General features: G+C 68.5%; 126 protein-coding genes and 2 tRNA genes (2 of these 128 running past the window's edge). 77 read left to right on the top strand and 51 right to left on the bottom strand.

The features are described 5' to 3' along the window. Nucleotides 1–286, top strand: the end of a protein-coding gene (locus J2851_RS02740) for an SDR family oxidoreductase (protein WP_209763336.1). The gene continues 791 nt to the left of window position 1, outside the view; 286 of the gene's 1,077 nt are visible here — the last part of the coding sequence; the start codon falls outside the window, past its left edge; its stop codon occupies nt 284–286. A gap of 145 nt (nt 287–431) precedes the next feature. Here J2851_RS02740 and J2851_RS02735 read toward each other — a convergent pair whose 3' ends face one another. The 5 genes from J2851_RS02735 to paoA all read right to left on the bottom strand — a co-directional run bounded on the left by J2851_RS02735 (nt 432) and on the right by paoA (nt 5,320). Then, on the bottom strand, nt 432–623 hold the full coding sequence (locus tag J2851_RS02735; RefSeq protein ID WP_246500358.1) for a hypothetical protein: 192 nt from the start codon (nt 621–623) through the stop codon (nt 432–434). A gap of 70 nt (nt 624–693) precedes the next feature. Continuing rightward, nucleotides 694–1,389, bottom strand: coding sequence for a helix-turn-helix transcriptional regulator (locus J2851_RS02730; protein WP_209763334.1), 696 nt, complete (start codon nt 1,387–1,389; stop codon nt 694–696). A 134-nt stretch (nt 1,390–1,523) separates the two neighbouring features. Continuing rightward, on the bottom strand, nt 1,524–3,719 hold the full coding sequence (paoC, locus tag J2851_RS02725) for an aldehyde oxidoreductase molybdenum-binding subunit PaoC (RefSeq protein WP_209763332.1): 2,196 nt from the start codon (nt 3,717–3,719) through the stop codon (nt 1,524–1,526). Between the two features lie 3 nt (nt 3,720–3,722). Next, entirely contained in the window at nt 3,723–4,673 is a 951-nt protein-coding gene (locus J2851_RS02720; protein ID WP_209763330.1) for an FAD binding domain-containing protein, read from the bottom strand. Beyond that, nucleotides 4,670–5,320, bottom strand: coding sequence for an aldehyde dehydrogenase iron-sulfur subunit PaoA (gene paoA / locus J2851_RS02715; RefSeq protein WP_209763328.1), 651 nt, complete (start codon nt 5,318–5,320; stop codon nt 4,670–4,672). The genes J2851_RS02720 and paoA overlap by 4 nt, the downstream gene beginning before the upstream one ends. A 298-nt stretch (nt 5,321–5,618) precedes the next feature. On the opposite strand from paoA, the gene J2851_RS02710 reads away from it, so the two are divergent. Beyond that, nucleotides 5,619–6,494, top strand: a complete 876-nt coding sequence (locus J2851_RS02710) for an NAD(P)-dependent oxidoreductase (RefSeq protein WP_209763326.1) — start codon at nt 5,619–5,621, stop codon at nt 6,492–6,494. A 5-nt stretch (nt 6,495–6,499) separates the two neighbouring features. After that, nucleotides 6,500–7,504 (top strand): alpha/beta fold hydrolase, encoded by a 1,005-nt coding sequence (locus tag J2851_RS02705; RefSeq protein ID WP_417281612.1) that lies wholly within the window; start codon nt 6,500–6,502, stop codon nt 7,502–7,504. 18 nt (nt 7,505–7,522) lie between these two features. Here the strand turns inward: J2851_RS02705 and J2851_RS02700 are convergent, their stop codons facing one another. From J2851_RS02700 to erpA, 5 genes are all read right to left on the bottom strand, one after another. Further along, the gene (locus J2851_RS02700; protein WP_209763318.1) at nt 7,523–7,831 is read right to left on the bottom strand and encodes a hypothetical protein; all 309 of its coding nucleotides are present in this window, start codon (nt 7,829–7,831) and stop codon (nt 7,523–7,525) included. A 172-nt stretch (nt 7,832–8,003) separates the two neighbouring features. After that, a tRNA-Ser gene (locus J2851_RS02695) sits at nt 8,004–8,093 on the bottom strand. Between the two features lie 60 nt (nt 8,094–8,153). Then, nucleotides 8,154–8,726: a hypothetical protein gene (locus J2851_RS02690; protein WP_209763316.1), complete on the bottom strand. Its 573-nt coding sequence runs from the start codon at nt 8,724–8,726 to the stop codon at nt 8,154–8,156. Between the two features lie 92 nt (nt 8,727–8,818). After that, nucleotides 8,819–9,592, bottom strand: a complete 774-nt coding sequence (xth, locus tag J2851_RS02685; RefSeq protein WP_209763314.1) for an exodeoxyribonuclease III — start codon at nt 9,590–9,592, stop codon at nt 8,819–8,821. A 21-nt stretch (nt 9,593–9,613) separates the two neighbouring features. Next, nucleotides 9,614–9,979: an iron-sulfur cluster insertion protein ErpA gene (gene erpA / locus J2851_RS02680; protein WP_209763307.1), complete on the bottom strand. Its 366-nt coding sequence runs from the start codon at nt 9,977–9,979 to the stop codon at nt 9,614–9,616. A 227-nt stretch (nt 9,980–10,206) separates the two neighbouring features. Between erpA and J2851_RS02675 the strand changes: the two genes are divergently transcribed. From J2851_RS02675 to tatC, 11 genes are all read left to right on the top strand, one after another. After that, complete coding sequence (locus J2851_RS02675; protein ID WP_209763305.1) at nt 10,207–11,406, top strand: deoxyguanosinetriphosphate triphosphohydrolase; 1,200 nt, start codon at nt 10,207–10,209, stop codon at nt 11,404–11,406. A gap of 17 nt (nt 11,407–11,423) precedes the next feature. Then, nucleotides 11,424–13,184 carry an arginine--tRNA ligase gene (argS, locus tag J2851_RS02670; RefSeq protein WP_209763303.1) on the top strand — a complete coding sequence of 587 codons (1,761 nt, stop codon included), beginning with the start codon at nt 11,424–11,426 and terminating at the stop codon, nt 13,182–13,184. Continuing rightward, a complete protein-coding gene (locus J2851_RS02665; RefSeq protein ID WP_209763301.1) occupies nt 13,181–14,206 on the top strand; it encodes an SPOR domain-containing protein in 1,026 nt (341 codons plus the stop codon). The genes argS and J2851_RS02665 overlap by 4 nt, the downstream gene beginning before the upstream one ends. A gap of 25 nt (nt 14,207–14,231) precedes the next feature. Continuing rightward, entirely contained in the window at nt 14,232–15,296 is a 1,065-nt protein-coding gene (gene nagZ / locus J2851_RS02660; RefSeq protein WP_209763758.1) for a beta-N-acetylhexosaminidase, read from the top strand. Between the two features lie 12 nt (nt 15,297–15,308). Further along, the gene (locus J2851_RS02655) at nt 15,309–15,995 is read left to right on the top strand and encodes a site-2 protease family protein (RefSeq protein ID WP_209763299.1); all 687 of its coding nucleotides are present in this window, start codon (nt 15,309–15,311) and stop codon (nt 15,993–15,995) included. 1 nt (nt 15,996) lies between these two features. Beyond that, entirely contained in the window at nt 15,997–16,788 is a 792-nt protein-coding gene (locus tag J2851_RS02650; RefSeq protein ID WP_209763296.1) for a segregation and condensation protein A, read from the top strand. 14 nt (nt 16,789–16,802) lie between these two features. Then, entirely contained in the window at nt 16,803–17,438 is a 636-nt protein-coding gene (gene scpB, locus J2851_RS02645; protein ID WP_209763294.1) for an SMC-Scp complex subunit ScpB, read from the top strand. Nucleotides 17,439–17,551: 113 nt separating this feature from the next. After that, complete coding sequence (locus J2851_RS02640; RefSeq protein WP_209763273.1) at nt 17,552–18,652, top strand: ABC transporter ATP-binding protein; 1,101 nt, start codon at nt 17,552–17,554, stop codon at nt 18,650–18,652. Nucleotides 18,653–18,802: 150 nt separating this feature from the next. After that, nucleotides 18,803–19,102, top strand: coding sequence for a twin-arginine translocase TatA/TatE family subunit (locus J2851_RS02635; RefSeq protein WP_209763271.1), 300 nt, complete (start codon nt 18,803–18,805; stop codon nt 19,100–19,102). Between the two features lie 49 nt (nt 19,103–19,151). Beyond that, nucleotides 19,152–19,703 (top strand): Sec-independent protein translocase protein TatB, encoded by a 552-nt coding sequence (tatB, locus tag J2851_RS02630; protein WP_209763269.1) that lies wholly within the window; start codon nt 19,152–19,154, stop codon nt 19,701–19,703. Continuing rightward, the gene (tatC, locus tag J2851_RS02625) at nt 19,700–20,527 is read left to right on the top strand and encodes a twin-arginine translocase subunit TatC (protein WP_370881326.1); all 828 of its coding nucleotides are present in this window, start codon (nt 19,700–19,702) and stop codon (nt 20,525–20,527) included. The genes tatB and tatC overlap by 4 nt, the downstream gene beginning before the upstream one ends. Before the next feature lie 25 nt (nt 20,528–20,552). Here tatC and J2851_RS02620 read toward each other — a convergent pair whose 3' ends face one another. Beyond that, nucleotides 20,553–21,716 (bottom strand): GGDEF domain-containing protein, encoded by a 1,164-nt coding sequence (locus J2851_RS02620; protein ID WP_209763267.1) that lies wholly within the window; start codon nt 21,714–21,716, stop codon nt 20,553–20,555. 190 nt (nt 21,717–21,906) lie between these two features. On the opposite strand from J2851_RS02620, the gene serS reads away from it, so the two are divergent. The 4 genes from serS to J2851_RS02600 are packed head-to-tail and all read left to right on the top strand — an operon-like array spanning nt 21,907 to nt 26,001. Then, on the top strand, nt 21,907–23,178 hold the full coding sequence (gene serS / locus J2851_RS02615; protein WP_209763265.1) for a serine--tRNA ligase: 1,272 nt from the start codon (nt 21,907–21,909) through the stop codon (nt 23,176–23,178). Then, complete coding sequence (gene surE, locus J2851_RS02610; RefSeq protein WP_209763263.1) at nt 23,178–23,960, top strand: 5'/3'-nucleotidase SurE; 783 nt, start codon at nt 23,178–23,180, stop codon at nt 23,958–23,960. The genes serS and surE overlap by 1 nt, the downstream gene beginning before the upstream one ends. Nucleotides 23,961–24,004: 44 nt before the next feature. Continuing rightward, a complete protein-coding gene (locus J2851_RS02605) occupies nt 24,005–24,706 on the top strand; it encodes a protein-L-isoaspartate(D-aspartate) O-methyltransferase (protein ID WP_209763261.1) in 702 nt (233 codons plus the stop codon). Then, nucleotides 24,703–26,001: a peptidoglycan DD-metalloendopeptidase family protein gene (locus tag J2851_RS02600; protein WP_209763259.1), complete on the top strand. Its 1,299-nt coding sequence runs from the start codon at nt 24,703–24,705 to the stop codon at nt 25,999–26,001. Before J2851_RS02605 ends, J2851_RS02600 begins: the two co-directional genes overlap by 4 nt. Here J2851_RS02600 and J2851_RS02595 read toward each other — a convergent pair. Further along, nucleotides 25,958–26,830 (bottom strand): ATP-binding protein, encoded by an 873-nt coding sequence (locus J2851_RS02595; RefSeq protein ID WP_246500357.1) that lies wholly within the window; start codon nt 26,828–26,830, stop codon nt 25,958–25,960. The two genes, J2851_RS02600 and J2851_RS02595, sit on opposite strands and share 44 nt — an antisense overlap. Nucleotides 26,831–27,040: 210 nt before the next feature. Here J2851_RS02595 and yajC point away from each other — a divergent pair, with 210 nt between their 5' ends. From yajC to J2851_RS02575, 5 genes are read left to right on the top strand one after another with little or no spacing between them, the layout of a single operon-like run. Further along, a complete protein-coding gene (yajC, locus tag J2851_RS02590) occupies nt 27,041–27,472 on the top strand; it encodes a preprotein translocase subunit YajC (protein ID WP_209763257.1) in 432 nt (143 codons plus the stop codon). Nucleotides 27,473–27,508: 36 nt separating this feature from the next. Next, complete coding sequence (gene secD, locus J2851_RS35525; protein WP_246500356.1) at nt 27,509–29,107, top strand: protein translocase subunit SecD; 1,599 nt, start codon at nt 27,509–27,511, stop codon at nt 29,105–29,107. Between the two features lie 18 nt (nt 29,108–29,125). Then, nucleotides 29,126–30,079, top strand: coding sequence for a protein translocase subunit SecF (gene secF, locus J2851_RS35520; RefSeq protein ID WP_246500355.1), 954 nt, complete (start codon nt 29,126–29,128; stop codon nt 30,077–30,079). Nucleotides 30,080–30,123: 44 nt separating this feature from the next. Next, entirely contained in the window at nt 30,124–30,501 is a 378-nt protein-coding gene (locus J2851_RS02580; protein ID WP_209763255.1) for an Mth938-like domain-containing protein, read from the top strand. A 2-nt stretch (nt 30,502–30,503) separates the two neighbouring features. Continuing rightward, entirely contained in the window at nt 30,504–31,439 is a 936-nt protein-coding gene (locus J2851_RS02575) for a hypothetical protein (RefSeq protein WP_209763788.1), read from the top strand. 68 nt (nt 31,440–31,507) lie between these two features. Here the strand turns inward: J2851_RS02575 and J2851_RS02570 are convergent, their stop codons facing one another. The 4 genes from J2851_RS02570 to hpnC all read right to left on the bottom strand — a co-directional run bounded on the left by J2851_RS02570 (nt 31,508) and on the right by hpnC (nt 35,334). Beyond that, complete coding sequence (locus J2851_RS02570; protein ID WP_209763253.1) at nt 31,508–32,113, bottom strand: superoxide dismutase; 606 nt, start codon at nt 32,111–32,113, stop codon at nt 31,508–31,510. A gap of 71 nt (nt 32,114–32,184) precedes the next feature. Next, nucleotides 32,185–33,504: a hydroxysqualene dehydroxylase HpnE gene (gene hpnE / locus J2851_RS02565; RefSeq protein WP_307420576.1), complete on the bottom strand. Its 1,320-nt coding sequence runs from the start codon at nt 33,502–33,504 to the stop codon at nt 32,185–32,187. Next, nucleotides 33,501–34,421, bottom strand: coding sequence for a presqualene diphosphate synthase HpnD (gene hpnD / locus J2851_RS02560; RefSeq protein ID WP_209763250.1), 921 nt, complete (start codon nt 34,419–34,421; stop codon nt 33,501–33,503). The genes hpnE and hpnD overlap by 4 nt, the downstream gene beginning before the upstream one ends. A 40-nt stretch (nt 34,422–34,461) precedes the next feature. Continuing rightward, nucleotides 34,462–35,334, bottom strand: coding sequence for a squalene synthase HpnC (gene hpnC / locus J2851_RS02555; protein ID WP_209763247.1), 873 nt, complete (start codon nt 35,332–35,334; stop codon nt 34,462–34,464). Between the two features lie 123 nt (nt 35,335–35,457). Here hpnC and J2851_RS02550 point away from each other — a divergent pair, with 123 nt between their 5' ends. Beyond that, nucleotides 35,458–36,312: a phytoene/squalene synthase family protein gene (locus J2851_RS02550; protein WP_209763245.1), complete on the top strand. Its 855-nt coding sequence runs from the start codon at nt 35,458–35,460 to the stop codon at nt 36,310–36,312. Between the two features lie 93 nt (nt 36,313–36,405). Here J2851_RS02550 and trmFO read toward each other — a convergent pair whose 3' ends face one another. The 4 genes from trmFO to uvrA form a co-directional block, all read right to left on the bottom strand. Then, entirely contained in the window at nt 36,406–37,743 is a 1,338-nt protein-coding gene (gene trmFO / locus J2851_RS02545) for a methylenetetrahydrofolate--tRNA-(uracil(54)-C(5))-methyltransferase (FADH(2)-oxidizing) TrmFO (protein WP_209763744.1), read from the bottom strand. A 236-nt stretch (nt 37,744–37,979) separates the two neighbouring features. Continuing rightward, nucleotides 37,980–38,285 (bottom strand): nucleotidyltransferase family protein, encoded by a 306-nt coding sequence (locus J2851_RS02540; protein ID WP_209763243.1) that lies wholly within the window; start codon nt 38,283–38,285, stop codon nt 37,980–37,982. Between the two features lie 110 nt (nt 38,286–38,395). Beyond that, nucleotides 38,396–38,596 (bottom strand): hypothetical protein, encoded by a 201-nt coding sequence (locus J2851_RS02535; RefSeq protein WP_209763241.1) that lies wholly within the window; start codon nt 38,594–38,596, stop codon nt 38,396–38,398. Between the two features lie 119 nt (nt 38,597–38,715). Next, complete coding sequence (gene uvrA / locus J2851_RS02530; protein ID WP_209763239.1) at nt 38,716–41,568, bottom strand: excinuclease ABC subunit UvrA; 2,853 nt, start codon at nt 41,566–41,568, stop codon at nt 38,716–38,718. Nucleotides 41,569–42,017: 449 nt separating this feature from the next. Here uvrA and J2851_RS36225 point away from each other — a divergent pair, with 449 nt between their 5' ends. Continuing rightward, on the top strand, nt 42,018–42,515 hold the full coding sequence (locus J2851_RS36225) for a single-stranded DNA-binding protein (RefSeq protein WP_209763237.1): 498 nt from the start codon (nt 42,018–42,020) through the stop codon (nt 42,513–42,515). 103 nt (nt 42,516–42,618) lie between these two features. Here J2851_RS36225 and J2851_RS02520 read toward each other — a convergent pair whose 3' ends face one another. The 4 genes from J2851_RS02520 to J2851_RS02505 all read right to left on the bottom strand — a co-directional run bounded on the left by J2851_RS02520 (nt 42,619) and on the right by J2851_RS02505 (nt 44,556). Next, the gene (locus tag J2851_RS02520) at nt 42,619–43,092 is read right to left on the bottom strand and encodes a hypothetical protein (protein WP_209763235.1); all 474 of its coding nucleotides are present in this window, start codon (nt 43,090–43,092) and stop codon (nt 42,619–42,621) included. A gap of 119 nt (nt 43,093–43,211) precedes the next feature. Beyond that, nucleotides 43,212–43,838, bottom strand: a complete 627-nt coding sequence (locus J2851_RS36220; protein WP_209763233.1) for a calcium-binding protein — start codon at nt 43,836–43,838, stop codon at nt 43,212–43,214. Between the two features lie 317 nt (nt 43,839–44,155). Next, a complete protein-coding gene (locus tag J2851_RS02510; protein ID WP_246500354.1) occupies nt 44,156–44,356 on the bottom strand; it encodes a hypothetical protein in 201 nt (66 codons plus the stop codon). Nucleotides 44,357–44,403: 47 nt separating this feature from the next. Continuing rightward, nucleotides 44,404–44,556 (bottom strand): entericidin A/B family lipoprotein, encoded by a 153-nt coding sequence (locus tag J2851_RS02505; RefSeq protein WP_209763231.1) that lies wholly within the window; start codon nt 44,554–44,556, stop codon nt 44,404–44,406. Between the two features lie 190 nt (nt 44,557–44,746). On the opposite strand from J2851_RS02505, the gene J2851_RS02500 reads away from it, so the two are divergent. From J2851_RS02500 to J2851_RS02485, 4 genes are all read left to right on the top strand, one after another. Then, complete coding sequence (locus J2851_RS02500) at nt 44,747–46,102, top strand: MATE family efflux transporter (protein WP_209763229.1); 1,356 nt, start codon at nt 44,747–44,749, stop codon at nt 46,100–46,102. Between the two features lie 225 nt (nt 46,103–46,327). Next, the gene (gyrA, locus tag J2851_RS02495; RefSeq protein WP_209763227.1) at nt 46,328–49,159 is read left to right on the top strand and encodes a DNA gyrase subunit A; all 2,832 of its coding nucleotides are present in this window, start codon (nt 46,328–46,330) and stop codon (nt 49,157–49,159) included. Between the two features lie 21 nt (nt 49,160–49,180). Beyond that, entirely contained in the window at nt 49,181–49,729 is a 549-nt protein-coding gene (gene coaD, locus J2851_RS02490) for a pantetheine-phosphate adenylyltransferase (protein WP_209763225.1), read from the top strand. A 164-nt stretch (nt 49,730–49,893) separates the two neighbouring features. After that, nucleotides 49,894–49,969, top strand: a tRNA-Lys gene (locus tag J2851_RS02485). Nucleotides 49,970–50,053: 84 nt separating this feature from the next. Here the strand turns inward: J2851_RS02485 and J2851_RS02480 are convergent. The 6 genes from J2851_RS02480 to J2851_RS02455 all read right to left on the bottom strand — a co-directional run bounded on the left by J2851_RS02480 (nt 50,054) and on the right by J2851_RS02455 (nt 54,956). Then, on the bottom strand, nt 50,054–51,145 hold the full coding sequence (locus J2851_RS02480; RefSeq protein WP_209763223.1) for a tyrosine-type recombinase/integrase: 1,092 nt from the start codon (nt 51,143–51,145) through the stop codon (nt 50,054–50,056). A gap of 2 nt (nt 51,146–51,147) precedes the next feature. Beyond that, the gene (locus J2851_RS02475; RefSeq protein WP_209763221.1) at nt 51,148–51,441 is read right to left on the bottom strand and encodes a hypothetical protein; all 294 of its coding nucleotides are present in this window, start codon (nt 51,439–51,441) and stop codon (nt 51,148–51,150) included. Further along, nucleotides 51,442–52,068 (bottom strand): hypothetical protein, encoded by a 627-nt coding sequence (locus J2851_RS02470; protein WP_209763219.1) that lies wholly within the window; start codon nt 52,066–52,068, stop codon nt 51,442–51,444. A gap of 179 nt (nt 52,069–52,247) precedes the next feature. Further along, nucleotides 52,248–53,051: a Lar family restriction alleviation protein gene (locus J2851_RS02465; RefSeq protein ID WP_209763217.1), complete on the bottom strand. Its 804-nt coding sequence runs from the start codon at nt 53,049–53,051 to the stop codon at nt 52,248–52,250. Nucleotides 53,052–53,067: 16 nt separating this feature from the next. Beyond that, nucleotides 53,068–54,012, bottom strand: coding sequence for an AAA family ATPase (locus J2851_RS02460; protein ID WP_209763215.1), 945 nt, complete (start codon nt 54,010–54,012; stop codon nt 53,068–53,070). Between the two features lie 11 nt (nt 54,013–54,023). Next, complete coding sequence (locus J2851_RS02455; protein WP_209763213.1) at nt 54,024–54,956, bottom strand: PD-(D/E)XK nuclease-like domain-containing protein; 933 nt, start codon at nt 54,954–54,956, stop codon at nt 54,024–54,026. A 122-nt stretch (nt 54,957–55,078) separates the two neighbouring features. Here J2851_RS02455 and J2851_RS02450 point away from each other — a divergent pair, with 122 nt between their 5' ends. After that, entirely contained in the window at nt 55,079–55,402 is a 324-nt protein-coding gene (locus tag J2851_RS02450; RefSeq protein WP_246500353.1) for a hypothetical protein, read from the top strand. Nucleotides 55,403–55,404: 2 nt separating this feature from the next. Here the strand turns inward: J2851_RS02450 and J2851_RS02445 are convergent, their stop codons facing one another. The 5 genes from J2851_RS02445 to J2851_RS02425 form a co-directional block, all read right to left on the bottom strand. Beyond that, nucleotides 55,405–55,695 carry a hypothetical protein gene (locus J2851_RS02445; RefSeq protein ID WP_209763209.1) on the bottom strand — a complete coding sequence of 97 codons (291 nt, stop codon included), beginning with the start codon at nt 55,693–55,695 and terminating at the stop codon, nt 55,405–55,407. A gap of 47 nt (nt 55,696–55,742) precedes the next feature. Next, the gene (locus tag J2851_RS02440; protein WP_209763207.1) at nt 55,743–56,000 is read right to left on the bottom strand and encodes a hypothetical protein; all 258 of its coding nucleotides are present in this window, start codon (nt 55,998–56,000) and stop codon (nt 55,743–55,745) included. Further along, the gene (locus J2851_RS02435; protein ID WP_209763205.1) at nt 56,000–56,590 is read right to left on the bottom strand and encodes a hypothetical protein; all 591 of its coding nucleotides are present in this window, start codon (nt 56,588–56,590) and stop codon (nt 56,000–56,002) included. The genes J2851_RS02440 and J2851_RS02435 overlap by 1 nt, the downstream gene beginning before the upstream one ends. Nucleotides 56,591–56,764: 174 nt before the next feature. Continuing rightward, on the bottom strand, nt 56,765–56,986 hold the full coding sequence (locus J2851_RS02430) for a hypothetical protein (RefSeq protein ID WP_209763203.1): 222 nt from the start codon (nt 56,984–56,986) through the stop codon (nt 56,765–56,767). A 3-nt stretch (nt 56,987–56,989) separates the two neighbouring features. Then, a complete protein-coding gene (locus J2851_RS02425; protein ID WP_209763201.1) occupies nt 56,990–57,370 on the bottom strand; it encodes a hypothetical protein in 381 nt (126 codons plus the stop codon). A gap of 166 nt (nt 57,371–57,536) precedes the next feature. Between J2851_RS02425 and J2851_RS02420 the strand changes: the two genes are divergently transcribed. Then, nucleotides 57,537–57,947 carry a hypothetical protein gene (locus tag J2851_RS02420; protein ID WP_209763199.1) on the top strand — a complete coding sequence of 137 codons (411 nt, stop codon included), beginning with the start codon at nt 57,537–57,539 and terminating at the stop codon, nt 57,945–57,947. Between the two features lie 767 nt (nt 57,948–58,714). Here J2851_RS02420 and J2851_RS02415 read toward each other — a convergent pair. Next, nucleotides 58,715–59,026 carry a helix-turn-helix domain-containing protein gene (locus J2851_RS02415; protein ID WP_209763197.1) on the bottom strand — a complete coding sequence of 104 codons (312 nt, stop codon included), beginning with the start codon at nt 59,024–59,026 and terminating at the stop codon, nt 58,715–58,717. Between the two features lie 58 nt (nt 59,027–59,084). On the opposite strand from J2851_RS02415, the gene J2851_RS36650 reads away from it, so the two are divergent. Then, complete coding sequence (locus J2851_RS36650; protein WP_370881306.1) at nt 59,085–59,435, top strand: YdaS family helix-turn-helix protein; 351 nt, start codon at nt 59,085–59,087, stop codon at nt 59,433–59,435. Here the strand turns inward: J2851_RS36650 and J2851_RS35495 are convergent. After that, nucleotides 59,393–59,542 carry a hypothetical protein gene (locus J2851_RS35495; RefSeq protein WP_246500352.1) on the bottom strand — a complete coding sequence of 50 codons (150 nt, stop codon included), beginning with the start codon at nt 59,540–59,542 and terminating at the stop codon, nt 59,393–59,395. The two genes, J2851_RS36650 and J2851_RS35495, sit on opposite strands and share 43 nt — an antisense overlap. A 12-nt stretch (nt 59,543–59,554) precedes the next feature. Between J2851_RS35495 and J2851_RS35490 the strand changes: the two genes are divergently transcribed. The 11 genes from J2851_RS35490 (at nt 59,555) to J2851_RS02355 (ending at nt 65,426) form a co-directional block, all read left to right on the top strand. Next, complete coding sequence (locus J2851_RS35490) at nt 59,555–59,800, top strand: hypothetical protein (protein ID WP_246500351.1); 246 nt, start codon at nt 59,555–59,557, stop codon at nt 59,798–59,800. 136 nt (nt 59,801–59,936) lie between these two features. Continuing rightward, nucleotides 59,937–60,281 (top strand): hypothetical protein, encoded by a 345-nt coding sequence (locus J2851_RS02400; RefSeq protein WP_246500350.1) that lies wholly within the window; start codon nt 59,937–59,939, stop codon nt 60,279–60,281. Beyond that, complete coding sequence (locus J2851_RS02395) at nt 60,278–60,586, top strand: hypothetical protein (protein WP_209763191.1); 309 nt, start codon at nt 60,278–60,280, stop codon at nt 60,584–60,586. The genes J2851_RS02400 and J2851_RS02395 overlap by 4 nt, the downstream gene beginning before the upstream one ends. Nucleotides 60,587–60,594: 8 nt before the next feature. After that, complete coding sequence (locus J2851_RS02390) at nt 60,595–60,810, top strand: hypothetical protein (protein WP_209763189.1); 216 nt, start codon at nt 60,595–60,597, stop codon at nt 60,808–60,810. A 25-nt stretch (nt 60,811–60,835) separates the two neighbouring features. Next, nucleotides 60,836–61,948: a hypothetical protein gene (locus tag J2851_RS02385; protein ID WP_209763187.1), complete on the top strand. Its 1,113-nt coding sequence runs from the start codon at nt 60,836–60,838 to the stop codon at nt 61,946–61,948. 2 nt (nt 61,949–61,950) lie between these two features. Continuing rightward, a complete protein-coding gene (locus J2851_RS02380) occupies nt 61,951–62,505 on the top strand; it encodes a hypothetical protein (RefSeq protein ID WP_209763185.1) in 555 nt (184 codons plus the stop codon). Continuing rightward, nucleotides 62,502–62,813, top strand: coding sequence for a hypothetical protein (locus tag J2851_RS02375; protein WP_209763183.1), 312 nt, complete (start codon nt 62,502–62,504; stop codon nt 62,811–62,813). Before J2851_RS02380 ends, J2851_RS02375 begins: the two co-directional genes overlap by 4 nt. Beyond that, the gene (locus J2851_RS02370) at nt 62,810–63,010 is read left to right on the top strand and encodes a hypothetical protein (RefSeq protein WP_209763181.1); all 201 of its coding nucleotides are present in this window, start codon (nt 62,810–62,812) and stop codon (nt 63,008–63,010) included. Before J2851_RS02375 ends, J2851_RS02370 begins: the two co-directional genes overlap by 4 nt. After that, nucleotides 63,007–63,198: a hypothetical protein gene (locus J2851_RS02365; RefSeq protein WP_209763179.1), complete on the top strand. Its 192-nt coding sequence runs from the start codon at nt 63,007–63,009 to the stop codon at nt 63,196–63,198. The genes J2851_RS02370 and J2851_RS02365 overlap by 4 nt, the downstream gene beginning before the upstream one ends. Beyond that, nucleotides 63,195–64,064 (top strand): hypothetical protein, encoded by an 870-nt coding sequence (locus J2851_RS02360; RefSeq protein WP_209763177.1) that lies wholly within the window; start codon nt 63,195–63,197, stop codon nt 64,062–64,064. Before J2851_RS02365 ends, J2851_RS02360 begins: the two co-directional genes overlap by 4 nt. A 3-nt stretch (nt 64,065–64,067) precedes the next feature. Then, entirely contained in the window at nt 64,068–65,426 is a 1,359-nt protein-coding gene (locus J2851_RS02355) for a DnaB-like helicase N-terminal domain-containing protein (RefSeq protein ID WP_209763175.1), read from the top strand. A 54-nt stretch (nt 65,427–65,480) separates the two neighbouring features. Here the strand turns inward: J2851_RS02355 and J2851_RS02350 are convergent, their stop codons facing one another. The 7 genes from J2851_RS02350 to J2851_RS02325 form a co-directional block, all read right to left on the bottom strand. Continuing rightward, nucleotides 65,481–65,756 (bottom strand): DUF6525 family protein, encoded by a 276-nt coding sequence (locus tag J2851_RS02350; RefSeq protein WP_209763173.1) that lies wholly within the window; start codon nt 65,754–65,756, stop codon nt 65,481–65,483. Nucleotides 65,757–65,806: 50 nt separating this feature from the next. Then, nucleotides 65,807–66,085, bottom strand: coding sequence for a hypothetical protein (locus tag J2851_RS02345; protein WP_209763171.1), 279 nt, complete (start codon nt 66,083–66,085; stop codon nt 65,807–65,809). A gap of 51 nt (nt 66,086–66,136) precedes the next feature. Next, nucleotides 66,137–66,262 carry a hypothetical protein gene (locus tag J2851_RS36215; protein ID WP_281415957.1) on the bottom strand — a complete coding sequence of 42 codons (126 nt, stop codon included), beginning with the start codon at nt 66,260–66,262 and terminating at the stop codon, nt 66,137–66,139. Nucleotides 66,263–66,393: 131 nt separating this feature from the next. Beyond that, nucleotides 66,394–66,933: a hypothetical protein gene (locus J2851_RS02340; protein ID WP_209763170.1), complete on the bottom strand. Its 540-nt coding sequence runs from the start codon at nt 66,931–66,933 to the stop codon at nt 66,394–66,396. A 220-nt stretch (nt 66,934–67,153) separates the two neighbouring features. Then, nucleotides 67,154–67,936, bottom strand: coding sequence for an adenine nucleotide alpha hydrolase family protein (locus tag J2851_RS02335; RefSeq protein WP_209763168.1), 783 nt, complete (start codon nt 67,934–67,936; stop codon nt 67,154–67,156). A 33-nt stretch (nt 67,937–67,969) separates the two neighbouring features. After that, nucleotides 67,970–68,263: a hypothetical protein gene (locus tag J2851_RS02330; protein WP_209763166.1), complete on the bottom strand. Its 294-nt coding sequence runs from the start codon at nt 68,261–68,263 to the stop codon at nt 67,970–67,972. A gap of 56 nt (nt 68,264–68,319) precedes the next feature. Next, nucleotides 68,320–68,736 carry a MazG-like family protein gene (locus J2851_RS02325; protein WP_209763165.1) on the bottom strand — a complete coding sequence of 139 codons (417 nt, stop codon included), beginning with the start codon at nt 68,734–68,736 and terminating at the stop codon, nt 68,320–68,322. Nucleotides 68,737–68,795: 59 nt separating this feature from the next. Between J2851_RS02325 and J2851_RS02320 the strand changes: the two genes are divergently transcribed. After that, the gene (locus tag J2851_RS02320; protein WP_209763163.1) at nt 68,796–69,125 is read left to right on the top strand and encodes a helix-turn-helix domain-containing protein; all 330 of its coding nucleotides are present in this window, start codon (nt 68,796–68,798) and stop codon (nt 69,123–69,125) included. Here J2851_RS02320 and J2851_RS02315 read toward each other — a convergent pair whose 3' ends face one another. Together J2851_RS02315 and J2851_RS02310 are read right to left on the bottom strand one after the other, a co-directional pair. Further along, nucleotides 69,126–69,599 carry a recombinase family protein gene (locus tag J2851_RS02315; RefSeq protein ID WP_209763161.1) on the bottom strand — a complete coding sequence of 158 codons (474 nt, stop codon included), beginning with the start codon at nt 69,597–69,599 and terminating at the stop codon, nt 69,126–69,128. It lies immediately after the preceding gene. Then, complete coding sequence (locus J2851_RS02310; RefSeq protein WP_209763159.1) at nt 69,596–69,820, bottom strand: helix-turn-helix domain-containing protein; 225 nt, start codon at nt 69,818–69,820, stop codon at nt 69,596–69,598. The genes J2851_RS02315 and J2851_RS02310 overlap by 4 nt, the downstream gene beginning before the upstream one ends. A gap of 213 nt (nt 69,821–70,033) precedes the next feature. On the opposite strand from J2851_RS02310, the gene J2851_RS02305 reads away from it, so the two are divergent. The 15 genes from J2851_RS02305 (at nt 70,034) to J2851_RS02235 (ending at nt 84,964) form a co-directional block, all read left to right on the top strand. After that, nucleotides 70,034–70,582: a terminase small subunit-like protein gene (locus J2851_RS02305; protein ID WP_209763157.1), complete on the top strand. Its 549-nt coding sequence runs from the start codon at nt 70,034–70,036 to the stop codon at nt 70,580–70,582. A 322-nt stretch (nt 70,583–70,904) separates the two neighbouring features. After that, nucleotides 70,905–72,458, top strand: a complete 1,554-nt coding sequence (locus tag J2851_RS02300; RefSeq protein WP_209763154.1) for a hypothetical protein — start codon at nt 70,905–70,907, stop codon at nt 72,456–72,458. Continuing rightward, nucleotides 72,452–72,928 carry a hypothetical protein gene (locus J2851_RS02295; protein WP_209763152.1) on the top strand — a complete coding sequence of 159 codons (477 nt, stop codon included), beginning with the start codon at nt 72,452–72,454 and terminating at the stop codon, nt 72,926–72,928. The genes J2851_RS02300 and J2851_RS02295 overlap by 7 nt, the downstream gene beginning before the upstream one ends. Beyond that, nucleotides 72,840–73,202 (top strand): hypothetical protein, encoded by a 363-nt coding sequence (locus J2851_RS02290; RefSeq protein WP_209763151.1) that lies wholly within the window; start codon nt 72,840–72,842, stop codon nt 73,200–73,202. The genes J2851_RS02295 and J2851_RS02290 overlap by 89 nt, the downstream gene beginning before the upstream one ends. Then, nucleotides 73,202–74,713 (top strand): portal protein, encoded by a 1,512-nt coding sequence (locus J2851_RS02285; RefSeq protein WP_209763148.1) that lies wholly within the window; start codon nt 73,202–73,204, stop codon nt 74,711–74,713. The genes J2851_RS02290 and J2851_RS02285 overlap by 1 nt, the downstream gene beginning before the upstream one ends. Further along, nucleotides 74,710–75,036, top strand: coding sequence for a Bbp19 family protein (locus tag J2851_RS02280; protein WP_209763146.1), 327 nt, complete (start codon nt 74,710–74,712; stop codon nt 75,034–75,036). Before J2851_RS02285 ends, J2851_RS02280 begins: the two co-directional genes overlap by 4 nt. Continuing rightward, on the top strand, nt 74,981–75,784 hold the full coding sequence (locus tag J2851_RS02275) for a hypothetical protein (RefSeq protein ID WP_209763144.1): 804 nt from the start codon (nt 74,981–74,983) through the stop codon (nt 75,782–75,784). Before J2851_RS02280 ends, J2851_RS02275 begins: the two co-directional genes overlap by 56 nt. Nucleotides 75,785–75,796: 12 nt before the next feature. Further along, a complete protein-coding gene (locus J2851_RS02270; RefSeq protein ID WP_209763142.1) occupies nt 75,797–76,738 on the top strand; it encodes a major capsid protein in 942 nt (313 codons plus the stop codon). Between the two features lie 11 nt (nt 76,739–76,749). Beyond that, nucleotides 76,750–77,166, top strand: a complete 417-nt coding sequence (locus J2851_RS02265) for a hypothetical protein (RefSeq protein ID WP_209763140.1) — start codon at nt 76,750–76,752, stop codon at nt 77,164–77,166. Nucleotides 77,167–77,176: 10 nt separating this feature from the next. After that, a complete protein-coding gene (locus tag J2851_RS02260) occupies nt 77,177–77,590 on the top strand; it encodes a hypothetical protein (protein ID WP_209763138.1) in 414 nt (137 codons plus the stop codon). Between the two features lie 111 nt (nt 77,591–77,701). After that, nucleotides 77,702–78,286, top strand: coding sequence for a phage connector family protein (locus J2851_RS02255; RefSeq protein WP_209763136.1), 585 nt, complete (start codon nt 77,702–77,704; stop codon nt 78,284–78,286). Then, entirely contained in the window at nt 78,279–80,378 is a 2,100-nt protein-coding gene (locus J2851_RS02250; protein ID WP_209763134.1) for a phage tail protein, read from the top strand. Before J2851_RS02255 ends, J2851_RS02250 begins: the two co-directional genes overlap by 8 nt. After that, nucleotides 80,378–81,445, top strand: coding sequence for a GNAT family N-acetyltransferase (locus tag J2851_RS02245; RefSeq protein WP_209763132.1), 1,068 nt, complete (start codon nt 80,378–80,380; stop codon nt 81,443–81,445). Before J2851_RS02250 ends, J2851_RS02245 begins: the two co-directional genes overlap by 1 nt. A gap of 1 nt (nt 81,446) precedes the next feature. Further along, nucleotides 81,447–82,289, top strand: a complete 843-nt coding sequence (locus J2851_RS02240) for a hypothetical protein (protein WP_209763130.1) — start codon at nt 81,447–81,449, stop codon at nt 82,287–82,289. A gap of 2 nt (nt 82,290–82,291) precedes the next feature. Further along, a complete protein-coding gene (locus J2851_RS02235) occupies nt 82,292–84,964 on the top strand; it encodes a lysozyme family protein (RefSeq protein ID WP_209763128.1) in 2,673 nt (890 codons plus the stop codon). 16 nt (nt 84,965–84,980) lie between these two features. Here J2851_RS02235 and J2851_RS02230 read toward each other — a convergent pair whose 3' ends face one another. Beyond that, a complete protein-coding gene (locus J2851_RS02230) occupies nt 84,981–85,565 on the bottom strand; it encodes a BRO-N domain-containing protein (protein WP_209763126.1) in 585 nt (194 codons plus the stop codon). A gap of 232 nt (nt 85,566–85,797) precedes the next feature. Here J2851_RS02230 and J2851_RS02225 point away from each other — a divergent pair, with 232 nt between their 5' ends. The 10 genes from J2851_RS02225 to J2851_RS36205 all read left to right on the top strand — a co-directional run bounded on the left by J2851_RS02225 (nt 85,798) and on the right by J2851_RS36205 (nt 97,692). Further along, nucleotides 85,798–88,131, top strand: coding sequence for a hypothetical protein (locus J2851_RS02225; RefSeq protein WP_209763123.1), 2,334 nt, complete (start codon nt 85,798–85,800; stop codon nt 88,129–88,131). Beyond that, the gene (locus J2851_RS02220; RefSeq protein WP_209763121.1) at nt 88,128–90,572 is read left to right on the top strand and encodes a hypothetical protein; all 2,445 of its coding nucleotides are present in this window, start codon (nt 88,128–88,130) and stop codon (nt 90,570–90,572) included. Before J2851_RS02225 ends, J2851_RS02220 begins: the two co-directional genes overlap by 4 nt. Next, entirely contained in the window at nt 90,569–90,868 is a 300-nt protein-coding gene (locus tag J2851_RS02215) for a hypothetical protein (protein ID WP_209763119.1), read from the top strand. Before J2851_RS02220 ends, J2851_RS02215 begins: the two co-directional genes overlap by 4 nt. Before the next feature lie 89 nt (nt 90,869–90,957). Next, the gene (locus J2851_RS02210) at nt 90,958–91,527 is read left to right on the top strand and encodes a DUF2829 domain-containing protein (protein WP_209763117.1); all 570 of its coding nucleotides are present in this window, start codon (nt 90,958–90,960) and stop codon (nt 91,525–91,527) included. A 118-nt stretch (nt 91,528–91,645) separates the two neighbouring features. Continuing rightward, nucleotides 91,646–95,644, top strand: a complete 3,999-nt coding sequence (locus tag J2851_RS02205) for a glycosyl hydrolase family 28-related protein (RefSeq protein ID WP_209763115.1) — start codon at nt 91,646–91,648, stop codon at nt 95,642–95,644. 25 nt (nt 95,645–95,669) lie between these two features. Continuing rightward, nucleotides 95,670–95,975 (top strand): hypothetical protein, encoded by a 306-nt coding sequence (locus J2851_RS02200; protein ID WP_209763113.1) that lies wholly within the window; start codon nt 95,670–95,672, stop codon nt 95,973–95,975. Nucleotides 95,976–96,077: 102 nt separating this feature from the next. Continuing rightward, entirely contained in the window at nt 96,078–96,434 is a 357-nt protein-coding gene (locus J2851_RS02195) for a hypothetical protein (protein WP_209763111.1), read from the top strand. Nucleotides 96,435–96,444: 10 nt separating this feature from the next. Next, nucleotides 96,445–96,888, top strand: a complete 444-nt coding sequence (locus J2851_RS02190; protein WP_209763109.1) for a lysozyme — start codon at nt 96,445–96,447, stop codon at nt 96,886–96,888. Nucleotides 96,889–96,909: 21 nt separating this feature from the next. After that, nucleotides 96,910–97,044 carry a hypothetical protein gene (locus tag J2851_RS36210; protein WP_281415954.1) on the top strand — a complete coding sequence of 45 codons (135 nt, stop codon included), beginning with the start codon at nt 96,910–96,912 and terminating at the stop codon, nt 97,042–97,044. A gap of 519 nt (nt 97,045–97,563) precedes the next feature. Next, nucleotides 97,564–97,692: a hypothetical protein gene (locus J2851_RS36205; protein ID WP_281415952.1), complete on the top strand. Its 129-nt coding sequence runs from the start codon at nt 97,564–97,566 to the stop codon at nt 97,690–97,692. 207 nt (nt 97,693–97,899) lie between these two features. Here J2851_RS36205 and J2851_RS02185 read toward each other — a convergent pair whose 3' ends face one another. From J2851_RS02185 to J2851_RS02175, 3 genes are all read right to left on the bottom strand, one after another. Beyond that, entirely contained in the window at nt 97,900–98,100 is a 201-nt protein-coding gene (locus J2851_RS02185) for a hypothetical protein (RefSeq protein WP_209763107.1), read from the bottom strand. 142 nt (nt 98,101–98,242) lie between these two features. After that, complete coding sequence (locus J2851_RS02180; RefSeq protein ID WP_209763105.1) at nt 98,243–98,452, bottom strand: hypothetical protein; 210 nt, start codon at nt 98,450–98,452, stop codon at nt 98,243–98,245. Between the two features lie 84 nt (nt 98,453–98,536). Continuing rightward, entirely contained in the window at nt 98,537–98,836 is a 300-nt protein-coding gene (locus J2851_RS02175) for a cupin domain-containing protein (RefSeq protein ID WP_209763103.1), read from the bottom strand. 220 nt (nt 98,837–99,056) lie between these two features. On the opposite strand from J2851_RS02175, the gene J2851_RS02170 reads away from it, so the two are divergent. The 5 genes from J2851_RS02170 (at nt 99,057) to J2851_RS02150 (ending at nt 103,065) form a co-directional block, all read left to right on the top strand. Next, a complete protein-coding gene (locus J2851_RS02170) occupies nt 99,057–99,419 on the top strand; it encodes a hypothetical protein (protein ID WP_209763101.1) in 363 nt (120 codons plus the stop codon). Between the two features lie 638 nt (nt 99,420–100,057). Beyond that, a complete protein-coding gene (locus J2851_RS02165) occupies nt 100,058–100,885 on the top strand; it encodes a substrate-binding periplasmic protein (protein WP_209763099.1) in 828 nt (275 codons plus the stop codon). Between the two features lie 70 nt (nt 100,886–100,955). Further along, nucleotides 100,956–101,621 carry an amino acid ABC transporter permease gene (locus tag J2851_RS02160; RefSeq protein WP_209763097.1) on the top strand — a complete coding sequence of 222 codons (666 nt, stop codon included), beginning with the start codon at nt 100,956–100,958 and terminating at the stop codon, nt 101,619–101,621. Further along, complete coding sequence (locus J2851_RS02155; RefSeq protein ID WP_209763095.1) at nt 101,618–102,277, top strand: amino acid ABC transporter permease; 660 nt, start codon at nt 101,618–101,620, stop codon at nt 102,275–102,277. The genes J2851_RS02160 and J2851_RS02155 overlap by 4 nt, the downstream gene beginning before the upstream one ends. A gap of 11 nt (nt 102,278–102,288) precedes the next feature. Then, nucleotides 102,289–103,065 (top strand): amino acid ABC transporter ATP-binding protein, encoded by a 777-nt coding sequence (locus J2851_RS02150; protein ID WP_209763093.1) that lies wholly within the window; start codon nt 102,289–102,291, stop codon nt 103,063–103,065. A 93-nt stretch (nt 103,066–103,158) separates the two neighbouring features. On the opposite strand, the gene J2851_RS02145 is transcribed toward J2851_RS02150, so the two are convergent. Then, a complete protein-coding gene (locus tag J2851_RS02145) occupies nt 103,159–103,908 on the bottom strand; it encodes a GntR family transcriptional regulator (RefSeq protein WP_209763092.1) in 750 nt (249 codons plus the stop codon). A 399-nt stretch (nt 103,909–104,307) separates the two neighbouring features. Between J2851_RS02145 and J2851_RS02140 the strand changes: the two genes are divergently transcribed. The 3 genes from J2851_RS02140 to J2851_RS02130 all read left to right on the top strand — a co-directional run. Next, nucleotides 104,308–105,672, top strand: coding sequence for an MFS transporter (locus J2851_RS02140; RefSeq protein WP_246500349.1), 1,365 nt, complete (start codon nt 104,308–104,310; stop codon nt 105,670–105,672). A 111-nt stretch (nt 105,673–105,783) separates the two neighbouring features. Next, the gene (gene manD / locus J2851_RS02135; protein ID WP_209763090.1) at nt 105,784–106,989 is read left to right on the top strand and encodes a D-mannonate dehydratase ManD; all 1,206 of its coding nucleotides are present in this window, start codon (nt 105,784–105,786) and stop codon (nt 106,987–106,989) included. Nucleotides 106,990–107,273: 284 nt separating this feature from the next. Then, nucleotides 107,274–107,535 carry the beginning of a mannitol dehydrogenase family protein gene (locus J2851_RS02130; RefSeq protein ID WP_209763087.1) on the top strand. The gene runs 1,244 nt beyond the window's last position, so the window shows 262 of its 1,506 coding nt (coding positions 1–262); the start codon lies at nt 107,274–107,276; its stop codon lies beyond the right edge, outside the window.

Here is a 107,535-nt window from a genome sequence, read left to right as displayed (position 1 = left end):
CAACATGTTCGAGAACCGCCCGGCCCGCGACACCACCGGCGCGGTGCTGAACCCCATGCCGGAATACCACGAGGCCAGCGGCGGCTGGATGGAGCGGACGGGGTCGGGGCGGCAGGCTGCTTGGTCGCGGCGCGCCGGCGGGACGGCGGGCGAACGGCGGTTCTGCTGGACGAACCTGGCGCTGTTCCTGCTGCCGATCGGGCTGATGAGCCAGCTTCCGATGGATGTGTGGGAGAAGGTCCGGCACACGCGCGGTCAGCATGCGCGCAGTCAGCACGCGCATTGAAGCTGTGTCGCACTTGCCCCCACCCTAACCCTCCCCCGCTGCGCAGGGGAGGGAACTCCGCCGGCTTCGCAAGCAGGCCCTCCCCTGCGCAGCGGGGGAGGGAGGGACCCGCGAAGCGGGAGGGTGGGGGCAAGCGTTTTGGACCTCACGCCCCGCCAATGCCCTCCGTAAAGGTCTCGCCGGTCTTCGGGTCGATGTCCTCGCCGGTGCCCGGGGTGCCGGGGGCGGCTTCGTCGCGCTTGCCGATCGGCTTGTCGCGCTCGGGGTCGTAGCTGCGCGGCGGGTGGGTGCCGCCGTCGGCCGGTTTCGGCGTGCCGTCCTGCATCTTGTCGCTCATGCGCAACCTCCGCGGTGAAACTGTGCCGTGTGAAGGGGCAACAGGCGGGGCGCGGCAAGCTCTCGCGGTGCTAAATTCTTTGCGGGCGGATTCCTTCCGCCTCGCGCCAGTCCTTCAGCAACGCCTGACGGCGGCGCGGGTAGCGGTCCTCCGTCGGGGTGAGGGCCAGGATGCGGTCGGTGCGGAAATGGCGGATGGCCTGGCGCAGCTCGCACCAGGCGACGACCACGCGGGCCTTGTCGAAGAAGCCGAGCGCGAAGGGCCAGATGGTTCGCCGGCTTTCCGACGCGGCCCCGTCGCGGTAGGCGATGGCGAGCTTGCGCTCCGTCCGGATCGCCTGCCGGATGGTGGCGAGGTCGGCATCCCCGGCCGCGATGGGCTCCCCCGGCCCGACCAGCAGGGTGGAGCCGTCCAGGTCGTCACGCAAATCGGCGGGCAGCACCGCGGCGATCTTGGCGAGCGCGTTGCGCGCGGCCGAGCCCAGCCGGTGGTCGCCGCGCTCCGCCACCCAGCGGGAGCCCAGGACCAGCGCCTCGATCTCCTCCTCCGAGAACATCAGCGGGGGCAGCAGGAAGCCGGGGCGCAGGACGTAGCCGACCCCCGGCTCCCCGTCGATGCGGGCGCCCTGCCCCTGGAGGGTCGCGATGTCGCGGTAGAGGGTGCGGAGGCTGATCCCCAGCTCCTCCGCGAGCGAACGGCCGCTCACCGGCCGGCGGTGGCGGCGCAGGATCTGGATCAGGTCGAGGAGGCGTTCGGCGCGCGACACAGGGGGCAGTGGGCTTCGATCCGGCGGGGAGCGGCCCCAATCTACCGCGGTGGCCCGTTTGGCGGAAGCGCGCTCCCGCGATGGAGGCCGAGGGGACCCCTCGGCCTCCATCGCGTTCCCAACGGTGCTTGCCCTCACGCCACTTCGGGCAGCCGGTCGAGCAGCTTGTCGAGCGTGATCGGGTAGTCGCGCACGCGCACGCCGGTGGCGTTGTAGATGGCGTTGGCGACGGCGGCCCCGACGCCGCAGAGGCCGAGTTCGCCCACGCCCTTGGCCTTCATCGGGGAGGAGATCGGGTCGGTCTCGTCCAGGAAGACCACCTCCTGGTGCGGGATGTCGGCGTGGACCGGCACCTCGTAGGACGCGAGGTCGTGGTTGACGAAGAAGCCGTTGCGCTTGTCGAGCGCCAACTCCTCCATCAACGCCGCCCCCACGCCCATGGTCATGGCGCCGATCACCTGGCTGCGCGCCGACTTGGGATTGAGGATGCGGCCCGCCGCGCAGACCGCCAGCATGCGGCGCACCCGCGTCTCGCCGGTCGCGGCATCGACGGCGACCTCCACGTAATGGGCGCCGAAGGTGGATTGCTGGTACTTCTTGGACAGGTCGCCGTACTCGATGCCATCCTCGGCGACGAGGCCGCTGTCGCCGGCCGCCTGGGCGAGCGGCAGGCTGCGGTTGCCGAGGCGCACCTGCCCGTCGGCGAACACCGCGTCGGCGGAGTTGAAGCCGAGCTTGCGCGCCACCTCCTCCCGCAGCTTGACGCAGGCGGCGTAGACGCCGGCGGTGGAATTGTTGGCGCCCCACTGGCCGCCGGAGCCGGCCGACACCGGGAAAGAGGAGTCGCCCAGCCGCACCACGACCTTGTCGAGCCCGACGCCCATCATCTCCGCCGCGGTCTGGGCGATGATGGTGTAGCTGCCGGTGCCGATGTCCGTCATGTCGGTCTCGACCGTCACGACGCCGCGCTTGTCCAGCCGTACCCGCGCCGCCGACTTGTTCAGCAGGTTGTTGCGGAAGGCGGCGGCCATGCCCAGCCCGACCAGCCAGCGCCCGTCGCGCACCGACGCCGGCTTCGGGTTGCGCTTATCCCAGCCGAAACGCTCCGCCCCCATGCGCAGGCACTGGACGAGCTGGCGCTGCGAGAAGGGGCGGTCGGGCTTGGCCGGATCGACCTGCGTGTCGTTGCGGACGCGGAACTCCACAGGGTCGATGCCCAGCTTCTCCGCCATCTCGTCCATGGCGATCTCCAGCGCCATCAGGCCCGGCGCCTCGCCCGGCGCGCGCATGGCGTTGCCCTCCGGCAGGTCGAGATGGGCCAGACGGAGCGCGGTCAGGCGGTTGGCGCCAGCGTAGAGCAGCTTGGTCTGGTCGACCGCCGTCTCCGGATTGCCGCCGGGCAGGTTGCCCGACCAGCTCTCATGCGCGATGGCGGTGATGATGCCCTCAGGCGTGGCGCCGATGCGGACGCGCTGGATGGTGGCCGGCCGATGGGTGGTGTTGTTCGCCATCAGCGGGCGTTGCAGCGCCACCTTGACCGGGCGCTTGGCCTCCCGCGCGCCCAGCACGGCCAGCAGCGTGTCGGTCCGCAGGAACAGCTTGCCCCCGAACCCGCCGCCGACGAAGGGGGAGATCAGGCGGACCTTCTCCTTCGGCATGTTGAGCGTCTGGGCCAGGTCGCTGGCGGTCCAGTCGATCATCTGGTTGGAGGTCCAGACGGTGACCTTGTCCCCGTTCCAGACGGCGATGGAGGCGTGCGGCTCCATCATCGCGTGGGTCTGGTCGGGGGTGGTGTAGGTGGCGTCGAGCTTCACGGGGGCCGAGGCGAAGGCGCCGTCGAAGTCGCCGACCCTCAGGTCGGGGTCGTCGTCGCTCGGCTTCGCCCCGTCCTTGGCGACGGCGAGGTCGAAGGCGCCGTCCTCGCGGGCGTAGTCGACGCGGACGAGCTTTGCCGCGGCGCGGGCCTGCTCGAAGGTTTCCGCCACGACCAGCGCGACGGCCTGGTGGTAGTGCTCGATCTTCGGTCCGCCGAGCAGGGTCGCGGTGTTGCGCTTGCCCTTGCCGAGCTTGCCGGCGTTCTCGGCCGTCACGATGGCGATCACGCCGGGCGCGCCCCTTGCGGCGGCCACGTCCATGGCGGTGATGCGCCCCTTGGCGATGGCCGAGCCCACGACGTAGCCGTAGGCCGCGTTGGGCACGGGATCGTGGTGCTCGTAGGCGTAGGGGGCGGTGCCGGTGGTCTTCAGCGGGCCGTCGATGCGGTCGGTCGCCTTGCCGATCACCTTCAGCTGGTCGATCGGGTTGGTGGTCGCGGGTGTGTCGAACTTCATGTCTCAGCCCTTCGCTTCGGTCAGCACCGAGGCCAGCGTGCGCTCGACCAGGGGCAGCTTGAACGCGTTGTCGTGCGTCGGCTTGGCGCCGGCGAGCAGCTGCGCCGTCACCGCCTTGGCGCCTTGGGGCATCGCCGCCTCCGCGGCCTCGACGCGCCACGGCTTGTGGGCCACGCCGCCCAGCGCCACCCGGCCGCTGCCGTCGCGCTGCACGACGGCGGCGACGGACACCAGCGCGAAGGCGTAGGAGGCGCGGTCGCGCACCTTGCGGTAGACCTGCGTGCCGCCGGCCGGCTTGGGCAGGGTCACCGCGGTGATCAGCTCGCCGGGCACCAGCGCTGTCTCGATGTGCGGCGTGTCGCCGGGCAGGCGGTGGAAGTCGGCGATGGGGATGGACCGCGTGGCGCCGTCCGGCCGCACCGTCTCCACCGTGGCGTCCAGCACGCGCATGGCCACGGCCATGTCGCTGGGGTGGGTGGCGATGCAGGCCTCGCTGCCGCCGATGACCGCCAGCTGGCGGCTGAACCCGCCGATGGCCGCGCAGCCGCTTCCGGGCTGGCGTTTGTTGCAGGGCTGGGCGGTGTCGTAGAAATAGGGGCAGCGCGTGCGCTGGAGCAGGTTGCCCGCGGTCGTCGCCTTGTTGCGCAGCTGGCCGGACGCGCCGGCGAGAAGCGCGCGGGACAGCACGCCATAGTCGCGCCGCACGCGCGGATCGGCGGCGAGGTCGGTGTTGCGCACCAGCGCGCCGATGCGCAGCCCGCCGTCCGGGGTCGGATCGACGCCGTCGAGGTCCAGCCCGTTGACGTCGATCAGGTGCGCCGGGGTCTCGATCTCCAGCTTCATCAGGTCGAGCAGGTTGGTGCCGCCCGCGATGAACTTGGCGCCGGGCATGCGCTCCGCGGCCGCTGCGGCCTCCGCCGGGGAGTTGGCGCGCTCGTAGGTGAAGGTCCTCATGCCTCCCTCCGCGCGACTTCGGTGATCGCGTCGACGATGTTGGAATAGGCGCCGCAGCGGCAGATGTTGCCGCTCATGCGCTCGCGCAGCTCGATGGGGGTGAGCTGCGGTGCGGCGTTCAGGTCGGCGGTGACGTGGCTGGGGACGCCGGCCTTGATCTCGTCGAGCACCGCGACGGCCGAACAGATCTGGCCGGGCGTGCAGTAGCCGCACTGGTAGCCGTCGTGCTTCACGAAGGCCGCCTGCATGGGGTGCATGCCACTGGGGGCACCCAGCCCTTCGATGGTGGTGATGCTGTCGCCCTCGTGCATCACGGCGAGCGACAGGCAGGAGTTGATGCGCCGCCCGTCGACGATCACCGTGCAGGCGCCGCACTGGCCGTGGTCGCAGCCCTTCTTGGTGCCGGTGAGGTGCAGGTGTTCGCGCAGCGCGTCGAGCAGGGTCGTGCGCGTATCGAGATCAAGTTTTTGTGATCGGCCGTTCACGGTGAAGGTCACGGTCGACAGGTTGGGCTTTTCGGGAGCGACACTGGCGGGTGGGGCCGCCTGCGCCGAAGCCGTGAGGGGTACCGTGGACAGCGCCACGGTGGCGGCGGATCCAAGCAAAAGACCGCGCCGCGTCATGTCGAGGTCGCCGGAATCATTCATGTCGTGCTTCCATTCTCTGCGCCGCCTGCGGGGACAGTCTTGACGTATGCCGGTGTCAACGGCGCGAACGGCGAATGATCACAGGCCGATCCGCCTCGCGGTCCGCAGGCCGTGCGCCGGGCATGCTGCCCCGGCAAAGCTGGTGCGCCCCTCCGAGCCCGATTACCCGCTGGAACGCGATAGGGCCTATGAGCCAGGTTCATGAAACGAAGTCCGGGGGGCGGCGGTTGAAGGTCACTGGCCTTCCGACCGGCCGCCCGCAAAGGACAAGCGCTGACCAGCGAGGAGAGAAGGGACCATGGACATCGGCTTCGTCGGATTGGGCGGCATGGGCCGCGGGATGGCAGCCAACCTCGTCAAGGCCGGGCACCGGGTGCGCGTCTGGAACCGCTCGCCCGGACCGGCCGAGGCGTTGCGGGCGGAGGGGGCGGAGCCGGTCTCCCGCCCCGAGGACGCCATGCAGGGCGAGGCCGTGCTGTCCATCCTCGCCGACGATACCGCGACGCGGGCGGTGTTCCTGGACGGCGGGGCGCTCGACCGGGCGGCCAAGGGCTTGGTCCACGTCAGCATGGGCACGCTGTCCACCGCCTTTGTCCAGGAGTTCGCGGCCCTGCACCGGGACCGCGGCCTGGGCTATGTCGCGGCCCCGGTGTTCGGCCGCACAGACGTGGCCGCCGCAGGCAAGCTGAACATCCTGGCGGCGGGCGACCCGGCGGCGATCGACCGCGTGCAGCCGCTGCTCGACGCCATGGGGCAGAAGACCTGGCGCCTGGGCGACGATCCGGTGCGCGCCAACGTGGTCAAGATCGCCGGCAACTTCATGATCGCCGCCGCGATCGAGGCGATGGGCGAGGCGGTGGCGCTGGGGCGCGGCCACGGCATCCCGGCCGGCGACCTGCTGGAGGTGATGACCAACACGCTGTTCGCCGCCCCCGTCTACAAGGGCTATGGCGGCATCATCGTGGAGGAGCGCTACGACCCGGCGGCCTTCAAGCTGACGCTGGGGCTGAAGGACGTCCGGCTGGCGCTGGCCGCGGGGGAGGCGGCGCATGTGCCCCTGCCGCTGGCGAGCCTGCTGCGCGACGGCTTCCTGGAGGCCATCGCCCACGGCGACGCCGACCGCGACTGGGCGGCGCTGGCCAAGGTCGCCGCGCGCCGCGCCGGGCTGGAGTGATGGTCGTGCCCGCCCGGATCGCGGCGGTTCTGCTTGCGCTGGCCGTCCTGGTGGCCGGCGCGGCGCAGGCGGCGTCCACGCCCGAATACGGGGAACGGCTGGAGGGCTTCGACTATGCCTTCCCGGTGCGCGTCCACGCGTTCGAATCCCAGCAGCAACCGCTGGAGATGGCCTATCTCGACGTACCGGCGAGCGGTCCGGCAAACGGCCGCACGGTGGTGTTGCTGCACGGCAAGAATTTCTGCGCAGGCACCTGGGAGCAGACGATCCGGGTGCTCAGCGCCGCGGGGTACCGGGTGGTGGCGCCGGACCAGATCGGCTTCTGCAAATCGACCAAGCCGGACCACTACCAGTACAGCTTCCAGCAGCTGGCCGCGAACACCCACGCGCTTCTGGAGCGCATCGGGGTCGGCCGGGCCACGATCCTGGGGCACTCGACGGGCGGGATGCTCGCCACCCGCTATGCCCTGATGTATCCCGACGCGACCGAGCGCCTGGTGCTGGTCAACCCCATCGGGCTCGAGGACTGGACCGCGCTCGGCGTGCCGTACCGGACGGTCGACGCGTGGTTCGAGCGCGAGCTGAAGACCAGCGCCGAGGGCATCCGCGACTATGAGCGGAAGACCTACTACGCGGGCGGCTGGGTGCCGGCCTACGACCGCTGGGTCGACATGCTGGCCGGCCTGAACGCCGGGCCGGGCAAGCGGCGGGTCGCCTGGAACTCGGCGTTGCTGTACGACATGATCCTCACCCAGCCCGTCCTCTACGACTTCGGCCGGCTGCGCGTGCCGACCCTGCTGATGATCGGGCTGAAGGACAACACCGCGATCGCCAAGGACGCGGCGCCGCCGGACCTTCAGGCCAAGCTCGGCAATTACGCCGAACTGGGCAAGCGCACCGCCCAGGCGATCCCGCGGGCCACCTTGGTGGAGTTCGCCGACCTCGGCCACGCCCCGCAGATTCAGGACCCGGACCGCTTCCACGCGGCGCTTCTGCACGGGCTGGAGTAACCGGCCGTCAACCAGCCGTCACCAGCGCGATGTCGCAGGCTCGTGCAGCAGCGGAACGCCCAATTCCCGGAAGTGGAACAAGTGCAGCGCGTGTTGGCCGTTGTAGTCCAGAACGCGCAGGTCGTCCGACTCCTTCAAATCCCGGCAGACATGGTCGAAATGCCCGCCATAGCGTTCCTTCGCCAAGGAAAGCGGCACCGAAAAGGCGATGAACTTGTCGATCCCCTTGGCGGCAAGCTTGCGCAGCAGAACCGGATCCTCAATCGACGGATAGGACGTCAGGATGACCAGCGGACCGCTGCCCGTAAACAAGAAAAACGGATGCATGCCATCCTCCCCGACTGGGATGCCGCCAGCAGACCCGGCAAAAGGCTGCAATGCCGATCCTCGGGGAAGGCCGCTGGCTTCTCCTTAACATGGATCAAGGTCGGGGATGGTCTGTGGCGTGAGCCCGTTCTGAGCGTGCAGAGGGGGAAGCGAGACGCCCTGACGAGACCAGTGGCGGATGGGGTGGGATTCGAACCCACGGTGGGGTTGCCCCCACGCCAGTTTTCAAGACTGGAGCCTTAAACCGCTCGGCCACCCATCCGGTTCGGTGTCGCGGATATAGGAATGCGGAGCGCCGGTCAACAGGCAAGCGCGATCCAGATCAGGTTCGGATCGGGCGGCCCAGGTTGGACAGGCGCTTGGTGGGTTTCGGCAGGCTTGGGGCATCGGAGAAGTCGGGCAGGCTGGGGGCTCGGCTGATCACCTTGCGAATCATGCTGGCGGTCGCCTCCAGGTCCTCGACCACCGTCGTCGAGACCTTGCCGGCGTACTGCGGGCGCTCCAGCTTCGCGCGCATCTCCTCGACAATCTTCAGTTCGGGCTCGAACAGTTCGCGGGCACCCATAGGCAAGGCCTGGTCGTCGCGCAGGTTGGCGAAGTAGTTGCGGGTGGAGCGTGCGAGGAGGCCGGTCAACAGCAGGTCGATGCGCTCGAACTCCACCTGCAGGTCGGTGAGTTTGGCGCCCCCATTGCCCATCAGCCGCTCCTCGGTCAGGGCGGCGAGGGCGCGGACTTCTTCGACCTTCTTGCGGAAGGTCAGGAAGGAAGAAAAGCGGTCTTCGGAGATGTCGCGCTGGGCACGCTCGCCGAAGGCCACCGCGTCGGTGGCTTGGCGTTCGATCGCGGACAGAAGCTCCTCGACCTCCTTGCGGCTGTAGTCGCGCCTCCACACCATCCCGATGCCGCTCCCGTTCCGCGTGGGCCATGCCCGGCCGCGGTCCCCCGTGTCGTTTTGGGGAATGGTAGAGACAAAGGGTTAAAAAGCCCTCACGCGTCGCGCAGGTCGAGGATCACCGGCGTGTGGTCCGACGCCTTCTCCGCCCCGCGCGGGCGGCGGTCGATGGTGCAGCCCTCCAGCCGGTCGGCGGCTTGCGGGGACAGCAGGAAATGGTCGATGCGCAGGCCGAGGTCGCGCGGCCAGCTGCCGGCCTGGTAGTCCCAGAAGGTGTAGGCGTGGTCGTCGTCGTGCAGCGCCCGGTAGGCCTCGGTCAGGCCGAGGTTCAGCAGGGAGCGGAACTTCGCCCGCGATTCCGGCTGGAACAGGGCGTCGCCGGCGAAGGCGCGCGGGTCGAAGACGTCGCGCGCCTCCGGGATGATGTTGTAGTCGCCGCCCAGCACGAAGGGGATTTCCTGCGCCAGCAGGTCGCGGGCGTGCGCGATCAGCCGGTCCATCCAGCGCAGCTTGTAGGCAAACTTCTCCGTGCCGATCGGGTTGCCGTTGGGCAGGTAGAGCGAGGCGATCCGCACGCCGTCCACCGTAGCCTCGACGAAGCGCGCCTGCTCGTCCTCCGGCTCACCGGGCAGGCGGGTCAGGGCGACCTCGTGCGGGGCCTTGGACAGGAAGGCCACGCCGTTGTAGGCCTTCTGCCCCACCGGTGTGACGTGGTAGCCGAGTTCCTCGAACGCGTCGCGCGGGAAGGCCGCCGTCTCGCACTTGATTTCCTGCAGCAACGCGACGTCCGGGGACGCCGCGCGCAGCCAGTCGGTGATCAGCGGAAGGCGGGCCTTCGCCGAGTTGACGTTCCAGGTCGCGATTTTCACGGTGAAGCCGGTTCTTTTTTATTAGGCCGCGAAGGAGTTGCCGCAGCCGCAGGACGCGGTGGCGTTCGGGTTCTTGATCTGGAAGGCGGCGCCCATCAGGTCTTCGACATAGTCGAGCGTCGCGCCGGCCAGCAGGTCGAGCGAACAGTCGTCGGTCACGACTTTCACGCCGCCGTTCTCGAACACGTGGTCGTCCTCGTTCACCGTGTCGTCGAAGCCGAAGCCGTACTGGAAGCCGGAGCAGCCGCCGCCCGACACGGTCAGGCGCAGCATCAGGGCCGGGTTGCCTTCATGTTCGATCAGGAAGGCGACGCGCTTGGCGGCGCTGTCCGAGACGTGCAGCACGCGCGTGCCCTCTTGGGCGACGGGAAGGGCGGTGTCGGGCATGGGACGGGTCCTTCGCAAAAATACGCTGACGTGACGACACGTCATGGAATGTAAGGCCATGCCGGCGGTTCGTCAAAGGCCGGTCGGATTGGGGCCGGTCGGATCGGGACATGGCTGACCCGCCGAAGGCGGCGGACCGGACGATGACGTAAGCCCGGAGGATGACTTAAGCAATGTCTCCGCCTTCGCCGTTGCGCGGAGCGGCCCCCGCCGGTAGTGTCCGCGCCATGACGGCGGACAGCTTCCAGGATCGGCCGGCGCCCTACGGCTGCAACCCCGCGGAGACGCGCGGGCGGCTGGTGCGGGAACCGGAAAGCCCGACGCGCTCGTGCTTCCAGCGCGACCGCGACCGCATCGTCCATTCCGGCGCCTTCCGCAAGCTGAAGTACAAGACGCAGGTCTTCGTCTATCACGAGGGCGACTATTTCCGCACGCGCCTGACCCACAGCCTGGAGGTCGCGCAGATCGCGCGCTCCATCAGCCGCGCGCTTGGGCTGAACGAGGATCTGGCGGAGGCGGTGGCGCTGGCCCACGACCTGGGGCACACGCCCTTCGGCCACGCCGGCGAGGACGCGCTGAACGCCTGCATGGCCCCCCATGGCGGCTTCGCCCACAACGACCAGACTCTGCGCATCCTGACGATGCTGGAGCGGCGCTACGCCGAGTTCGACGGGCTGAACCTGACCTGGGAGACTCTGGAGGGTGTCGTCAAGCACAACGGCCCGCTGCTGCCCCTGAAGGAGGGGGAGCAGCTGCCGACCACGCTGCGCGCCTTCCAGGAGGTCTGGGACCTGGAACTGCACACCAACCCGGGTGCCGAGGCGCAGGTCGCCGCGCTGGCCGACGACATCGCCTACAACAACCACGACATCGACGACGGCCTGCGCGCCGGGCTGTTCACCGTGGACGAGGTGGCGGAGCTGCCGCTGGTCGGGCCGGTGGTGCGGCAGGTCTGCGACAAATACCCGAAGCTGGAGCGCTCGCGCCTGATCCACGAGACGATCCGGCGCATGATCAACAACATGGTCGTCGACCTGCTGGCGGAGACCAAGCGGCGCCTCGCCGAGGCCAAGCCGGGCAGTGCCGCGGAACTGCGGGCCTTGCCGCAGCCGGTGGTCAGCTTTTCCGACGCGATGTTCGAGGCGCAGCGGCCCTTGCGCGCCTTCCTGAAACAGCGCATGTACCGCCATTACCGGGTCAACCGGGAAATGAGCAAGTGCAAGCGGGTGGTCACCGCCCTGTTCGATCTGTTTATGGCCGAGCCGAACACCCTGCCGACCCAATGGCAGGCGGAGGTTGCGGCTCTGGGCGGGGACACGGACAAGACGGTGCTCGCCCGGCTGGTCGCCGACTACATCGCCGGGATGACCGACCGCTTTGCGCTGGCCGAGTACGCCCGCCTGTTCGACATGGACGCCAAGACCTAACGTCAAGAATTGAAAAAATGAACATCTTCAAGGCCTTCGAAAACGACATTCGCAAGCTGCTGGAGGACCTCGCCGCCGAGGGCCGGATCCCGGCGGGGCTCGACACCAGCCGCCTGACGGTGGAACCGCCGCGCGAGGCGGCGCATGGCGACCTGTCGACCAACGCGGCGATGATCCTCGCCAAGCCGGCGGGCAAGCCGCCGCGCGCGCTGGCGGAGATGCTGGTCGAGAAGCTGAAGGCACGGCCCGACGTGGCGAGCGTGGAGATCGCCGGCCCCGGCTTCGTGAACCTGCGCCTGTCCGCCGATGTCTGGCGCGACCGCATCCGCGACGTGCTGACCGCCGGCACGGCCTACGGCGACAGCACGCTGGGCGCCAAGGAGCCGGTGAACGTCGAGTATGTGTCGGCCAACCCGACCGGCCCGCTGCACGCGGCGCATGGCCGCGGCGCCGTGTTCGGCGACGCGCTGGCGGCGCTGCTGGAGAAGGCGGGCTACGCGGTCACGCGCGAATACTACATCAACGACGCCGGCGCCCAGGTGGACGTGCTGGCGCGCTCCACCTTCCTGCGCTACCGCGAGGCGCTGGGCGAGGACATCGGCGAGATTCCGGCCGGCCTCTATCCCGGCGAATACCTGAAGGAGGTCGGGCAGGCGCTCGCCCAGAAGGATGGGAACAAGTGGGTCGGCACGGACGAGGCCGAATGGCTGCCGGCCTGCCGCGACTTCGCCATCGCGACGATCATGGAGTGGATCAAGGAGGACCTGGGTGTGCTGGGCGTCCGCATGGACGTTTACAGCTCCGAACGCGCGCTGGTGAAGGCCGGCGCCGTGGACACGGCGCTGACGGCGCTGGAGGACCGCGGTCTGATCTACGTCGGCGTGCTGGAGCCGCCGAAGGGCAAGAAGCCCGACGATTGGGAGCCGCGTCCGCAGACGCTGTTCAAGTCCACCGACTTCGGCGACGACGTGGATCGCCCGCTGAAGAAGTCGGACGGGTCCTTCACCTATTTCTCCAACGACATCGCCTATCACTTCGACAAGCACCGCCGCGGCTTCAACACGCTGATCGACGTGTGGGGCGCCGACCACGGTGGCTACGTCAAGCGCATGCAGGCGGCGACCACGGCCATCACCGAGGGCAAGGCGGCGCTGGACGTGAAGCTGTGCCAGCTCGTCCACCTGATGAAGAACGGCGAGCCGGTGAAGATGTCCAAGCGCGCGGGCACCTTCGTGACCCTGCGCGACGTGATCGAGGAGGTGGGCAAGGACGTCGTCCGCTTCATCATGCTGACCCGCCGCAACGACCAGACGCTGGAGTTCGACTTCGCCAAGGTCGTGGAGCAGTCGAAGGACAACCCGGTCTTCTACGTGCAGTACGCGCACGCGCGCTGCCGCTCCGTCCTGCGCCACGCGGCCACGGCGATGCCGGGCGCCGACCTGTCGCTGGCGGCGCTGGCCGCGAAGGCAAACCTCGCGCGGCTGGACAGCGAGGAGGAGATGGCGCTCGCCAAGCGCATGGCGACCTGGCCGCGCATGGTCGAATCCGCCGCGGAGGCGCACGAGCCGCACCGCGTGGCCTTCTACCTCTACGACCTCGCCAGCGACTTCCACGCGCTGTGGAACAAGGGCCGCGACGACGCGTCCTTGCGCTTCCTGATCGACGGCGACGAGGAGGTGACGGTGGCCCGGCTGGCGCTGGTCAGCGCCGTCGCCACGGTGATCGCGTCCGGCCTTGCGGTCATGGGCGTGGAGCCGGTGGAGGAAATGCGCTCATGAAGTACGAGGGCGATGTCAACTACGCCAGCAACCCCTACGGCACCGCGCCGAACCGGGGAGGCCGGCGCGGTCTGCTCGGCCTCGGGATGGCCGTGGTGGGCATCGTGGCCTTCGCCGGCGCGATCGTGGTGACCTACGGCAAGGGCGACCGCGCGTCCTCGGACGGCGGGCCGCCGCTGCTGACCGCCGACGGCGCCCCCACCAAGATGCGCCCGGAACAGCCGGGCGGCATGGAGGTGCCGCACCAGGACAAGCTGGTGTACGAACGGCTGAACGAGCACGCCGCCAAGCCCACGGTGGAACGGCTGCTGCCTCCGCCGGAGGAGCCGCTGCCGCGCCCGGTCGTGACCCCGCAGATGCCGCCGCCGCCCGCCATGCCGGAGGTGCCGGCTGTGGCGCAGCTTCCGCCGCCCCCGCCCGGTTCCACGACGACCGTGCCGCGCCTGCCGGACGGCCAGCCGGCCGCGGGGGCGGAGGGGCAGCCCGTCGCGCCGCCGCCGGCCGTCGCGGCCGTGCCGCCGGCGACCGCTCCGGTGGCGAAGGCGGCTCCGGCTGTGAAGCCGGCCCCGTCGACCGCGGCGCAACCGCAACCGAACGCCCAGCAGCCCGGCGCGCCGAAGGCGGCACCCGCCGCCCCGGTGCAGACCGCGGCGCTGCCGAGTCCGCCAAAGCCGGCCCCGGCTCCGGCCGCGCAAACGCCGGCGCCGCAGGCCGCGAAGCCCGCTCCCACACCGGCGGCCGCACCACCCGCTCCGGCCAAGGCGGCCGGCGGTGGCGGCGGCTGGCGCATCCAGCTCGCCTCCCTGCGCAGCGAGGCGGAAGCCACGGCGGAGTGGAAGCGCCTGTCCGGGCGCCATCCGGACGCGCTGGGCGGCCTGTCCATGCAGGTCGTCAAGGCCGACCTGGGGGAGAAGGGCGTTTACTACCGCGTGCAGGGCGTCGGACTGAACGAGGATCGGGCCAAGGCGGCCTGCGCCCAGCTGAAGGCGCAAAGTGTGGGGTGCGTGGTTGTCCGTCCATAAGCCGTCCAAGGCTGCCGCAACGCCCGTGTCGAAAGCGGCGGTATCGAAAACGGCGGCTCCGAAGGCCCACCGCCCCCGCGCGGTCGTCTTCGGTGCCGCCGGCACCGTATTGAGCGACGAGGAGCGCGCGTTCTTCCGCGAATCCGACCCGCTGGGCTTCATCCTGTTCCGTCGCAACTGCGAGACGCCCGAACAGGTGCGCGCGCTGGTGGACGCCATGCGCGAGTCCGTCGGCCGGCCCGACGCGCCGGTGCTGATCGACCAGGAGGGCGGGCGCGTCGCGCGCATGCGGCCGCCGCACTGGCCGGCCTTCCCGCCGATGCGCGTCTTCGGCGACCTTGCCGACCGCGACCCCGCCGCCGGGCGGGAGGCCGCCTGGATCAACGCCCGGCTGCTCGCCCACGCGCTGATCGACGTCGGCGTGACGGTGGACTGCGCGCCGGTCTGCGACGTGCCGGTGGAAGGCGCCCACGACATCATCGGCGACCGCGCCTTCTCCCGCGACCCCGCGCGGGTGGCCGAGTTGGCGCGCGCGACCTGCGAGGGGCTGATCGCCGGCGGAGTGCTGCCGGTGGTGAAGCACATCCCCGGCCACGGCCGCGCCTTCGCCGACAGCCACGCCGAGCTTCCGGTGGTGGACGCGCCGCTGGAGGACCTCCAGGCCACCGACTTCGCGCCCTTCCGCGATCTGGCCGACATGCCGCTGGGCATGGTCGCCCACGTCGTGCTGAAGGCGGTCGACCCGGACGCGCCGGCCAGCACGTCGGCCACCGTGGTGCGCGACGTGGTGCGCGGCGCGCCGATCGGGTTCGACGGGCTGCTGTTCAGCGACGACCTGTCCATGGGAGCGCTGGCCGGCGGCATGGGCGACCGGGCGAAGGCCGTGCTGGCGGCGGGCATCGACGTCGTGCTTCACTGCAACGGCGTGATGGAGGAAATGACGGCGGTGGCGGAGGTGGTGCCGCCCATCAGCTACGCCGCCGCCCAGCGCTGGGCGCTCGCCCAGGCGGTGCGCTGCGTGGCGCAGCCGGTGGACGTCGGCGCCCTCGGCGCGCGGCTGGCCGAACTGCTCCGTTCTCCCGGGGCTTGAGGAGGATAGGGAATGGACGGCCTGATCGACCGGATTCCGATGATCGTCGCGGTCGCCATTCCCGCGATCCTGGCCATCACCCTGCACGAGGCGGCGCACGGATTCGTGGCAAAGTGGCGGGGCGACGACACGGCGTGGCAGCTGGGCCGCGTGACGCTGAACCCGCTGCGCCACATCGACCCCTTCGGCACGGTGATCCTGCCGGCGCTGATGTATTTCACCACCGGCTTCGTGTTCGGCTGGGCCAAGCCGGTGCCGGTGAACTTCGCCCGTCTGCACTACCCGCGCCGCGACATGGTGTGGGTGGCTCTGGCCGGTCCGGGGATCAACTTCGTGCTGGCCCTGGTGTCCGCCATGCTCTGGGGGCTGACCGGCGACCAGGCCGAGGGCATCGGCGCGTGGTTCCGCGCGGCGCTGGAAGTGTCGGTGCTGGTCAACGTCGTGCTGATGGTCTTCAACCTGATCCCGATCCCGCCGCTGGACGGCGGCCGGGTGGCGGTGGGCGTCCTTCCGGACGCGCTGGCCTTCCCGCTGGCGCGGCTGGAGCGATTCGGGATGTTCATCCTGCTGGGCGCCTTCTTCCTGCTGCCGATGATCGGGCGGGAGATCGGGGTGAACCTGAACGTGATGAGCTGGGTGCTCGGCCCGCCGGTCGACTGGGTCATCGACGTGATCCGCGTCCTGAGCGGCAATTCCTGACATGGCCCCCAAGGTCCCCAAGGACGGATTCGCGGAGGAGGGCGCCGGTCCGGCGAGCCCGGCGGAGCAGCTCGTCCTCGTGCTGGACGGGTTCGAGGGGCCGCTCGACATGCTGCTGGCGCTGGGGCGCGAGCAGAAGGTGGACCTGACCAGGATCTCCATCCTCCAGCTCGCCGACCAGTACCTCGCCTTCGTCGCGGAGGCGCGCAAGGTCCGGCTGGAGCTGGCCGCCGACTATCTCGTCATGGCGGCGTGGCTGGCCTACCTGAAGTCGCGCCTGCTGATCCCGGACGTCGAGGACGAGGAGCCGTCGGGCGAGGACATGGCGGCGGCCCTGGCCTTCCAGCTGCAACGGCTGGAGGCGATGAAGGAAGCGTCGGCCAAGCTGTTCGGGCGCCCGCGCCTGGGGCTGGACGTCTTCCCGCGCGGCGCGCCGGAGGATGTGGACATTCAGCGCAAGTCGGTCTTCCAGGTCACGCTCTACGACCTGCTGAAGGCCTACGGCGACCACAAGAAGCGCAAGGAGGGCGGTGTCCTGCACATCGAGCCGGTGCGGCTCTATTCGCTGGAGGACGCGGTGCGCCGCCTGTCGGAGCTGCTGGGGCGCATGCCGGACTGGGCGACGCTGTCCAGCTTCCTGCCCGACGGCGTGCGCGGCACGCTGCTGAACCGCTCGGCGCTGGCTGCGCATTTCGCGGCGACGCTGGAGCTGGCCAAGGCCGGGCAGGTGGAGCTGCGGCAGGATGGCGCCTTCGCGCCGATCTACGTCCGCCGTGCGCCGCGCCAGGAGTGAATGGAACTGCATCGATGATCCAGGACATCGCCGACCCCGAGGCCTTGGAGGCGCGTCTTCACAAGCTGCGGCTTCTGGAAGCGTTGCTGTTCGCCTCCGCCGACCCGCTGGACGAGGAGACGCTGGCGGGGCGGCTCGGCCGCGACACGGACGTGGCGGACCTTCTTGAGGAACTGCGGGCACACTACGCGCCGCGCGGCGTGAACCTCGTGCGCACGGGGGCTGGCTGGTCCTTCCGCACCGCCCTGGACCTCGCCCCGCTGCTGCGGCAGGAGGAGGAGGTTTCCAAGAAGCTGTCGCGGGCGGCCATCGAGACCCTGGCGATCATCGCCTACCACCAGCCGGTCACCCGCGCCGAGATCGAGGCGATCCGCGGTGTGGCGACCAGCAAGGGCACGCTGGACATCCTGATGGAGAACGGCTGGATCCGGCCGGGTCGTCGCCGCGAGACTCCGGGCCGCCCGCTGACCTGGGTGACCACCGACCATTTCCTCGACCATTTCGGACTGGAATCGCTGCGCGACCTGCCGGGGGTGGAGGATCTGCGCGCCGCGGGCCTGCTGGATTCGCGTCCGGTGCTGCTGGGCATCGCCGGCGGCGGCGCCGATGAACCGGCCGAAAGCGCGGAGACGGAGGACGCGGACGGCTGAGTCCTCTCCCGCTCGGCGGTGGGCCGAAAATAAGAACCATTTGCATCAGTGGAATGGGCGGTTTACTAGGGAATTCGCCAATTCCTTCCGCCGACCTTGGGGCCGCGACCGTCATGAACCGTTCAATCGCCATCGCCCTTGCCCTGGAAACGACGGACGCGCCGCGGGAGGCCCTGGCGCTTGACCGGGTCACGCACCGCTATGGCCGGACCACGGCGGTGGACGACGTCAGCCTGACCATCGGGGCGGGGGAGATCGTCTGCCTGTGCGGCCCGTCGGGCTGCGGCAAGTCCTCCCTCCTGCGCATCGCCGCGGGGCTGGAGCCGTTGCAGGCCGGGGCGGTGCGCGTCGGCGGCCGGCTGGTCGCGGACGGGCGGGGCGCGGTGCCGCCGGAAAAGCGCGGGGTCGGCCTCGTCTTCCAGGATTACGCCCTGTTCCCGCACCTGTCGGTGCTCGACAACGTCCGTTTCGGACTGTCTGGCCTGTCCGGCGACGCCCAGAAGGGGCGCGCCCTGGAGACGCTGGGGCAGGTCGGCATGGCCGAGCACGCCGGGTCCTTTCCGCACCAGCTTTCGGGAGGGCAGCAGCAGCGTGTGGCGCTCGCCCGCGCGCTGGCGCCGAATCCGGCGGTCCTGCTGCTGGACGAGCCCTTCTCCGGCCTCGACGCCCGGCTGCGGGAGCAGGTTCGGGACGAGACCCTGCATGTGCTGAAGCGCAACGGCGCCGCCACCATGCTGGTCACCCACGACCCGGAGGAGGCGATGTTCCTCGCCGACCGGATCGCGCTGATGCGCGCCGGGCGGATCGTGCAGATCGGAAGCCCCATCGACCTCTACACCCGGCCGGCCGATTCCTACGCCGCCAGCTTCTTCGGGGAGGTGAACCGGTTGCCCGGCGTCGCGCGCGGCGGGGCGGTGGAGACGCCGGTGGGATCCGTGCCGGCCGCGATGGCCGAAGGAACCGCGGTCGAGGTGCTGATTCGGCCGGAGGCGCTGAAGCTGTCCATCGATGCGGCGCCAAGCGGTGCGGTGACGGCGCGCGTGATGGCGGCGCGCCTGCTCGGCCGGTCGAGCCTCGTCCATCTGGACGTGCCGGACGGGCCGGGCGGGGCGGTCCACCTGCACGCGCGCGTGCCGGGACCCTTCCTGCCGCCCGAGGAAAGCCTCGTTTCGGTCAGTTTGGACCGGTCCCAGGTCTTCGTTTTTCCCGCCTGACGCATTACCTGAGTGCTGAGGCGGTTCCGCGAGGCCGGATGCCGGGACCAAGGCCCCCATATCGGATACCGGGGCCGGCGTTGCGGCGGCGGAACCTTTCTGCCATAGTGCCGCCCCGCCGTTGGGGCGACCGTTCAGGAAAAAAGTGTCATGGGATTCTCCAGCATCTGGCATTGGGTCATCGTTCTTCTGATCGTCCTGCTCCTGTTCGGCGCCGGAAAGCTGCCGAAGGTCATGGGCGACCTTGCCAAGGGCATCAAGAACTTCAAGGCCGGCCTGAAGGACGAGGATGAGGACGCCGCCGTGGTGGCGAAGCCGCAGGTGGTGTCGAGCCAGCCGGTTCCGCCGGCCGCCGGTCCCACGGCTTCCGGTCCCGCTGCCGCCGGCCCGACGGTCGTGACCCCCGCCCCGGACCATGGCGTCAAGAAGGACGAGACGGCCCGCACCTGAGCGGCCGGCGCCGCTGGCCCACGCGCCGTCTCGATAAGGCTGAGGAGCCATGTTCGACATCGCTTGGTCGGAACTGATGGTCATCGCGGTCGTGGCCCTTGTGGTCATCGGCCCGAAGGACCTGCCCAAGGCCATCTTCACCCTGGGAAAATGGGTGCGGAAGGCGCGCGTCGTCGCGCGTGACTTCCAGGGCCACATCGACGACATGATGCGCGAGGCGGAGTTGGACGAACTCCGCCAGCAGGCGCTGAAGGTCCGCGACACCAACCTGAAGAGCATGGTCGAGAACACGGTCGACCCGAAGGGCGAGTTGAAGAACGCCTTCGATGTCTCCATGGCGAGCGGCACGTCCGGCCACCCCGGCAGCACGCCGGAGGAGGACGGGGCCGCTCCGGCCAATGCCCCGGTCGGCTCTCCGCAGGTCGCCGCGGCGCAGCCGCTGCCGGCGACCGAACCCCCGGTCACGGCGCCGCTTCCCGAGGCACCGCCGGTGGAGTTCACCCCCACGCCCGCGGCGGCCCCGGCCGCCGCTCCCGCGCCGGCGGCCCCAGCCTCCGTGGCTGAACCCGTCCCGGCGCCAACGACGAACAAGCAGGCGTGACCCCCGTGTCCGGCGAGACGCAGATGACCGGCGAGACCGAAGACGAGCTTGAAGACAGCAAGATGCCGCTGATCGACCATCTGGTCGAGCTGCGCAACCGGCTGATGTATTCGATGATCGCCATCGTGGTGGCGTTCTTCCTCTGCTACGCCTTCTCCGACCGAATCTACAATTTCCTGGTCCAACCGCTCGCCGACATCCTGGCGGGGCAGGGGCGCCGGATGATCTACACCGGCCTGACCGAGGCGTTCTTCACCTATGTGAAGGTCGCCTTCTGGGCCGGCTGCTTCCTGTCCTTCCCCATCGTCGCCAGCCAGATCTGGATGTTCGTGGCGCCGGGGCTGTACAAGCACGAGCGCAAGGCCTTCCTGCCTTTCCTGTTCGCCACGCCGGTCCTGTTCTTCCTGGGCGGGGCGATGGTCTATTACTTCATCTTCCCGCTCGCCTGGCGCTTCTTCCTGGGATTCGAGTTCCATCCCGGCGGCGACACGACGGCCCTGCCGATCGAGTTCGAGGCCCGCGTGGGCGAGTATCTCGGGTTGGTGATGCACCTGATCTTCGCGTTCGGGCTTGCCTTCCAGCTTCCGGTTCTGCTGACGCTGCTGGTGCGCGCCGGCCTGCTGACGACGGAGACTCTGGCCGCCAAACGGCGCTACGCCATCGTCTTCGTGTTCGTCGCGGCGGCGGTCCTGACGCCCCCGGACGTGATCAGCCAGTGCGGCCTCGCCATCCCGCTGCTGCTGCTGTACGAGATTTCGATCTGGATCGGTCGCGGCATCGAGAAGAAGCGCGACGCGGCGGAGCGCGCCCAAGAGCAGGCGTGACGGCTGTGAGTACGGCGGGCTGTGATCAGCCCGCCTGCGCCGATACGGCCACCTGGTTCCGGCCGTTCCGCTTCGCCTGGTAGAGTGCCGTGTCAGCGTCGGCGAGCGCGGTGTCCAGGTCCGCGCTGCTGCCGCATTCCGCGATGCCGATGCTGACGCTGGCGATGATGCGTTGGCCGTCGAAATCCACCGCCCGCCGCGCGAAATCGACCCGCAGCCCTTCCGCCAGCGTCCTGGCGCCGGTCCGGTCGGTGTTGGGCAGAAGCAGGCAGAATTCCTCCCCGCCATAGCGGCCGAACAGGTCGGACTTGCGAAGCCGCGCCGTGACGGTTTCGGCGAAGGCCCGCAGAAGCTCGTCGCCGGCCTGGTGGCCGAAGCGGTCGTTGATTCGCTTGAACCGGTCGAGGTCGAGCAGCAGGAGCGCGAGCGGCTCGCCCGTGCGCCGCGCCCGCGCGATCTCGCGCTCCGCGTGGCGGAAGAAGGCGCGGCGGTTGAAGGCGCCGGTCAGCGGGTCGATGGTGGCGAGCTGGTCCAGGTCGGCCTGCAGGCGCTCGCTGGTCATGGCGAGGAAGCCGAGGCTCCAGGCGGTGACGGCCAGGATCGCCTCCAGGAAGGCGATGCCGTTCAGCAGGTTCGGCGCCAGCAGATGCTCCAGCGGCCCGGCCCCCGGCATCATCGCCGCGCGGACGATCACGAAGGCGGCGTGGAGCGCGAAGACCAGCGCCGTCGTACGCTTGGCCCGGCGGGGCGCGCCCGGCGGTCCCATGCGCCACAATTCCAGCGCGGCCAGCAGGGAGAGCGCGGCGATGCCCGCCGACCCGATCAGGATGCGCGCGATGATGTCGTCGTCCACCACCACGAAATACGCGTTGCCGGCTGTCAGGAGCACGAAGGCCGCGAACCCGGTCCGCCAGGGAATCGGCCGCCCGCCGAAGCTGCGCACCCCGAACCAGTTCAGGACGTAGGTCGCCGCCACCATGCCGTTGCTGAGCGGGATGACGAAGCCGGCCGGCAGGACGCTGTAGAACATGACGAGCGACATCCCGATCACCCCGATCAGAGCCCCGGCCGCCCAGTAGCCCAGCGCGACGATGTGGCGGTGGGCGCGCCAGGTCAGCATGGCGGCTGTGGTGAGCAGAACGCCCAGGCCGACCAGGACGATGACGAGGGTGCGGGTGTCGAGAGGCATGTCCGAAACGGTAGGGCGGATTGGAATTGCGCTGTATGTGCAACGACAGGGTGCCCCGCGGCTACCGATAATTGGTGGAGGCAGGGTGGTGCCGGCCGCCGCCGCAGCCTTCCACGCGGTTGCGCCACTGGACCTTCCACCGGCGGCACACTATAACCAGCCTCCCACCCATTCCGTTTTGCCGTGAGCCATGCACGACCTTCGCGCCATCCGTGAGAACCCCGACGCCTTCGACCGCGGCCTTGCCCGCCGGGGCCTGGAACCGATGTCGCCCAAGGTGCTGGACCTCGACTCCCGCCGCCGCGCGGCGCAGACTCAGCTCCAGGAGATGCAGGCCCGCCGCAACGAGGCGGCCAAGGAGATCGGCCTCGCCAAGCGCGAGGGCCGCGACGCCCAGCCGCTGATGGACGAGATGGCGCAGTTGAAGGAGCGGCTGCCCCAGGTCGAGGAGGAGGAGAAGGCGCTCGGCGCCGAGCTGGACCGGCTTCTCGCCACCATCCCGAACCTGCCGGCCGACGACGTGCCGGAGGGGCCGGACGAAACCGCCAACGTGGAGATCCGCCGCTGGGGCGAGCCCCGCGACATTCCCAACGCCAAGCAGCATTTCGAGCTGGGCGAGGCGCTGGGCCTGATGGACTTCGAAGCCGCGGCCCGCATGTCCGGCGCCCGCTTCACCGTGCTGAAGGGCCCGCTGGCGCGGCTGGAGCGCGCGCTGGCCGACTTCATGCTGGACGTCCACACGGGCGAGAACGGCTACACGGAGGTCGCGCCGCCCCTAATGGTGCGCGACAACGCCCTGTTCGGCACCGGCCAGCTGCCGAAGTTCGAGGAGGACCTGTTCCGCACCGTCGGCAGCGACCATTACCTGATCCCCACCTCGGAAGTGCCGCTGACCAACCTGGTCAACGATCAGATCGTGGCGGCGGAGGAACTGCCCTACCGCTACACCGCGCTGACCCCTTGCTTCCGCGCGGAGGCCGGTTCGGCGGGGCGCGACACGCGCGGCATGATCCGCCAGCACCAGTTCTGGAAGGTGGAGATGGTCAGCATCACCGCCCCCGACCAGTCGGAGGCGGAGCATGAGCGCATGACCCGGTGCGCGGAAACCATCCTGCAGCGGCTGAATCTTCCCTACCGCGTGGTGACGCTGTGCACCGGCGACATGGGCTTCTCGGCCCGCAAGACCTACGACATCGAGGTCTGGCTGCCGGGGCAGGCCATGTACCGCGAGATCTCCAGCTGCTCCAACTGCGGCGACTTCCAGGCCCGGCGCATGAAGGCGCGCTGCCGGCCCAAGGGCGAGAAGCAGACGCAGTTCGTGCACACCCTCAACGGATCGGGCGTCGCCGTCGGGCGCTGCCTCATCGCGGTGCTGGAAAACTACCAGCAGCCCGACGGCTCGATCCTCATCCCCGAAGCGCTCCGGCCCTACATGCGCGGGCTGGAGAGGATTACCCTCTGATGTTCGAACTTCCTGTCGACCTGTCGAAAGCCCGCATCCTCGTCACCAACGACGACGGCATCCACGCCCAGGGCCTGAAGGTCCTGGAAAAGATCGCGCGGTCGCTGACCGACGACGTCTGGGTGGTGGCGCCGGAGATGGAGCAGTCCGCCGCCAGCCACTCGCTGACCATCAACCGGCCGCTGCGCCTGCGCAAGCTGGACGACCGGCGCTTCACGGTGGACGGCACGCCGACCGACTGCGTGCTGCTGGCCGTCAATCACGTGATGAAGGACGCCCGGCCGACGCTGGTCCTGTCGGGGGTCAACCAGGGATCCAACATCGGCGAGGACGTGACCTATTCGGGCACCATCGCCGCGGCCATGGAGGCCACGCTGCTGGGCGTGCCGGCTATCGCGTTGAGCCAGCATTACGAGAACGGCAGCCCCATCGACTGGTCCGCGGCCGAGGCCTGGGGCGCCGACGTGATCCGCAAGGCGGTCACGGTCGCCTGGCCGAAGAACGTGCTGCTGAACGTGAACTTCCCCGCCTGCAAGGCGGAGAAGGTCACCGGCGTGCAGGTGGTGCGCCACGGCAAGCGCAAGATCGGCGACGAGCTGCTGGAGCGCGTGGACCCGCGCGGCAAGCCCTACATCTGGATCGGCACCCTGCGCGGGGAGGCCGATGTGGATCCCGACACAGACATCCATGTGGTATTCTCCGGTGGCATCTCGGTGACGCCGGTCTTCCTGGACCTGACTCACACACCGACGCTGCAGACGCTGCGGCAGGCATTTGTGTGAAGGGCCATTCGTGTGAAGGGCCATTCGTGTGACGGGGCATTCGTGTGACGGTTGAAGCGCGAAAGATCCGTTTGCTGATGGCGTTGCGCCGCAACGGCGTGACCGACACCAGGGTTTTGGCCGCCATCGAGCGGATCCCGCGCGAGCTTTTCGTTCCCCACGCCTTCCAGGACCAGGCCTGGGAGGACACCGCCCTGCCCATCGACCTCGGCCAGACGATCAGCCAGCCGCTGATCGTCGCGCTGATGACGCAGGCGCTGGAGGTGAACGACCGCCAGAAGGTTCTGGAGGTCGGCACCGGCTCCGGCTACCAGGCGGCGATTTTGTCGCGGCTGTGCCGGCGGCTCTACACGATCGAGCGGCTGAAGCCCCTGCTGGAGGAGGCGGAGAAGCGATTCCAGGCGCTTCGCCTGCACAACATCACGACGCGGCACGGCGACGGGACCCGCGGCTGGCCCAGCCAGGCGCCGTTCGAGCGCATACTGGTCACGGCCGCGGGCGGGCCGGACGCGCCAAAGGACTTGACGGATCAGCTCGCCGTTGGTGGTGTCATGGTCATCCCGCTGGGGGGCGACTACCGCGAACAGCGGGTGGTCCGCTACCGGCGGACCGAAACCGGTCTCACTCGGGAGGACTTGTGGCCCGTCCGCTTCGTACCGTTGCTGTCCGACCCGCCCGCGGAGCCGCCCTCGGATTTATCCGGGGATCCGGAGCCCGGGACGGATCCTCTGGCCCCTTCGGCGTGAATGGACGTCTGATCGCGGCGGCGCTCGTCCTGCTGCCGCTCCTGTCCGCCTGCCAGCAGCGCACCGGCGGGCTGGCGCCGGTCACCACCGTGGGCAACTCGCCGGATTCGGCGGGCGGCGCCGTCATCGTGGGGCGCGGCGACAGCGCCTACACCCTGTCGCGCCGCTACAACGTCCCGCTCCGCGACCTTATCGAAGCCAACCGGCTGTCGCCGCCCTACACGCTGGAGATCGGGCAGCGGCTCGTCCTGCCGACGTCGCGCCAGTACATCGTGCAGAAGGGGGACACGCTCTACGGCATTTCCCGCATGCACAATGTGGATGTCAGCGAGCTGACGCGCATTAACGGACTGTCGGCGCCCTACGCCGTGCAGGCGGGCCAGCCGCTGCGGCTGCCCGGCGGGGGCAGCGGTGGTGGCCCGGCGGGCAACGTCGCGGTGGCCGAGGCGCCGGAGTCCGCCCCATCGTCGGCCGGGCCGGTGGTCGGGACGGCGCCGATGAAGCAAGTGTCGCGCGGCTCCATCCAAGCGGCGGAACTGCCGCCGCCCGGCAGTTCGTCGGGAGGCCCGGCGCCTGCCGTACCGCCGGCACCCGCCCCGACCGGGATCGCCGCGGCGCCGCTCCCCGGCTCCAAGCCGGCCGTCGGCCAGGAGCAGGGCGGTGTGGCCTACCAGCCGGGGCAGGCGCCGACCTCCCTGCGCCTGCCGGGCCAGAAGCCAAGCATCACCGCGGAGGCGATCCCAGCGCCCGCGCCGACCCCGGTCGAGCCGCAGCCCGTTCCCCAGGCCGCCCCGCAGCCCCAGCCCGCACCGTCGCAGGAGGTGGCCGCCGCCCCCCCGCCGAAGGCGGAGCCGGTGCCGCCGAAGTCCTCCGGCCGGTTCCTGTGGCCGGTGAAGGGCAAGCTGATCTCGTCCTACGGGCCGAAGCCCGACGGGCTGCACAACGACGGCCTGAACATCGCGGCGGCCAAGGGCACGCCGGTCATCGCCGCCGACAACGGCGTGGTCGCCTACGCCGGCAACGAGCTGCGCGGCTTTGGCAACCTGCTGCTGGTCAAGCACGCCGACGGCTTCATCACCGCCTACGCCCACCTGGACCGCATCGACGTGGAGCGCGGGGCGACGGTGAAGCGCGGACAGGCCATCGGAACGGTGGGGCAGACCGGATCCGTGACCAGCCCGCAGCTTCATTTCGAACTGCGCAAGGGCAGCCAGGCGGTCGATCCGCGCGACCGCCTGGACGGCGCCCGCGTCAGCGAAGGGGCTTCCCGAGACGGCCAGCCAGGTCCTGGATGAACTGCCAGGCGACGCGGCCGGACCGGCTGCCGCGCGTCATCGACCATTCCACCGCCTCGGCGTGCAGCTGCTCCACCGGCACGTCGAGGCCGAAGCGCCGGGCGTAGCCCTCGATCATCGCGAAGTAGGTCGGCTGGTCGCAGTTGTGGAAGCCCAGCCACAGGCCGAAGCGGTCCGACAGCGACACCTTTTCCTCCACGGCCTCGGCCGGGTTGATGGCGGTGGAACGCTCGTTCTCGATCATGTCGCGCGGCATCAGGTGGCGCCGGTTTGAGGTGGCGTAGAAGACCACATTCTCCGGCCGGCCCTCGATTCCTCCCTCCAGCACGGCCTTCAGCGACTTGTAGTGCGCGTCGTCGTGGTCGAAGGACAGGTCGTCGCAGAACAGGATGAAGCGGCGCGGCTCGTCCTTCAGGCGTGACAGCAGGCGGGGCAGGGTGGGGATGTCCTCCCTGTGGATCTCCACCAGCGCGATGGTGCCGGGGTGCTGCTCCGCGACCGCGGCGTGCACCGACTTCACCAGCGAGCTTTTGCCCATGCCGCGCGAGCCCCAGAGCAGCGCGTTGTTGGCCGGCAGCCCGGCGGCGAAGCGCTGCGTGTTGTCCAGCAGGATGTCGCGCTGCCGCTCCACGCCCTGGAGGAGGCCGATCTCGACCCGGTTCACCGTGGGCACCGGCTCCAGCCGGTCGGGGTCGGCGTGCCAGACGAAGGCGTCGGCGGCGGCGAGGTCGAGCCGGCCGGCCGGCGGCGGGGCCAGACGCTCCAGCGCCTCGGCGATGCGGGAGAGCAGCGGCAGCAGTTGGGAATCGATGGTCATAGGATCCGGCATTGTCATCTTCTGCTGGGCGCAGATTTTCATGGAAACCGGCCGGGTGCACGGCCATTTTTTCGTCGCAAGCGCACGGTATCACACGGGTGGCCCGGCACAAGGCGCCGCCCTTTTTCCGTATCCCGTTGCATCGCGGGCGCGGCCCGTTATAGTCGCGGCGTCCTGGCCCCTTTGGGTAGGGTGCCGGGACCAACCACAAGGAGCCTCCTGATGTTCGTTTCGACGGCTTATGCACAGACCGCCGCGCCCGCCGCCGGTGGGGCCGACATGATCGTGCAGTTCCTGCCGCTGATTCTGATCTTCGTCGTCTTCTACTTCCTGCTGATCCGTCCGCAGCAGAAGAAGATGAAGGAACACAAGGGCATGCTGGAGGCGATCCGCCGCGGCGACCGCGTGGTGACCGGCGGCGGCATCATCGGCACCGTGACCAAGGTCGGCCCCGAGGATGAGTTGCAGGTCGAGATCGCCGAGAACGTGCGCGTGCGCGTCGTCCGCTCGACCGTGAACCTGGTGCTCGCCAAGACCGAGCCGGCCGGCAAATCCGGTACTGGCGGCGGCACGGGCGGCACCCCGGCCCCGGCCCCGGCGACGACCGCCGAGGGCGAGAAGGCCGGCGAGGCCAAGGTTGCGGGCCGCAAGTAAGGCGGCCCTTCGGTAGCGAACGGGACTGGTTGACGTATGCTGTATTTTCCGCGCTGGAAGACGTACCTGATCATCGCTGTCTGCGTGCTCGGGACCATTCTCTCGCTGCCGAACTTCCTCAGCCGCGAGACGCTGGCCGCCCTGCCGGACTGGTACGCGGGCACCCGCGTCAACCTCGGCCTCGACCTGCGCGGCGGATCGCACCTGCTGCTCGAGGTCGACATGAACGCGGTCATCCATGACCGCGTCGAAGGGCTGGTCGATTCGGCGCGGACGCAGCTGCGCACCGCGAACATCGGCTACACGGCGATCAACGCGGGCGACCGCGGCATCACCGTGCAGCTGCGCGACCCGGCCCAGGCCGACGACGCCGTCAAGGCGCTGCGTCCGCTGGCCAACACAATCGGCGGCGGCGCGCTCGGCGGCGGGCAACCGGACCTGGATATCCGGGCCAACGGCGGCACGGTGACCGCGACCCTCAGCGAGGTCGCGATGCGCGACCGCGCGACCCAGGCGATCGAGCAGTCGATCGAGATCGTGCGCCGCCGAATCGACGAGACCGGCGTGAACGAGCCGATCATCGCGCGCCAGGGCAACGACCGCATCCTGGTCCAGCTGCCCGGCGTGGAAGACCCCGACCGCATCAAGCGGCTGCTGGGCACCACCGCGAAGATGACCTTCCGCCTCGTGGACATGAACGCCGACCCGACCACCGGGCGCGCCCCTCCGGGCTCCGAGGTGCTGCCCTCCACCGAGGGCGGGCGCAACCAGCAGTCCTACGTGGTGCGCAAGAAGGTCGAGGTGGACGGCGCCAACCTGAAGAACGCCACCGCGGGCACCAACCCGCAGACCGGCGAGTGGGTCGTCAACTTCGAGTTCGACAGCGTCGGCGCGCGCCGCTTTGCCGACGTGACTCGCGCCAACGTCAGCCGCCCCTTCGCCATCGTGCTGGACAACAAGGTGATCAGCGCGCCGGTGATCCGCGAGCCGATCACCGGCGGCCGCGGCCAGATCAGCGGCAGCTTCACCGCCGCCGGGGCCAACGACCTCGCCGTACTTCTGCGCGCCGGCGCCCTGCCGGCACCGCTGAAGGTGATCGAGGAGCGCACGGTCGGCCCCGACCTGGGCGCCGATTCGATCCGCGCCGGCCTGATGTCGGTCACCGTCGGCTTCGTCCTGGTCTGCGCCTATATGCTCGCCGCCTACGGCCTGTTCGGCGCCTTCGCCTGCTTCGCCCTGCTGATCAACATCGTGCTGACGCTGGCGGCGCTGTCGATGCTGCACGCCACGCTGACCCTGCCGGGCATCGCCGGCATCCTGCTGTCGCTGGGCTTGTCGGTGGACGCCAACATCCTGATCAACGAGCGCATCCGCGAGGAGACGAAGAAGGGCCGCGGCGTGTTCGGCGCGATGGAGGCCGGCTTCAGTCGCGCCTACTCGACCATCGTCGACTCGAACCTGACGACGGTCATCAAGATGGCGCTGCTGTTCATCTTCGGCACCGGCGCCATCAAGGGCTTCGCCGTCACCATCACCTTCGGCATCCTCATCTCGATGTTCACGGCGACCGTGCTCGTGCGCCTCATGATGGTCAGCTGGCTGCGCCAGTCGCGGCCGGCCGCCCTGCCGGTCTGAGTCTGAAAGGTCTTTCCCATGTTCCGGCTCCGCCTGGTTCCCGACAACACGAACATCCAGTTCATGCGCGGCCGCTACGCCGGCCTGATCCTGTCGGCGCTGCTGTCGCTCGCCTCCATCGCCCTGTTCTTCTACCCGGGGCTGAACTACGGCATCGACTTCCGCGGCGGCATCGTCATCGAGGCGCGCACGCCGCAGGCCGCCGACTTCGCGTCGCTGCGCCACACGCTGGGCCAGCTCAACATGGGGCAGGTGGCGCTGCAGGAGTTCGGCTCGCCCCAGGACGTGCTGATCCGGCTGGAGCGCCAGCCCGGCGACGACGCGGCCCAGCAGGTGGCGGCCGACAAGGTACGCGCCACGCTCGCCAAGGAAATTCCCGGCACCACGGTGCGCCGCGTCGAGGCGGTGGGCGCGTCGGTCAGCGGCGAGCTGTTCTACAACGGCATGCTGTCGCTCGGCCTCGCCATGGTGGCGATGCTGGTCTACATCTGGTTCCGCTTCGAATGGCAGTTCGGCTTCGGCGCGGTGGTCACGCTGCTGCTGGACGTGACGAAGATTGTCGGCTTCTACGCGATCACCGGGTTGCAGTTCAACCTGACCGCCATCGCGGCGATCCTGACCATCATGGGCTATTCGATCAACGACAAGGTCGTCGTCTACGACCGCATGCGCGAGAACCTGCGCATCTACAAGAAGATGCCGCTGCGCGAGCTGATCGATCGGTCCATCAACGAGACGCTGAACCGCACGCTCGGCACCTCCATGTGCACGCTGCTGTCAATCATCCCGCTGGCGATCTTCGGCGGCGAGGCGTTGCAGGACTTCGGCATCGTGCTGATCTTCGGCATTTTCCTGGCGACCTCCTCGTCGATCTTCATCGCCGCCCCCATCTTGCTGTTCCTGGGCGAGAACCGGCTGCGCCGCGGCGCGCCGGCGGCCGAGGGCGCGCAGCAGCCGGCCCCCACGCCCTAAGGGCCCACGCCCTGAAAATCAGCAACAAGGATTGCGGGTAAGCGATGGCGGACATCACGCCGATCATTCCGTCGGACCGGCAGGTCATCGACGGGTATGGGGACGGGCAGTTCTGCGTGTCAGGGAAGTGGCGGACCGGTGCGGTCGTGGTGCTGCCCGACCGCACGCAGCCGTGGGAGGCCACGGACTTCTCGGCCCTGACCGTGGACGACTTCGCGATGGTCGTGGGCGCGCAGCCGCGGGTCGAGCTTCTGCTGCTCGGCTCGGGGGCCAAGATGCAGCTCCTGCCGAAGGCCCTGCGCCAGAGCCTGCGCGAAGCCGGGCTGGTGGTCGAGGTCATGGACACCGGTGCCGCCTGCCGGACCTACAACGTCCTGCTCGCCGAGGGGCGCCGTGTGGGCGCGGCCTTGCTGCCGGTCTGAGGTTGAACGAACATCCTCCGGAGTCGACGGCCTCCGACTCGCCCGTCGATCACCAACTGAGCGTTTGGCGGGCGCACCGCCGGCCGCTGGAGGTCGACCAGCGGGTGCGGGACCTGACGGCGCGGCTCATCGCGCCGCGTCTCGGCGACCTGGAACGGCTGATGCTGGACCTGCGCCTCGGCGTGGACGGGGAGGTGGGCGCCGGCACGCTGGCCCTTCCGCGGCGGCGCTATCCGTTTCCCAAGGGATACTGCCGGGAGATCACCGACGCCGTCCTGGGACGGCTTGTCCGCCGCATCGCCGCGCCGGATGGTCCCGTTCTGGCCGCCCTCGCGGCCTTTCGGGCGGAGGGCGGTCCCATTGTCCCCATCTGGGGCGCCCTGAGGGAGCGCTACTTCCAGAACGCCTTGCAGATCGGCGACCTCTACGTTGACGTCGCGAACGACACGGTCGACATCACCAAGCCGAAGGTCGAGATCCTGCCGCTGGACCGGAGCGGCTTGCAGGCCGTTTCCGACGTCGGTCATTTCGCCCGCGTTGCGCGCCTCTATTGGGGTGGCGAGGTCTGGGCGAACACCCTTTTCCCGCGTCTGGCGCCGATCCTGCCCATCATCCATCGTGGACCGGAAGGGCGGGTGTCGCTGCACCCGGACAGCATCGCAGTCTTCGCGGAGAACCTCGCCGGGGGCGGCCGGTCGGCGCTTGCCTTCCTGAACGGCGAGCGGGAGGCTGGGCGGTGCGTGCCGGCGGACGTCGCGGCGTCCCTGGCCGGCTGGCAAAGCCGCGGCCCCTGGTTTGGAGAATTCAGCGCCACCCCGGATTGGGAGCGCCTTTACGCCTGTTTCGCGCTGGTGGGCGATCCGAACGGACCCTACCGGTCGGTTCAAGGCTTCCTGGAGATGATCGAGGCGGTGAAAGCTGCGGGATCGTCGGGCTGATCGATTCCGGCACCACGCAAAAAGGGCCCCTTTCGGGGCCCTTCTCGTTCCGGCGATCCTCGGCGGGATCAGGCCGGAGCCTTGGACAGGCGCTCGGCGACGAACTCCCAGTTCACCAGGCTCTCCAGGAACGCCTTCACGAAATCCGCGCGGCGGTTCTGGTAGTCGACGTAGTAGGCATGCTCCCACACGTCGGCGGTCAGCAGCGGGAAGTGGCCCTGGGCCAGCGGGGTGTCGGCGTTGCCGGTCTTGGTGACCTTCAGCTTGCCGCCCTCGACGTACAGCCACGCCCAGCCCGAGCCGAACTGGGTGATGGCGGCGTTCGAGAACTCTTCCTTGAACTTTTCGACGCTGCCGAAGTCAGCGATCAGGCGCTTCTCGAGCTCACCCGGGATGGCGCCGCCACCGTTCTTCTTCATGCTCTGCCAATAGAAGGTGTGGTTCCACACCTGGCCGGCGTTGTTGAAGAGGCCCTGCTTGGACGCGTCGCCGTAGCTCTGCTTGATGACGTCTTCCAGGCTGGCGTTGGCCAGCGGGCTGTCCTTCGTCAGGTTGTTCAGGTTGGTGACGTAGGTCTGGTGATGCTTGTCGTGGTGCAGGTGGAGAGTCTGCGACGACATGAACGGCTCCAGCGCGTCGTACGCGTAGGGGAGCGGCGGAAGTTCGAACGCCATGGGTTACCCTCTCTTCTTGAATTGTCCACTTCCTCGGGCCGAGCCTATACCGGCGCAGCGCCTCCGTCCGCTCAAATAGGCCCGCGGCGCGGCAAAGTGAAGGCCGGAAAAAGGCCGAGGCGCGAAAAGGTGGTACCTCGGGCGCCCAAGAGGGCCTTGGCCGCCTGTTCACCGGAGCGAATCGCCGCTTCCAGCGTCGCCGGCAGCCCTGTTTCAGTCCAATCCCCGGCCAGAACGAGGTTTTCCAAGCCGATTCGGCTCGCTGGACGCTTCGCCATCTCCGCCGGTGCCTGGTCGGGGGTGGCCCGCTTCTCTTTGACGATTCGAACCGGTGGCACCGGGCCGCCCAGGGCAAGCGCGCGCGCGACGTCGCTCCACAGGCGGGCTGCGACGGCCTCCGCGGGTTGGTCGGCCAGGGAATCCGCGTCGCTGACCGTGACGGACGCGACGTCGCCGCGCAGGAACAGCCATTCCGCCGTGCCGCCAACGAGGCCGAGGAAGGGCAGGCCGCCCGGCAGCAGGGGCGCGTCGTCCAGGCGGAAATGGGCGTTCACGATGGCGTGCCCTGCGGCGGGCGCCGGGAGGCCGGGCAGAAGGCGGCTGGAGATCCAGGCCGGGGCAGCGAGGACGACCGAATCGGCGAGACCGACCGGGACCCGCTCCCCCGACACGGACAGGGCGGTGATGCGGTCCCCGTCGCGCTCCAACCCATCCACCCGGCTGCCGAGCCGCAGCGTGCTTCCGTTGCGCTCCAGCCAGGAAACGGCGGGGTCGACCAGGGCGGCGGACAGGCCGCGCTCCGCGAACAGCGGCCGGCAGGCAGCCTCGCCGCGCAGCAGCGTCTCGCGCAGCACCGCGCCGAACAGGCGCGCCGACGACCGGTCCAGCGCGCCGTTCATCACCGAGACGCCGAGCGGCTGCCACAGCCGGTCGTGCAGCGGGCCACCGGGGGGCAGCGCGTCGGCGATGCTGGCCGAAGGGCCGGCCAGGAGGGTGCGGAGCGCCGACAGATAGTCGGCCGGGCGGCTGCCCGGCACGCGGCGCGCCTTGTCGAACAGCCAGAGGCCGCCGGGCCGCAGCGTCCAGCGCTCGCCGTTGCGCAGGTCGAGGAAGGGGAAGGCGGCGGGCCGCAGCTCCGTCAGGCCGCCGCGGGCGCCAATCGCCTCAAGATAGGCGAGCAGGGCGCGGTTGCCGCTGAGCGCCAGATGGCTGCCGTTGTCGACCGTGCGGCCGAGGGTCGAATCGAAGAAGGACCGGGCGCGCCCGCCGGCCTGCGGCGCGCTTTCGTAAAGGACGGCGCGCCGCCCGGCGGCCGTCAGGCGTACGGCCGCCGACAGGCCGGCAAGGCCAGCCCCGACGATGTGGACGGTCGGTGCGGAATGCGTCTTCACGATGCCGGAGGGTATCCGACCGCGCAGCGGATCGCCACCAGCGCGCATTCGCGCTTGCCCACGCGCACCCGCTGCGCCGGGTCGGCCCAGCCCCGCGCGCGCAGGCGGACGAGCAGCCGGTGGTACAGCACCATCATGGCGACCGCCGCCCACAGGGAGCCGCGCCGCCCGCCCTTCCGGCTCTCCTCCAGCGCCCGCCGCGATTCGGCGAACTTCTCCTCGGCGAGGTGGGCCAGCGCCTCGCAGACTTTCGGCAGGTTGGGGTGGGCGAGCACGGCGGCCGGGTCGGAGGTGCTGATGCCGGCGTCGTCCAGCAGCTCGCGCGGCAGGTAGAGCCGCCCCATCTCCCCGTCCTCGGCCACGTCGCGCAGGATGTTGGTCAGCTGCAACGCCTCGCCCAACGCCAGGGCGAAGGCCTCCGTGGAGGCGTCGGCGCGGTCGAACACGCGAATCGCCAGCATGCCGACGGCCCCCGCGACTCGCCGGCAGTAGAGCCGCAGCGTGGGAAGGGGCGGCGCCAGGAGCCCGGCGCTGCCATTGTCGGCGGGAATGTCCATCGCCATGCCGTCGATCAGCGCCTCCAGTTCCCCGCGGGGCAGGCCGTAGCGGTCGATAGCGCCCTTCAGGGCGGCGCCCAGCGGGCTGGACGGGGCGCCCCCGGCGTAGAGGCCGCGGACCTCGCGCCGCCACTCGTCCAGCGCGGCGCGTTTCTCCACGGGATCGCCGGGTTCGTCGGCGATGTCGTCGATCCGGCGGCAGAAGGCGTAGATGGCGAACATTGCCGCGCGCTTGGAACGCGGCAGAAGCAGCATCGGCCAGTAGAAGGTGCTGCCGGAACTCTGGGTGACGGCGGCCGCGGCGGCCGCCGGGTTCGCGGCGGATTCGTCGCGCGTCGAGTCCAGCGTCGGCTGCGGCATGCTGCGGTCCTGTCCTGTTACTCCGGTCGGTCACCTCATCCTATTTCGTGCCCAGCGCGCGCGCCAGTCCCCGTGCGGCGGCATAAACCTTATGATGGGTGCCCAGCACCACGCGCTTCTTCAGTGGATCGCGCGCTTTCAGCCGCTTGGCCAGCGATTCCGCGAGGCTGAGGATCACCGACGCCTCCAGCCGCAGGCCGCGGTGCTGGATCAGGCTGGGCAGGGGGGCCGCCCGCTCCAGCAGGCGGTCTGTGTGCTCCAGCGTGCGGTCGAAGATGACGCGCAGCTTGGCGTCGCTCTCCGGCTCGACCAGCCGTTCGACGCTGATCCCGCCTTCCTCGAACCAGGCGAGCGGGATGTAGCAGCGGCCGAGCTGCATCCAGTCGTCGCGGCAGTCCTGAAGGTGGTTGAGCACCTGGAGCGCCGAGCAGAGCGCGTCCGACGCCGGGCCGGCGGCCACGCCCTCGCCGTGCAGGTCGAGCAGGAAGCGCCCGACCGGGTTGGCGGAGAAGCGGCAGTAGAGCAGCAGGTCGCTCCAGCTGTGGCAGCGCGCGCCGACCGCGTCGCGCCGGAAGGCGCGCAGCACCTGACGGGCATGGCGGTCGCTGACCCCCGTCGATTGCAGGCTGGCGCGCAGATCCAGCGCCGGCTTCAGGTAGGCGTGCTTGGCCTGGCCGGTGGTGAGGGAGCGCTCCAGCGCCTCCAGGTAGGCCAGCTTGGTCTCCGGCTCCAGGTCCGGATCGTCGGCGATGTCGTCGCCCAGGCGCACGAATCGGTAGAAGGCCATCACGTGCGGCCGCAAATGCTTCGGCAACAGGTGCGATGCTACGGGAAAGTTTTCGGACCCGGCGTCCTTGCGGGCGATCGGGTTGGGTTTCCGGGGCTTCGTGGGGGCGATGTTGAAATCGGCCATGGGTCCGTGCCTGCTGCGCGTCGGGGCTGGCGTGAGGCGCCTGTCTGCCTAATATAAGGCGCAAACCGGCTTTGCCCCGGTCTGCAATCCGTTCCACCCCCATTTTTCCCATACAGGCATCACATGGCGAAGGCTACCCCCGACCTGTCCTATAGCGGACAGGAGGTGCGGAAATATGACAATGACCGTTTTCTGACCTGCCTATTCGCCCCGGCCGAGCGGCGCGAATCGCTGTTCGCGCTCTACGCCTTCAACCTGGAGATCGCCAAGACGCGCGAGGTGGTGACGGAGCCGGTGCTGGGCCAGATGCGCCTGCAGTTCTGGCGCGATGGCATCGAGAAGGTCTATGCGGGCGCCGCGGTGCCCAAGCATGCGGTGATGGAGCCGCTGGCCGCCGCGGTCAAGGAGCAGGGGCTGAGCCGCGCTCTGCTGGACCGGCTTATCGACGCCCGCGAGGCCGACCTGGAGGACGCCCCGCCGGCCAGCCTGGACTGCCTCGTCAACTATGCGGACGTGACCAGCACGCCGCTCCTCCAGTTGGCGCTGGAGTCGTTGGGCGTTCGGGAGGCGCCCGCCCAGCAGGCGGCGCGCCATGTGGGCATTGCCTACGCGCTGACCGGGATCCTGCGCGCGGTACCCTTCCACGCCCGCCAGCACCGCCAGATGCTGCCGGCCGACCGTATGGAGGTGCACGGCGCCAAGCAAGGCGACCTGTTCGAACTGCGCTCCGCGCCCGAACTGCGGCCGGTTGTGGCGGAGGTGGCGGACCGCGCGCGCGATCATCTGGCCCAGGCGCGGGGTCTGCGCCGCGAGGTACCGCGTGCCGCCCTGCCGGCCCTGCTGCCGGCGGTGCTGGCCGACACCTACCTGGACGTCATCGCGCGGGAGGGCAACGACCCCTTCGCCGCGCGCGTGCAGATGGCCAACCCGTTCCGGCAGGCGAAGCTCGCCTGGGCGGCGGTGCGGGGGCGGTATTGAGCGTGTGACGGGGGGTGTTGGGTTGCGCTGCGCTCCACCCAACCTACGATGGATGATTCGTAGGTTGGGTGGAGCGCAGCGCAACCCAACGTCTCACGCGTCCTTCAGCCAGCCTTCCAGATCCTCCAGCGCGCGGCGGGTGTAGGCGAGCTTGCGGTCGCGACCGCGGATTTTATCGTCGACGGGGGGAAACAGGCCGAAGTTCACGTTCATCGGCTGGTAGGTCTCGGCGTTCGCACCGCCGGTGATGTGGCTGAGGATGGCGCCCAGCGCCGTGGTCGGCGGCGGAGCGGCGGTGTCGCGGCCGAGACGCTCCGCGGCGGCGAAGCGGCCGGCCATCAGGCCGACGGCGGCGCTCTCCACATAGCCTTCGCAGCCCGTGACCTGCCCCGCGAAGCGGATGCGCGGCTGCGCCTTCAGCCGCAGGCGGGTGTCGAGCAGGCGCGGGCTGTTCAGGAAGGTGTTGCGGTGCAGGCCGCCGAGCCGCGCGAACTCCGCCTTCTCCAGGCCGGGGATCATCCGGAAGACGCGCGCTTGCTCGGCGTGGCGCAGCTTGGTCTGGAAGCCCACGAGGTTGTAGAGCGTGCCGAGCGCGTTGTCCTGGCGCAGCTGGACCACGGCGTAGGGGCGGCGTTCCGGCTTGTGCGGGTTGGTCAGGCCGACCGGCTTCATCGGGCCGTAGCGCAGCGTGTCCACGCCGCGCTCCGCCATCACCTCGATGGGCAGGCAGCCTTCGAAGTAGGGGGTGGTCTTCTCCCACTCCTTGAAGTCCACCTTTTCGGCGGTCAGCAGGGCGTCGATGAAGGCGCGGTACTCGTCCTTCTCGAAGGCGCAGTTGATGTAGTCCTTGCCGGTGCCGCCGGGGCCGGGCTTGTCGTAGCGCGACTGGAACCACGCCTTGGACAGGTCCACGCTCTCCAGATAGACGATGGGGGCGATGGCGTCGAAGAAGGCCAGCGATTCCTCCCCCGTGAAGGAGCGGATCGCCTCGGCCAGCGGCGGGGAGGTGAGGGGGCCGGTGGCGATGACGACGCTATCCCACTCCTCAGGCGGCAGGCCGGCGACCTCGCCGCGCTCCACGGTGATCAGCGGGTGGCCGGTGATGGCCTCGGTCACGGCGCCCGCGAAGCCGTCGCGGTCCATGGCGAGCGCCCCACCGGCCGGCACCTTGTGCGCGTCGGCGCAGCGCAGGATCAGCGAGCCGCAGCGCCGCATCTCCTCGTGCAACAGGCCGACCGCGTTGTACTCCGCGTCGTCCGACCGGAAGGAGTTGGAGCAGACCAGCTCGGCAAACTGGTCGGTGCTGTGCGCCTCCGTCGCGCGGACGGGCCGCATCTCGTGCAGCACGACGGGCACGCCGCGCGAGGCGAGCTGCCAAGCCGCCTCGGACCCGGCGAGGCCGCCGCCGATGACGTGGACGGGCCCAGACATGTTTGGACGGGGAGTGGTGTCGGTGGTCATGGACAAAGGCTTTCGAGCGGCAAAACGACAGAAGCCGCCGAACGGCGGCGGGGGCTGGGTGCGCCCGAATGAAACATTTGAAACGCTGTGAAACGTCGAACGCTGTGCTGTTTCATTCGGGGGTGGGGCGGCGTTGGTGGAAAAAGGACAATTATCCTATACCAGTTCGGGGTCCACAGCAAGGATCGCGTTGTACGCCAAGCGCCCTACCGGGTCCATTCGATGCCTTCCTGCTTTACCACCTCCCGGAGCCTGGGGCCGACCTTCGACAGATCGATCACGTCGGCAAAATAGGGCACGGTGCTCTCTTCCAGGTCGTCGTCGATGTGGGCGAGCAACCCAGCCGGAAGCGGTTCCAGCGGGTCTATGGCGACATCGATGTTGCTCCAGTGCCCCATGTCGCCGCGCGCGCAGGAGCCGAACAGGTACACGCGCGCGGGGTGGCCGGCAAGCCAGTCGAACAGGATTCGCCTCACGGTGTCGAGGGCGCGGCGGCGGACGTCGTTCATCATGGTGCAGTTTAACATGGGCGCGCCCAGGCGCCAAAGAATCGGCCGGCCCCGCGGTTGGCGGAGGCCGGCCCATGTTCGGTGTGCTGATCTCGGTGTGCCGAAGAAAAAGCTTACTGGGTCTTCGTCGTCGTGGTGCGCTCGGTGGTGGTCGAGCCGGTGGCCGGCGGGGTCGTCAGGGTGGAGCCGTAGTTCGGCGAGGTGGTCGTGGTGGTGGTCGTGGTGCTGCGGGTCGAATCGTCGGAGCCGCAGGCGCTGACCAGCAGGGCCGCGCCGAAGGCCAGCGCGACACCGGACAGAATCGTCTTCTTCATGGTCCCTCTCCCTCCTGTAAGGCGAAGTGTGGAGGAAGAACGCGCGCTGGGCGCGTTTGTTTCCTTTCCCGGCGGGAGCGCTATGATAAGAAAAGGGCCGGGGAGTCCCCGGCCCGTCTTTACGCCCTCTTTCGGGTTTTCGGCTTCGCCTTCAGGTAGGGCGCCAGATACTGGCCGGTGTAACTCCGGGAGACCTTGACCACGTCTTCCGGCGAGCCTTCCGCGACGACCTCGCCGCCGCCGGTGCCGCCCTCGGGGCCGAGGTCGATGATCCAGTCGGCGGTCTTGATGACCTCCAAGTTGTGCTCGATCACCAGCACCGTGTTGCCCTGGTCGACCAGCGCGTGGAGCACCTCCATCAGCTTCTCCACGTCGGCGAAGTGCAAGCCGGTGGTTGGCTCGTCGAGGATGTAGAGGGTGCGGCCGGTGGCGCGGCGGCTCAGTTCCTTCGACAGCTTCACGCGCTGCGCCTCGCCGCCGGACAGCGTCGTGGCGGGCTGGCCGATGTGGATGTAGCCGAGGCCCACCCGTTCCAGCGTCTCCAGCTTGTCGCGGATGCCGGGCACGGCCTTGAAGAACTCCTTGCCCTCCTCGACGGTCATGTCCAGCACGTCCGCGATGGTCTTGTCGCGGTAGGTGACCTCCAAGGTCTCGCGGTTGTAGCGCTTGCCGTGGCAGACGTCGCATGTGACGTAGACGTCCGGCAGGAAGTGCATCTCGATCTTGATGACGCCGTCGCCCTGGCAAGCCTCGCAGCGCCCGCCCTTCACGTTGAAGGAGAAGCGGCCTGGGCCGTAGCCGCGGGCCTTCGCCTCCGGCAGGCCGGCGAACCAGTCGCGGATCGGGGTGAAGGCGCCGGTGTAGGTCGCGGGGTTGGAGCGCGGGGTGCGGCCGATCGGGGACTGGTCGATGTCGATGACCTTGTCCAGATGCTCCAGCCCCGTCAGCTCGTCATGCTCCGCCGGGTGCTCGCGGGCGCCCATCAGCTTGCGCGCCACGGCCTTGTAGAGCGTCTCGATGATCAGGGTGGACTTGCCGCCGCCCGACACGCCGGTGACGCAGGTGAAGGTGCCCAGCGGAACGCGTGCCGACACGTTCTTCAGGTTGTTGGCGCGGGCCCCCTTCACCTCCAGGAACTGGCCCTTGTGGCCGGTCCGGCGCTCGTCGGGCACCGGCACGAACCGGGTGCCGTTCAGGAACTGGGCGGTGACGCTGTTGGGGTTCTTCCGCACCTCCTCCGGCTTGCCCTGGGCGATGACGGTGCCGCCGTGCTGGCCGGCGCCGGGACCCATGTCCACCAGATAGTCGGCGGTGCGGATCGCGTCCTCGTCATGCTCCACCACGATCACGGTGTTGCCGAGGTCGCGCAGGCGCTTCAGCGTCGCCAGCAGCCGGTCGTTGTCGCGCTGGTGCAGGCCGATGGAGGGCTCGTCCAGCACGTAGAGCACGCCGGTCAGGCCGGAGCCGATCTGCGAGGCCAGGCGGATTCGCTGGCTCTCGCCGCCGGACAGGGAGCCGGAGCCGCGGCTGAGCGTCAGGTATTCCAGGCCGACGGCGTTGAGGAAGCCCAGCCGCTCGTTGATTTCCTTCAGGATGCGGTAGGCGATCTCCTTGTCCTTCGGGCGCAGGTGGTCGTTCAGCGTGTTGAACCAGCCGGCCGCGTCGGCGATGGACATTTCGGAAGCCGCGGAGATGTGCAGGCCGTGCACCTTGACGGCCAGCGCCTCCGGCTTCAGGCGGGCGCCCTTGCAGGTCTCGCAGGGCTGGGACGACTGGTACTTCGACAGCTCGTCGCGCATGTAGGCGCTTTCCGTCTCGCGGTAGCGCCGTTCCAGGTTGTTGACGATGCCCTCGAAAGCCTTGTGCGTCTGGTAGCTGCGCAGGCCGTCGTCGTAGGTCATGGTGATCGGCGACCCGTCGGAGCCGAAGAGGATGGTCTGCTTGACCGCCTCCGGCAGATCCTCCCACGGGGTGTCCATGCCGACGCCGAAATGCTTGGCGATGCTCTCCAGCGTCTGCACGTAGTACTGCGAGCTGGAGCCGGCCCAGGGGGCGATGGCGCCCTTCTTCAGCGACAGCCGCTCGTCCGGCACGACCAGCATGGGGTCGAAGTAAATCTTGCTGCCCAGTCCGTCGCAGGCCGGGCAGGCGCCGAACGGGTTGTTGAAGGAGAACAGGCGCGGCTCGATCTCCGGGATCGTGAAGCCGGACACCGGGCAGGCGAACTTCTGCGAGAAGACGGTCTGCTCGTGGTTGTCCGCGTTCTCCACGAAGACGATGCCGTCGGCGAGGCCGAGCGCCGTCTCCAGCGAATCGGCCAGGCGGTTGCCCAGCCCTTCGCGCACGACGATGCGGTCCACCACCACGTCGATGTCGTGCTTCAGCTTCTTGTTGAGCGCCGGGACCTCGTCGATCTCGTGCATGGTGCCGTCGACGCGCACGCGCTGGAAGCCGCGCTTGCGCAGGTCCTGGATCTCCTTCTTGTACTCGCCCTTGCGGCCGCGGATGAGCGGCGCCAGGAGGAGCAGGCGCGTGCCCTCCGGCATGGCCAGGATGCGGTCGACCATCTGGCTGACCGTCTGGCTTTCGATCGGCAGGCCGGTGGCCGGCGAATAGGGGATGCCGACGCGCGCCCAGAGCAGGCGCATGTAGTCGTAGATCTCCGTCACCGTGCCGACGGTGGAGCGCGGGTTCTTCGACGTCGTCTTCTGTTCGATGGAGATGGCCGGCGACAGCCCCTCGATCGAATCGACGTCCGGCTTCTGCATCAGCTCCAGGAACTGGCGCGCGTAGGCCGACAGGCTCTCGACGTAGCGCCGTTGGCCCTCGGCGTAGATGGTGTCGAACGCCAGGGACGACTTGCCGGACCCCGACAGGCCGGTGATGACGATCAGCTCGTCCCGCGGCAGGTCGACGTCGACGTTCTTCAGGTTGTGTTCCCGCGCGCCGCGGACACTGATGTGCTTGTTCATGGAGTGTTCTTAGCCGAAACGGGGAGGAAAGGGAAGACGGCAGAGAAGGGGTTGAAGCCCGGACAGATATGTGGCAGGCGCGACCGAATTGCCACCGTCGCGCCGCGCCCATCATCCCCTTTTGCCGCCGATTCGGCCGGTGGTCCGTTGGGAAAGGCGGGGCAGGGCGAAGGAATCTGTTTCACGGGCCAACGGACTCTGCTATATTTGTTCACGGAGTGTTCTCTTCCGCGCGGGCCGGGCGGGTTGGTTCGGGCGGAAGGGGCCAAGCGCTCCGCGGCGGTTGACCCGCGCCCGTGCGTCATGCTTTGTGGAGCGTGAGCGGGGCTAGGGGCAAACAGACAAACCGGCCCTGCGAACAGACACCACTGGCATCTGGACGCCCTTCCGCCGGGCGCCCGAACGGGTCGGAGAGGATGCCGGTACACCCGCGCTAGGAGACACGTGCGATGAATGTATGGACGTTTACGGGGCGCCTGGGCGCGGATGGCGAGTTGCGCTCCACGCAGAGCGGCGAGAAGGTGCTGGGCTTCCGCGTCGCCAACGACGTCGGGTTCGGCGAGCGCAAGACCACGCAGTGGGTCGATTGCTCCATCTGGGGCCGTCGCGCCGAGGCGCTGGCCCCGCACCTGACCAAGGGCAAGCAGGTCGTCGTGTCCGGCGAGGTGACGATCCGCGAGTATGAGAAGCGCGACGGCACCCGTGGCGCCGGCCTCTCCGTGCGTGTCAACGAGATCGACTTCACCGGCGGCCCGCGCGAGGGCGAAGGTGGCGGCGGCTACGGTGGCGGCGGTGGCGGTTACGAGTCGCGCGGTGGCGGCGGCGGTGGCGGCTACGGCGGTGGTGCCGGCGGCGGCGGCGGTTACGGCGGGGGCGGCGGCGGTGGCCGCAGCGGCGGTGGTGCTCCGCCCCGTCACGACGACCTGGACGACGAGATCCCGTTCTGACGAGCGGTTTGCTCCGATCCGGTCAAACGCGTTTCGACGGCGCTGCGGAGTTCCTTCCGCGGCGCCGTTCTTTTGTGCGGCCGGTGCTTGGTCCGGGACGGGCTCAGCGCGGGCCGGGGTTGGTCGCGCGGTACCAGTTGGTCGCGTCCGTCGCGCCGGGCAGGGACGCCGGCTGGCCGTTGCCGACGATCGGCGGCAGGGCGGCGAACTGGTCGGGGCTCATCCCGGTCAGCAGCAGGGCCTGGCGCTCGCTGGAATAGCGGAGGTTGCCGGTGTCCACGGCCACCCGGCGCTTCAGCGGATAGACCGGCGCGCCGCTCGCCACGAGAACCTGGACGGGCTCGCGGCTGGGCGTCACCACCACGTCGTCGACCCTGCCCAGGATGCGGTCGGCCTCCGCCGACTGGACCGACAGGCCGACGAGTTCCAGCGGCGAGATCGACGCCATCGGCCGCGGCGGGTCGCCGGCCTCCGCGCAGGCGCCGAGAGCGAGCAGCGCGCCGGCCGCGAGCAGCCGCGCCCCAACCGCGCCGACCGCCGCGCCGACCGATGATGGACGTCCTGGATTGGTCCGCATCTGTGCCTCCTCCATCGCTTGGGCTTCGCTTGGGCACAGCTGTAACGCGGCAGGAGGGCGAACGGATCGGCGCGGGGGCCGAAGTTTCCTCCGGCCCTCCGTCCGTCCTTGGTTGCGCGTCAGGTGAAGACGTAGTCGCGGCCGGCCTGGAGCCCCGTGGCGTCCACCGAGAGCGACGATCCGTCCCGGAAGGAGAAGACCGTCCCGGTCTGGGTGGTCGAGACGCTCATGCCGCCGGCCGTGTAGCCCTGGAACTCGATCCGGTCGATCCCCCGCTCGAAATACTGGATGTCGTCCTTGCCGAAGCCGCCGGTGGCCGACTGCATCCGGAAGATGTCGGCCGTCGCGTCGAAATAGCTGACCATGTGGTCGTTGCCGGCCCCGGGCACGAACAGGTCGCGGCCGTCGTCGCGCAGCGTGTCCACCAGCCAGTCGTCGCCGGCCCCGCCGAACATCGTGTCGTCGCCGCGCCCGCCCTTGAGCGTGTCGTTGTCGGTGCCGCCGTCCAGCCAGTCGTTTCCGGCCCCGCCGAACAGCTGGTCGCTGCCGGTTCCGCCGTACATGCTGTCGTTGCCGGCGTCGCCGGAATAGGGATCGCCGAGCCAATCGTTTCCGGCGCCGCCGTTCAGGTAGTCGTTGCCCAGGCCGCCGGCGAGCGAATCATTGCCACCACCGCCGTAGATCGAGTCGGCGTCGCTGGACCCGGTGAGGCGGTCCGCGGTGTCCTTCCCCCAAAACTTGGCCATGGTTCCTCTCCGTGATTGGTTAACAGATTGTTAACATCGAAGTGGGGAAGGAGGAAAGGTAAAAAAATCATTAATTCGCCTGAACCAAATTTTGCCACCGGCCCAGGCTGTGTTGTGTCCCTTGTGTTTTCGTGTTGTTTCCGTTTTCAGACCATTTGATTGTTCGAAGGTTCGTTGGTTCGAATACTGTGCGGGGTGGTGGGTCGCGCGCCGCCGGTTGACGCCGGCAAAGCAAAGGCCGGTGCGCCCGCGGACGCACCGGCCTTTGTTTGGGCCCGGATCAGGTCTGGATCCGAGGTCTGGGTCAGGGGTCTGAGTTAGGCCTGGGTCGGGTTGGGCTCGCCGGGCATGGGTTCGCCGGCGGGGGGCGGCATCTCCGGCGGCACGTCCGGGTTGGACGGCACGGGGTAGGGCTCCGGCGTGGTCGGCTGGGTCGGCTCGGGCGTGGGCGTGCCGGGGCTGGGGATCTCGCCGGGGCCGCCCGGAGTCATGGGGTCGGACGCCATGGGGTCACTCATCGCAGAAACCTTCGGTTGTTGATGCATGCGATTGGCCGGATGGGTGGTCACTCGACCGCCCGCTCGACGGCGCGGCCGCCGGCCTTCAGATCCTGCCCGGCCCCATCGACCGTGTTGCAGCCGGCAAGCAGCGCAGCGAAGGTCAGGATGAAGCTGGCAAGCGCAATCTGGCGCACGGGGAACTGCATCGTGCGGCTCATGATCCCGAACTCCTGTGTGGCTGGTGTTGCCTGATCAACGCCGCTTCGCGCGCGTTGGTTCCGGCGCGCGCGTTGGATTTGCAACGGGGCGGAAGGGGGATGAGCTGCCACTTGACGTGGTACGCCGCGTGGTGAAGATGGCCGGCTCCGCCGCCGTCCGACCATCCGGCTTCAGAATGCCCAAAACGTCATGACCGAAACCTCGCTTCCAGCACCCCGGATCACCGACCGCCTGCGCGCCCATGTGGGTGAGCTGCTGCGGCTGGCGGCGCCCGTGATCGTGTCGCGCGCCGGGCTGATCGTGATGATGGCGGTCGACACGGCCATCGTCGGCCGCTACAGCGCGCAGGAGCTGGCCTATTACGGCCTGGCGCACCTGCCCTCAAACCTGATGATCACGACCGGCGTCGGCCTGCTGATGGGCGTCGTCGCCACCACCGCCCACGCGCTGGGCGCGGGCGACGAAAAGGAGTGCGGGCGCGTCTGGCGGCGGTCGATTCCCTACGCGCTGCTGCTGAGCGTTCTGTTCGCGCTCGGCTCCCTGGCCGGCGGGCCGTTCTTCCGCCTGACCGGCCAGTCGCCGGACCTGGTGGAGGGCGGGGCCGCGGTCCTGGCGGTGCTCGGCCTCGGCGCGCCGGGGATGATGCTGTACGTCGCCACGGGCTTCTTCCTGGAAGGGCTGAAGCGGCCGGTGCCGGGCATGGTCGTGATGATCGTCGGCAACCTGGTGAACGCGCTGCTGGCCTGGGCGCTGGTCTGGGGGCACCTGGGCTTTCCCGCCATGGGCGCGGTCGGCTCCGCCTGGGCGACCACGGCGGTCCGCTGGGTGATGGGCCTCGGCCTCGCCCTGTACGCGTGGCGGATGAGCGACCACGAGCGCTGGGGCGTGCGCGCGCCGGTCGGCGCGTGGTGGCGCGACAGCCACCGGCAGAGGCACCTGGGCTACGCCGCCGGCCTCAGCCTCGCGGTGGAGAGCGGCGCCTTCGCGACTCTCGGCCTGTTCGCCGGCATGATCTCGCCGCTGGCGCTGGGCGCCTACACGGTGGGGCTGAACCTGACGGCGCTGCCCTTCATGGCGGCGGTGGGGCTGGGCTCCGCCACCGCGGTGCGGGTCGGCGTCGCCTACGGCCGGCGCGACCGGCTGGACATGGCGCTGGCCGGCTGGACCGGGCTGGGGGTGACCAGCCTGATCCTGGCCGTCGTCGGGGTCCTGTACGTCAGCGTGCCGGAGCCGCTGGCGGCCATCTACAGCGCCGACCCGGCGCTGGTCGAGCGCGTGGCGCCGCTGATCGCCTTCACCGCCTGGGTGCTGGTGGCCGACGGCGGCCAGACGGTGATGGCCAACGCGCTGCGCGGCCGCGGCGACGCCTGGGTGCCGACGGCGCTGCATTTCGTGTCCTACGCGGTGGTGATGATTCCGGTCTCGGCCCTGCTCGCGTTCGGATGGGAACGGGGCGAGCGCGGTCTTTTTGAGGGAATTCTCATCGCCAGTGTGGTATCGGTGAGCATCCTTTCGCTGCGCTTCGCGCTGCTGAGCCGCCGCTGAACCGGGATGTGCAGACAGGGTTGAAGATGGGGGCCAGATTGGGAAATGTCGGAATGGAAACGCCGGAAACCGCTTCGGCCCCGGAGCGTTGAGTGCACCTGCGAAAGCTGGTAGGAATTCTTATATTGCATACAGCGGCCCGCAGGGTCGTGCGGATGCGCCACCGTTGAACGGAACCGCTGATCGGTCAGGCATCGCCGCAGCCAGAAGAATGAGTTTGTCTCCTTGAGCACGACACCCCTTCCTCCCGCCTCCGACATCGCGCCGGTCACGATCGAAGACGAGATGCGCCGCTCGTATCTCGATTACGCGATGAGCGTGATCGTGAGCCGCGCATTGCCCGACGTGCGCGACGGCCTGAAGCCGGTGCACCGGCGCATCCTCTACGCGATGAAGGAGGGCGGGTACGACTCGACCAAGCCCTACAAGAAGTCGGCGCGCATCGTCGGCGACGTGATGGGTAAATACCACCCGCACGGCGACAGCGCGATCTACGACGCCATGGTCCGCATGGCGCAGGACTTCTCCATGCGCCTGCCGCTGATCGACGGGCAGGGCAACTTCGGATCGATGGACGGCGACCCGCCGGCGGCCATGCGCTACACCGAGGCGCGTCTGGCCAAGGCGGCGGAGGCGCTGCTCGACGACATCGACAAGGACACGGTCGATTTCCAGGCGAACTACGACGATTCGGGCAAGGAGCCCACGGTCGTCCCGGCGCGCTTCCCGAACCTGCTGGTCAACGGCGCCGGCGGCATCGCCGTCGGCATGGCCACCAACATCCCGACCCACAATCTGGGCGAGGTGGTGGACGCCTGCTGCGCCTACATCGACAACAACGACATCACCGACGAAGAGCTGATGGAGTTCGTGCCGGGTCCGGACTTCCCGACGGGCGGCCTGATCCTCGGCCGGTCGGGCATCCGGTCGGCTCTGACCACCGGCCGCGGCTCGGTGATCATCCGCGCCAAGACCGAGATCGAGGAGATCCGCAAGGACCGCTTCGCCATCGTGGCGACGGAAATCCCGTACCAGGTCAACAAGTCCAAGCTGATGGAGCGCATCGGCGAGGTGGTCAACGACAAGACCATCGAGGGCATCTCCGACCTGCGCGACGAATCGGACCGCGACGGCGTGCGCGTGGTGATCGAGCTGAAGCGCGACGCCATGCCCGACGTGGTGCTGGCCCAGCTGTTCCGCCACACCCAGCTGCAGACGTCCTTCGGCGTCAACATGCTGGCGCTGAACGGCGGCCGGCCGGAGCTGATGAACCTGCGGCAGATCATCGTCGCCTTCGTCCGCTTCCGCGAGCAGGTCATCACCCGGCGCACCGAGTTCCTGCTCGGCAAGGCGCGCGAACGCGCCCACACCTTGGTCGGCCTGGCGGTCGCGGTCGCCAACCTGGACGACATGATCGCGCTGATCCGCAGCGCCCCCGACCCCGTCTGGGCGCGCGAGCAGCTGATGGAGCGCGAGTGGCCGGCGCTGGACGTCGCCCCGCTGATCGCGCTGATCGACGAGCCGGGCCGCGGCGTGTCGGAGAACGGCACCTACCGCCTGTCGGAAGAGCAGGCCCGCGCCATCCTGGACCTGCGCCTGCACCGCCTGACCGGGCTGGAGCGCGATAAGATCGGCGCCGAGCTTCGGGATGTCACCGACCAGATCGCCGACTACCTGGAAACGCTGGCCAACCGCGTGAAGCTGCTGGGCATCCTGCGCGACGAGCTGGTGGAGATGAAGGAGCGGTTCGGCAACCCGCGCCGCACCGAGATCCAGGAGCTGGAGTTCGAGGCCGACATCGAGGACCTGATCCAGCGCGAGGACATGGTCGTCACGGTCAGCCAGTCCGGCTACGTCAAGCGCGTGCCGCTGTCCACCTACCGCGCGCAGAAGCGCGGCGGCAAGGGCCGGTCGGGCATGTCGATGAAGGCGGAGGACGCGGTCAGCGACCTGTTCGTCGCCAACACGCACACGCCGCTGCTGCTCTTCTCCTCGCGCGGCATGGTTTACAAGCTGAAGGTCTACCGCCTGCCGCTGGGCAACCCGCAGGCGCGCGGCAAGGCCTTCGTGAACCTGCTGCCGCTGATCGACGGCGAGACGATCACCACCGTCCTGCCGCTGCCCGAGGACGAGGCGGTGTGGGCCAACCTGCACGTGGTCTTCGCCACGTCGAAGGGCAACGTGCGCCGCAACCGCATGTCGGACTTCGCCAACATCCGCTCCAACGGCCTGATCGCCATGAAGCTGGAGGAGGAGGGCGAGCGGCTGATCGCCGTCCGCACCTGCTCGGAAGCGGACGACGTCCTGCTGGCGACCAGCGGCGGCAAGTGCATCCGCTTCGAGGTCGCCGACGTGCGCGTCTTCGCCGGCCGCACCTCCACCGGCGTGCGCGGCATCCGTCTGGCCGACGGCGACGAGGTCATCTCCATGACCACGCTGCATCACGTCAACGCCACGCCGGAGGAGCGCGCGGCCTATCTCAAGCGCAAGCGCGAGGAAGGCGTGGACATGGAAGGCGAGGCGGCACCGGAGGCCGACGAGGTCCCGACCGAGGCCGTCACGCTGTCCCAGGAACTCTACGAGGACCTGAAGCGCCAGGAACAGTACATCCTGACCGTGACCGAGCGCGGCTACGGAAAGCGCACGTCGTCCTATGAATACCGGGTGACCGGCCGCGGCGGCCAGGGCATCTGGAACATGGAGATGGGCGAGCGCAACGGCTCCATCGTCGCGGCCTTCCCGGTGGAGGCCAAGCACCAGGTGATGATGGTCACCAACGGCGGCCAGGTCATCCGCATGCCGATCCACGACGTGCGCATCGCCGGCCGCAAGACGCTGGGCGTCACGCTGTTCCGCGTCGGTGCGGATGAACGCGTCGTCTCCGTCGCCTCCATCGCGGAGGACGAGGACAACGGGAACGGCAATGGCAACGGCGGCGAGCTTGGCCTGAACGGCGACGGCAACGGCGTTGACGGAACGACCGGCGTGGACACCGGTGTGGACACCGGGATTGCGAACGGTGATGCCGCTTCCGGTCCCGAGGACTCGATCGAATAAGAAAGGGCGGAAGGTACTCCCATGGCCAAGCGCCGCATCGGTGTCTATCCCGGCACCTTCGACCCGATCACCAACGGGCACCTGGACATCATCCAGCGCGCCTCGCGCTTGGTCGATCACCTGATTGTCGGCGTTGCGCGCAACGCCGGCAAAGGCCCGCTCTTCTCCACCGACGAGCGGGTCGCCATGGTGCGGGAGGATGTGTCCGCCCTCAACAACGGCACCAGCATCGAGGTGCGCGCCTTCGACACGCTGCTGATGCAGTTCGCCGTGGAGATGAACGCCACCGTCATCATCCGCGGCCTGCGCGCCGTCTCGGACTTCGAATACGAGTTCCAGATGGCGGGCATGAACGCGCGCCTGAACCCCAAGGTCGAGACCATGTTCCTGATGGCCTCGGAAAAGCACCAGTTCATCTCCTCGCGCTTCGTGAAGGAGATCGGGCGCCTGGGCGGGGACATCCGCAGCTTCGTCAGCGCCCGCGTGGCCGACCATCTGGCCGAGCGATTCGCGCTGGAGGCCAACAACGGCGACAACAACAAGCATGTGCAGACGCTGAAGCAGGGATGAGCGCCGGCCCGCTTTGCGGGAAGGGCGCGGCCTTTGCTTGGCCCAGGGGTTGACGGGCAAATTTTGCGCGCCAAGCTCAACCCCACGGTTGACCGGCGGGGCGTCCCCTCTTATGGTGCGCCCCTCTCCGGCGATCGCGTTTCCAAGCGATCTTCAGACGATGTGATCCGGTAGCTCAGTCGGTAGAGCACGTGACTTTTAATCATGTGGCCGTGGGTTCGAATCCCACCCGGATCACCATTACTTTCAAGGGCTTAGGGCCAGTTTGAGGCCCCGTTTTTCCCACGGTTTGCAATCCGATCATCGGCGGTTTGCAAATTCCGTTCATTCGGCGTTCTTCGGGCGCCCCTTCTTCCCCTTCCCCTTGGCCGCTCGGGCGGCGTCCAGAGAGGCAATTGCAAGCTGGGCATTCCGCTTCTTGGCGGTGTACTTCCGGACCATGGCCACGGTCTGGTGCCCCGTGATCGAGGCGATCACCTCCCACTCCAGCTTCAACTCGTGCAGCATGGTCGCGGCGGTGTAGCGCAGGCCGTGGGTCGTCACGTCGTCGGCAAGACCGGCCTCGCGAATCGCGTCGCTCATGAAGTGGACGAAGCCGTTCGGGGTCATCGGCTTGTGGAATCGGCTGGGCAGCATCGCCATGTGCTTGTGCGACTCCAGCCACGGATCGAGCACCGCGACCAGCTCCTGAGACGCGGGGATCCACAGGCGCTCGTTCGTCTTCTGCTGGGTCACGGAAATGGTGCCGCTGCGGTAGTGCTGGCGGACCATGGCCGCCACGTCGCCGGCGCGCTGCCCGGTGTTCAGCAGCAGCTCGAAGGCGACGCGCTCGCGGGTGGTCGGCCCCCACTTCGCGCGGAAGGATTCGATCTCCGATTCCTCCCACGGCCGGTGACCGTCTCCGGTCTTCAGCATCTTCGGCCGCTGGGCCGGGTTGTCCGCCCGCCACCCGCGATCAACGGCGAAGGTCAGCAGGAGCCGCAGCACCTGGACCATGTAGTTGGCTGTCCGCGGCTTCTCCATGAACGTGTCGCGGAGGGTCAGGACGTGCTTGCGCTCGACCGCCTTGACGGGCAGGGCGCCCCATCCCTTGAACTTCCCGCCCTTGGCCGTGTTGCCAAGCGACAGGGTGTCGAGGTGGCGCGCGTACGACTTCCGTGTCTCCTCCGCCAGTTGCAGGAAGTCCGGGCTGGCCTTGTACGCTTCGATCAGCGCGGCGAACGTCTCCGGCTTTGGATCATCCAGCCTGGTTGCGGGGGCGGCGTTCAGCTTGGCGTATGCCTGGGCGAACTCCGGGCTGCGCGGGTCATCAGGCAGCCGAATCCCGCTGGCCCGATGGTAGTAGTAGACCCTACGCTCGCCGCTCGCGAGGCGCTTCGTCACCATGTTCACGCCCGGAAAGTCCACGCGGACCATCGTCATTTCCCACAGGCAGCCATGAACGGATCGGGCGCCTGGGCGTCGTTCGCCGCCCGCGGCGCGCTGTCGTTCGCCGGAGATGCTGTGGCCAAGCCGGACCGCCGGTCAAGCCACAGGTCGATCGCCCGCTGGTCGTACAGCCCCAGCAGCGGATCGGGCCGGGGAAACCCGGCCTCCTCCATCTGCGGGCGTTTCATCGCAAACCACTGCTCCGAGCGGTTCAGGTAGGTCGCCACGTCCAGGGCCGTCATCAGGCGCGGCGTGAACGTGAACTTGGGCTTGGGGCGCGCCATCTACGCCCCCTCCGGCAGGATGCCGGCGGCGCGGGCTTTGGCGAGCGCGGCGGCGGCGCGGATAATGTCCGGGTCCTTGTCGGGGTTCTGCATCAGGTGCTGGTCGATGTAGTTCCCAGCCATGTTGAACACGCCGTTCAGCGCCTCCGCCAGTTCCCGCGCGATGTCCGGCTGCGCCGCCCGCAGCGCGTCCCGGTCGGCCTCCGCCTGGGTGGCGCGAGCTTTCCATTCCGGCCGCATCTTCAGCGTGGTGCGAAGCTCGTTGCCCCGCGCAATGATCTCCGGCCATTCAAATGGGTCGCAGCCGTCCCACGACATACCGAGGGCGCCGGCCATGGACTCGCGGTGCTCCATGTCATCCATGCACTTGTTGTCGTAGCTGCCCCGCGCGTCATCGCGTTCCTCGGCGCGCTTCTGGCACGCGGCGGAGAGTTCGCGCACGGTGCCCTTCCAGCGCTCCCGCTCCACCTCCAGATCCTTGACGCGCGCGGACAGCGCGTCGAGAGCGTCGGCGGCTTCTTCGCCTATGCCGGACTCGTTCTGGTCTATCAGCCATTCGCCGGTGTCTCTGCTCATGAAGACGGCGTTGCGCAGGCGCTCGCTCAGCGGGGCGGTGTCTGTGGTCATGGCGGTCAGTCCGGGGAGGTGGTGGCTGGCGGGAATGGGGCATGCCAGTACTCGGCCTCGTCCGGGTACCGGTCGTCGCTCGCAGAGATCCCGGCCCCGCCGCACTTGAGGCAAGCCAGATCGGGACCGGATTGGACTGGCTCGTATCCGGAGCCATCGCATCGCGGGCAGGTCATGTCTCACCCCTCCCCGGCGGAGGTGGAGGGGGCGGAGGGGAGGGGCATCCAGTGGGTGGCGCTGAACAGCTTGTCGTAGGCGTCCGTAACGAAGCACCCGAAGTGCTCTTGGCGGATGTTGTCGTATCCCCGCGTCCAGCAAGCCGTGAACACAGCGCCAGCGTAGATCAGCACCTCAGTCCCGTCCTTCGGCGCCGTGGCGATGTCCTGCCACCCCTGTGCCGTCGTCGTGGGGGAGGCGGGAGCGGCGGAGAGGGCGGCGCGGTAGGCGCGCTCCGCTTCGGTGTGCCAGCACGGCTCACCGTCAGCGTCGGCGGAGTCCAGCACGTCTCCCATCGCCGTCACTATCTCCGGCGTCGGCTCGACCGGGACGAGCTTCCATCCATCCGGCACCACGGCAGGCGCGACGGCGCGGGCGGCGGAGAGGACCACGCTCACTTCGCGGCGTGCTTCCTCAAGGCGCGCCTTAACGGCGTCGATGGCGTGCTGCGGCGCATCCGCTGGAATGTCGAACATCACCTCGGCGTCCGAGCCGAACTTGTGGAGCATCAGCGCCCGGACGCCAGCGGACAGCTCAGCCTCGGTGACGGACGCGGCCGGCGCAGTGGATGAGGCGCGGCGGTTCCAGGCGGCGATGGCTTCGTGCTCGTATTCGTCGCTGTGCTCGACGCCGCAGTTATCGCAGCGGACGGTGTAGCCGCGCACGAAGCCGTCGGCCTCGCGTTCCTCCAACAGAACGATGCGCTTGCCATCGTCGGTTTGCGGCCCGCAGAACGGGCACGGCTTCAGTTCGGTCTTGTCGCTCATTGGTGTCTCCTTGCGCTCAGGCGCGGGTGCCGGGGAAGTCGTCGTCGGTGGTGCCATCGGGCAGCTGATCGGCCCCGAGACCGGCGACGCGATCAGCCTCTTCGGCAATGGACTGGAGGTTGGCGAGCTGCGGCTTCAGCCGGTCGCGATCGGTCGGCGGCAGCCTCTTCCACCATTCGCGGAAGCCTTCGACGCCGGTCTCGGCCATCTTGGTGGCGGTGCGCTTCATCGCCTCGAAGGCTTGGTCGACAGGGTCGCCGCCTTTGACCCACTCGCCCAGCATCCGGCCGGTCCCCTCGTCCAGGTAGCCGACGCTTTCCTGCCCGACCGGGCCGAACGCGGCCTGGAGCGCGGCCGGGCACTTGGTCACCAGCTTCCGCCCGCCGGGCAGCAGCAGGACGGAGGCGGTCATTTCGTAGATGAAGTTCTTTTCCTGGATCTCGTGATAGCCGTCGGACACGATCTGGTCACGGCCGCGCTCGTCCTTCGCTTGGATCATCTTCTCGCGCGCCCGAAGGCAGATGAAGATGTGCATGCGGCTGGTCAGCAGGCGATTGACGAACCGCTTGTGCGCGGCCTTCGGTTGCTGCCACTTTAGCAGCCCCTGCTTTCCGGTTGCCTCCGCCATCTCCTGAACACCGCCCACGCCCTCCCATTCGTGGCTGGCGCTGTCCAGGATCAGCGCGTCAACGCCGTGCGCCTCGAAGTCGTCGATGGCGCCGATGAACCGGGTCGGACTGAACGGCGGCGTCAGTTCGCCATAGTCATAGGCGGTCAGGTCGGAGTAGAGGCGGCCGCGCCCGGTCTCCGTGTCGAGGAAGCCAAGGCGGCCCTGCAGACCGATCAGGCCGCGCGCAACCTTGATGGCCGTCATGGTCTTGCCCGATCCGGACGGACCGGTGAAGCTGACCAGAACGTGACTGCCCTCGCGCCGGGCCGGCTTGATGTCGATGATGGGCATGATCCGGATCCTCAGAGGGGAGCCTGCGCCGCGATGGCGCGCTCGATGTCGTTGCTGTTGGCGGGCTTGCGGGAGCGGCGTTCCTGCGCGGCAAACTGCCGGGCGTACTTGCGCTCCTCGTGCTGGGCAGCGGCCCAGGCCGGCGGTCCGACGAGCTGCACCGTGTTGGTGTAGGACGGCCACTCGCCGGCCGCGCTGCATTCGGCGAACAGGTCGATGGCGTCCCGCACGTCCTCCTCCGCCATAGACAGCAGGCCGGGCGTCGGCTCGAAGATCGACACGCAATGAGGGGGCTTGGTGGCCTGCACGACCCACAGCCAGCGGGCGCGTTGCCCGGTCAGCATCTCATGGCCGGTCAGGTAGAGACGGGCCTGGAGGTGGTGACCTACGTCCCAGATGCGGCGCTCGAAGGCGGACGGCTTGGCGCTCTCGCTGGTCTTGTAGTCGACGATCAGCCGGTTGTCGTCCTGAACCCAATCGAGGCGGTTCTTGATCGTCACCCCGGTCTTCGGATCGCGCCAGAGGTGCGTGCGCTCCGCCGCGCCGCCGCGCATCAGGCCTGGCGGCAGCTCCGCCTCCAGCACCGCGCGCATCGCCTCGATCTTCGGCAGGTGCTTCTTGAGCAGCGGCGTCTTGCCGGCGGCCTTCGCGGCGGCCCGCGCTTCCTTGGCGGCGTTGCTGCGGTAGGCATCGGCGTCGATGACGACCAGGCGCTCGTCTCGCAGGTGCGGCTCCAGCCACACCAGATGGGCGACGGTGCCGACGTCGAACTTAGTGTCGTCGGTCTCCTCCGCCTCGGGATTCATGTGCTCGTGCCAGAAGACCGCCGGGCATTCGCTGATCAGCGTCTTGATGCCGCTGGCGCTCAGCGCCGGGAGGCTGTGATAGACCTCCGCCGGGAGGCCGGCATAGACCCCCGGCTCAAGCTTGGACAATTCAGGCATTGCGTCCTACCTGTGACGAGTTTAGGGTTGCTCAACCAATGGGGGCAGCTATGGCGGTAACGGCCCTATACCTTGAGATCGTCCGGGCGCTTGATGCCCGGAGACGGGCACTCGGTTGGTCCATGGAGAAGCTCGACGATCGGGCTGGGGCCAACGACGGCTATTTTGCGAAGATCCTGCACGCCGACACGCCGTCCGGGCGTCAGGCCGGGTGGGAAATGCTCGACCTGTACGCCCAAGCCCTGTTCCCCGGCGGTGTGTCCGCCGCCCTGGCGCCGACCATGCGCGGCCTGAAGCTGCCCGCGCCGGCCAACGAGAACACCCCCGCCGTGCAGCTGCCGCTCGACCTGGACGTCGCCGGGCCGTACTGCTCGCTGCGGAGCTGGTACCGCCGGCGCCGTCCGCCGCGGATCTACAGGGTCGGGGGAGGGCGGCGCCGGGCGTAGCATCAGGGGTTCACCGGCTTGCCGAAGGCGCCGCAGTAGCCCATTTTTTCTCTGGTGTAGTAATCCTTGTCGATACCGACATCGTCAAGGCCATGACTGTAAGACCACCGCCATGCCATGCAGTCGGAAGCCTTACAAAAGACGTCTTCTTTATCTTCAATTTCCTCTCCATCAGAGTAGCCGCGATTAGCTGCGACTACTCCAATCTCTCTCTCGCCTCCATCCGTGACGATGGCGGTATGTCGCGCATGCGGGCACCACTTCGAGCGGGCATCTTTCTCGGTTAGTTTCATTTCCGATCCTCACGCCGCCCCATGGCGGCTGCTGGTGTTGGTGGGTGTCAGCGCGACTTCGGCCGGCGCGAGCTGGCGGAGATTTCGGCGCGCGTGTTGAGCGTCATCCGGCCCTTCTGCCGCGCGCTCGCCAGGGCGAACCGGCGGGCGGCGACCTCCCTGTTCCGGGCGACCAGTTCCTGCGGCTCCAGGCGCGTCACCTTGGCGCCCGCGTCGATGGCCTGCCGGGCGAGTTCGGCGAGTTCCAGGGCGGACGCGCGATGGCCTGCCGGGCGCTTGGCGTAGAGGTCGGAAAGCAGGTCCATCACGCCACCTTCCCGGCGGCCTGGGTCTCGTCGTTGGCCGCGGGCGGGAGGGCGGGCAGGGCGGCGGGCTCGGTGGCCTGCTGCTGGGCCTGGCGAAGCCAGAACGCCTCCTGCCCGCGCGCGGCAATGTGCATGGCGTGCTGGTAGGCCAGTTCCTTCCGGGCGCCGGCGACGTTGAACGTCCCCAGCTCCGTGTCCTTCAGCTCCGTCACCTCCGGGTTGGCCGCCAGCCAACGGCAGATGCGCGCCATGCGGAAGGAGGTGTTCCGGTGCCGCTCGGCGCGCTCACGCCACCTCTGGGCCATGACCTCGGGATCGGCCGGCGGCTCGTACCGGGCGGCGCGCTCCACCGCCTTCGCGCGGCCGGAGGTGTGGGCGCTGTCGTCCATCGCCTCCAGCTCGCTCAGGGTCAGCGGGGCGCCGCGCTGCTCGACCCGCTCGACCATCGACGCCGGCAGGCCCGGCCACGGCACCAGAACCGCGCCCTGGATCAGGTGCGCGAACTTCGTCTCGATCGACCCGATGATGCGTCCGCCATCCCAGATGGAGGCGTGCACGCTGTTCGGGTGCGGCGTGATTTCGATGGGCATAACTGCCTCTCTGGAAAGGAGCCGGCTGACGCTGCGAACCGCCCGCCGGCCAATGATCCCGCTGAACGACCTGCCATGGTCGAAACGGCGGGGAGGGGTTGCCTCTGACACCCCAAGCCCCTGCGGCCGAACCGTTAGGGGCGGAGGCGCCGGAGCGCGGGTATGGGGTTGCGGTCAGGCGCAGAGGCGGTCCAAGGCCAAGCCCTTCATGGCCTCCTCCCGCCATTCCTCGGCGCGATCCTCGTCGGCGAAGGGGCCGTGCGGCCGGTCGTCGTCGGTCAGCGGCCCGACGTAGTAGCCGCTCGACGGCTCCAGGTCGGTCGCGCGGGAGGCCGGGATGAAGTAGATGCGGGGCTTCTTCAGGGCCTCGGCAAGGTCGCGTTCCTGGCGGGTCATGGGTCACTCCCCGGCGGAGGGGGGCGGGGAGGCGGTGCCGGTCGCCTTGGCGATGGCGGCGAGGGCCAAACCGAGGTAGCGCTCGGCCGGCGCCATGGAGTTGGCGCAGGGCTCCAGCCCGCCATCGGTGGTCAGCACGCCGACCAGCCCTTGCAGCGCCTCCAGCATCTCCGGCGCGGCGTCGCGCAGCGGATCGGGCGTCACGCCCAGCAGCGCGTCGATCTGCGCGGGGGTCTCGGTGACGCCGAAGTCGCTCCCGTTGGTGGTCGAGACGACGCAGCGCCCCTCGCGGTCCAGGCCATAGGCGCTGATGTCGTGCACGGCGAAGCGGCGCGTCTGCTCGGTGCGGATCACGTTGAGTTTGATGATGTTCGGAGTATTCAAGGGTCCGCCTCCCTCTCGCCCTGAAGGCCGGCGCCACCGCGGCACCGGCAAGTTCAGGGAGGGCACCCATCCGGGCTACGGGTCATCCGTTCGGGTGGGTGTGGGGCGAATATGTACCATCACATGGTACAAGTGACAAGATCAAAAATGTACCGTTATGTGGTACATGATCGATGACGATTTTCCTGCAATACTCGCAGTGGTGGCGTTCACGCCGTGTGAGCGCGCTTTTTCGGGTTTGCCGACGATGTTTGGCTTATCGCTCAGGGAGCGGCGTGATCGAGCAGAGGCCGCGCTGCTCAGGCTCAATTACCGCGCCTACCGCGTTCTAGAGGTAAACGATGCCGCAAAGAGATTGAATCCCGCAGACGTTATGCTGGACGCCAGGACCCGAGAGGATTTCCAGGAAATCCGAAAAGCGACTTGGGATTATCTGAAGCAGCTCGAAATTGTGGGCAGCGACCCCGGCCCAGCTTTGCGCTTTGTGTCTCTGGTAGAGCGTGCCGTCAACGACTTCTACGGCGGAATTTGTGCCGGGAGAAGCGCATTCGCGCGATGGAAGGAGCAAAGTCGCTGACCGGTCCGCGATACCACGTCGCCAGGGCGCCTTCGGGCGCCCTTCGCGTTTCTGCGCCTGGCAAGCTGAACCGTCGCATTATCGGAGCCATCGCGCGTCGGTTCGCAGAATGCATACATGAATATGTGCTGAGACTGGTGCGACGACCCGCCGCACGCCGCGCCCAAAGTTGGCATGGGCGTTTGCAATTTGCGAAATGCAGGAATTTCAACGGGTTCATATTCTTGTATGCAACCCGTGTTACAGGCGAGCAATCATTCACCGCTACCCAAGGGCGCGCCATCGTGCTTAGGTATGCGGACCCGCTAGGCCGAACCGGATAGGAGAGGCGTGGCGGGGGTGGGGGCTCCTACACCCACACCCCGAGGCAAAGAAGGCCACCTCGCATTGCTACCGCGCCCCCGCGTCCGGGGTTCGCCGCGCAACGACCGCCACGCCACAGCTGCATGACGGTAACGCAAGAGGTGTGCCAGTGTGGGAAATAAATCTTCGATTAACCGGACAGCGTTTGTGCCTTTTCTCCGGAAATCCAATGATTGCCGAGCGAGTGCAATTGTTCGCTCGCAATTCATTAGGTTCGTCGCCCTGTGCGTAGGCGCACATTCTTGATGCTGTGTTCTCAATTGCGGCAGAGGGGGCCGCGCTGATGGATTTTGCTCTTCAGGAGATGCCGGGGATGACCGACGAGGACCGGCGGGTTCTGCGCATCGTGCGCGCGCTGAGCCCTATTCAACGAGAAGCTTTCCTGGCCGCCGGCCGGGCTTGCCTTATGGCTTCTCGACCGCCTTCAGCGCGTCCTCGCCGGTCTCAATCCACCGCTCTCGGCGGGCGGGGTCGGCCAACAGTAGGCGGCGGTGAATGGTAAGGGCCTCCACATCCGCATCGGATAGCCGGTAGCGCTGCGGGACAATTTCCCAAGGTTCGCAGGCCAGGGCCTGGCAGAGCCTTTCCAGCATATCATCCGAGAGCTGGTGCTTACCGCTCTCCAGCTTCTGAACGTAACCGCGCTCGATCGGGCTCCCGCTTGCAGACATAGCTGCCGCAAGGGATGCCTGCGTGAATCCCTTTTCGGCGCGCAATCCTGCGATCCTGTTTGGGTAAGGGCCCTTCGGGCCTTCTGGTTTCCGCCCACGAGCCATGGCCGAAATGTACCGGCCGGTGGGGCAAAATGTCAGAACCCCGTCATGGTGCATTTCGCGCCCTCTCGCATGTTGTTTTTTGTACCATGTGGTGGTACAAAAGGGCATGACGAACGCACGCCCCCTGACCGCGCTTTGCAAGCAGAACGGTCTCACCCTGACCAAGCTCGCTGAGCGCATTTGCCGCTCGCGCCACACCGTGAAGAAGTGGGGGCGCGAGGTTCCTATCCCGCCTGAAGAAGTGCCGAACATTGTGACGGCCTTCGAGGGCGCTGTTCAGCCGCATGAATTGCGACCGGACATCTTTCAGCTGCCCCCCTCGGGCACGTCGGCGCACGCCGCCGAATAGACCAGCGTCGGGCGGGGCCGCACGGCGGGCGGCTCCTCCACCTGGAGGCGGATCACGTCGGCGGTCGAGCGCAGGGTCGGCAGGCCCCACACCAGGACCCCACACACCTCGGAGGCACCATGCGGGACAGGATCGCGGCGGAGGGTCTTTCGGCCGGCGGCCGGAACGAGGCCGGACTCTCCCATTCCACCATTGCCGCCAGTCTGCCGGGTCGCGCCGCGGACAGCCAGTGCGCGTCCGGGGAAGACGGTGACCCTTTTGGGATCGGCCCTGCCCCCTTCGGGCTGCGTGCCGCCCTGGCCGTCCTGGCCCTGCCCATGCTGATGCTGATCCTGACGGCGCTCGCCGTCATGCTCGGGGGTTGACGTCATGTCCGCCTCACAAATGACGCTGATGCCGGCCCATGTGCCGGAGGTTCGGCCCCGGTCGAAAGCTGTAGAACAGCCCGCCTTATTCGACCTTGGCGAGTTGGATCGTGCCGCCGAACAGGCGCGGTCAGAAATGGCGAATTCTGCCCAAGAGTTTCCCGCCAAGCCCGCGGAGAAGGCCGAACGGCTGGCCCGTCAGCGTCGCTTGCTGCGCCTCCTGATGGCGCTCCAGGGCTCCACCAGCTTCGCGAAGGAGCTGGCCGCCCTGATCCGCGCGAAGACCGGGCACGACTACCCGGCCAAGACCATCCGCAACTGGATGGACGGCAAGGTGGAGCCCAATCACGACGGATGGCACGACCTGCGCGCCACGTTCGGCGACGGCCTGTTCGACGCGGTGCACACCCCGGACAGCCACGCTGCTGAAGCCTGGGAGGCCGGGCTGTACGGCAAGACGCGGCGGAAGGTTTCGCAATGACCGCCCGCCAGCCCATCCGCCTCGATACCCAGCGCGAAGGCCACGCCGCCCGCCGCCTGAGCGAGCGGTACGGGCTGCATTTCGACAACTGGCTGAAGGGCGAACTCTTCCGCCAGATCGAAGGCGCCCGCGCCAACGACAACCGCCAGCCGACAGCGTGCCGGATCAGCGCCTATGGGCATCGGGAGCGGTGGCTGGTCTCTCTCGACCGTCGGGTTCTGCACGTCGTCATCGACCGCGTCTCGACCGTCGTCATCACCTTCCTGCCGCTCGACGGCTCGACCACCGACCACCACGAACCGTGAGGCCCGTCATGCTGACCCGCGAACAGATCCTTCACGACGCGACCGAGGCCCGGAACGTGGGCATCTTCGGCCGCGACGCCCTGGTCATCGCGACGCCGCGCGCCGGCGCCACGCAGATGCCCGCCGAAGACCCGAACGCGGCGCCGATGGCGTTCGCGTTCGCCCACCTCGCCGCCCTCGCGGCGAACACCAACACGCCGCACCCGCGCCCGCGGGCCGGCTGAACTCTTCACAAACTGGAGGCAGATCATGATTACCCAGCAGCATCAGGACCGGCTTGTCGCCCAGGGGCGCAATGAGCTGATGACCGCGTGGCTCGCCGCCTTGCCGAGCGCGCCGGGCGAGACCAAGCAGCGGGAGGCGTCCGAGCGCTTCACCGCGTTCATGCAGGAGCTGGTGCCGCAGATCGTCGGCGTTGTCGCGGTCGGCGACTACCCCGCCTTCTCGGTCAAGCTGGAGAACATCGACGGCAAGGGCAAGATCGCGCTGAAGGCCATCAACGTGGACGAGGCGGGCCCGGCCCTGATCACGCACATGGGTGCCTCCCTGACCCTGGTGCTGACCAACGCCGAGCAGTTCGACCGCAAGCGTCCGGCGGCCGCCATCGAGCCGGATCAGAAGGCGATGTTCGAGCAGGGCGAGGACGACGAGGACGACGGCGAGGACGATTCGACCGACGAAGAGGTCGAGGCCCTGTCGGACGACGAAGCTGTCGTCCTGGACGACAGCGCGCCGTCCGGTGACGACTTCGGCCTGGACCTGCCGCTGGAGCCCGCCGACCCCGTCGGCCCGTTCTTCTCCGCCGTCGAGGGTCGGCCGGTGAAGGACGCCGTCGGCGCCGAGCTGACCGAGTGGACGCTGCTGCACGGCGACCAAGTCGTCTTCGAGCACGTCCGCGGCGACGTCATCGACACCATCGCCGACGCGCTGAACGCCCGTGCCGCCGGGCTGGGGCGCGACCTGACGCCCTTCGAGGTGCGGGACGGCGTGCTCGCGCTGCTGCCGCCGGAAGGCATGGGAATCGCGCTGCACGCGCCCTACACGACCGAGGCCATCCAGAACAGCGCGGCCCCGGCGAACGACGACGCGAAGGCCAGCCGTCGCGGCCGGCTGAGCGACGCGCGCAAGGTCGAGCTGTACCACCTGGGCTACGACGCGGCGGAGGCCGGGCAGTCCGTCACCGAGGCGAGCGCCGGCTACACCGACGGCGAGGCTAAGCACATCCAGCGCGGCTGGGCGGACCAGAAGGACGGCAAGGCGCGCGCCTGGGAGCGGGTGAAGCCGAAGGCGGCGAACGATGACGAGACCCCGCTTTACGGGGATTCGCCGAATGGCCAGGACAGCACCGGCAAGGCGGCCTGACCATGAGCAGCCGCATCGTCCTGGCGCTTGACGTTGGTACCTCGCTGGGCTGGGCCGTTCAGCGCGCCTCGGGTCGCATCGAGTCCGGCCGGCACACGCTGCCCACGGGGAAGCGCCAGGGCGAGCGGCTGCACGCCTTCCGCCTGTGGCTGGCGGACATCCTGACCCGCCTCGGGCATATCGACACGATCATCTGGGAACACGCCTTCCGCCAGCCGGGCAACGCCAACGAGGTGCATCACAACCTTGTTGGCGTGCTCCTCGACTTCGCGGAGCGTAACCGCATCACCGACTATCACAGCGTCGATGTGAAGGCCCTGAAGGGCTACGCGGCGGGCAACGGCAACGCGGATAAGGACGCCATGGTGGCGGCCGCACGCGCCGCCGGCTACCCGGTCCGGTCGCACGACGAAGCCGACGCTGTGCACCTCCTCCGGTACGAGATTTCCGGCCGCCGCGCCGCCGATCTGCCCAGGCTTGCTGAGGCCCGCCAGAAGCGCCGGGAGCAGAAACGCCGCCGTGCCGCCAACCAGAACAAGAAGGCCACCGCAGCATGAGCATTCCCGCCGAAAAGCATCAGCGCATCCGCGAGACATACAAGCAGCTTGGCGCCGAAGTGCTGGCCGCCATCCATGGTGTCTCCGCCGCAGAAATCCGCGCGATCGTGCGCGGCCCGAAGGCCGCCAACGTCAACGCCCCGCAGGCCGTGGGCAAGCCCGCCCCGGTGGCGGAGAACCCGTTCCAGGCCCCGCAGTCCGCCCCGACGATGGCGCAGGTGCAGAAGCGCTCCAGCCTTCGTGAGCAGGTCGGCAGCACCGGCTATCTGCCGCTGATGTCGGATGCCTATCGGAGGAAGCCGCAGTGAACACCCGGTTCACCACGATGCTCCACGCGATCGAGGATGGCGCGCGCCGCGGGAAGGTCGACGCCAGGACCGCGCGCGAGTTGGACGGCCTGTTCCGCCGCTGCGAGCGCGCCGGACTGTCCATCGTCACTGCCCATGCGGAAGCGGTCGAGCGGCGCCTGCTGCCGCCCCTGCGCCAAGGAGTCGTCGCCGAATGAGCAACGTCACTCGCCTTCCCGTCGACAACCCGCGTCGGCGTTTGAGCGTTCCTGACGCCCCGACGCGCATCGCTGGGGCGGCGCAAGACCTCCAGGAAATCGCGGCTGAGCACCAGTTCGACCGCGACGGAATCCTCGCGGTCGCCGCGCGACTGCGCCGGATCGCGGACGAGCTGAGTGCATCATGAGCGGCTTCTACCTGATGCACCGCGGCTGGCGTGGGAACCCAGCGTTCCAGGATGACCCGTGCTCCGAGCGCGAGGCGTGGGTGTGGCTGATCGAGGAGGCCGCCTACCAGGATCGGCGCGTGCGGATCGGCAAGGTGGTGCTCGACGTGAAGCGCGGGCAGGTCGCGGTCTCGACGCGCTTCCTCTCCGAGGCGTGGAAGTGGTCGCACTCGAAGGTGAGACGCTTCCTGGATCGCCTCGAAAAAGAGGCGATGATCGGCACGGAGACCGACACAGGCGTTACCGTCATAACCCTTTGCAATTACGAGCGATATCAGTCCGTCGATTACGCATCCGGCACAGATGAGGGCACAGCTCCGGCACGGAACCGGCACAGCTCCGGCACAAAACAGAAAGAAGGTAATGAAATAAAAGAAGGGAAAGAGTCGCGCGCCCTGCCGGGCGACGCTCTGCCCGATCTTGCTGAGCAAGGGGTGGTCGGTTCCCCGGTGAACGACAACGCCGCACAGCCCGCCAAGCAGGCGAAGCGGGGAACGCGCGTTCCCGACGGCGACCTGCCGGACGAGTGGGCGTCCGCGGCGAACCACACCCGCGAAAAGCACCAGCTCCCGCTGCTGACCAAGCGCGTGCTTGGTCTGCGCTGGGAGAACTTCCGGAACTACTGGGGCGGGTTGGCCGGCTCAAAGGGGCTGAAGGCCGATTGGCGCAAGACCTGGCTGAACGACTGCATCAGTCCGGTCACCGAGCGGAAATTCCCCGCCGGGCAGCCGCCGCCGGCGAACGGCAACGCGCCGCAGCAGCCCAAGCGCCAAGCCTCCTCCCTCTCCGACATCCCGCTGTTCTTCGACACCCCGACCGAGGTCTGACCCATGGACGCCGCTTTCTCCGACCTCCGGAACATCCCAGCGATTTCCCGCATGCTGAACCGCCACGCGAACCCGGAGGTCGAGCAGGCGCTGCTGGGCGCCCTGCTGACCCAGCCCGCAGCGTTCGGCCGCACCGTCGGTCGGATCACCGCCGAAGACTTCGCCGACCCCGTGCACGCCGCGATCTACGACGCCATCGCTGAGCGTGTGTCGCAGGGCCGGACGGTCGATCACCGGCTGCTGGGCGACGTCGCGGACTCGTGCAACGACGTGCTGCAGGAGTTCGGCGGAGGCCGGACCTACCTCGCTGGCCTTGCCGGGGGCGCCGGTCTGCCGTCCAGCGTCATCGACTACGCTGACACGATCCGCCAGCTCGCCGTCCGCCGCCGGCTGATCGACGCGGGCCTGCGCGCCATCGTGCTGGCGGACGAGACCCAGCGCATCGAAGATGCCGTCTCCGTCGTGATCGGGGATGCCGAGGCCCTGGTCGACGGCGGCGGCGCCAAGACCCGCTCCGAGGTGCTGGCGGCCATGGTCGCGGGCATGGAGAAGCCCGGGAAGGTCTACCCGACGGGCTATCCCTCGATCGACAAGGCTTGGGGCGGCGGCATGTACGCCGGGCGCATGTACTGCATTGCCGGAAAGGGCAAGGCCGGCAAGTCCGCCCTGGCCGGCGGGATCAGCTACGCCCTGAACCGGGCCGGTGTCCGGCACGCGTATCTCGCCCTGGAGATGGGCGCCCAGGAGATCGAGCAGAGGCAGGTCGCCCGCGAGCTGGGGACGCACAGCATGGCCCTGATCGGGCATGTGCACGCGACCATCCTGGCCCGCGCCGGGCAGTACGCCGCCACGGCCGAGCAGCAGCGACTGAACAACGTGGTCTACGTCGACATGCCGGGCGGCACGATGGACCGGCTGCGCACCGAGATCCTTGCGGCGAAGCACCGGCACCGCTGCGCTGGGGTGATCGTGGATTACTGGCAGCTGGTCACCGGCCGGCCGCCGGGCACGTCGGAGGAGGAGCACCTTCGGCGCGTGGCCGAATGGCTGGCGGCGACGGTGAAGCGCTTGGGTATCTGGGTCCTGATCCTGGCGCAGCTGACCGACGACGGAGAGGCCACAGCGGTCAGCCGCACCGGCATGAACCGTAACGCCGACCAGCTGTACTTCCTGCGCGACTGCAACATCGACGCCTGTCGGTGGCTGGAGGGTAAAGCCAGCCGATACACCCCGACCACGGACATCGGATCGGCGAGCGAGCCCGCGCTGAAGCTTGTCTACCCCGGGCCGCACTTCGAAGACTGGGGCGCCCGCGGGAACGACGACACGCGCCAAGCGCAGATGGACATGGCGGAGGGGTGAAACGCAGAAGGCCGCTCCGGTGTGGAGCGGCCTTCATTCCCTCGTTTCTGCGCCTCAGAGGAGGCGCTGTTGTGTCGGTGCCGGCGCGGCCTCGGCCAGCGGGCGATGGTGGACGCGGATGGTCATCCGCTCATTGTCTTTGCGGTGCCGGTGCCGCTCGGCCTGGTCGCCGTCCTCGATCGTGGCGAGGATGGTGCGGATCGGTATGCCGTCGCGGAGCCAACGGGCAAATTCGGCCGCTGACCAGCAGCAGACGGAGGCGTTGAGGGAGGCGCGGACCTCGGGCGGTAGGCCGTCGAACGCCCGCATCTCCTTTGCGGCGCTGCTCATGATGCAGTGTTTGCCTGACCAGTTTCCCATGGTCGCGCTCTTGCTCGTCTCTAAGCCCCGGCGGGGGCGGTGGTGGTGGCCGGAAGGAGGCTGATCCAGGTGCAGCGCATCGCGTTGATGATCGTCTCGCGATCCAGGGCGCCCCACACATCCTCCATCCGCTCGCTGTTATCGTCTTGCGTGAGGTCGTGACCGCAGCGGCACGTCACCCACACCTCGCAGCAGTCCTCCGCCACCCGTTCGCTGTGGGCGCGAAAGTGCTGCTGGTTGCCGCATTTCGGACAGGCCGGCACGGAGCCAGCCTTGATGGTGAAGTCTGTCGTGCTCATGATCGGCTCGTTGGTGAGCCGCCCCGCCGTGACACAGCGGGGCGGCATGGATCAGCATTCGTCGTCCGCGGCGTCGTATTCATCCTCAAGCGTGACGACTTCACCGGTCTCCGTATCGCGGTGGTAGCCGGTGGGGGCCCCGTCGTCGTCCAGGATCTCTTCGTAGCGGTCGGGCATGGCTTGCTCCTGTGGGCTGGTGGTGAAGACGCGTTCTTAGGCCGCCAGGGCGGCCGGGTGGAGACGGGAGCGGGCGATATCCGCGATGGACTGCCAGTAGGTTGCGGCCTCACGGTCGCGGAGCTGCTCGTTTATGGGGTGGTTTGGCTGGTGCAGAAAACGACGGCGGAGATGACGCGCTCGGCAAGGATGAACGCCTCCTCCACCCGTCTTACAGCGTCAGCGAGGCGGTCCTTTTGGTACCAGTCCTGGTGTTCGAGCGGGTTCGTGTCGACCGCATCGAAGATATTGACCAAGTCCAGAGCTTCTCCGGGGGAGATGTCATCGTTCCAGTAATCGAGGAAATGCCCGATTTCCTCATCGGTGCAGTATTCGGTTGGGGCGTAGTTGAGCCGCACGCCACAGCATACGCACGCTTTCGGCGCATCACTCGTGCTGCGCCATCCACCGTCCACGAAGAGTTCGGCTCCCGGCTGGGACTCTACGGTCTGCCGAGCAACGGCGTCGCTGGCGCAGTCGTAGCAGTAATCTTCCGATTGATCGTCGGCGCCACCAATCCAGTGGTCGCTTTCCACTTCGACCGATGCCGCCGAGGCCGCCAGCATGTCGCGGGCCTGCTCGATCACTTCGAGCTTCAAGTCGAGCGCGGCTCGGTAATTCCCGTCGTACATGGCGGCTCCTGTGGGCTCGTTGTTGAGCCGCCCTCAGGCGGCAGCGTTGTCGCTTTCGGCGCGAACGAACCGGTCGCATGTCTCACAGTCGCGGACGAGGCGCGTGCCACCCTCGCCCCACTGTTCCGGGTCGGTACAGTCGCCGTACTGGGGGTGCCGCATAGCGGCGGTCGGCGCCCAACGGGCGAAATGCTTGCACAGGGAGCAGGCCATATTGTCCTCACATCGAGCAGACGCGGCACTGGCCGCCGCGGAATAGGTCTCGCTGGCGCTGCACGCGCTTCGTGTCGCGCGGGATGCGGCCGCGCTCGAACTCGACGCGCAGATCCTTGAGCTGGGCCGGCCAAGCGTCGCGCGACGGGCTGCGCCAACTCACGGGCTTGCCGACCATCGCCGACACTTCGGCCTCCTGTTGTTCAGCATCGGCGAAGATGTCCGGGTGCTGCTTCCACAGCAGCCACCATTCGATGAGCTGCTGTTCGTAGCAGCGGGCGCAGTCGGTGCGCTCCGGAATGCTCACGTCCCGCTGCTCAAGGTAGGACAGCACATCGGCGACACCCCAACCCCATTCCCGCATCGGAAACCGGACAGCGACCTCGGCGATGTCGTAGGCCCCGCCAGCCCGGCCCGGCTCGTCAGCGCGAAGGCCCACATAGGAAATCACGGGGCCGTGCTGCACCTGCGCGCGAAGCCATGCCTGATACGGCTCGATCTTCAGCTTGCGGGTGCAGAAGCGGGCGCTGTGGTTGGGGATCATCCGTTCCTCGCGGACAATCCCCGACAGCCCGGTGTGCGCCATGATCGGCAGGATGCGCCGCCCGAGGATTTCGCCGATGCGGCGCCAGTGGGCGAACATCTCGGGGAGTTCATCGCCGGTGGGCGTGCAGACGTAGTTGTACTGGCGTGGCTCCATCTCGGCCAGCCGCAGAGCGAGCGCGGTGCTGTCCTTTCCGCCGGACAGGGCCACTACGTGCAGGATGCCCTTTTCGTCGCGCTCCAGCATGGCCGGGTTCCTTTTGGCTCGTTTGTGGGGTGGTTAGATGATCAGAGCCGCGCCCGGATTGGCCTTCGCCCACACCTCCAGGGCACGGGCGAATTGGCCGGGCTTGGCGTTGCCGGCGTCGTCGAAAGCGTCGGGGCACAGCCGGCGCATTTCCGCGCGCTGGGCCGCCCGCCGCATCTGGTAGCTGCACTCGGTGACGGAGTTGACCGCGCGAGGCTTGCCATCCATCCACGTCTCGTCATGCGGGCAGCCGGCCGGCGGCTCGGCGTCGATCCAGATCGGATAGGCGCGCGGATCGCCGCAGACTGGACAGGCGTGCTTGGTCACGGCGCGATCCCTCGTTGGTGAGGCGCCCCGCCGCGATGGCGACGGGGCGCGCCTGGTCAGGCGGCGGTGGCCGGCGTCGGCGCCGTCGCATAGCGCCAGTCGTCGGCGTCGAGACGGACGGGGCTCCCCACGCGCACGCTGACCTCGTTGAACTTGTCGATGGTCGCCTGCCCGAGGTTCACGCCGGCCCGGAACGCCAGGATGTCGAGGTAGGTCTGGACGTCGGCAAGTTCCTTCGCCAACGCCGGGCGGGCCTCGTCCAGCGTCAGGTCGCCGCGCTCGATCTTCTTGATCAGGTTGGCGGCCTCGCCCAGCTCGCCGGTCACCGCGTTGGCCCAGGCCGACAGCGCCCAGTCGGAACCGTCCGGCTCGCTGTGGGCGGGCTCGCCCTTGGCGTTCTTGAACGTGGGCAGGCGCGCGACGTTGGCGCCGCGCAGAGCATCAAAGTTCAGGCTGTTGGCCCCGTACCCCATGATAACCTCCATCATTGATGATTGATACAATAGCACGGGACGTGTAACATGCAACAGTCATGATGCAAATTACATCACAAAGCGCCTCCGGCGCATCGGGCTTGGCGATTCCAGCATCGGCGGTGCATGATCGCGCCATGTTGACGGGCTGGCAGATCAAGAAAGGCCGCGAGTTGTTGGACCTGAGCGCGAAGGCGCTCGGGGAGGCGACCAATGTGGGAATGGCGACGGTCCAGCGCGCAGAGGCGGCAGGACACGAAATTCCGAACATGAAGACGCACAGCATGAAGGCGCTGGAGGACTTCCTTCGCGCCCGCGTGATCTTCATCGACGCTGACGAACACGGTGGGCCAGGGGTCAGGCTAAAGGCGACCGAGCGCCCGGCCTGATTAGCCCTTCGCCCGCGGCCGGCGCTTTGGCTTCCACGTCGCCTTGCCATCCCGCCGTGCGACGAAGTCGGCCAGCGATTCCCCCGGCTGCCTCGTGCGCGGACCATGCTCCCGCCATAGGGTCGTGCGGGAGCACCCGGAGAACTCCTCGACCTGCTCAATCGGGTACGTCAGGTCGAAGTAGAGCGTCCTGGTGGCGGTCTTCTTGGTGCCCCGGAGCTTGGGCTTCCTCCCGCCGCCCTTGGCCCGCTTTCTGGCCGCCAGCAAGCCCGGTTCCCACTGCGCGCGGTTCCAGCGGCGTTCCGCCTGGTCGAGTGCCTCCACCAAGGCGAACACCGCCCCGGCCTGATCCGGCGCCGCCGACACGCCGCCGTCGAGCACCTCCAGCCCCACACCGCGGCCGGCGAGCTGGCAGAGCACCTTGACCGCCTCCGCCCGGTTGGTGCCCAGCACGTCGAGGCCGGGCAGGATCATTTCTGACGCTGCGCCAGCTTCAGCAGCTGCTTGCGGCGATCGGGCAGCAGCCAATCCCACGCGGCGCACAGCAGGATGGAGCGCGGGTCCATGGGGGCGTCTGACGGGCCGGCGGCCTCCCAGCGGCGAATGACCCGCTCGTCAACGCAATGGAGCGCGCCGGTCTGGTGCTGTGTCATGCGGTGGCGCTCGCGCCAGGATCGGAATTCGTCGCCGGTCATGGGGGCACCGTAGCCCCTCCCCGAACCGGCTGTTAACGCACCCCCTCTGCACCAACAGCCGGTTGGCCCTCGCTGGACCCGTTGGAAACCCTGGACGGATTGCAAGTCTCTTGACAGCCCTTTCGCGATGTGCGCAAGCCTCGCGCGCGTCCCTCCCCACATAGCCTCGCGGTGCGTTACGAACCCCGCTAGCCCGCCGCTACTCTCCGCGGCATGACCGACGCCACGCCCCAGCCCGACCGCATCGACCTGCCCGACCACGCCGCGCCGAAGCGTCCGCGCGTCTGGACCCCAGAGCGTCGCGCCGAGGCCTGGGAGCGCCTCCTCCAGCACATCACCGACGGCGGCTCCCTCGACGCCTTCTGCGCCCTCCCGGACACGCCCAGCAAGCCGACGGTCTACGAGTGGATCAGAGGTGATGCGTCGCTCGCTAACGAGTACGCGCGCGCACGCGAGATGCAGGGCGACAGCTACGCGGATCAGGTGGCCGACGCGGCGAAGAAGGTGCTGGACGGCAAGCTGGACGCACAGGCCGGGCGCACGGCCATCGACGCGCTGAAGTGGCTGGCGGCCAAGCGCAAGCCCAAGGTCTACGGCGACCGGATCGACGTGAACGCCAACGTGAACGCCAACGTGGCGGTCGGCTGGGTCATCGACCTGAGCGCGCCGGCCGATGTGACGCCTGTCCTCGATGGGACGGCAGTCAGGGCCGATCAGCCGGCGATCGGGCAGGACGGCACACCAGATGTAGTGGCGGAATGAAGTCCGCTTCGAATAATCTCGGACGTCTCGGCCAAGCCGTTGATGCGCAACGGCAATCTGGAACGGCGAAAGTTCCACAAGTGCCATTATGGAAAGCACGGGCCGAGACGCACAGGAACGCCGTCCGCGCCTCGTTCCTACCGCCCGCCCTCGCCCGTCGCCTCCAGCCGGGCCGCCCGACCCCCACCCCGGGGGCCTCGCGCGCCGGCCCGCGCCGGGCGGGGGGAGGGGCAAAAACCGCGCGCCTTTCTCCCTGCGGGCCATCCCCCCACGATTTTGCCCTATCCCATGAACCCGCAACAATCTTTCCGACGGTGACGCCATGACCGACGTTCAGCAAGCGATCCAGGGCGGGGCGAGCGTCTACAAGCCGGACGGCGAGACGCTGCGCCAGTTCCTGCTGAACCGGACGGCGCTGCTGCTGTGCATCCAGGGGCCGGAGGGCAGCGGCAAGTCGACGGCGAGCGCGATGAAGCTGTGGATGTCGGCGATCGTGCAGGCGCCGCAGAAGGACGGCATCCGGCGGACGCGCATGCTGGTGGTGCGCAACACGTTCAACGACCTGAAGCTGACGACGGTCCAGACCTGGAAGGCCCTGTTCCCGCCGGAGACCTACGGCCAGTTCCTGGAGACGGCGCCGTTCATGCACAAGATCAGGGCCGGCGACGTCGAGTGCGACGTGTGGTTCGTGGCCCTGGACGACGAGGCGGCGCTGAAGAAGGTGCTGTCGCTGGAGTTCACGTCCATCTGGGTCAACGAGGCGCGCGAACTGCCCCGCCGTGTCATCGGCGGCCTGTGGCGCCGGCGCGGCCGCTACCCGGCGGTGAAGGACGGCGCGGCGACCTACCCGATCATGATCCTGGACACGAACGCGCCGGCGGACGACCACTGGATCCCCATCATGCGCGGCGACGTGCCCATGCCGTCCAAGCTGTCGGAGGACGAGCGGAAGGAGCTGGAGAAGCCGGAGGGCTGGGAATTCTGGAACCAGCCGGGAGGGCTGATCGAGGTCACCGACGACGCGGGCAACCACGTACGCTTCGAGCCGAACCCGAAGGCCGAGAACACGAAGTGGCTGCTGGGCGGACCGAATTTCTACATGGAGGCGGCGCGCGGGCAGACGATCCACGACGTGCGGATCGCGCTGTGCAACAAGCTGGGCCGGTCCCGCTCCGGCAAGCCGGTGTTCCCCATGTTCCGGCCCGACCTGCACATCGCCAAGCAGCCGCTCCAGCCGATCGAAGGGCACCCCATCCTGGTGGGGGTTGACTTCGGCCTGACACCGGCCGCGGTGTTCGGGCAGCACGTCATGGGCCGGTGGCTGATCCTGCACGAGCTGGTGGCGGAGGACGACGCCGGCATGGGCGCCGTGACCTTCGCCCCGCTGCTCAAGGCGGAGCTGGCCAGCCGCTTCCCGGGCTTCAAGTTCAGCCTGTTCGGCGATCCGGCCGGCGACCAGCGGGCGCAGTCGGACGAGCGCAGCCCGTTCATGATCTTCCGCGCCTGCGGCCTGCCGATCCAGCCGGCGCCGTCGAACGACACGACGGTTCGGAAGGAGGCGGTCGAGGCGGAACTGAACCGCCTGGTCAACGGCTACCCGGCCTTCCTGATTTCCCCGACGTGCCCCCGCTATGCCGCCTCGATGGAATGGGGCTATCGGTACCGGAAAATGAAGATTTCCGGCGCCGACCGCTACACCGACCAGCCGGTGAAGGACGAGCACAGCCACGTGAACGACGCTGGCCAGTACCTGCTGATCGGCGGCGGCGCCGGGCGGGCCCTGCTGACCGGCTCTGCCGAGCCGAAGAAGCCCGTCAACACCCGCACCGCCTACCGCCCCTTCGCCAAGCCGGTCGGGAAGCCACGCCGATGGTGAGGGAATGGCTCGTCTTCTTCGCCGACGGCGAGCGGTTCGCGTGGTGGGACATCTGGACCCGGCCCGGGTTCCGGCACGTGCTGGCCGCCGGCTATGACGTCGAGGCCGAACGGTGGGTGATCTTCGACCCACGCGCGACGGGGACGACGATCCTGCTCCTCCACCAGGACGCGGCCGGGGGCAAGCTGGCTGAACTGATCGAGGCCTCTGCCGGGCGGGTCCTGCGCTTTGCCCCGCGCTCTCGGCGCAGGTGCCAGCCCTTCGTTGGCGGCTGCGTCGGCGCGGTGGCCTCGCTGCTGGGAATCCGGGGTGCGTTGTCCCCGTCCGGCTTGCATCGGCAGCTTCTCGCCATGGGCGCCATGCCAGCATTCGAGGATTCCCATGGGCTTCATGAAGCCGAAATCCCCCGCTCCCGCGCCGGTGGCAGCCCCGCCGCCGCCGGCGCCAACCCCGCCGCCGCCGGCCATTGACACGGAAGCGGAGGCGCGCCGTCAGCGCGAACTGGACGAGGCCAAGGCCGCCGCGCAGGCCGCGCAGAAGGCGGCCGATGAACTCGCCACCCGCGAGAAGGAACGCTCCGACGCCCTGGCGGCTCGTGAGAAGGAGCGCGCGGACGCCCTGGCGGCGCGCGAAAAGCAGGGCCTCCTCGCCGAAGAGACCCGCCGCCGCCGCGCCCGCGGTGACGGAGCGCGTGGACTGCTGGGCAACATCGGCGCGCCCGGCACCACCGTGGGGGCTGGCTGATGTCCAACGCCATCCCGCCCTCTGCTCCGCGCGACCTGACACGCCGGATCGCCCGCGCGGACCAGGACAAGCATCGCCGCCGCGGGCGCCTGGACGACTGCTACCGCCTCGCCATGCCCTGGCGCCACCTGACCGACCAGCACCAGGACGACCCGACCGCGCAAGACGACGTCTTCGACGGCACCGCCGTCGTTTCGGTGAAGGACTTCTCCGGCGATCTGCTCTCGACCTTCACCCCGCCGTCGGCTACCTGGATGCGGCTTGAGCCCGACCAGGGCCTGGGCGACGCGGCCTTGCGGGAGCTGGAAGGCCCGCTGGAAGAGATCGAGAACGCGGTCTTCGAGGCCATGGCCGCGTCCAACCTCTACGAAGCGCTCCAGGTCGCGTACGCCGACCTCGCCGTCGGCACGATGGCGCTGCTGGTGCAGGACATCGATCCGACGGAACCGCTGCACGTCGAGGCCATCAGCGTGTCCGACCTGCTGATCGACCGCGGCCCTTACGGTCGTGTCGACGGCCGGTGGCGGAAGTTCAAGCTCCGCGCGGACGAGGTGCCGATCCTCTGGCCCGACGCCGCGACCGGTAGCCTTCCCAAGACCGGCGACGCCGAAGTCGAGGTGACCGACGGCCTGTACCGCGACCTGACGCGCCGGGATGACGAGGTGTGGAAGTATGCCGTCCTCTGCGGCGGAAAGGTGCTCGTGCAGCGGGAGCTGGTCGGGGAGGGCGCCTGCCCGATCATCGTCGCGCGCTGGGACACCGACCCGAAGACGGCATGGGGTCACGGCCCGCTGATGTCGGTGCTGCCCGAGGTCAAGACGGCGAACTACGTCACCGAGCGCATGCTGGAGGCGCTGGATTACGCGCTCCAGCCGGTGACCTCCTACCCCGACGACGGCGTGATCGACGTGTCGGGCGGAATCGCCCCAGGCACGTGGATTCCCATGGCGCAGGGGTCCGAAATCCGGCCCATCGTGTCCGGCGCCAACTTCGACGTGTCGCAGTTCAGCCTGCAGGATTTGCGCTCGCGCATTCGCGACGCCCTGTTCCAGGACGCGCCGCGCCAGAACGGCCTGACCCCTCCGACCGCGACCCAATGGCAGGAGCAGGCGTCGGCGAAAGCCAAGCGCATGGGCGCCCCGGTCGGCCGGCTGGTGACGGAGCTGCTGCGCCCGCTGTTCCTGCGCTTCGCCTTCCTGCTGCGCGCCCGCGGCAAGCTCCCGCCGCAGGTGCGGTTCAAGGGGCAGCCGGTGAAGCTCCGTGCGCAGTCGCCGCTCCTGAAAGCCATGCAGCAGTCCGAGGCCCAGCGCGTCGACCAGTTCCTGGTCACCACCTCGCAGGTTGTCGGGCCGGAAGCCACGTCGATGTGGATCAACATGGAGGAGGCGTTGCGCCACCGCGCCCAGCTCTACGACATCCCGGCCAAGCTCGTCCGCAGCCAAGACGAGGTGCAGCGGATCATCGCCCAGCAACAGGCGCTTCAGGCGCCGCCGGTGGAGCCGCAGCAATGAGTTGGGAAGATCGGGAGAAGGCCACCAGGGCGCGGCGGGGCTCCCCCTCCGAGGAAGAACGGCGCGCGGCAGCGGAAGCCCGCGCCAACGCCGAAATGGCCCGCCTGTGCGCCGCCGTGTTCGGCACCGGCCAGGGCCGCGAACTGCTGGCCGCGCTGCGTCGCCGGACCAAGGATCGCGTGCTCGGGCCGGATGCAACGGTCAGTGCGTTGTTCCACATCGAAGGCCAGCGGCAGCTTGTCCACGCACTTGAAACGTGGACCGCCGATGGAACCCGCACCGATCTCTCAGACCTCCGCGCCGGCTTGGCCGGGACCGATTGACGGCCCGCGCTGCTCGTTCGCCAACGTCGGCGGCCTCCGCCGTCCCGGCTTCGTGACCGTCGCCTTCGCCCCGGAGGGGGAGGGCGACGCTCCCGCCGCCGTCCCGCCGGCCGGTGATCAGCCCGCGGCCCCCACGCCTCCGGCCGGTGATCCGCCGCCCCCGGCCCCCGTCGCCGCGCCGCCCGCCGCTCCGGCCGGGCTCGAGGCGTTCTGGGACGCCGAGAAGGCCGCCCTGAACGTCGATGGCCTCGCCAAGCTGGTCGCGGACGACCAGGCGCGCCGGGCCGGAGTGCCGGAAGCCCCCGACGGCTACAAGATGGAGCTTCCCGCCGACTTCGCGCTGCCCGATGGCCTGACCTTCGAGCCGCAGGACACGCCGCTGGGTCAGTCGGTGCGCGCCATCGCCCATGAGTTCGGCCTGCCGCAGGCCGCCATGTCGAAGCTGCTGGCCGCCTATGTCGATTCCCAGGCGCAGGAGCATCGTCAGGTGATCGCCGACATCGCCGCGGAGCAGGCGAAGCTCGGCCCCAACCGGGACGCCCGCTTCTCGGCCATGGACGGCTGGATCAAGGCGAACCTGCCGGACCATCACGCCGTGCTGGCGCAGCGGCTGCCGGTCGACGCCGGACTCTTCCAGGCCGTCGAGGCGCTGATTGCGCGGGCGAACGCCGGCATTCCCTCTGCGACCGGCGGGGGCGGCGAGGCCATGTCGGAAGAAGCCTATTTCAAGTCGCTGTTCAAGAATTAACGGAGCCTCTTCATGTCTCTCGAAACCCTGCGCACGATCGCGCTTGAGTACAGCAAGAAGCAGCCCAAGCAGATCGACCACCTGACGGAAGAGACTCCGATCCTGGACCTCGTTCCGTTCTCGGCGTCCACCCACGACATGTGGCACGTCGCCGAGGAGCTGACCAACGCCGACGCGATGGGCTTCGTCGCGATGGACGCGCCGCTGCCCGCCGTCAACTCGAACACGAAGCTGATCCGCTTCGATCTGGCGAAGATGGGTGGCCAGATGACCGTCGCGGAGGACAAGGCCCGCCAGTACGGCGGCAAGGAGAAGTACTTCGCCGACCGCTCCGGCCCGGTCCTGAAGAACACCGGCATGAACACCGAGCGCGTCATCGTCTACGACAACCTGCGCCAGTACGCCATCGACCAGTTCCGCTCCGGCGCCACGACCAAGACCGTCTACGACGCGGGCGGCACCGGCTCGACCAACTACAGCATCATCGCCGTCCGCTTCGAGGAAGGCGTGTGCTCGGGCCTGTACAACCCCAAGGGGTTCGGCAATGGCACGATGTTCGACACCACGCCGATCAACGGCGGGAACCTGTACGACATCGGCGGCGGCGTGCTGGGCTACGGCGTGCGCATGAAGTCCGACCTGGGCTTCCAGCTGACCGGCGTCCGCAACGTCGGCACGATCCTCAACATCGACTTCGCCGCCAACAAGGTGCCGACGGATTCGCAGATCGACGACCTGCTGGCCGACGTGCGGGCCACCGGTTCCGGGCGGACCATGCTGCTGATGCACCAGCGCGTGAAGAACTGGATGGGACGCGCCTTCAAGAAGGAGCGCATCCAGATGCGGCCGGAGGACAAGAACATCACCCGGCAGGTCGACGCCTGGGACGGCGTTCCGCTCCTGACCAGCTACAACCTGTACGACGGCACCGAAGGCCGCGTCGTCCTGTCCTAAGGGAGCCGACCATGTACAAGATCGACGGGCGCAAGCACTACGTGGACATCCACGGGCAGAACTTCGCCAAGGCGCAGACGCTGCCGCAGAACACCTCGGCGGACGGCAACGGCGGCGGGATCGAGCTGTCGGGCATCAACGGCGCCGTCGAGGCCCTGGCCCGCGTCAACACGGCGGTCACCATCGCCGACACCAAGGCGCTGACGATCAAGCTCCAGCACTCCGACAACGGCAGCAGCTGGACCGACCTGGGCACCGTCTACACCCTGACGGCGGCCGGCGGCAACGGCGCCCTGGCCGCCGACACGGAGCTTGGCCGCTTCGCCCTGCCCAGCACGGTCAAGAAGTACGTCAAGGCGGTGATCACCACCACGGACGCCGCCGCCGCCGGCAAGGTGGATGTGATCCCGGTCTATCTGCCGCGGTAAGGAGGGCGCCATGTCGCAGAAGCTGATGGTCATCGCCCGGAACCCGGGCCACTACGCCGACCGCCACCGGAAGCCGGGCGAACGGTTCGAGTTGTCCTCCGCGAAAGAACTCGCCGCGTCGTGGATGGAGCCGGTCGGCTGGAGCCCGGAAGTGTCGGGCGACAAAGCCGCGCAGCCCGCCCCGGTCACGGTGCCGGAGGAGGTGCACAAGGCCGCGCTCGCCCGCATCGACGATCTGGAGCAGGCGCTGACCATCGTGAAGGAGGAGCGCGACGCCGCCGACGAAGCCGCCGCACAGGCGCGGGCTCGCGTCGCCGAGCTGGAGGCCCGGCTTTCCGCTGCGGTCGCGCCGAAGGCGGAGGAGAAGCCGCCCGCCGCTCCGGTTCAGCAGCCGAAGCCCGCGACCAAGACCGACAAGACCTGACGGCCCTACCGCCTCCAGTGGCCGTTGGAGTGAAGGGCGCCCCTCCGCCGGGGGCGCCCTTCTTCATTTCGTGCGTTGGGCGCCGGACGCTTGACGCCGCACCCTCCCGGCATGAGCAACATCCCCGCATCCGATCTGGACCTCTGCAACGCCGCGCTGACGCGCTGCGGCACGCAGACCATCGCATCCTTCGATGACGGCACCACCGAGGGCGTCATCCTGGCGCAGAACTACGAACAGGTCGTCTCCGACTGCCTGTCGGAATCGCGCTGGAAATTCGCCCGGTCCGTCCGAGCGCTGAATCGCCTGTCCGGCGCTGCGCCGGCCCCGTGGACGGCGGTGTACCAGTGCCCAGCGGACGCGCTGGAGGTGGAGGGCGTCACCGTCTCCGGCGCGCCGATCGAGCACGAGCGCGCCGCCGACAAGCTGCTGTGCAACGCCGATCCGGACGCGGAGGTGATCGCCACCATCCTATCCCGACCGGACACGGCGGCATGGCCGCCGCAGTTCCGCGAGTTCGTGATCTTGCGCCTGTGCGCCGTCCTGCTGCCGGCTCTCGGCGACAAGTTCCAGGAAGGGGCGCAGGCGGCGAGGATGGCGGACATCAAGGGCCGCCGCGCGTCGCTCCGGTCGGCGCAGGGCGCCACGCCGACGAATCCGTTTACCCACCCGATCAAGGCGGCTCGCCGTGGCTAGCACGACCATCATTCAGACCAGCTTCGCCGCCGGGGAACTGGACCCCGCGCTCGCCATGCGCCACGACGTGCAGCAGTACGCGGCCGGCGCCCGCCGGCTCACGAACTGCCGGCTGCTGGTCGGGGGCGGGGCGCGCCGCCGCGAGGGGACGCGGTGGCTGGCCGAACTTCCGGCCGATGCCCGGTTGATCCCCTGGACCGTGGACGAGAGCAAGAAGTACGTGGTGGCGCTGTCGCATGGCCGCATGGACGCCTTTCGCGACGACGGCACCCCCGCCGGATCGCTGGTCGGGTGCCCTTGGACGCTGGCCCAGGCGCGGGCCGCGACGTGGTTCCAGAGCGCCAACACGCTGTTCTTGGCGCATCCCGACCTTCCCCCGCAGCGGATCGCGCGCACTGGTGAGACGTCCTGGTCGCGCCAGGCATTGGCGTTCGCTCAGCCCGCCGGCGCCGGCGGACGAATCCACCAGCCGTATTTCAAGCTGGCCCCGGATTCCGTCGCGCTCCAGCCGTCGGGGCGGTCAGGGGCCATCGAGTTGCGGACGAACACCGATTGGTTCCGCGTCGAGCACGTCGGCTGCCGCTTCCGCTACGCCGGCCGCGAGATCGTCATCACGAGCGTGTACAACAGCGTGACCGCGTTCGGCACCGTGATCGACGAACTGCCTCCCTCCCAGGACGTGACCGTGGACAACGCGGCCGGCTGGCAGGTCGGGCAGGTGGTCGAGGGTGACGAGACGGGAGCCCGCGGCGAAGTCGTCGGCATATCCTCCGGCACCTTGCTGCGCATCGTGGTCGAGGAGCGGGTCGGCGGCTTCAAGGTCGGTGAATTTGTCACGGGACCGGAAAGCCGCGCGAAGGTCACGGCGGTTGCCGAGGTCCCCCCGGCCGCCAGCCGCAATTGGGACGAGCAGCTCTACGGGCCGGTGCACGGCTACCCGGCGGCGGTGGGGTTGCATCGCAATCGCCTGATCCTGGCCGGCGGTCGCGCCGTGCCGAACATCGTGTGCGCCTCCCGCACCGATTCCCTCTACGACTTCGACGTCGGCGACGCCATCGACACCGACGCGGTGCTCGACCTGATCGGCGATGCGGCCGCTCAGCGGATCGTGCAGGTGGTCAGCGGCGAACAGCTGCTGGTCCTGACCGACCGCGGCTGCTACTACAACGCGGAGTCGGCCAGCCGCCCCTTCACCCCGGCGAACTTCGGCCTGTTGCCCTTCGGCTCGCCGTGGCCGGTCAGCAGCTGCCGCGCCGAACCCTTCGACAACGGCGTGATCCTGGTGACGGGCTCCACCATCGTGAAGCTCTCGCCGACCGGCGACACGACGGCGCAGTGGACGGGCACGCCGACCTCTCTGCTGGCCTCCCACACGATCAAGAGCCCGACCGACGCCGCGTTCACCACCGGCTGGTACGGTGGCGTGGAGACCTACGGCTTCTTCGTGAATGGCGACGGCACCATGGCTTGCATGCAGCTGCTGGAGAGCCAGCAGGTCCGCAGCTTCGTCCCATGGACCATCGCCGGCACCGTCCGCTCCGTCGCGGCCCTTGGCGACGAACTCTTCCTGGTGACGCAGCGCACGGCCAATGGGGCGGTGAAGATCCTGCTGGAAAAGGTGGACCCCGCGCTGTCGTTGGACGCGGCGACGACCTACGCCGACCTGTCCGCCGCAACCGCCCGCTACGGCACCGGGGATGGCGTGCAGGTCATCGCCGGCCGCTACGCCCTGGGCGGCCTGCCCCAGCCCGACCCGGCCGCGGATGGCCCGTACGACGTCGGCCTGGATTTCCCGTGGCTCATCGAGACGCTGCCGCCCGTGATCCAGGGGCGTTCCGGCGCCATCATTCACGACACCATGCGCATCTGCCGCGTGTGGGTGGAGCTGCTGGGCAGCCACCGCCTGTCCGTGTCTGGGCAGACCCTCGCTGCGTACGTCGTGACCGACGAACTGTCGCAAGCCCCGCCGCTGCGCAGTGGCCCGCAGGAGTTCCGGCTGCTGGGCCGCGCCCGCCGCCCGACCATCACGATCCATGCTCCCGAACCACTCCCCGTGACGGTGCTGGGGCTGTCCATGGAGGTGTCCGCCTGATGTCCCCTCCCTTCGTCATCTTCGGCTTGCCCAGGTCCCGCACGGCCTGGCTGTCGCGCTTCCTGACCTACGGGGATTGGGTCTGCGGCCATGAGGAACTGCGCCACGCCCGCAGCCTCGACGACGTCCGGTCCTGGCTGGCCCAGCCCTGCACGGGCACGGCGGAGACGGCGGCGGCGCCATGGTGGCGGCTGGCGCGGCATCTCCGGCCCGACCTGCGGGTGGTCGTCGTGCGGCGCGACCCGATGGCGTCCGCCGACAGCCTGATGCGGCTTGGGCTATTCCCCGACCGTCCGGCGGTGGAACGCCTCATGCACCGCCTGGACCGCAAGCTGGAGCAGATCAGCCGCCGGGTCCCCGACGCGCTGTCGGTGCGCTTCGAGGATCTGGAGCGAGAGGACGCCTGCGCCGCGGTCTTCGAGCACTGCTTGCCCTACCGACACGATCCGGAGTGGTGGGGGGCGTGGGCGCCGGTCAACGTCCAATGCGACATGCGCGCGATCGTCCGGTATTGCCATGCCCACGCGCCGCAGTTGGACAAGCTGACGGCCATCGCCAAGCACCAGACGCTGGCGCTGATGGCCCGCGATGAGCCCGGCGACCTCGACGGCGTGACGATCCAGGCGGAGCCGTTCGACGTGTGGCTGCGCGACGCCGAACGGCTTTTCAACGATCACTTGGTCGCGGTCGGCGAGGCCCCCGGCGATTGGCAACGCAAGAACATCCCGCTTCTCCGCGCCTTGGACGATCTTGGCGCCATGCAGATCATGACGGCCCGCTGCAACGGCCGGATGTTCGGCTACCTCATGTCGGTGATTTCCCCTTCGCTGGAATCCCCAGACGTGCTGTCGGCGCAACACGCGACCTTCTACGCCGATCCGGCCTTCCGCGGGCTGGGCATCCGCCTGCAACGCGCCGCCCTGGAGGCGCTGCGGCAACGCGGCGTCGGCGAAGTGTTCGCGCGGGCCGGGGTGCGGGGCGATGGACCGCGCATGGCCCCGCTGTACCACCGCCTGGGCGGTGAAGATTTTGGCCAGCTGTTCCGCATCAATTTGACGGAGGCATGACATGGGATTGGGGGCAGTTTCCGCCGGGGCCGCCGTCGCTGGCGCCGCCGTCTCGGCCTATGGCACCGTCCAGCAGGGCAAGGCCGCGTCGCGCCAGGCGGGCCTCGAAGCGCGGCAGGCCCAGATCGCGCAGATACAGGCCAACGAGAAGGCCGACCAGATCGAGCGTTCGCAGGTCCCGCTTGCGCTTTCCCAGCAACAGCAGGGCATGGCGAGGCGCGGCCTCTTCGATTTGGAAGAGGTCGCCATCCGCTCCGGCGCCGCGCTGGAGGGCCGGCAACTTGCTGACCGCCGGGACGCGCTCCAGGCGGAGGCCAAGCGCACGCAGACCGAAGGGCAGGCCGCCATGGCGCAGCACAGCGCCCAGCTGCGTTCCGGGCTGGCGACGCTGGCCGCTCAGCGTGCCGGCCATGGCTCGTCCGTCGGTCCCTCCGCCATGGCCCTCGCCAACCGTGTGAACCGCGAGGGGCGGGCGCAGATCGGGCTGGAGGAGGCCGGCTATGCCGCCAAGTCGTCCGCCGCGATGACCGGCGCTGCCCAGGCGGAGGCGCAGCGCGGCGCGCTGATGGTGGACACCGTGAGGAAGATCGCGACGCTCGATCAGGAGCGCTACGGCAACGAGCTGTCGATCTGGCGGATGGGCGTTGAGGCCGGCGACCTCGCTCGCGAGGCGGCGATCAATCGCCTGTACGGACAGCAGTCCGCTCTGGTCTCCGCCGAAGCCTCCCGCCGCCGCACCGACAGCCTGATGGCTGGCGGCATTGGCGCGTTCGGGTCGGCGTTGCAGGGGGTCGGCGCCGTGGCAAAGATCTACTCCGATCCCTCCTCTACCACGAAGGCATGACCATGACGATGGACCTTTGGGGAACGGTTGCCAATGTCGGCAACCAGATCACCGACATGGCGACGAAATTCGGCCTGCAGGAGCAAAAGCGCCAACTCGTCACCTTCCTCGGCAACGCCGAGGTCGAGGCGCGGACGAAGCTGCTGGAGCTTCAGGACAAGCACCGGGAGAACCCCGACGCCTTCCGCAACGAATGGGACGGCTACCGCAAGGGCGTCATCAAGGGCGCTCCGGCGCCCTATGCGCAGCAGATCGACCTCATGCTGCAGGAGGAAGGGAACCGCGGCTTTGGCGTCGTCCTGAACGCCAAGCACTCCCGCGACGAGCGGCTGGCCCGGCAGTCCACGACGGCGCTGCTGAAGCAGTCCGGCGACGACGTGATCAATCTGGCGATGGCCGGGCGCGTCGGCACGCCGGAATATCAGGAGGCCCGCACCAAGCACCAGACGAAGCTGGCCGCCGCGGTGTCGTCGGGCCTGCTGGCGGAGGACGAGGCCGCGATCGCGCTGGAGGATCTGGACGGCCGGGCGGCGGGCGAACACGCCATGGCCCTCATCACCCCGACCTATGCCGAGCGCGGCGCCGACGCGACCCGCTCATGGATTCGGCGGGAGCTGCTGAACCCCGAACTGCGGCTGCGGCCCGCCCAGCGCATCGCCCTGGAGAACCGCGCCGATTCCCACATCGCGCAACTGGAGCGCGGGCGGAAGGCCGATCTGCACGACGCCCGCGCCGCCGCGCGCGAACTCGCGACCGGCCTGACCGCTGGCCTGGACATTCCGCCGGAGACGGTGGATGAGGTGGCGACGCGCCTGACCGCGGCCGGAGGAGCCCGCGACGCCGCCGCCCTACGCGCCACCCACGTCCGCGCCGGGCTGCTGGCGGACCTGCGTGGGCTTCCCCTCGATCAGCTGGTGGACCGCGCCGGCAAGATCACCGCGTCGATGGGCCTGAGCCTCGCCGACCGAATCGTCGGAGCGGAGAGCGGCGGGCGGGCGGACGCGAAGAACCCGAACAGCTCCGCCGCCGGACTTGGTCAGTTCATCGATTCCACGTGGCTGGAGACGGTGCGCAAGCACGCGCCGGAGATTGCCGCCGGCAAGACCGATGCGCAGTTGCTCGGCCTGCGCTCTGATCAGGCGCTGTCCCGCCGCATGGTCACGGCCCACGCGGAAGATAACCGCGCCGGGCTGGCGGCCGATGGGCTCCCCACCGATGACGGCGCCGTCTACCTTGCGCATTTCCTTGGGCGCGGCGGGGCGGCGACGGTGCTGAAGGCACCGGATGATCGACCCATGGAAATGCTGGTCAGCGCCGACGTCATCAAGGCGAACCCCTTCCTGAAGGACATGACGGCGGGGGATATCCGCGATTGGGCCGCGGAGAAGGTGTCCGCCGCCCCGGCCCTGGACCCGAAGCTGTTCAGCGGCGTCGCCAAGCTGGCCGGCGAGCGGGCGCACGCTCAGTGGTCGGAGGTTGAGGCCGGGCTGAACCAGGGCATCCAGCCCACGCGCGCCGCGGTCGAGACGATCCTGAAGGGCGCGACGCTCGCCAAGGATTACCCGCTGCTGGAGCGCATCGCGACGCGCCTTGACCGGGCCAGCACCGTGGAGAAGCTGTCCGGCGCCACCCCGCAGCAGCAGCAAGCCGCCGTCGATGTCCTCGACCAGCGGGAGCGCGCGCAAGGGCTGTCCACCGAAGATGGCGGGATGCTGATCGCCCTGCGCAAGCTGGTGGACAGCACCCGCGACGGCCTGAAGCGCGACCCGCTGGGCCTCGCCGTGGAACGCGGCGTCATCCCCGCCTTGCCGCCCATCCCCTGGAACGACCCGGCGGGCGCCGCTCAGGCCCTGTCCGCCCGGCAACGCTCCGCCGTCGTCACCCGCGAGCACTACGGCGTGGGCACGCAATCGGTGATCCGGCCGGACGAACTACCCGCGTTCAAGGCCGCATGGGACCAGGGCGACGCCAAGGCCCGCGCCGGGCTTGTCGGCACGCTGGCCCGCGCCCTCGACGGCGACCACCTGACCGCCACGCTGGAGAAGGTCGGCGCCGACAACCCGGTCTTCGCGAGCGCCGGCCTGATCTACCGCCAGAACCCCGAGCTTGGCACCTCGATCATCAGTGGGCAAACCTACATCGACGCCGACAAGAAGATCCTCCCGCCGGAAAAGAACATCCGGCAGGAGGCGAACGACTTCCTGGGCTCCGCCGTCTACACTATGCCGAAGTCCCGTGACGGCATTGTACGGGCCGCCACGGCGCGCTATGCCGACCTGTCCGTGGCGGCGAAGGACTTCAGCGGGGCCTATGACTCTGGCCGAATGCAGCAGGCTCTGCGCGATGTGTCGGGCGGCGTAGTATCATGGGGGAATCCTGGGGGATTCCTCGGAGATATGGGGATCGCGAGAAGCCCCAAGATCATTCCACCCAAGCCTTACATGACGGACAGCGAGTTCGAGAAGCTGATCGGCGCACTCACTGATGAGGACTTCAGTGGGGCCATCACCGCAGGCGGATACCCTCTGAAGGCGAGAGATTTCCGTCGTTTTGCCAGGCTGGAGGATGCAGGGCCTGGGCAGTACACAGTGTGGCTCTCCTCGGGCTCCGTGAAAAAGGTCGGAAGCCCGGATCGGCCCTACGTTCTGGACCTGGGGAAGAAGGTGGCGCAGTGATGCGCCACCATCGCCTTTAGGCGGCGTCGCTCTTCTTGCGGTCCTGGTTGGCGGGCGGTTGCTGCTGAAGCGGGAGTTCCCGCTGCACCACCGCTCGCGATAGGTTCACAGTCACGCCCACCGAGGCGTAGATCCCCGGAAGGCTGTCCGCCGCAGCCTGCGCCCCGTAGGTTCGCTTGATCTGCTCGACCATCCGCACGGCATTGTTCCGTTCGGTGATGCTGATGCGCCGGGCAGCCAATTGGGCCTTCAGATCGTCGGCCGGAGTCACGCTGTAGGAGCCGGTGCGGCGGATGGTCGGCAGCACTTCCGACGTGACCCACTTCCGGAAGCGCTGTGCCGCTGGCTTCCGCGAACGGAATATCAGGGCGTAGAGGCCGGATTCCGTGACGACGACCATTTCCTGCCGACCGCCAAGGGTATCGCTAGTAGCTATACCCTTTTCATCATCGTCCAAGCCCTTTACCGCATCCGCAGGGTTCTTGATGCCCAGCACCCGGCATACCTCTGCCGCTACGAACCAGGGCGAGCCATCAATGGCCACGACCCGCACAAGGCTCTCGCCTTCGAAAAGAAAGGGTGTTATTCCCACGCCGGTCATAAACTCGCTCCACATTCGGGTTGTGATATCGCCACCGTTGCGACCGGTGGCTAATGAGCGGCGGCCACCATCGGGTGTGCCGCCGGTCTCATGTGCTATTTCTGTAGCAGCACCCGCCAACCCGCCAAAACGAATTCGTACAGCCACCCCCGAAGCCGTGGCGCATTTTGTGCCTTTGTGCGTTGGCGGCGCCCCATAGCTTGCGTGCGAATGGCTCCAACGGAGGGGCCGCATGCTGCTTGGACTGTACACCACCGACACCACCGACGCCCTGGGCCGGGCGCAATCCGCACCGCCCGCTGAGCTTCCGCCTTCCTTCGCGGAGGGCTTCCATGCCGCGTTCAGCGAGACGCGCGCCTACGCCAACAGCGACGCCCTGTGGCGCGCTCGGCACGAGGTGGTGCAGGGCGCCCTCGACGCCCTGGAGAACGCGACCGGCGAGGTCTACGCCAACCCGGAGGCGGCGCCGCGGGGGCCGAACCGGGACGCGCTGGAGAAGTCCATCCGGGCGCGCTTCGACAGCCTGAAGGGCGAGCGGCCGGACCTGAACCTGTCCTACCCGACCGACGACGAAATCCAGGCCGGCGCGGTGGCGAAGGCGCAGAAGGCCAAGGGCGAGCGCGACGCCCTGTCCGCCAAGCCGGGCAGCTTCTCCAGCGGCGCCGGCTTCGTGTTGGGCGACATCGCGGGCGCCATGACCGACCCGCTCAACATCGCCTCCATGTTCATGGGTGCCGGGCCGGCGGCGGGCATCCTGAAGACCGCGGCCATCGAGGCGGGAATCGCCGCTGGATCGCAGGCCGTGATCGAAGCCGGGACGGCGCCGTTCAAGCAGCAGGTTGACCCGCAGTATGGGCTTGCCGACGCGGCCGGCAACATCGCCGCCGCGGGCGCCGGTGGAGCGATCATCGGCGGCGGCCTGAAGGCGCTGGGCAAGGGCGTCGAGCTGTGGCGGGGCCGTGACCGCGCCGAGCTGCCCCGCGAGGTGCAGGACGCTCTGAACGTCGTGGAGCGCGATGAACAGGTGCGCGCGTCCAACCCCCTGCCGGGCGTGGCTGGGGAGCAGGCGCACGTCGGGGCGATGACCAAGGCGGCGCAGGACATCGAGGCCGGGCGGCCGGTGGACGTGCAGCCGATCGTGCAGGAGGCGCGGGCTGCGGCTCCATCGGTTCCGCTGGCACCGGATCGGGTCTTCACCTCCGGCGGGCGCTCCATCGACGTGGAATACCGGGTGGTCGAGGCTGACCAGCTCGTCAGCAGCCATGGCGCCGACGGCACGGTGAACCCCGCCTTCCCGCCGGAACTCCAGCCCCGCGACCGGACGCGCGTCGCGTCGCAGGCGCAGATCGCCGACATGGCCGCCAACCTCCAGCCGGAACGCCTGGGGCCGTCTCCGGACGCTGCCACCGGCGCGCCGATCATCGGGCCGGACATGGTCGTAGAGTCGGGGAATGGGCGCGTCGGTGCGATCCGGACGGCCTATGAGCGGGGCGGAGAGGCGGCCGACCGCTATCGGGCATGGGTGACGCAGAGGGACCCTGCGGCGGCGGACATGCGGAACCCGGTGCTTGTGGCCGTGCGCAAGACCGACATGGATCCCGCAGGTCGCGCCGCCTTCGCCAACGAGGCCAACCAAGCCACCGCGGCGCGCCTGTCGCCGACCGAGCAGGCGCGGGCGGACGCGCGCATGGTCAACAACGCCGTGCTGTCGCAGGTGCGCAGCGGCGACGTGACGGCCGCCAGCAACCGTGGCGCGGTGCGGTCCTGGCTGGATGGGCTATCGGTTAGCGAGCGAAGCGGCCTTGTGGACGCCGACGGCGGCCTGAACCAGGAAGGCCGGCGCCGGTTCGAGGGGGCGCTGCTGTCTCGCGCCTACGACGCTCCGGACCTGATCGGTAAGCTGGTCGAGGATCTGGACAACGACATCAAGGCCATCGGCGGCGCGATGCAGGACGCGGCCGGGCCATGGGCGAAGATGCGCGCGGCGGCGGCCCGCGGCGACATCCCCCCGGCGCTGGACCCGACCGCGCGCCTGCTGGATGCCGTTCGGCTCGTCCAGCGCGCCCGGGAAAGCGGGCAGAAGGTGTTCGACCTGCTGAACCAAGAAGACATCTTCTCCGGGCAGGTGGACCCGATCACCGGCGCCTTCGTCCGCATGTTCTTCCGCAACGACGGCCTGACCGCCCCGGCCGGCCGCAAGTCGGTTGCCGAGGCCCTGTCCGGCTACGTGGACGAGGCCATGGCGGAGAACGGTGGCGGCCTGCTGGGGCGCGCGGAGCGGCCTGGGCAAATCCTGCTGGGCGAGGAGAGGGCGCCGCCGGTTCCGCCCGCCCGCCCGGCGGAGGAGGTGGCCCGCGCCCCGGAGACGCACGACGCGCTCTATCAGGAGGTGAACCGCCTGCTGGCCTCGCGTGAACTGGACGTTCCCATGGGTGAGGTCGTGGACGAGGCCGGGAACGTGGTGCCCATGCGCCGCAGCGCCATGGACCTGATGGACGAGGCGGACCGGGCAATCAACGACGCCGCGACGATCGCGGCCTGCGCATTCGGAGTGGCGGCGGAATGAAGGATCTCGACATCAAGAGGTGCCTCGACGGTCGGGTTGAGGCTGGAGTGTTGTCGCGCGAGGCCGCGGAGCAGGCGCTGAAGCATATCCGCGACCTGGAGCGGCAGTACGCCGACCACATGGCGCCGGAGGCTGCGCAGTCCGCAGCCATCGCCGAGACCGCCCGCATCATGAAGGAGGCGGCGGAGCGGGAGAAGGCGCGCACGGCCAAGCAGATCCTCGCGGTCGCGCGCGTGATCGATGACGTGCAGGCCCACCCGGACGGCGTTGTCGCCGGCGGCATGGCGCTGCTGGTCCGCGACATGCGCGGCAAGGCGCAGTACTCCAACGTGGAGGCCCGAAAGGAGAACGTCCTGGGCCAGCTCTTCCGGCGGTTCGCGGACGGGCTGAACGCCTACCGCAGCAAGGCGGCCGGCCTGACGCAGGACACGCTGGGCCTGCGCAATATGGTCCGGGAGGTCTTCGGCGAGGCCACCAACGACGCCACCGCCAAGAGCGCAGCGAAGGGCTGGAAGGACGCCACCGAATACGCCGCGGACCGCTTCATCGGCGGGGGCGGCGATCTGGTGAAGAAGTACGATTGGCGCCTTCCGCAGATCAGCGATTCCAAGCGCATGAAGGACGCAGGGCGCGCGGCCTGGACCGAGCACATGATGCAGGCGGCGGAGCGCGGGGATCTGCAGATCCTCGACTATGAGACCGGCGCCCCCATGTCCGGGCTGAAGTTGGCGGACCTGCTGCGCCAGGCCTTCGACAACATCACCAGCGAGCTACCGCCCCCGCCGGGCAAGGGTGGCTCCTACGGCCGGCACAACGAGCGGCGGGTGTTCCAGTGGCAGAACGCGGACGGCTGGCTGGCCTACAATGACAAGTTCGGCTCCGGGCAGGGCGGGATCTACGACGTGCTGGTCGGTCACCTGGAAGGCATGGCGCGCGACATCGCCCTGACCGAGGTGCTCGGGCCCAAGCACGGAGCCACGATCCGCGCCGTGCAGGAGCTGGCCTACAAGACGGACGCGGAGAAAACGACGCTCGCCCGCAACCCGCTCGCCAACCCTGTCCGCGCCGTCGAGAGCCCGGAGGCCATCGGCCGGACCTACGATGCGCTCAGCGGCCGGCTGGGCAAGGCGCAGTCGGAGTTCTGGGCCTCGCTGTTCGGCGGGCTCCGGTCCTGGCAGACGGCGGCCCGGCTGGGCTCTGCGCTCGTCTCGTCCATCCCCGCTGATTCGGTAACGGCGACGTGGGCGGCGGCAGCGAACGGCATGCCGGTCACGCGCTTCATCGGCGCGGTGGTCGGGCAGATCGCGAAGGAGGGCGACCGCCAGCTCGCCCTGCGCATGGGCATCGTCTCGCACGCCGTGATGGACGCCGCCCTGGGCACCAGGCGCTTTGGCGACGAGATGGTCGGGCCGAAGATCATGGAGCGCATGGCGTCCTTCATCCAGCGCGTGCAGGGCATGTCCGCTTGGACCAACGGCCTGAAGAACGCGTGGACCCTGGAGATGATGGGGCACGTCGCCGACAACGCCGCGCGGCCGCTCGCCGACGTGGACGCGCCTCTCCGGAAGATGCTGGAGCGTTACGGGATCAGCGCGGCGGATTGGGACGTGATCCGCGCCGCCCCGCTGGTCGACGCCGACGGCGCCCGCTTCTTCGACCCGGCCAACGTGTCCGACCGCGCCTTGGGCGACAAGCTGATGGAGGCGATCATCCAGGAGCGCGCCTTTGCCGTGCTGGAACCGGACGCCCGGGTGCGGCAGCTGACCAGCGGCGGCTTGCCCCGCGGCACCTTCTGGGGGGAGGTCGCGCGGTCCTTCTGGCTGTTCAAGTCGTTCTCGGTGACGATGGCGACCACCCACCTCGCCCGCACCTTCATCGACGTCAACGCCTCCAAGGTGGCCGGGTTCGCGGCGATGTCCACGCTGCTGACCGTGGCCGGCGCGATGTCCATCCAGGCTCGCCAGCTGCTGACCGGAAAGGATCCGCGCCGGATGGACGACCCGAAGTTCTGGGGCGCGGCCTACATGCAGGCGGGCGGCGCGGGCATCTTCGGCGACTTCTTCGCCGCGGGAGCGGATCGCAACATGAAGGGCTTCACCGTCACCATGGCGGGTCCAGTGGCCGGCGTGGTCGATGACGCCGTGCGGCTCGCCATGCCGGATTACCGCACGCTCATGGACGGCAAACCCTCCCACTTCGGCGCGGAGGTGGCCCGGTTCATCCGCGGCAACCTGCCGGGCTCCAACCTCTGGTACAGCCGCTTGGTCACCGACCGCGCCATCATGGACAACGTGCAGGCCCTGCTCGACCCTGGCTATCGGGACAGCTTCTCGCGCATGGAGGAGCGTGCCCGCCGGGATTACGGCCAGCGGTTCTGGTGGCGGCCTGGGCACGACACGCCCGACCGCGCGCCGGACCTGGGGGCGGTGCTGCCGCGATGACCTTCGTTCGGCCCCGCCCGCAGGTCGGTGTTCTGTACCAGTCCCTGCGGGCGCCCTTCGACATGGTCGTGAAGCGCGTCGGGACCAAGAACCTTCAGGAAAAGGCGGTGCTGGTCAAGAAGGGCGACTACCTGGTCGTCTCCAGCAACGGCGACATCCTGGGGATCATCCCGGCCGTCTACGCCTCCCGCTTCGAGACCGTGCCCCAGCACTTCGACTGCCAGGGCAGGCAGCGACCGGCCGAGCCGACGTTGACCCCGGAGGAGATAGCGGCGCTGTTCGGGGATGACGGCTGAACCGGTGCGTTGGGCGCGGGGCATGGGCGGCGGCACGGTCAGGGCGCACAACGCCTGCACGGCCCCACCAACAACCGACGATCCGCACCATGTCCCGCACCGCCTTCTGCGCCGCCATCGGCCTCACCCTCTCGGTCTTCGTCAGCCACAAGGTGGTGCAGGCCGCGCCCATCGTGGCCTTCGACACCGAGGCCCACACGCTGACGATCCTGCTGCCGACCGGCGAGCAGCACACCCTCACTCCGGCCCGTGGCTTCTTCGCCCGCGCCTTCCCCGCGCCCGGCGACTACTTCGTCGTCTATGAGGACGGCTACCAGAGCCACAGCCCGCGGCTCGTCTTCGAGGGCGGGTACAAGGCGACCTCCTCCGCCGGAATGTCCTTCGGTGACGCGATCACCGCCCTGAAGGCTGGGCACCGCGTGGCGCGCGATGGCTGGAACGGGAAGGGTATGTGGCTGGCCTACACGCCGGGTTCCGAGTTCGCCCCGGAACTCGCGAAGCCCGGCCACGCCGCCGCGCACCGCGCCGCCGAAGCGCCGAACGAGAATGTCCGCCTCCTGCCGCACATCGACATGCGCGCGGCGGACGGCTCCATGGTCATTGGCTGGCTCGCCAGCCAGACGGACATGCTCGCCGACGACTGGGCCATCGTCGCCTAACCGTCGCCGTTCTGCCAGCACCAAGGCCGCCCCTCACCGGGCGGCCTTTTTCATGGGCGGGTGCGTTGGTCCCGAAGCACCCAGGCTCCGATCCTGCCGCCCGACAGGAGGGCAGGGCATGGCGCACATCCAGATTGACGACATCGAGCCGCGACGCAGCTACGACGTGGGGGCAACTCCGCAGGCGGTGTTCACGATCCCGTTCCCGTTCTTCGTGACGGACGACATCCGGTGCAGCGTCGGCGGCGTGGAGTTGGCGAGCGGGTTCAGCGTGACCGGGGCCGGGCAGTCGAGCGGCGGAGCGCTGACGCTGAACACCCCCGTCAGCAACACCGTCGTCACGATCTGGCGCGACGTGGCGATCAAGCGGACGAGCCAATTCCCGTCGTCTGGTCCGCTCAGGACCGAGGTGCTGAATACCGACCTCAACAGGCTGACGGCGATTGCCCAGCAGCTCGACGACAAGCTGCGCCGCGCGATCAGGCTGCCGGACGCCGAGCGGACGGCGCAGACCGTGCTGCCGCTCGCCGCCGCGCGCGCCGGGAAAGCCCTGATCTTCGACGACACCGGCGCGGTGACCGTCTCCGTGGACAATTTCAACAACAGCGCGGCCATTGCGACGGCCGCCGCGGAGACGGCTACCAGCGCCGTTGCGCGGATCGTCGATGACGCCCGCGTGGTGGACAGCATGGCGGCCCTGCGCGCCATCCCGGCCGCCACGTCGCGCGTCATCGGCTCGATCACGCTGCGCAGCTACCACGCCGGGGAAGACGGCGGCGGCGGGCTGTTCATCTGGGACAACTCCAGCGGCGCGACCGATGACGGCGGCATGACCGTCCGTCCGACCGGATGGACCGGGGCCGGCCGCTGGCGGCGTGTGAAGGCTGGCGTTCCGGACGCGGCGTGGTGGGGTGCCAAGGGCGACGGCGTCGCGAACGACCAGCCCGCTTTCCAAGCCGCCGTGAACTACCTGACCAGCATCGGTGGCGGCAAGTTGCGCGTCCCGGCGCCGGCCAAGCATTACCTGCTGCTGGCCCCGATCAGCATCAGCAACGCGCCGATCACGCTGGAGGGCGACGGCGACGCCACCACGGCGCTGCTGTGGGCGCACTCCGGGCACTGCATCCACTACGTGTCCACCGCCGGCAACGTCATCCAATCCGGCCCCGGGCAGGGGCGCGTCAAGACGCTGACGATCCGCAAAATCGCGCTGACGGGCTTCGTTGACGCTGCCCAGGTCGCGATCCGCGCCGAGTTCCCGGCGGAGCTGACCGGCGACCGGCTGTTGACGCTGGAGGGTGTCAAGATCAACGGCAACGTCGCCCTGACCGGCGGCGCGAGCTACGGCGTGTGGGCTACCAACGCCGGCGGCACGATCCTGGACGACGTGCGCATCTACGGATCGGCCGGGGAGGTCGCGCCCACGGCCGAAGACAACTACACCATGCGCAACGCGATCCGGCTGGACAGCACGACCAGCGGTTCAGGGAGCGCACCGCAGCCCGGCAAGATCGCGCATTATTGGCGCGGCGTGCGCACCTCCTATTGCCACTGGGGTGTGTGGATCGCCGGGCACCATGAAGGCATCTATGCGTCTGATTGCGAGATTGGACCGGTCTCCAATGCGTGGCGCATGCAGCGGGCTGGGTCGTCGGACAAGTCGCTCGTCGTGGCGCTTTCGAACGTCCACATCGACGTTCGGGCTGAAGGATTCAATCTCGATGGTGTCGACGGGTTCGCGGCCAGTAATGGGCGGTGGTTCAAGAACTCGGCTGGACGTCAGTTCAGCGGAAACCTGTTCGGCGCAAACGACTGTGACAATATCGCGTTGTCGAATGTCTGGTTGAACTTCGCCACTCCGAGCGGCACCAACGAAAACGGCATCTATCTGGCGGGAACCTGCCTGCACCCGCAGTTCGAGAATGTCCAGATCATCGGCCCGAAGACGGCGGCCATCGCAGCGGCTGGCTCTGTCTGGCAGATGGATTTCGAGGGCCACATTCAGGACGCGGGCGCTGTGGCCATCCTCGGGCCAGCCACGGGCGAATGCCGTATTGAGTCCTCGGTCGTAAACAGTGGGCCTGTCCAGGACAACGGATCGCACAACAGCTTCAACAACACCTTCACAAGCAAGCTCGACGTCGACGGCGACGGCTCTGCCGTGATGGTGAAGGCGACGGGCACCACGCTTGCCCGGGCGCTGGAGGACCGCTTTGCTGAGACCTACAGCCCGATCGACTTCGGCGCCGACCTGGCCGGGTCTGTATCGTCGTCTGCCGCCATCCAGGCGGCCGTCACGGCGGCTGCGGCGAGTGGGCGGGGGCGGGTGCGCATTCCCCGTGGCGTGTTCCTGCTGACCAGCACCATCACGGTGCCGCGTGGCGTGACGATCGAGGGGGCGAGCTGCGACGATACGATCCTGCGACGTATCGGAGATTACGGCCCGACATTCGTCCTGGGCAGTCCTTCGGATGAAATGGTGCCGGGCGTCGTGCTGCGCGATTTCTTCGTGATGCACGATCATGGCTATGAGAACGGGCAGGCGCCGTCCACCTTCCTCCATCCCGTGACGGACGGCACGGCGCACGTCGTCTGCTATGGGCCGGTGCACTGCTACTTCGAGCGGCTGTACGTCAGTGGCACCACGTACCCGTTCATCGTGCACGGCGGGGCCGGTTGCGTGTGGGACAAGGTCGTGTTCCGGGGGCTGTGGGATCACCGGGAGCCGTCGCTTCAGCACACGCGGGCGTCCGTGCGGTTCCTCAAGACCGTGACGCAGGGGCGGCCGGCGGACATGTCGTTCACAGATTGCTCGTTCCAGGGCTATCTCAGCCCGGCACGCTCCGTCACGTACGGGGCCTGGACTGGCATGGTGGCCGAGAACATCGGCCCGAAGAACCATCTGTGCGTGGAGGCCATGGAGGTCATCCATGTGAAGGGTGGCAACTTCGCCGCGGCGAACGAGCATGCCGTGAACATCCTGCCGCAGAACGGCGGGGTGGTGAACATGACCTACACCATCTCGGATGTGTTCTTCGACGGCAACCGCCTGTCCGCCATCCATGTAGACAACAACAACGGCGCCGAAACCGCCTACAACATCACCGTCAGCAACTGCGTCGGCATCGGCCAGGGCAACAGCGATTACGGTATCCTGGTCGAGAACAGCACGGGGGTTGACTGCGCGACCGGCCTTACCGTCATCGGTGGCGAGTGGCTGGACTACGTCAAGGCTCCAATCTACTTGGCCGGCGCCAACGGCTTCAAGGTCAGCACGAAGGCCAGGCGCTACAACTCCGTGAACGGCTACACGGCGGCGGCGGACACCTCGGGCGTCTGGATCGGCGGACGGTCGAAAAACGGCGTCATCGACGGCGCCGTGGTCGGCGGCGGCAACGCATACGAGCCCTACGGCGCGGACAACCACTGCCGGTACGGAGTGACCGTCGAGAACCCGGCGGTCAACACGAACGTGTCGGTAACCGGCCTGTCGGATGCTGGCGTCCTATACCCGCGGACGAGCACAGCGGCGGCGCCCTCGATCACGGTCGATGGGGACGCGGACACCGGGCTCTACCGCCCGACCGCCGACACCGTGGGCATCGCTGTGGGCGGCGTCGGGAAGGTGGAGGTCAACAGCGCCGGATTGGGCGTGGGGAAGACCCCCACGCAGCTCCTGGACATGCAGAAGGATGTGGCCGGGCTCGCCTACTGCGATGTCTACAACACGACCAACGATCCGGCGGCCGGCGTCATCCTGCGGATGATTACGGCCGATTCCGCGGGCTCGGGGACGACCGCCAAGAGCATCGTCGCCTACAAGAGCGGCCTCTGGTCATTCAACAACGCCGACTCCGCCGGGGCGATGGGCTTCTCTACGGCTGGTGCGGAACGGCTCTACGTCGGAGCCGATGGCTCCCTGGTGCATCGCACCCGCTCCACGACCATCGTGGATGCCGCCTCGCACCTCGGCCTGCGCGCCTACACCGTCGCCACGCTGCCCAGCGCAAGCCCGTCGGGACGGCTGATCTACGTCTCCGACGGCGCGGCGAACCGGCGGCTGGCCGTCAGCGACGGCACCAACTGGCGGTGGCCCGACGGCACGACCGTTTCCTGATCCACATCGCGACTTGGAGGCACTTATGAAGACGGAAAAGCACGCCTACGAATTCCTGGTGCGCTGGGACCGCGACGGCCGCCTGTCGGGCGCGCACGCGCAGTTCCGCTACGTCACCCGCGACGAGGACGGCGCCGTGCTGGGCGAGTTCATCGGCGCGGCCGAACCGGTGGCGGTGGCCGGGGCGGACGGCTTCCCGCTGTCCGACATCCTCGACCAGACGCTGACCGCCGCCCTGGCGGAGTGCAACGCCATGGCCGTCCAGCTTGCGGAGGTGACGGCCGAGCGGGACGCGCTGCGAGCGGAGGCGGAGCGCCAGGCGGGGACCTGATCGCCCCCACCATTGGTTGGTGGCCGCGCTGATTTGCGCTGGTGCGTTGGACTGGCCGGTCGGGGGCGTCACGGTACGGCATGACGCCCCCGACCGGAACGCATGATGGAAAACCTGCCGCTGACTCTGGACACGCTGAAGGCCGTCCTCGGCATCGTCATCGGGTGCCTCACTTTGGGCGCCACCATCGTCTTCGGCCTTGGCCGAGCGATCAGCGCCATGCGCCGGGAGCTATCGGGGCAGATCGAGAAGACCCGCGCGGAATCGGCCAAGGGCCGCGAGCGCGTGCACGCCCGCATCGATGACCTGCGTGAACACATCGACGGGCATTTCGTCCGGAAGGACGTCTATGAGGCCAACCTCAGGACCATGCAGAACGCGATCGAGCAGACCAGCGTGATCGCAAGATTATCCGGCCGCGTCTGCCCGGTCGAGACTGATGCGCCGCGCCGTGAATGAGGAAGCGAATATGACCTCCATCCACCCAGCCGCCCTCGACCTGGTCCGGACCTCCGAGGGCTTGCGCCTCAAGGCCTACGTGTGCCCCGCCGGCGTCCCGACCATCGGCTACGGCCACACGGCCGGCGTGAAGATGGGGCAGGTCATCACCGCCGCGGACGCCGACGCGTTCCTGCAAGCCGACCTGACCGCCGCCGCGGCCCAGGTGGACAAGCTGGTCAAGGTGCCGCTGAACCCGCAGCAGCGCGGGGCCCTGGCCTCCTTCGTCTTCAACCTGGGGGCGGGCAGCCTGCAAAGCTCCACGCTGCTGGTCCTGCTGAACAAGGGCGACTACGCCGGCGCGGCTGGCCAGTTCGGCCGCTGGGTCTGCGCCACGGTGAACGGCGTCAAGACGCAGCTTCCGGGCCTCGTCAAGCGCCGCGCCGCCGAAGCCGACCTCTTCCGAACCAACTAACGCCCGAAGGAGGGGCGCACCATGAACAAGAAGCTGAAGGCCCTGATGGGCGTCGCCCTGGCTGCCGCGATTGCCGGCGGGCTGGCGATGGTCGACCACTACGCCGGGACCGCCCTGCTGCCGGTGTTCCTGCCGTTCCTGGCCGGGGGGCTGTGACCATGGCCGTTGCGTGGCTTGTCCTGCTCGGCGCTGTCATTGGCGCCATCGCCGCTATCGTCTGGATCATGCGCGACTGGAAGTGGCCGGGCTGAAACAAGGAAGGGCCACCCCGACGGGTGGCCCTTTTCAGTTTGCAGCACCTCTGGAAAATGGCAGTTTTGCGTTGGGCAGATTTGCGCTAGTTTTGCAAACCGCCTTTGACGCCACATAATTTACAGACAACTTTTAATCATGTGGCCGTGGGTTCGAGTCCCACCCGGATCACCATTCCTTTCAAGTGGCGTGCGGGCGACGGCCCGAGCCGCAAATTTCCGCCGACGATCACGCAGACATAGCGGTTTCAATTCGAAGACCGGTGAAGGTGTCGCGCGCGGTTGTGGTGTCCGGCACCCCCGTATTACATCGCTCGCACGGTGACGCCGGAATGCGTCTAGCCCTGTTGTTCCCAATGCTCCGCGTCGGGGCATGCCGAATCTTCGGAGCGATAGGGGGGATGACGTGACCGGGATTGAAATCATGCACACCGCTCTGGTCGCGGTCCTGGCTCTGGTCGTCGGCTTCGCCGCGGCCTGCCTGTGGATCGTCTGGCTGAGCAACGCGTCGGAGCGGAGCTATCAGAAGACGCGGCGGTGGCCGGGGCCGTGAGCGGCCGGGGGATGTCTGAAGCGCCCCATAAAATTCCCCGCCCGTTCGGGGAAACGGGCGGGGCAGGAGAGCGCTTCTCACGCAGTGATCAGCGAGGACGACGGTCGGACGGTAACCGGGGGGCGCTGGAGCGTCTCATGAACTTCCTGTCATCTTGCCCGATTCCCACCTGTCGGAATGTCGCAGCGGCGCGATCGGCAATCGCCCTCAGCGATGGTCGCCGACGGCCGTCCCGGCCTGTTCGAGCAACAGCTCCACGCCGGCGACACGCAGGAACGAGCCCGGGGAGAGCCGTCTTTCCATGATGCCGTCGTTGATCATCACCTGCGCGTCCGCGAGCGAGATCGGCTCGCCGGCGTAGAAGATCGGGCCTTCCGCGAGCCGGATGTGGTGAAAGACAGTCTGCATCGGCGCCTCCTGCTGCTCTCGCCCGGTATGAACGCTCTTTCGAGCGTCTTTATTCCCGGAGGCAGGGCCCGTAATCGTCGGATTCTGCAATTTCGGGATGTCCGGTACAAACCGCCGACACCGCCGATGCGGGCCTGGGGCGTCAGGATCGCGGCGCTTCCACCGGGACGCAGTCGCGCCGGTGCGCCAGCATGCAGTCCTCCAGCTTCGATTGCCGGATCAGCGCGTTGATCAGCCAGTATCCGACCACCAGCAGGATCGTGACGACGATCGCCACGCCGATGTTCGCGGCGTTTCGGGAGCGGTTGTCATCCTCGTCGTTTGAGGTGTCTTTCAGGTCGTGGTTGCTCATGCGCCCGAGTTTGGGGCCGGGGCGACCGGCGTCAAGCCACGAACCGGCGGGCGGGTCGGGCCCGGCCGCCGGTGAGCCGCAGCGTCAGCCTTCCTGCAACAGCTCGACTTCGACGAACACGATGTCCGAGCCGCCGTTGTTGATGACGTTGTGGCTGACGCCCGCCTTGCGGAAGTAGGAGCGTCCGGGCTCCAGCGGAAAGGCGCGCTCGTTGCCGTCCGGATCGACGATGGTGAAGATGCCCTGGGTGATCGGCACGATGACGTAGTCGTAGCCGTGGACGTGCGCACCGGTTTCGGCACCGGGAACCAAACGCCATTCCGTGACCCGGGTGCGCTCGTTCTCGACATGCGACACCGAAACGGCTTGCGGACGCGTGCTCATATCCTCTCCCTTGGTTTTTCGACGTTGGAGCGGGGAGCCTAGCACGCCGACGGCCTTGGCCTCGACGGTTCCGGCCCAAGGTTTCGGCATCCCCGCCATGACCGGAGGAAATGCGGCTCGCCTGTGGGGCGGTTCACAGCCGGCCGGGGCAGGCGCGGGTAGGGTGTGGTCATCGACAACGCCGGGGCGCGGGCCCTGGCCTCAGACCCAGGAGCCCACCATGATCCGCACCTCGCTGCTCGCCGGTTTCGCCACGCTGGCCCTGCTGTCCGCCCCGGCCATGGCGCAGAACATCACCAGCCTGAACAACACCGCCGCGGGCGTCGGCAACGTCGCGGTGCAGAACGCCTTCACCAAGCAGAAGGGCGGCGGGTTCCTCGGCGGGCCGAACATCATCAGCATGGGCAACACCGCGGCCGGCGTCGGCAACCTGGCGGTCCAGAACGGCACGGTCCTGCAGAAGTCCCCCAAGGTCGGCCCGCTGGGCGTGCCCTTCGGCGGCGGCAACCAGTTCCAGGCCAACAACATGGCCGCCGGCATCGGCAACTTCGCCAAGCAGAACGCTTTCGGCATCCAGAAGTAACGCCGCGGCGTCCACCGGTCATCCACCCTTCATAGGCACAGACAAAGCAGCGGCGCCCCACGCAAGGGACGCCGCTGCTCGCACTTTTTCTTCGGAGGTCCGACCATCATCGGTCGCGGTGAAATGCCGTTCTGCGATGGAACGCCTTTCTTCTGTGAAGCACCACGCCCGTTCAACACGGCGAGGGGATATTTCGGCATCGGTTCGGTCGGCATATCACATGCGGCAACCCCCGGCTTGTCCGACGGGGGAGTCCGGCAGCACTTCGTCGGATCGTGGGCAAAAAAGGGCGCCCAGGCAGCGGGTGCCTGGGCGCTTGAGGCCTGATGACAGAATAGTTTGCACGGGACTCCGGCCAGGGAGCAAAAGCCGGAGGGAGACAGGCTCCTTTGGCAAGACCACGTGGAGGGAACCCATGTGCCGTCATCAACCGAGCCGCAGCCAAATATTGCAGCGCTTCGGAAGCGATATCACCTTCGGCGGCATCGCGGTGCTGCCGTGTTCCCGCGGGGCATCGGGGGGCGGATTGCTCTTGCGCCCAACAACATGCTCTCGTATGGTAGTATACATGATTGCCCGTGCGCCGTCGCAACGGCCGGCGCGCCAAAAAATGCGGGTCCAGGGAAGGAAGCGGAGACATGAGGAAAGCACTCACGTTGACGGCCGCGGCGGCGGCCTTGGCGCTGATGACCTTCGGTTCGGCCATGGCGCAGGACGTGCCGGCCCAGGGCGCCAGCCCGCGGATCGACGCGATCCGCAAGGCCGGGGAACTGCGGGTCGGCGTCCTGGCGAACCTGCCCTGGCTGGTGGAGAACACCTCCGGCACGGGCGAGGCGTGGAGCGGCCCGGCCTGGGACCTCGCCAAGGAATACGCCCGCCGCCTGAACGTGACGCTGAAGCCGGTCCCGGTCAGCCACGAGACGAAGGTCCCGGTGCTCGCCTCCAACCAGGTGGACATGACCATCTCCCCGCTGGCCGAGACGGCGGAGCGGCTGAAGGTCGTCGACTTCGTGATCTACTCCAACACCAGCGTCTGCATGTTCGGGCTGGCCTCCAACAAGAAGTTCGCCGGGGTCACCTCGGTGGACCAGCTGAACAGCCCGGACTTCACCATCGCCTACTACACCGGCGGCGGCGAGGAGGGCTGGGTGAAGGAGCGCTTTCCCAAGGCGAACCTGCGCGGCGTGACCGGGTCCGGCACCGCGCCGGTCGAGGAGATCATGGCGAAGCGCGCCGACGCGGCCCCGATCAACCGCGTGCCGTGGGTTGGCATGAACAAGAAGCTGAAGGGCCTGGCCGTCCTGCCGAAGGAAAACAACTGCCAGGACAGCAAGGAGAAGGCGAACCCGGTTGGCCTTGCCGTGGACAAGAACCAGACCGCCTATCTCGACTGGCTGCGCGCGGTCGCCAAGGACATGCAGCCGAAGCTGCAGGCGGCCGAGCAGAAGATCGCCGAAGGGCTGTAACAGACCCCGCCGCGCGCCTTGCCGTCCTTAAGGAGGGCAGGGCGCCGCTGCCTTTCGCAAGCGGACGGCCATGGACTTCGACTTCTCGCCGATCCTGGACAACTGGAGATTCCTGGTCCAGGGATTGCTGATCACCATCGAACTGTCGGTCGCCACCATCGTGGCGGCCACGCTGGTCGGCATCGCGCTCGGCCTCGGGCGGGTCTACGGGCCGGGCTGGCTGCGCGTGCCGCTGACCTTCTACGTGGATTCGATGCGGGCCATTCCGGTGCTGGTCGTGCTGGTCTGGACCTTCTTCGCCTTTCCGCTGGTCACCGGCGTCACGCTGCCGCCCTTCTGGGCGGCGCTGGCGGCGCTGACGCTGCACATCTCCGCCTTCGTGTCGGAGATCCTGCGCGCCGGCCTGAACTCCATCCGGCCGGGGCAGGTGCGGGCGGCGCGGGCGCTGGGCATGTCGGGCGCGCAGATCGTCCGCAAGATCCTGTTCCCGCAGGCGGTGGTGCGCATGCTGCCGGCCTACGGCTCCCTGCTGTCGGTGACGATCAAGGACACGGCCATCGCCTCGGTCATCGCGGTGCCGGAGCTGATGCGGCAGTCGGAGACCATCGCCGCGCAGAACTACGCCCCCATCGAGGTCTTCACCACGGCGATGCTCGCCTATTTCCTGATCCTGTTCCCGGTGACGCGCGCCGTCGAGGCGTTCTACCGCCGGGTCGCGCATTTGGGGCGGTCATGACCCTGGACTGGAACGTCGTCTGGCAATACCGCGGCGACCTTGCGTATGGCGTGCTGCTGACCATCGCGCTGACCGTGGCGACCATGGCGATCGCCGTCCCCGGCGGCATCGCGGTGATGCTGATGCGGCAGTCGCACGTCCGCGCCGTGTCGTTCCTCGGCACGGTCTTCGTGGAGTTCTTCCGCAACGTCCCGCTGATTCTGCTGGTCTATTGGGCCTTCTACGTCCTGCCGATCCTGACGGACATCCAGTTCTCCGCCTTCGCGACCGGGCTGGTCGCCATGTGCCTGAACGTGTCGGCCTACAACGCCGAGACCTTCCGGGCCGGCGTGAACTCGATCCGCAAGGGGCAGCTGGAAGCGGCCATGGCCATGGGGATGAGCCGGTCGCAGGCCATGCGCAAGGTCGTGCTGCCTCAGGCCATCCGGCGCATCCTGCCGGTGCTCGCCAGCACCTGGGTGTCGCTGTTCAAGGACACGTCGCTGGTGTCGGTGATCGCCGTCGGCGAGCTGGCCCACACCGCGCTGCAGATCCGGTCGCAGACCTTCCGGGTGCTGGAGATGCTGACCGCCATGGCGGCGATCTACTGGCTGCTGGGCTACCCGCAGGCCAAGCTCGTCGACTGGATACACCGCAAATACGGGGTCACCGAGTGAGCACGACCACCATGGAATCCACCGTTACCGGCCGCAAGAACGGCGACCAGCCGCCGGTCGTCCAGTACGACGGCGTGGTCAAGCGCTTCGGGTCCCTGACCGTGCTGAACGGCGTGTCGGCGCGCGTCAACAAGGGCGAGGTCGTCTGCCTGATCGGCCCGTCGGGGTCGGGCAAGTCCACGCTGCTCCGCTGCACCAATGCGCTGGAGATCGCCGACGGCGGGCGCGTCGTGTTCGAGGGCCAGCCGCTGCCGAAGACGGAAGCCGAGCTGCGCCACGTCCGCCGGCGCATGGGCATGGTCTTCCAGAACTTCGAGCTGTTCCCGCACATGACCGCGCTGGAGAACGTCGCGGTCGGCCCGATCACCATCCTAGGCGCCGACCCGGCGGAGGCGCGCGCCAAGGCGCAGGCCCTGCTGGAGAAGGTCGGGCTGGGCGCCAAGGGCGGCAACCACCCCAGCGCGCTGTCCGGCGGCCAGCAGCAGCGCGTCGCCATCGCCCGCGCGCTGGCGATGGATCCGGACGTCATGCTGTTCGACGAGCCGACCTCGGCGCTCGATCCAGAGACGATCGGCGAGGTGCTGAACGTCATGAAGCGGTTGGCGGAGGAGGGCATGACGATGGTCGTCGTGACCCACGAGATGAGCTTCGCCCGCCGCGTCGCCAACTGGATCCTGGTCTTCGACGAGGGCCGGGTGATCGAGGAGGGGCCGCCCGCCCAAATCTTCGACGCACCGACCCACGCGCGCACGCAGTCCTTCCTGAGCCACCTGGGCTGGAACGGGTGAGGAAAAGAATTCACCACAGAGACACGGAGACACGGAGGGCGTGGTTTCTCTGTGTCTCCGTGTCTCTGTGGTGAAAATGTTCCTTGGCGCGTACTAAGCCTTCGTCGTGACCGGGACGCGGCGCTGAGTAGCGTCCTCTCCCTTGGCCGGCGTTGCGCCGTCGCTGTCGAACAGGTCGGGGAAGCGCTTTTCCAGGTCGGGCAGGGAGGTCAGGATCTCGCCCATGTGCAGGCGCATGGCGGATTCCGCCAGGTCCGGGTTGCGCGCCTGGATCCCCTCCAGGATCATCTCGTGCTGGGTGATCAGCCGCTCCACCGGGGTCGCCTGCTCCGGGATGCTCAGGTAGCGGACGCGGTCCATCTGGGCCTTGGTTTCCTCCACCACGCGCCACGCGTATTCGCAGCCCACGCCCAGCGCGATGGAGCGGTGGAAGGCCTCGTCCAGGTCGAGGAAGATGTCGGGGTTCTCGACGGCGGCGACGCGCTGCTGCTTCACGATGCCGTGCAGAGCCGCAATGGAGGCCGCGGAGAGTTCCTGGCTGGCCTTACGCACCACGGCCAGTTCCACAGCCTGACGGACGAACTGCGCGTCCATCACCTGCTTGGCCGAGATCTTGACGACGAAGGTGCCGCGCTGCGGGCGGATGGAGACCAGCCCGGCCTCGCTCAGCTTGATGAAGGCCTCGCGCACCGGCTGGCGGCTGATGCCCAGGGACTTGGCGACCTCCGCCTCCGACAGGGGCTGGCCCGGCCGGAAGCGCATGGTGACGATGGCCTGCCGCAGGTCCCGGAAGACGCGCCGCGCCACAGGTTCCGACGAATCCGGTTCAATCCTGTCGAGCATTGTCGTCCTCCACCCCTTGCGCGTCCGTTATACGCTTCCATACCAGTGCGGTTCAACACGGCCATGAAATTGTTCGCCCGATCCGCCAAATGCGGCGTCCCGCCGCACGGTGTAAGCCGTTTCGCGGCCGGTTGCAAAGGTGTGCCCACCTTGACCGTGCCATACTGGAATGGTAGTATATCAATGTCAGCCAGCGAGAGGTCTCCTCCGCCGTCCCAAGAAGGAAGAACGTCGGGCGGCGGACGCCGATAAAGCCGGCTCCGACACAGGCTGACCGCCTATCAGAGGCCATCCTCCACTTCGTTCCGACCGCCCGCCGCATGGCCGGCGGCGACGGGCACACGCATGCGGCGCGCTCCAGCACCCCGCGGCGCGCGCCAGCATCAGGAGAGTTCGATCATGAGCGCTGATTTCGAAGTCACCGGGGGGGCGAGCCCTCCCGCCAGCGCCACCACCACCACCGGCGAGCGCGCCCGCGCCGCGGCGGTTACGGTGAGCAAGCACATCGGGCGTTACCGCTGGACCATCTGCGCGCTGCTGTTCTTCTCGACGACCATCAACTACATGGACCGCCAGGTCCTCGGCCTGCTGAAGTCCACCCTGATGGGCGACATGGGCTGGACGGAGTCCGACTTCGGCGACATCGTCGCGGCCTTCTCGCTGGCTTACGCCTTCGGCTACATCGGCTGCGGCCGACTGATGGACAAGATCGGCATCCGCATCGGCCTTCCGGCGGCTGTGGCGGGGTGGAGCTTCTTCGCCTGCATCCACGCCTTCATGGGCAGCGTCTTCGGCTTCAAGATCGCCCGCGCCGGCCTGGGCCTGACCGAGGGCGGCAACTTCCCGGCCTCCATCAAGGCCGTGTCGGAGTGGTTCCCGGCCAAGGAACGCGCGCTCGCCACCGGCATCTTCAACGCGGGCAGCAACGTCGGCGCCGTCGCGGCTCCGATCCTGGTGCCGATCCTGCTCGCCCTGTGGGGCTGGGAAGCGGCCTTCCTGGTCACCGGCGGCATCGGCTTCTTCTGGGTCATCGCCTGGCTGCTGATCTACCGCAAGCCGGATGAGCATCCGAAGCTGACGCCGGAGGAACTGGCCTACATCCGCAGCGACCCGGTCCAACCACAGGTCAACATTCCCTGGCTGCAACTGCTGCGCTACCGCGGCACCTGGGCGAACATCGTCGGCACCTGCTTCAGCGCGCCGGTCTGGTGGTTCTACCTGAACTGGGTCCCGGGCTTCCTGTCCAAGCAGTATGGCGTGAACCTGTTCGGCGCGATGCTTCCGCTGATCATCATCTACACCATGGCCGATTTCGGCAGCGTCGGCGGCGGCTGGCTGTCCTCCCACCTGATCAAGCGCGGCGTGAAGCCGCTCCGCGCCCGCAAAATCACCTTCCTGATCTGCGGCCTGTGCGTGCTGCCGGTGTTCTTCGCCTCCCAGGTGTCCAGCATGTGGATCGCCGTCGTGCTGATCGGCATCGCCGCCTCGGCGCACCAGGGCTACTCGGCCAACGTCTACACCATCGTGTCCGACACCATGCCGCGCAACGCGGTGGGCTCCGTGGTCGGCATCGGCGGCTTCTGCGCCTACTTCGTCGGCATGTTCGTCTCCATGGGCGTCGGCCGCCTGCTGGACGCCACCAACGGCAACTATCACCTGCTGTTCGCCATCGCCTCGGTCCTGTACCTCGTCGGCCTTGCGATCATGCACTTCATCCTGCCGAAGACCGGGTCGGGCATGACCCCGGCCGGGATCGAGGTCTGATCTCCCAACCGAGCGTTCCGGGGCGCCCAAAGCCTCGGAATGCTCCGGTCCCCTGACGCTTCATCGCAGAGTTTCTTCCCAGTCGGACCCGCAGGGGTCCCGGAGCCTCCCATGAAAATCCAGAACGCGTACGTGATCGTGACGAGCCCCGGCCGCAACTTCGTCACGCTGAAGATCGTCACCGACGAGGGCGTGTACGGCGTCGGCGACGCCACGCTCAACGGACGCGAGCTGTCGGTCGCGTCCTACCTGACGGACCACGTCATCCCCTGCCTGATCGGCCGCGACCCGCAGCAGATCGAGGACATCTGGCAGTACCTGTACAAGGGCGCCTATTGGCGCCGCGGGCCGGTCACCATGTCGGCCATCGCCGCGGTGGACACCGCGCTGTGGGACATCAAGGCCAAGCTCGCCGGGATGCCGCTGTACCAGTTGCTGGGCGGCAAGAGCCGGACCGGCGTGATGGTCTACGCCCACGCCAACGGCCGCGACGTGGCGGAGACGGTGGACCGTGTCGGCGAATACATCGAGAAGGGTTACAAGGCGATCCGAGCCCAGTCCGGCGTTCCGGGCCTGAGCGGGGTCTACGGCGTCGCCAAGGGCAAGTTCTACGAGCCCGCCACCAAGGGCCTGCCGGAGGAGTCGGTCTGGTCGACGGAGGCCTATCTGGACTTCGCGCCCAAGCTGTTCGAGGCGGTGCGCGTGAAGCACGGCATGGGGCCGCACCTGCTGCACGACGTGCACCACCGCCTGACCCCCATCGAGGCCGGCCGGCTGGGCAAGAGCCTGGAGCCCTACCGCCTGTTCTGGATGGAGGATCCGACCCCCGCCGAGAACCAGGAGGCCTTCCGCCTGATCCGCCAGCACACGGTCACGCCGGTCGCGGTGGGCGAGGTGTTCAACACGATCTGGGACTGCAAGGACCTGATCCAGAACCAGCTGATCGACTACATCCGCACCTCGGTCGTGCACGCCGGCGGCATCACCCACATGCGCCGCATCGCCGACCTCGCAGCACTCTACCAAGTGCGCACCGGCAGCCACGGCGCGACCGACCTGTCGCCCATCTGCATGGGGGCCGCCCTGCACTTCGACACCTGGGTCCCGAACTTCGGCGTGCAGGAGCACATGGAGCACTGCCCGGAAACCGACGAGGTCTTCCCGCACGCCTACCGCTTCGAGGACGGCTACATGCTGCCCGGCGAGGTGCCCGGCCATGGCGTCGACATCGACGAGACGCTGGCCGCCAAGTACCCCTACAACCCGGCCTACCTGCCCGTCGCCCGCCTGGCCGACGGCACGCTGTGGAATTGGTGATAGCGCGTCTTTCTACCCCTCTCCCTGCTCCGCAGGGAGAGGGAGGGGCCCACGAAGTGGGAGGGTGAGGGCTAGGTCCTCCCGAGAAACCTTGCCCTCACCCTCCCACGCCAATGGCGTGGGTCCCTCCCTCTCCCGCCGGGGGCGGGAGAGGGGAATTAGGCACCACCTCGCTTTTTAAAATTCGCTGGCACGGCCACGGCTGTCCGCTCCGCGCGGACGGCATGCCCCTTGACGACCTCATGCGGGGCCGGTCGCGCCCGACACGTAAGGATCAAAGCGTCATGTCCACATCGTCCAACCCGGACGGCGCGTCCGCCCGGCTCAACACCGCACGGCTGGCGGCCCTTCCGCAAACGGTGCAGCGGCCCGCCTATGACCGGAGCAAAGTCACTCCCGGCATCCTGCACATCGGGCTCGGCGCCTTCTGCCGGGCGCATCTGGCGGTCTATACGGACGACGCGATCGCCGCCGGGGACACGGACTGGGGCATCATCGGCGCCGACCCGCTGTCGCCGGCCATCCGCGACGCGCTGGAGCCGCAGG

This window comes from Azospirillum rugosum (assembly GCF_017876155.1).
In the GTDB taxonomy this organism is placed as follows: domain Bacteria; phylum Pseudomonadota; class Alphaproteobacteria; order Azospirillales; family Azospirillaceae; genus Azospirillum; species Azospirillum rugosum.
This window is presented reverse-complemented; position numbering and strand designations above follow the sequence as displayed.

Excerpts from the sequence above, each read along its gene's own strand:
- paoC (WP_209763332.1), bottom strand. The coding sequence starts at position 3,719 with ATGAAGTTCGACACACCCGCGACCACCAACCCGATCGACCAGCTGAAG.
- J2851_RS02400 (WP_246500350.1), top strand. The coding sequence starts at position 59,937 with ATGGCGAATTCTGCCCAAGAGTTTCCCGCCAAGCCCGCGGAGAAGGCC.
- J2851_RS02460 (WP_209763215.1), bottom strand. The coding sequence starts at position 54,012 with ATGCCCATCATCGACATCAAGCCGGCCCGGCGCGAGGGCAGTCACGTT.
- J2851_RS02275 (WP_209763144.1), top strand. The coding sequence starts at position 74,981 with ATGGAACCCGCACCGATCTCTCAGACCTCCGCGCCGGCTTGGCCGGGA.
- J2851_RS02205 (WP_209763115.1), top strand. The coding sequence starts at position 91,646 with ATGGCGCACATCCAGATTGACGACATCGAGCCGCGACGCAGCTACGAC.
- J2851_RS02150 (WP_209763093.1), top strand. The coding sequence starts at position 102,289 with ATGGAATCCACCGTTACCGGCCGCAAGAACGGCGACCAGCCGCCGGTC.
- J2851_RS02440 (WP_209763207.1), bottom strand. The coding sequence starts at position 56,000 with ATGGACCTGCTTTCCGACCTCTACGCCAAGCGCCCGGCAGGCCATCGC.
- J2851_RS02550 (WP_209763245.1), top strand. The coding sequence starts at position 35,458 with ATGGCGAAGGCTACCCCCGACCTGTCCTATAGCGGACAGGAGGTGCGG.
- J2851_RS02445 (WP_209763209.1), bottom strand. The coding sequence starts at position 55,695 with ATGAAACTAACCGAGAAAGATGCCCGCTCGAAGTGGTGCCCGCATGCG.
- J2851_RS36220 (WP_209763233.1), bottom strand. The coding sequence starts at position 43,838 with ATGGCCAAGTTTTGGGGGAAGGACACCGCGGACCGCCTCACCGGGTCC.
- J2851_RS02170 (WP_209763101.1), top strand. The coding sequence starts at position 99,057 with ATGATCCGCACCTCGCTGCTCGCCGGTTTCGCCACGCTGGCCCTGCTG.
- J2851_RS02285 (WP_209763148.1), top strand. The coding sequence starts at position 73,202 with ATGTCCAACGCCATCCCGCCCTCTGCTCCGCGCGACCTGACACGCCGG.
- J2851_RS02465 (WP_209763217.1), bottom strand. The coding sequence starts at position 53,051 with ATGAGCGACAAGACCGAACTGAAGCCGTGCCCGTTCTGCGGGCCGCAA.
- J2851_RS02570 (WP_209763253.1), bottom strand. The coding sequence starts at position 32,113 with ATGGCGTTCGAACTTCCGCCGCTCCCCTACGCGTACGACGCGCTGGAG.
- J2851_RS02340 (WP_209763170.1), bottom strand. The coding sequence starts at position 66,933 with ATGTACGACGGGAATTACCGAGCCGCGCTCGACTTGAAGCTCGAAGTG.
- J2851_RS02335 (WP_209763168.1), bottom strand. The coding sequence starts at position 67,936 with ATGCTGGAGCGCGACGAAAAGGGCATCCTGCACGTAGTGGCCCTGTCC.
- J2851_RS02260 (WP_209763138.1), top strand. The coding sequence starts at position 77,177 with ATGTCGCAGAAGCTGATGGTCATCGCCCGGAACCCGGGCCACTACGCC.
- J2851_RS02280 (WP_209763146.1), top strand. The coding sequence starts at position 74,710 with ATGAGTTGGGAAGATCGGGAGAAGGCCACCAGGGCGCGGCGGGGCTCC.
- J2851_RS02220 (WP_209763121.1), top strand. The coding sequence starts at position 88,128 with ATGAAGGATCTCGACATCAAGAGGTGCCTCGACGGTCGGGTTGAGGCT.
- J2851_RS02720 (WP_209763330.1), bottom strand. The coding sequence starts at position 4,673 with ATGAGGACCTTCACCTACGAGCGCGCCAACTCCCCGGCGGAGGCCGCA.
- J2851_RS02635 (WP_209763271.1), top strand. The coding sequence starts at position 18,803 with ATGGGATTCTCCAGCATCTGGCATTGGGTCATCGTTCTTCTGATCGTC.
- J2851_RS02345 (WP_209763171.1), bottom strand. The coding sequence starts at position 66,085 with ATGAGCACGACAGACTTCACCATCAAGGCTGGCTCCGTGCCGGCCTGT.
- J2851_RS02640 (WP_209763273.1), top strand. The coding sequence starts at position 17,552 with ATGAACCGTTCAATCGCCATCGCCCTTGCCCTGGAAACGACGGACGCG.
- J2851_RS02455 (WP_209763213.1), bottom strand. The coding sequence starts at position 54,956 with ATGCCTGAATTGTCCAAGCTTGAGCCGGGGGTCTATGCCGGCCTCCCG.
- J2851_RS02520 (WP_209763235.1), bottom strand. The coding sequence starts at position 43,092 with ATGCGGACCAATCCAGGACGTCCATCATCGGTCGGCGCGGCGGTCGGC.
- J2851_RS02195 (WP_209763111.1), top strand. The coding sequence starts at position 96,078 with ATGATGGAAAACCTGCCGCTGACTCTGGACACGCTGAAGGCCGTCCTC.
- tatB (WP_209763269.1), top strand. The coding sequence starts at position 19,152 with ATGTTCGACATCGCTTGGTCGGAACTGATGGTCATCGCGGTCGTGGCC.
- J2851_RS02365 (WP_209763179.1), top strand. The coding sequence starts at position 63,007 with ATGAGCAACGTCACTCGCCTTCCCGTCGACAACCCGCGTCGGCGTTTG.
- J2851_RS02690 (WP_209763316.1), bottom strand. The coding sequence starts at position 8,726 with ATGGTGTGGAGGCGCGACTACAGCCGCAAGGAGGTCGAGGAGCTTCTG.
- J2851_RS02650 (WP_209763296.1), top strand. The coding sequence starts at position 15,997 with ATGGCCCCCAAGGTCCCCAAGGACGGATTCGCGGAGGAGGGCGCCGGT.
- J2851_RS02355 (WP_209763175.1), top strand. The coding sequence starts at position 64,068 with ATGGACGCCGCTTTCTCCGACCTCCGGAACATCCCAGCGATTTCCCGC.
- erpA (WP_209763307.1), bottom strand. The coding sequence starts at position 9,979 with ATGCCCGACACCGCCCTTCCCGTCGCCCAAGAGGGCACGCGCGTGCTG.
- J2851_RS02735 (WP_246500358.1), bottom strand. The coding sequence starts at position 623 with ATGAGCGACAAGATGCAGGACGGCACGCCGAAACCGGCCGACGGCGGC.
- J2851_RS02255 (WP_209763136.1), top strand. The coding sequence starts at position 77,702 with ATGAGCAACATCCCCGCATCCGATCTGGACCTCTGCAACGCCGCGCTG.
- J2851_RS36650 (WP_370881306.1), top strand. The coding sequence starts at position 59,085 with ATGGCCGAAATGTACCGGCCGGTGGGGCAAAATGTCAGAACCCCGTCA.
- J2851_RS02535 (WP_209763241.1), bottom strand. The coding sequence starts at position 38,596 with ATGAAGAAGACGATTCTGTCCGGTGTCGCGCTGGCCTTCGGCGCGGCC.
- J2851_RS02295 (WP_209763152.1), top strand. The coding sequence starts at position 72,452 with ATGGTGAGGGAATGGCTCGTCTTCTTCGCCGACGGCGAGCGGTTCGCG.
- secF (WP_246500355.1), top strand. The coding sequence starts at position 29,126 with ATGTTCCGGCTCCGCCTGGTTCCCGACAACACGAACATCCAGTTCATG.
- J2851_RS02375 (WP_209763183.1), top strand. The coding sequence starts at position 62,502 with ATGAGCATTCCCGCCGAAAAGCATCAGCGCATCCGCGAGACATACAAG.
- J2851_RS02155 (WP_209763095.1), top strand. The coding sequence starts at position 101,618 with ATGACCCTGGACTGGAACGTCGTCTGGCAATACCGCGGCGACCTTGCG.
- secD (WP_246500356.1), top strand. The coding sequence starts at position 27,509 with ATGCTGTATTTTCCGCGCTGGAAGACGTACCTGATCATCGCTGTCTGC.
- J2851_RS02180 (WP_209763105.1), bottom strand. The coding sequence starts at position 98,452 with ATGAGCAACCACGACCTGAAAGACACCTCAAACGACGAGGATGACAAC.
- J2851_RS02210 (WP_209763117.1), top strand. The coding sequence starts at position 90,958 with ATGTCCCGCACCGCCTTCTGCGCCGCCATCGGCCTCACCCTCTCGGTC.
- J2851_RS02310 (WP_209763159.1), bottom strand. The coding sequence starts at position 69,820 with ATGACCGGCGACGAATTCCGATCCTGGCGCGAGCGCCACCGCATGACA.
- J2851_RS02675 (WP_209763305.1), top strand. The coding sequence starts at position 10,207 with ATGACGGCGGACAGCTTCCAGGATCGGCCGGCGCCCTACGGCTGCAAC.
- J2851_RS02230 (WP_209763126.1), bottom strand. The coding sequence starts at position 85,565 with ATGACCGGCGTGGGAATAACACCCTTTCTTTTCGAAGGCGAGAGCCTT.
- trmFO (WP_209763744.1), bottom strand. The coding sequence starts at position 37,743 with ATGTCTGGGCCCGTCCACGTCATCGGCGGCGGCCTCGCCGGGTCCGAG.
- surE (WP_209763263.1), top strand. The coding sequence starts at position 23,178 with ATGTTCGAACTTCCTGTCGACCTGTCGAAAGCCCGCATCCTCGTCACC.
- J2851_RS02470 (WP_209763219.1), bottom strand. The coding sequence starts at position 52,068 with ATGACCACAGACACCGCCCCGCTGAGCGAGCGCCTGCGCAACGCCGTC.
- argS (WP_209763303.1), top strand. The coding sequence starts at position 11,424 with ATGAACATCTTCAAGGCCTTCGAAAACGACATTCGCAAGCTGCTGGAG.
- J2851_RS02175 (WP_209763103.1), bottom strand. The coding sequence starts at position 98,836 with ATGAGCACGCGTCCGCAAGCCGTTTCGGTGTCGCATGTCGAGAACGAG.
- J2851_RS02290 (WP_209763151.1), top strand. The coding sequence starts at position 72,840 with ATGGGCTTCATGAAGCCGAAATCCCCCGCTCCCGCGCCGGTGGCAGCC.
- J2851_RS02700 (WP_209763318.1), bottom strand. The coding sequence starts at position 7,831 with ATGCATCCGTTTTTCTTGTTTACGGGCAGCGGTCCGCTGGTCATCCTG.
- manD (WP_209763090.1), top strand. The coding sequence starts at position 105,784 with ATGAAAATCCAGAACGCGTACGTGATCGTGACGAGCCCCGGCCGCAAC.
- hpnD (WP_209763250.1), bottom strand. The coding sequence starts at position 34,421 with ATGCCGCAGCCGACGCTGGACTCGACGCGCGACGAATCCGCCGCGAAC.
- J2851_RS02420 (WP_209763199.1), top strand. The coding sequence starts at position 57,537 with ATGATCGATGACGATTTTCCTGCAATACTCGCAGTGGTGGCGTTCACG.
- scpB (WP_209763294.1), top strand. The coding sequence starts at position 16,803 with ATGATCCAGGACATCGCCGACCCCGAGGCCTTGGAGGCGCGTCTTCAC.
- J2851_RS02225 (WP_209763123.1), top strand. The coding sequence starts at position 85,798 with ATGCTGCTTGGACTGTACACCACCGACACCACCGACGCCCTGGGCCGG.
- J2851_RS02450 (WP_246500353.1), top strand. The coding sequence starts at position 55,079 with ATGGAGAAGCTCGACGATCGGGCTGGGGCCAACGACGGCTATTTTGCG.
- coaD (WP_209763225.1), top strand. The coding sequence starts at position 49,181 with ATGGCCAAGCGCCGCATCGGTGTCTATCCCGGCACCTTCGACCCGATC.
- J2851_RS02430 (WP_209763203.1), bottom strand. The coding sequence starts at position 56,986 with ATGACCCGCCAGGAACGCGACCTTGCCGAGGCCCTGAAGAAGCCCCGC.
- J2851_RS36210 (WP_281415954.1), top strand. The coding sequence starts at position 96,910 with ATGAACAAGAAGCTGAAGGCCCTGATGGGCGTCGCCCTGGCTGCCGCG.
- J2851_RS36205 (WP_281415952.1), top strand. The coding sequence starts at position 97,564 with ATGCACACCGCTCTGGTCGCGGTCCTGGCTCTGGTCGTCGGCTTCGCC.
- J2851_RS36225 (WP_209763237.1), top strand. The coding sequence starts at position 42,018 with ATGAATGTATGGACGTTTACGGGGCGCCTGGGCGCGGATGGCGAGTTG.
- J2851_RS02145 (WP_209763092.1), bottom strand. The coding sequence starts at position 103,908 with ATGCTCGACAGGATTGAACCGGATTCGTCGGAACCTGTGGCGCGGCGC.
- J2851_RS02165 (WP_209763099.1), top strand. The coding sequence starts at position 100,058 with ATGAGGAAAGCACTCACGTTGACGGCCGCGGCGGCGGCCTTGGCGCTG.
- J2851_RS02315 (WP_209763161.1), bottom strand. The coding sequence starts at position 69,599 with ATGATCCTGCCCGGCCTCGACGTGCTGGGCACCAACCGGGCGGAGGCG.
- J2851_RS02305 (WP_209763157.1), top strand. The coding sequence starts at position 70,034 with ATGACCGACGCCACGCCCCAGCCCGACCGCATCGACCTGCCCGACCAC.
- J2851_RS02360 (WP_209763177.1), top strand. The coding sequence starts at position 63,195 with ATGAGCGGCTTCTACCTGATGCACCGCGGCTGGCGTGGGAACCCAGCG.
- J2851_RS02480 (WP_209763223.1), bottom strand. The coding sequence starts at position 51,145 with ATGGTCCGCGTGGACTTTCCGGGCGTGAACATGGTGACGAAGCGCCTC.
- J2851_RS02385 (WP_209763187.1), top strand. The coding sequence starts at position 60,836 with ATGATTACCCAGCAGCATCAGGACCGGCTTGTCGCCCAGGGGCGCAAT.
- J2851_RS02580 (WP_209763255.1), top strand. The coding sequence starts at position 30,124 with ATGGCGGACATCACGCCGATCATTCCGTCGGACCGGCAGGTCATCGAC.
- J2851_RS02540 (WP_209763243.1), bottom strand. The coding sequence starts at position 38,285 with ATGATGAACGACGTCCGCCGCCGCGCCCTCGACACCGTGAGGCGAATC.
- J2851_RS02240 (WP_209763130.1), top strand. The coding sequence starts at position 81,447 with ATGGGATTGGGGGCAGTTTCCGCCGGGGCCGCCGTCGCTGGCGCCGCC.
- J2851_RS02510 (WP_246500354.1), bottom strand. The coding sequence starts at position 44,356 with ATGAGTGACCCCATGGCGTCCGACCCCATGACTCCGGGCGGCCCCGGC.
- J2851_RS02475 (WP_209763221.1), bottom strand. The coding sequence starts at position 51,441 with ATGGCGCGCCCCAAGCCCAAGTTCACGTTCACGCCGCGCCTGATGACG.
- yajC (WP_209763257.1), top strand. The coding sequence starts at position 27,041 with ATGTTCGTTTCGACGGCTTATGCACAGACCGCCGCGCCCGCCGCCGGT.
- J2851_RS02435 (WP_209763205.1), bottom strand. The coding sequence starts at position 56,590 with ATGCCCATCGAAATCACGCCGCACCCGAACAGCGTGCACGCCTCCATC.
- J2851_RS02300 (WP_209763154.1), top strand. The coding sequence starts at position 70,905 with ATGACCGACGTTCAGCAAGCGATCCAGGGCGGGGCGAGCGTCTACAAG.
- J2851_RS02350 (WP_209763173.1), bottom strand. The coding sequence starts at position 65,756 with ATGAGCAGCGCCGCAAAGGAGATGCGGGCGTTCGACGGCCTACCGCCC.
- J2851_RS02190 (WP_209763109.1), top strand. The coding sequence starts at position 96,445 with ATGACCTCCATCCACCCAGCCGCCCTCGACCTGGTCCGGACCTCCGAG.
- J2851_RS02270 (WP_209763142.1), top strand. The coding sequence starts at position 75,797 with ATGTCTCTCGAAACCCTGCGCACGATCGCGCTTGAGTACAGCAAGAAG.
- J2851_RS02325 (WP_209763165.1), bottom strand. The coding sequence starts at position 68,736 with ATGGGGTACGGGGCCAACAGCCTGAACTTTGATGCTCTGCGCGGCGCC.
- J2851_RS02200 (WP_209763113.1), top strand. The coding sequence starts at position 95,670 with ATGAAGACGGAAAAGCACGCCTACGAATTCCTGGTGCGCTGGGACCGC.
- J2851_RS36215 (WP_281415957.1), bottom strand. The coding sequence starts at position 66,262 with ATGCCCGACCGCTACGAAGAGATCCTGGACGACGACGGGGCCCCCACC.
- J2851_RS02185 (WP_209763107.1), bottom strand. The coding sequence starts at position 98,100 with ATGCAGACTGTCTTTCACCACATCCGGCTCGCGGAAGGCCCGATCTTC.
- J2851_RS02235 (WP_209763128.1), top strand. The coding sequence starts at position 82,292 with ATGACGATGGACCTTTGGGGAACGGTTGCCAATGTCGGCAACCAGATC.
- J2851_RS02245 (WP_209763132.1), top strand. The coding sequence starts at position 80,378 with ATGTCCCCTCCCTTCGTCATCTTCGGCTTGCCCAGGTCCCGCACGGCC.
- J2851_RS02655 (WP_209763299.1), top strand. The coding sequence starts at position 15,309 with ATGGACGGCCTGATCGACCGGATTCCGATGATCGTCGCGGTCGCCATT.
- J2851_RS02595 (WP_246500357.1), bottom strand. The coding sequence starts at position 26,830 with ATGCCGGATCCTATGACCATCGATTCCCAACTGCTGCCGCTGCTCTCC.
- uvrA (WP_209763239.1), bottom strand. The coding sequence starts at position 41,568 with ATGAACAAGCACATCAGTGTCCGCGGCGCGCGGGAACACAACCTGAAG.
- J2851_RS02620 (WP_209763267.1), bottom strand. The coding sequence starts at position 21,716 with ATGCCTCTCGACACCCGCACCCTCGTCATCGTCCTGGTCGGCCTGGGC.
- J2851_RS35490 (WP_246500351.1), top strand. The coding sequence starts at position 59,555 with ATGCGGGACAGGATCGCGGCGGAGGGTCTTTCGGCCGGCGGCCGGAAC.
- J2851_RS02710 (WP_209763326.1), top strand. The coding sequence starts at position 5,619 with ATGGACATCGGCTTCGTCGGATTGGGCGGCATGGGCCGCGGGATGGCA.
- hpnC (WP_209763247.1), bottom strand. The coding sequence starts at position 35,334 with ATGGCCGATTTCAACATCGCCCCCACGAAGCCCCGGAAACCCAACCCG.
- J2851_RS02265 (WP_209763140.1), top strand. The coding sequence starts at position 76,750 with ATGTACAAGATCGACGGGCGCAAGCACTACGTGGACATCCACGGGCAG.
- serS (WP_209763265.1), top strand. The coding sequence starts at position 21,907 with ATGCACGACCTTCGCGCCATCCGTGAGAACCCCGACGCCTTCGACCGC.
- J2851_RS02500 (WP_209763229.1), top strand. The coding sequence starts at position 44,747 with ATGACCGAAACCTCGCTTCCAGCACCCCGGATCACCGACCGCCTGCGC.
- J2851_RS02160 (WP_209763097.1), top strand. The coding sequence starts at position 100,956 with ATGGACTTCGACTTCTCGCCGATCCTGGACAACTGGAGATTCCTGGTC.
- J2851_RS02395 (WP_209763191.1), top strand. The coding sequence starts at position 60,278 with ATGACCGCCCGCCAGCCCATCCGCCTCGATACCCAGCGCGAAGGCCAC.
- J2851_RS02380 (WP_209763185.1), top strand. The coding sequence starts at position 61,951 with ATGAGCAGCCGCATCGTCCTGGCGCTTGACGTTGGTACCTCGCTGGGC.
- paoA (WP_209763328.1), bottom strand. The coding sequence starts at position 5,320 with ATGAATGATTCCGGCGACCTCGACATGACGCGGCGCGGTCTTTTGCTT.
- J2851_RS02140 (WP_246500349.1), top strand. The coding sequence starts at position 104,308 with ATGAGCGCTGATTTCGAAGTCACCGGGGGGGCGAGCCCTCCCGCCAGC.
- J2851_RS02390 (WP_209763189.1), top strand. The coding sequence starts at position 60,595 with ATGCTGACCCGCGAACAGATCCTTCACGACGCGACCGAGGCCCGGAAC.
- J2851_RS02665 (WP_209763301.1), top strand. The coding sequence starts at position 13,181 with ATGAAGTACGAGGGCGATGTCAACTACGCCAGCAACCCCTACGGCACC.
- J2851_RS02215 (WP_209763119.1), top strand. The coding sequence starts at position 90,569 with ATGACCTTCGTTCGGCCCCGCCCGCAGGTCGGTGTTCTGTACCAGTCC.
- J2851_RS02505 (WP_209763231.1), bottom strand. The coding sequence starts at position 44,556 with ATGAGCCGCACGATGCAGTTCCCCGTGCGCCAGATTGCGCTTGCCAGC.
- J2851_RS02320 (WP_209763163.1), top strand. The coding sequence starts at position 68,796 with ATGATGCAAATTACATCACAAAGCGCCTCCGGCGCATCGGGCTTGGCG.